At 46.0% G+C, this 115,343-nt stretch carries 105 protein-coding genes, 3 tRNA genes, 1 riboswitch and 1 other annotated feature (1 of these 110 running past the window's edge); of the genes, 89 read left to right on the forward strand and 19 right to left on the reverse strand.

Annotated elements, in window-relative coordinates:
* A partial coding sequence (locus WKT17_RS01095; protein ID WP_340271793.1) for a hypothetical protein occupies positions 1 to 552 on the reverse strand: 552 nt, incomplete at its 3' end.
* Positions 553 to 1,360: 808 nt separating this feature from the next.
* Here WKT17_RS01095 and WKT17_RS01100 point away from each other — a divergent pair.
* On the forward strand, positions 1,361 to 2,008 hold the full coding sequence (locus tag WKT17_RS01100; RefSeq protein ID WP_330027411.1) for a hypothetical protein: 648 nt from the start codon (positions 1,361 to 1,363) through the stop codon (positions 2,006 to 2,008).
* Positions 2,009 to 2,050: 42 nt separating this feature from the next.
* Entirely contained in the window at positions 2,051 to 2,890 is an 840-nt protein-coding gene (locus WKT17_RS01105) for a PLAT/LH2 domain-containing protein (RefSeq protein WP_294462535.1), read from the forward strand.
* 86 nt (positions 2,891 to 2,976) lie between these two features.
* On the opposite strand, the gene WKT17_RS01110 is transcribed toward WKT17_RS01105, so the two are convergent.
* Both WKT17_RS01110 and WKT17_RS01115 read right to left on the reverse strand, forming a co-directional pair.
* Complete coding sequence (locus tag WKT17_RS01110; protein WP_173747217.1) at positions 2,977 to 4,149, reverse strand: MFS transporter; 1,173 nt, start codon at positions 4,147 to 4,149, stop codon at positions 2,977 to 2,979.
* A 15-nt stretch (positions 4,150 to 4,164) separates the two neighbouring features.
* Positions 4,165 to 5,052 carry a LysR family transcriptional regulator gene (locus WKT17_RS01115; protein ID WP_291682081.1) on the reverse strand — a complete coding sequence of 296 codons (888 nt, stop codon included), beginning with the start codon at positions 5,050 to 5,052 and terminating at the stop codon, positions 4,165 to 4,167.
* A gap of 216 nt (positions 5,053 to 5,268) precedes the next feature.
* On the opposite strand from WKT17_RS01115, the gene WKT17_RS01120 reads away from it, so the two are divergent.
* Positions 5,269 to 9,036: a phosphoribosylformylglycinamidine synthase gene (locus WKT17_RS01120; protein WP_291682082.1), complete on the forward strand. Its 3,768-nt coding sequence runs from the start codon at positions 5,269 to 5,271 to the stop codon at positions 9,034 to 9,036.
* A gap of 49 nt (positions 9,037 to 9,085) precedes the next feature.
* Here the strand turns inward: WKT17_RS01120 and WKT17_RS01125 are convergent, their stop codons facing one another.
* The gene (locus tag WKT17_RS01125) at positions 9,086 to 9,979 is read right to left on the reverse strand and encodes a LysR family transcriptional regulator (RefSeq protein ID WP_294542807.1); all 894 of its coding nucleotides are present in this window, start codon (positions 9,977 to 9,979) and stop codon (positions 9,086 to 9,088) included.
* Positions 9,980 to 10,109: 130 nt separating this feature from the next.
* Between WKT17_RS01125 and WKT17_RS01130 the strand changes: the two genes are divergently transcribed.
* Both WKT17_RS01130 and WKT17_RS01135 read left to right on the forward strand, forming a co-directional pair.
* Positions 10,110 to 11,468, forward strand: coding sequence for an MATE family efflux transporter (locus WKT17_RS01130; RefSeq protein WP_173747221.1), 1,359 nt, complete (start codon positions 10,110 to 10,112; stop codon positions 11,466 to 11,468).
* Between the two features lie 180 nt (positions 11,469 to 11,648).
* Positions 11,649 to 14,249, forward strand: a complete 2,601-nt coding sequence (locus WKT17_RS01135) for a YfhO family protein (protein ID WP_294542809.1) — start codon at positions 11,649 to 11,651, stop codon at positions 14,247 to 14,249.
* Positions 14,250 to 14,291: 42 nt separating this feature from the next.
* Here the strand turns inward: WKT17_RS01135 and WKT17_RS01140 are convergent, their stop codons facing one another.
* Entirely contained in the window at positions 14,292 to 15,194 is a 903-nt protein-coding gene (locus WKT17_RS01140) for a LysR family transcriptional regulator (protein ID WP_294542811.1), read from the reverse strand.
* A gap of 174 nt (positions 15,195 to 15,368) precedes the next feature.
* Here WKT17_RS01140 and aroE (WKT17_RS01145) point away from each other — a divergent pair, with 174 nt between their 5' ends.
* From aroE (WKT17_RS01145) to ftsZ, 35 genes are all read left to right on the forward strand, one after another.
* Positions 15,369 to 16,238: a shikimate dehydrogenase gene (gene aroE / locus WKT17_RS01145; RefSeq protein ID WP_294542813.1), complete on the forward strand. Its 870-nt coding sequence runs from the start codon at positions 15,369 to 15,371 to the stop codon at positions 16,236 to 16,238.
* Between the two features lie 13 nt (positions 16,239 to 16,251).
* Positions 16,252 to 17,445 (forward strand): MFS transporter, encoded by a 1,194-nt coding sequence (locus WKT17_RS01150; protein ID WP_294542815.1) that lies wholly within the window; start codon positions 16,252 to 16,254, stop codon positions 17,443 to 17,445.
* A 13-nt stretch (positions 17,446 to 17,458) separates the two neighbouring features.
* On the forward strand, positions 17,459 to 18,262 hold the full coding sequence (locus WKT17_RS01155; RefSeq protein WP_173747226.1) for a shikimate kinase: 804 nt from the start codon (positions 17,459 to 17,461) through the stop codon (positions 18,260 to 18,262).
* Position 18,263: 1 nt separating this feature from the next.
* The gene (locus WKT17_RS01160; protein WP_173747227.1) at positions 18,264 to 19,109 is read left to right on the forward strand and encodes a sugar phosphate isomerase/epimerase family protein; all 846 of its coding nucleotides are present in this window, start codon (positions 18,264 to 18,266) and stop codon (positions 19,107 to 19,109) included.
* Between the two features lie 22 nt (positions 19,110 to 19,131).
* The gene (locus tag WKT17_RS01165; RefSeq protein WP_294542818.1) at positions 19,132 to 21,051 is read left to right on the forward strand and encodes an oxidoreductase; all 1,920 of its coding nucleotides are present in this window, start codon (positions 19,132 to 19,134) and stop codon (positions 21,049 to 21,051) included.
* Between the two features lie 8 nt (positions 21,052 to 21,059).
* Positions 21,060 to 21,935, forward strand: a complete 876-nt coding sequence (gene aroE, locus WKT17_RS01170) for a shikimate dehydrogenase (protein WP_334297943.1) — start codon at positions 21,060 to 21,062, stop codon at positions 21,933 to 21,935.
* Positions 21,913 to 22,080, forward strand: coding sequence for a hypothetical protein (locus tag WKT17_RS01175; protein ID WP_173747230.1), 168 nt, complete (start codon positions 21,913 to 21,915; stop codon positions 22,078 to 22,080). The genes aroE (WKT17_RS01170) and WKT17_RS01175 overlap by 23 nt, the downstream gene beginning before the upstream one ends.
* A gap of 100 nt (positions 22,081 to 22,180) precedes the next feature.
* Positions 22,181 to 22,414 (forward strand): hypothetical protein, encoded by a 234-nt coding sequence (locus WKT17_RS01180; protein ID WP_173747231.1) that lies wholly within the window; start codon positions 22,181 to 22,183, stop codon positions 22,412 to 22,414.
* Between the two features lie 84 nt (positions 22,415 to 22,498).
* A complete protein-coding gene (locus WKT17_RS01185) occupies positions 22,499 to 22,837 on the forward strand; it encodes an LPS biosynthesis protein (protein WP_173747232.1) in 339 nt (112 codons plus the stop codon).
* On the forward strand, positions 22,834 to 23,787 hold the full coding sequence (locus WKT17_RS01190) for a tRNA dihydrouridine synthase (protein ID WP_298060974.1): 954 nt from the start codon (positions 22,834 to 22,836) through the stop codon (positions 23,785 to 23,787). Before WKT17_RS01185 ends, WKT17_RS01190 begins: the two co-directional genes overlap by 4 nt.
* A 37-nt stretch (positions 23,788 to 23,824) precedes the next feature.
* Entirely contained in the window at positions 23,825 to 24,592 is a 768-nt protein-coding gene (locus WKT17_RS01195) for a sugar phosphate isomerase/epimerase family protein (RefSeq protein ID WP_291682090.1), read from the forward strand.
* A gap of 107 nt (positions 24,593 to 24,699) precedes the next feature.
* Positions 24,700 to 26,172 carry a UDP-N-acetylmuramoyl-L-alanyl-D-glutamate--2,6-diaminopimelate ligase gene (locus WKT17_RS01200; protein ID WP_173747235.1) on the forward strand — a complete coding sequence of 491 codons (1,473 nt, stop codon included), beginning with the start codon at positions 24,700 to 24,702 and terminating at the stop codon, positions 26,170 to 26,172.
* On the forward strand, positions 26,169 to 28,400 hold the full coding sequence (gene priA / locus WKT17_RS01205; protein ID WP_291682091.1) for a replication restart helicase PriA: 2,232 nt from the start codon (positions 26,169 to 26,171) through the stop codon (positions 28,398 to 28,400). The genes WKT17_RS01200 and priA overlap by 4 nt, the downstream gene beginning before the upstream one ends.
* Positions 28,401 to 28,421: 21 nt before the next feature.
* Complete coding sequence (def, locus tag WKT17_RS01210) at positions 28,422 to 28,901, forward strand: peptide deformylase (RefSeq protein ID WP_291682092.1); 480 nt, start codon at positions 28,422 to 28,424, stop codon at positions 28,899 to 28,901.
* On the forward strand, positions 28,898 to 29,830 hold the full coding sequence (fmt, locus tag WKT17_RS01215) for a methionyl-tRNA formyltransferase (RefSeq protein ID WP_291682093.1): 933 nt from the start codon (positions 28,898 to 28,900) through the stop codon (positions 29,828 to 29,830). The genes def and fmt overlap by 4 nt, the downstream gene beginning before the upstream one ends.
* Positions 29,831 to 29,833: 3 nt before the next feature.
* Positions 29,834 to 31,198, forward strand: a complete 1,365-nt coding sequence (gene rsmB, locus WKT17_RS01220) for a 16S rRNA (cytosine(967)-C(5))-methyltransferase RsmB (protein WP_291682094.1) — start codon at positions 29,834 to 29,836, stop codon at positions 31,196 to 31,198.
* Entirely contained in the window at positions 31,186 to 32,232 is a 1,047-nt protein-coding gene (rlmN, locus tag WKT17_RS01225) for a 23S rRNA (adenine(2503)-C(2))-methyltransferase RlmN (protein WP_291682095.1), read from the forward strand. The genes rsmB and rlmN overlap by 13 nt, the downstream gene beginning before the upstream one ends.
* A 1-nt stretch (position 32,233) precedes the next feature.
* A complete protein-coding gene (locus tag WKT17_RS01230; RefSeq protein WP_291682096.1) occupies positions 32,234 to 32,977 on the forward strand; it encodes a Stp1/IreP family PP2C-type Ser/Thr phosphatase in 744 nt (247 codons plus the stop codon).
* Positions 32,971 to 35,190, forward strand: a complete 2,220-nt coding sequence (gene pknB / locus WKT17_RS01235) for a Stk1 family PASTA domain-containing Ser/Thr kinase (protein WP_173747242.1) — start codon at positions 32,971 to 32,973, stop codon at positions 35,188 to 35,190. Before WKT17_RS01230 ends, pknB begins: the two co-directional genes overlap by 7 nt.
* 150 nt (positions 35,191 to 35,340) lie before the next feature.
* Positions 35,341 to 36,219 carry a ribosome small subunit-dependent GTPase A gene (rsgA, locus tag WKT17_RS01240; RefSeq protein ID WP_340271794.1) on the forward strand — a complete coding sequence of 293 codons (879 nt, stop codon included), beginning with the start codon at positions 35,341 to 35,343 and terminating at the stop codon, positions 36,217 to 36,219.
* Positions 36,220 to 36,224: 5 nt separating this feature from the next.
* Positions 36,225 to 36,881, forward strand: a complete 657-nt coding sequence (rpe, locus tag WKT17_RS01245; RefSeq protein WP_173747244.1) for a ribulose-phosphate 3-epimerase — start codon at positions 36,225 to 36,227, stop codon at positions 36,879 to 36,881.
* On the forward strand, positions 36,881 to 37,534 hold the full coding sequence (locus tag WKT17_RS01250; protein ID WP_173747245.1) for a thiamine diphosphokinase: 654 nt from the start codon (positions 36,881 to 36,883) through the stop codon (positions 37,532 to 37,534). The genes rpe and WKT17_RS01250 overlap by 1 nt, the downstream gene beginning before the upstream one ends.
* Positions 37,535 to 37,567: 33 nt before the next feature.
* A complete protein-coding gene (gene ychF / locus WKT17_RS01255) occupies positions 37,568 to 38,665 on the forward strand; it encodes a redox-regulated ATPase YchF (protein ID WP_173747246.1) in 1,098 nt (365 codons plus the stop codon).
* Between the two features lie 11 nt (positions 38,666 to 38,676).
* The gene (locus WKT17_RS01260; protein WP_173747247.1) at positions 38,677 to 38,847 is read left to right on the forward strand and encodes an aspartyl-phosphate phosphatase Spo0E family protein; all 171 of its coding nucleotides are present in this window, start codon (positions 38,677 to 38,679) and stop codon (positions 38,845 to 38,847) included.
* 245 nt (positions 38,848 to 39,092) lie between these two features.
* Complete coding sequence (mraZ, locus tag WKT17_RS01265) at positions 39,093 to 39,524, forward strand: division/cell wall cluster transcriptional repressor MraZ (protein WP_173747499.1); 432 nt, start codon at positions 39,093 to 39,095, stop codon at positions 39,522 to 39,524.
* A gap of 18 nt (positions 39,525 to 39,542) precedes the next feature.
* Positions 39,543 to 40,484, forward strand: coding sequence for a 16S rRNA (cytosine(1402)-N(4))-methyltransferase RsmH (gene rsmH / locus WKT17_RS01270; RefSeq protein ID WP_291681646.1), 942 nt, complete (start codon positions 39,543 to 39,545; stop codon positions 40,482 to 40,484).
* A gap of 30 nt (positions 40,485 to 40,514) precedes the next feature.
* Positions 40,515 to 40,997, forward strand: coding sequence for a hypothetical protein (locus WKT17_RS01275; protein ID WP_291681648.1), 483 nt, complete (start codon positions 40,515 to 40,517; stop codon positions 40,995 to 40,997).
* 12 nt (positions 40,998 to 41,009) lie between these two features.
* A complete protein-coding gene (locus WKT17_RS01280) occupies positions 41,010 to 43,166 on the forward strand; it encodes a peptidoglycan D,D-transpeptidase FtsI family protein (RefSeq protein WP_226853423.1) in 2,157 nt (718 codons plus the stop codon).
* Between the two features lie 107 nt (positions 43,167 to 43,273).
* Positions 43,274 to 44,998, forward strand: a complete 1,725-nt coding sequence (locus WKT17_RS01285; protein WP_173747250.1) for a peptidoglycan D,D-transpeptidase FtsI family protein — start codon at positions 43,274 to 43,276, stop codon at positions 44,996 to 44,998.
* A 60-nt stretch (positions 44,999 to 45,058) separates the two neighbouring features.
* Complete coding sequence (gene mraY / locus WKT17_RS01290) at positions 45,059 to 46,018, forward strand: phospho-N-acetylmuramoyl-pentapeptide-transferase (protein ID WP_173747251.1); 960 nt, start codon at positions 45,059 to 45,061, stop codon at positions 46,016 to 46,018.
* 25 nt (positions 46,019 to 46,043) lie between these two features.
* A complete protein-coding gene (gene murD / locus WKT17_RS01295) occupies positions 46,044 to 47,402 on the forward strand; it encodes a UDP-N-acetylmuramoyl-L-alanine--D-glutamate ligase (protein ID WP_173747503.1) in 1,359 nt (452 codons plus the stop codon).
* Between the two features lie 129 nt (positions 47,403 to 47,531).
* Entirely contained in the window at positions 47,532 to 48,623 is a 1,092-nt protein-coding gene (locus tag WKT17_RS01300; RefSeq protein ID WP_291681653.1) for an FtsW/RodA/SpoVE family cell cycle protein, read from the forward strand.
* 70 nt (positions 48,624 to 48,693) lie between these two features.
* Positions 48,694 to 49,947 carry a UDP-N-acetylglucosamine 1-carboxyvinyltransferase gene (gene murA, locus WKT17_RS01305; RefSeq protein ID WP_308781703.1) on the forward strand — a complete coding sequence of 418 codons (1,254 nt, stop codon included), beginning with the start codon at positions 48,694 to 48,696 and terminating at the stop codon, positions 49,945 to 49,947.
* An 11-nt stretch (positions 49,948 to 49,958) separates the two neighbouring features.
* Positions 49,959 to 50,930, forward strand: a complete 972-nt coding sequence (locus WKT17_RS01310; protein WP_294459956.1) for a cell division protein FtsQ/DivIB — start codon at positions 49,959 to 49,961, stop codon at positions 50,928 to 50,930.
* Positions 50,931 to 51,122: 192 nt separating this feature from the next.
* The gene (gene ftsZ, locus WKT17_RS01315; protein ID WP_294542871.1) at positions 51,123 to 52,295 is read left to right on the forward strand and encodes a cell division protein FtsZ; all 1,173 of its coding nucleotides are present in this window, start codon (positions 51,123 to 51,125) and stop codon (positions 52,293 to 52,295) included.
* 99 nt (positions 52,296 to 52,394) lie between these two features.
* Here the strand turns inward: ftsZ and WKT17_RS01320 are convergent, their stop codons facing one another.
* On the reverse strand, positions 52,395 to 53,267 hold the full coding sequence (locus tag WKT17_RS01320) for a shikimate dehydrogenase (protein ID WP_294459960.1): 873 nt from the start codon (positions 53,265 to 53,267) through the stop codon (positions 52,395 to 52,397).
* Between the two features lie 460 nt (positions 53,268 to 53,727).
* On the opposite strand from WKT17_RS01320, the gene WKT17_RS01325 reads away from it, so the two are divergent.
* From WKT17_RS01325 to WKT17_RS01340, 4 genes are all read left to right on the forward strand, one after another.
* A complete protein-coding gene (locus WKT17_RS01325) occupies positions 53,728 to 54,594 on the forward strand; it encodes a sigma-E processing peptidase SpoIIGA (RefSeq protein WP_294542824.1) in 867 nt (288 codons plus the stop codon).
* Between the two features lie 14 nt (positions 54,595 to 54,608).
* Complete coding sequence (sigE, locus tag WKT17_RS01330) at positions 54,609 to 55,334, forward strand: RNA polymerase sporulation sigma factor SigE (protein ID WP_173747256.1); 726 nt, start codon at positions 54,609 to 54,611, stop codon at positions 55,332 to 55,334.
* Between the two features lie 143 nt (positions 55,335 to 55,477).
* Positions 55,478 to 56,446: an SPFH domain-containing protein gene (locus WKT17_RS01335; protein WP_173747257.1), complete on the forward strand. Its 969-nt coding sequence runs from the start codon at positions 55,478 to 55,480 to the stop codon at positions 56,444 to 56,446.
* Between the two features lie 13 nt (positions 56,447 to 56,459).
* A complete protein-coding gene (locus WKT17_RS01340) occupies positions 56,460 to 56,666 on the forward strand; it encodes a hypothetical protein (RefSeq protein WP_226853427.1) in 207 nt (68 codons plus the stop codon).
* A gap of 89 nt (positions 56,667 to 56,755) precedes the next feature.
* On the opposite strand, the gene WKT17_RS01345 is transcribed toward WKT17_RS01340, so the two are convergent.
* The gene (locus WKT17_RS01345) at positions 56,756 to 57,514 is read right to left on the reverse strand and encodes an IclR family transcriptional regulator (protein WP_291681664.1); all 759 of its coding nucleotides are present in this window, start codon (positions 57,512 to 57,514) and stop codon (positions 56,756 to 56,758) included.
* A gap of 198 nt (positions 57,515 to 57,712) precedes the next feature.
* On the opposite strand from WKT17_RS01345, the gene WKT17_RS01350 reads away from it, so the two are divergent.
* The 24 genes from WKT17_RS01350 to yqeC all read left to right on the forward strand — a co-directional run bounded on the left by WKT17_RS01350 (position 57,713) and on the right by yqeC (position 80,135).
* On the forward strand, positions 57,713 to 58,354 hold the full coding sequence (locus tag WKT17_RS01350; RefSeq protein ID WP_173747259.1) for a bifunctional 4-hydroxy-2-oxoglutarate aldolase/2-dehydro-3-deoxy-phosphogluconate aldolase: 642 nt from the start codon (positions 57,713 to 57,715) through the stop codon (positions 58,352 to 58,354).
* Positions 58,355 to 58,389: 35 nt separating this feature from the next.
* Positions 58,390 to 59,415 carry a sugar kinase gene (locus WKT17_RS01355; protein ID WP_173747260.1) on the forward strand — a complete coding sequence of 342 codons (1,026 nt, stop codon included), beginning with the start codon at positions 58,390 to 58,392 and terminating at the stop codon, positions 59,413 to 59,415.
* A 149-nt stretch (positions 59,416 to 59,564) separates the two neighbouring features.
* On the forward strand, positions 59,565 to 60,587 hold the full coding sequence (locus WKT17_RS01360) for a sugar kinase (RefSeq protein ID WP_340271795.1): 1,023 nt from the start codon (positions 59,565 to 59,567) through the stop codon (positions 60,585 to 60,587).
* A 74-nt stretch (positions 60,588 to 60,661) separates the two neighbouring features.
* Positions 60,662 to 60,916, forward strand: a complete 255-nt coding sequence (locus WKT17_RS01365) for a YlmC/YmxH family sporulation protein (protein ID WP_173747262.1) — start codon at positions 60,662 to 60,664, stop codon at positions 60,914 to 60,916.
* 56 nt (positions 60,917 to 60,972) lie between these two features.
* Complete coding sequence (locus WKT17_RS01370; protein WP_340271796.1) at positions 60,973 to 62,082, forward strand: GntR family transcriptional regulator; 1,110 nt, start codon at positions 60,973 to 60,975, stop codon at positions 62,080 to 62,082.
* Position 62,083: 1 nt separating this feature from the next.
* Entirely contained in the window at positions 62,084 to 62,773 is a 690-nt protein-coding gene (locus WKT17_RS01375; protein WP_173747264.1) for an L-ribulose-5-phosphate 4-epimerase, read from the forward strand.
* Positions 62,774 to 62,910: 137 nt separating this feature from the next.
* Positions 62,911 to 63,690 carry a ZIP family metal transporter gene (locus tag WKT17_RS01380; protein ID WP_173747265.1) on the forward strand — a complete coding sequence of 260 codons (780 nt, stop codon included), beginning with the start codon at positions 62,911 to 62,913 and terminating at the stop codon, positions 63,688 to 63,690.
* 112 nt (positions 63,691 to 63,802) lie between these two features.
* A complete protein-coding gene (locus tag WKT17_RS01385; protein ID WP_340271797.1) occupies positions 63,803 to 64,063 on the forward strand; it encodes a metal-sensing transcriptional repressor in 261 nt (86 codons plus the stop codon).
* Positions 64,064 to 64,078: 15 nt separating this feature from the next.
* Positions 64,079 to 66,622 (forward strand): heavy metal translocating P-type ATPase, encoded by a 2,544-nt coding sequence (locus WKT17_RS01390; RefSeq protein ID WP_340271798.1) that lies wholly within the window; start codon positions 64,079 to 64,081, stop codon positions 66,620 to 66,622.
* Between the two features lie 30 nt (positions 66,623 to 66,652).
* The gene (gene ispF / locus WKT17_RS01395) at positions 66,653 to 67,186 is read left to right on the forward strand and encodes a 2-C-methyl-D-erythritol 2,4-cyclodiphosphate synthase (protein WP_291681745.1); all 534 of its coding nucleotides are present in this window, start codon (positions 66,653 to 66,655) and stop codon (positions 67,184 to 67,186) included.
* A 6-nt stretch (positions 67,187 to 67,192) separates the two neighbouring features.
* On the forward strand, positions 67,193 to 68,749 hold the full coding sequence (locus WKT17_RS01400; RefSeq protein ID WP_291681682.1) for an ABC-F family ATP-binding cassette domain-containing protein: 1,557 nt from the start codon (positions 67,193 to 67,195) through the stop codon (positions 68,747 to 68,749).
* A gap of 170 nt (positions 68,750 to 68,919) precedes the next feature.
* Positions 68,920 to 70,254, forward strand: a complete 1,335-nt coding sequence (gene gdhA / locus WKT17_RS01405) for an NADP-specific glutamate dehydrogenase (protein ID WP_173747270.1) — start codon at positions 68,920 to 68,922, stop codon at positions 70,252 to 70,254.
* Positions 70,255 to 70,563: 309 nt separating this feature from the next.
* Complete coding sequence (locus WKT17_RS01410; RefSeq protein WP_294542828.1) at positions 70,564 to 71,580, forward strand: S66 family peptidase; 1,017 nt, start codon at positions 70,564 to 70,566, stop codon at positions 71,578 to 71,580.
* A gap of 99 nt (positions 71,581 to 71,679) precedes the next feature.
* Positions 71,680 to 71,926 (forward strand) — a binding site (T-box leader).
* An 84-nt stretch (positions 71,927 to 72,010) separates the two neighbouring features.
* Positions 72,011 to 72,742 (forward strand): serine O-acetyltransferase EpsC, encoded by a 732-nt coding sequence (epsC, locus tag WKT17_RS01415; protein WP_294542830.1) that lies wholly within the window; start codon positions 72,011 to 72,013, stop codon positions 72,740 to 72,742.
* Complete coding sequence (gene cysS / locus WKT17_RS01420; RefSeq protein ID WP_173747273.1) at positions 72,739 to 74,145, forward strand: cysteine--tRNA ligase; 1,407 nt, start codon at positions 72,739 to 72,741, stop codon at positions 74,143 to 74,145. Before epsC ends, cysS begins: the two co-directional genes overlap by 4 nt.
* Positions 74,130 to 74,573 (forward strand): Mini-ribonuclease 3, encoded by a 444-nt coding sequence (locus WKT17_RS01425; protein ID WP_173747274.1) that lies wholly within the window; start codon positions 74,130 to 74,132, stop codon positions 74,571 to 74,573. The genes cysS and WKT17_RS01425 overlap by 16 nt, the downstream gene beginning before the upstream one ends.
* A complete protein-coding gene (rlmB, locus tag WKT17_RS01430; protein ID WP_294542831.1) occupies positions 74,563 to 75,312 on the forward strand; it encodes a 23S rRNA (guanosine(2251)-2'-O)-methyltransferase RlmB in 750 nt (249 codons plus the stop codon). Before WKT17_RS01425 ends, rlmB begins: the two co-directional genes overlap by 11 nt.
* A gap of 24 nt (positions 75,313 to 75,336) precedes the next feature.
* Entirely contained in the window at positions 75,337 to 75,930 is a 594-nt protein-coding gene (locus tag WKT17_RS01435; protein WP_173747276.1) for a sigma-70 family RNA polymerase sigma factor, read from the forward strand.
* Positions 75,931 to 75,934: 4 nt separating this feature from the next.
* Complete coding sequence (locus WKT17_RS01440) at positions 75,935 to 76,879, forward strand: D-2-hydroxyacid dehydrogenase (RefSeq protein WP_294542834.1); 945 nt, start codon at positions 75,935 to 75,937, stop codon at positions 76,877 to 76,879.
* 80 nt (positions 76,880 to 76,959) lie between these two features.
* Positions 76,960 to 77,032: transfer RNA gene (locus tag WKT17_RS01445), tRNA-Thr, on the forward strand.
* A gap of 67 nt (positions 77,033 to 77,099) precedes the next feature.
* Entirely contained in the window at positions 77,100 to 77,348 is a 249-nt protein-coding gene (locus WKT17_RS01450; protein WP_173747278.1) for a DUF3343 domain-containing protein, read from the forward strand.
* Between the two features lie 4 nt (positions 77,349 to 77,352).
* Positions 77,353 to 77,973, forward strand: coding sequence for a sulfurtransferase-like selenium metabolism protein YedF (yedF, locus tag WKT17_RS01455; protein ID WP_294542836.1), 621 nt, complete (start codon positions 77,353 to 77,355; stop codon positions 77,971 to 77,973).
* Positions 77,974 to 77,986: 13 nt separating this feature from the next.
* Complete coding sequence (yqeB, locus tag WKT17_RS01460) at positions 77,987 to 78,823, forward strand: selenium-dependent molybdenum cofactor biosynthesis protein YqeB (RefSeq protein ID WP_291681696.1); 837 nt, start codon at positions 77,987 to 77,989, stop codon at positions 78,821 to 78,823.
* Complete coding sequence (gene yqeC / locus WKT17_RS01465) at positions 78,810 to 80,135, forward strand: selenium cofactor biosynthesis protein YqeC (RefSeq protein WP_173747281.1); 1,326 nt, start codon at positions 78,810 to 78,812, stop codon at positions 80,133 to 80,135. Before yqeB ends, yqeC begins: the two co-directional genes overlap by 14 nt.
* A gap of 62 nt (positions 80,136 to 80,197) precedes the next feature.
* Here yqeC and WKT17_RS01470 read toward each other — a convergent pair whose 3' ends face one another.
* Entirely contained in the window at positions 80,198 to 80,677 is a 480-nt protein-coding gene (locus WKT17_RS01470; protein WP_173747282.1) for an S-ribosylhomocysteine lyase, read from the reverse strand.
* A gap of 154 nt (positions 80,678 to 80,831) precedes the next feature.
* Here WKT17_RS01470 and WKT17_RS01475 point away from each other — a divergent pair, with 154 nt between their 5' ends.
* From WKT17_RS01475 to WKT17_RS01505, 7 genes are all read left to right on the forward strand, one after another.
* Positions 80,832 to 81,587: a class I SAM-dependent methyltransferase gene (locus WKT17_RS01475; RefSeq protein WP_173747283.1), complete on the forward strand. Its 756-nt coding sequence runs from the start codon at positions 80,832 to 80,834 to the stop codon at positions 81,585 to 81,587.
* 94 nt (positions 81,588 to 81,681) lie between these two features.
* Complete coding sequence (trpS, locus tag WKT17_RS01480; RefSeq protein WP_173747284.1) at positions 81,682 to 82,686, forward strand: tryptophan--tRNA ligase; 1,005 nt, start codon at positions 81,682 to 81,684, stop codon at positions 82,684 to 82,686.
* Between the two features lie 19 nt (positions 82,687 to 82,705).
* A complete protein-coding gene (locus tag WKT17_RS01485) occupies positions 82,706 to 83,200 on the forward strand; it encodes a heme-degrading domain-containing protein (protein WP_173747285.1) in 495 nt (164 codons plus the stop codon).
* A gap of 102 nt (positions 83,201 to 83,302) precedes the next feature.
* Positions 83,303 to 83,779 (forward strand): hypothetical protein, encoded by a 477-nt coding sequence (locus WKT17_RS01490; protein WP_173747286.1) that lies wholly within the window; start codon positions 83,303 to 83,305, stop codon positions 83,777 to 83,779.
* Positions 83,780 to 83,908: 129 nt separating this feature from the next.
* Complete coding sequence (locus tag WKT17_RS01495; protein WP_173747511.1) at positions 83,909 to 84,643, forward strand: ABC transporter ATP-binding protein; 735 nt, start codon at positions 83,909 to 83,911, stop codon at positions 84,641 to 84,643.
* A complete protein-coding gene (locus tag WKT17_RS01500; RefSeq protein ID WP_294542840.1) occupies positions 84,618 to 86,237 on the forward strand; it encodes an efflux RND transporter periplasmic adaptor subunit in 1,620 nt (539 codons plus the stop codon). The genes WKT17_RS01495 and WKT17_RS01500 overlap by 26 nt, the downstream gene beginning before the upstream one ends.
* A gap of 17 nt (positions 86,238 to 86,254) precedes the next feature.
* Complete coding sequence (locus WKT17_RS01505; RefSeq protein WP_173747288.1) at positions 86,255 to 87,490, forward strand: ABC transporter permease; 1,236 nt, start codon at positions 86,255 to 86,257, stop codon at positions 87,488 to 87,490.
* 116 nt (positions 87,491 to 87,606) lie between these two features.
* Here WKT17_RS01505 and WKT17_RS01510 read toward each other — a convergent pair whose 3' ends face one another.
* Genes WKT17_RS01510 through WKT17_RS01525 form a run of 4 tightly spaced genes read right to left on the reverse strand, consistent with a single transcriptional unit; the run spans position 87,607 to position 92,263 of the window.
* Entirely contained in the window at positions 87,607 to 88,494 is an 888-nt protein-coding gene (locus WKT17_RS01510) for an RluA family pseudouridine synthase (protein WP_173747289.1), read from the reverse strand.
* Positions 88,495 to 88,513: 19 nt separating this feature from the next.
* The gene (locus WKT17_RS01515) at positions 88,514 to 90,382 is read right to left on the reverse strand and encodes an extracellular solute-binding protein (protein ID WP_173747290.1); all 1,869 of its coding nucleotides are present in this window, start codon (positions 90,380 to 90,382) and stop codon (positions 88,514 to 88,516) included.
* Positions 90,382 to 91,197, reverse strand: coding sequence for an ABC transporter permease (locus WKT17_RS01520; protein WP_173747291.1), 816 nt, complete (start codon positions 91,195 to 91,197; stop codon positions 90,382 to 90,384). Before WKT17_RS01520 ends, WKT17_RS01515 begins: the two co-directional genes overlap by 1 nt.
* Complete coding sequence (locus tag WKT17_RS01525; protein ID WP_173747292.1) at positions 91,190 to 92,263, reverse strand: ABC transporter ATP-binding protein; 1,074 nt, start codon at positions 92,261 to 92,263, stop codon at positions 91,190 to 91,192. Before WKT17_RS01525 ends, WKT17_RS01520 begins: the two co-directional genes overlap by 8 nt.
* 255 nt (positions 92,264 to 92,518) lie before the next feature.
* On the opposite strand from WKT17_RS01525, the gene WKT17_RS01530 reads away from it, so the two are divergent.
* From WKT17_RS01530 to pyk, 4 genes are all read left to right on the forward strand, one after another.
* The gene (locus tag WKT17_RS01530) at positions 92,519 to 93,574 is read left to right on the forward strand and encodes a lactonase family protein (RefSeq protein ID WP_173747293.1); all 1,056 of its coding nucleotides are present in this window, start codon (positions 92,519 to 92,521) and stop codon (positions 93,572 to 93,574) included.
* Between the two features lie 161 nt (positions 93,575 to 93,735).
* The gene (locus tag WKT17_RS01535; protein WP_173747294.1) at positions 93,736 to 94,677 is read left to right on the forward strand and encodes a magnesium transporter CorA family protein; all 942 of its coding nucleotides are present in this window, start codon (positions 93,736 to 93,738) and stop codon (positions 94,675 to 94,677) included.
* Between the two features lie 25 nt (positions 94,678 to 94,702).
* Positions 94,703 to 95,554 (forward strand): hypothetical protein, encoded by an 852-nt coding sequence (locus tag WKT17_RS01540; protein ID WP_173747295.1) that lies wholly within the window; start codon positions 94,703 to 94,705, stop codon positions 95,552 to 95,554.
* Positions 95,555 to 95,573: 19 nt separating this feature from the next.
* Positions 95,574 to 97,010, forward strand: a complete 1,437-nt coding sequence (pyk, locus tag WKT17_RS01545; protein WP_173747296.1) for a pyruvate kinase — start codon at positions 95,574 to 95,576, stop codon at positions 97,008 to 97,010.
* Between the two features lie 92 nt (positions 97,011 to 97,102).
* Here pyk and WKT17_RS01550 read toward each other — a convergent pair whose 3' ends face one another.
* From WKT17_RS01550 to thiS, 5 genes are read right to left on the reverse strand one after another with little or no spacing between them, the layout of a single operon-like run.
* Entirely contained in the window at positions 97,103 to 97,702 is a 600-nt protein-coding gene (locus tag WKT17_RS01550; RefSeq protein WP_294542843.1) for a thiamine phosphate synthase, read from the reverse strand.
* A complete protein-coding gene (thiH, locus tag WKT17_RS01555; RefSeq protein WP_294542845.1) occupies positions 97,695 to 98,948 on the reverse strand; it encodes a 2-iminoacetate synthase ThiH in 1,254 nt (417 codons plus the stop codon). The genes WKT17_RS01550 and thiH overlap by 8 nt, the downstream gene beginning before the upstream one ends.
* Positions 98,949 to 98,960: 12 nt before the next feature.
* Positions 98,961 to 99,731: a thiazole synthase gene (locus WKT17_RS01560; RefSeq protein ID WP_173747299.1), complete on the reverse strand. Its 771-nt coding sequence runs from the start codon at positions 99,729 to 99,731 to the stop codon at positions 98,961 to 98,963.
* 36 nt (positions 99,732 to 99,767) lie between these two features.
* Positions 99,768 to 100,403 carry a thiamine biosynthesis protein ThiF gene (thiF, locus tag WKT17_RS01565; protein WP_291681710.1) on the reverse strand — a complete coding sequence of 212 codons (636 nt, stop codon included), beginning with the start codon at positions 100,401 to 100,403 and terminating at the stop codon, positions 99,768 to 99,770.
* Entirely contained in the window at positions 100,403 to 100,597 is a 195-nt protein-coding gene (gene thiS / locus WKT17_RS01570; RefSeq protein ID WP_173747301.1) for a sulfur carrier protein ThiS, read from the reverse strand. Before thiS ends, thiF begins: the two co-directional genes overlap by 1 nt.
* A 110-nt stretch (positions 100,598 to 100,707) precedes the next feature.
* Positions 100,708 to 100,812, reverse strand: a riboswitch (TPP riboswitch).
* 189 nt (positions 100,813 to 101,001) lie between these two features.
* On the opposite strand from thiS, the gene WKT17_RS01575 reads away from it, so the two are divergent.
* The 7 genes from WKT17_RS01575 (at position 101,002) to WKT17_RS01605 (ending at position 109,854) form a co-directional block, all read left to right on the forward strand.
* Positions 101,002 to 102,279 carry a diaminopimelate decarboxylase gene (locus WKT17_RS01575; protein WP_173747302.1) on the forward strand — a complete coding sequence of 426 codons (1,278 nt, stop codon included), beginning with the start codon at positions 101,002 to 101,004 and terminating at the stop codon, positions 102,277 to 102,279.
* Positions 102,280 to 102,366: 87 nt separating this feature from the next.
* Positions 102,367 to 102,449, forward strand: a tRNA-Leu gene (locus WKT17_RS01580).
* Between the two features lie 304 nt (positions 102,450 to 102,753).
* Positions 102,754 to 103,077 carry a DUF6110 family protein gene (locus WKT17_RS01585; protein ID WP_173747303.1) on the forward strand — a complete coding sequence of 108 codons (324 nt, stop codon included), beginning with the start codon at positions 102,754 to 102,756 and terminating at the stop codon, positions 103,075 to 103,077.
* Positions 103,068 to 105,155 carry a heavy metal translocating P-type ATPase gene (locus tag WKT17_RS01590; RefSeq protein WP_291681716.1) on the forward strand — a complete coding sequence of 696 codons (2,088 nt, stop codon included), beginning with the start codon at positions 103,068 to 103,070 and terminating at the stop codon, positions 105,153 to 105,155. The genes WKT17_RS01585 and WKT17_RS01590 overlap by 10 nt, the downstream gene beginning before the upstream one ends.
* Before the next feature lie 121 nt (positions 105,156 to 105,276).
* Positions 105,277 to 106,134, forward strand: a complete 858-nt coding sequence (locus tag WKT17_RS01595) for a patatin-like phospholipase family protein (RefSeq protein ID WP_294542848.1) — start codon at positions 105,277 to 105,279, stop codon at positions 106,132 to 106,134.
* 22 nt (positions 106,135 to 106,156) lie between these two features.
* Complete coding sequence (locus WKT17_RS01600) at positions 106,157 to 107,701, forward strand: Ppx/GppA phosphatase family protein (protein ID WP_173747306.1); 1,545 nt, start codon at positions 106,157 to 106,159, stop codon at positions 107,699 to 107,701.
* A 14-nt stretch (positions 107,702 to 107,715) separates the two neighbouring features.
* Positions 107,716 to 109,854, forward strand: coding sequence for an RNA degradosome polyphosphate kinase (locus tag WKT17_RS01605; RefSeq protein ID WP_173747307.1), 2,139 nt, complete (start codon positions 107,716 to 107,718; stop codon positions 109,852 to 109,854).
* Positions 109,855 to 109,938: 84 nt separating this feature from the next.
* Here WKT17_RS01605 and WKT17_RS01610 read toward each other — a convergent pair whose 3' ends face one another.
* Both WKT17_RS01610 and WKT17_RS01615 read right to left on the reverse strand, forming a co-directional pair.
* Positions 109,939 to 110,775: a PHP domain-containing protein gene (locus WKT17_RS01610; RefSeq protein ID WP_173747308.1), complete on the reverse strand. Its 837-nt coding sequence runs from the start codon at positions 110,773 to 110,775 to the stop codon at positions 109,939 to 109,941.
* A gap of 76 nt (positions 110,776 to 110,851) precedes the next feature.
* A tRNA-Glu gene (locus WKT17_RS01615) sits at positions 110,852 to 110,923 on the reverse strand.
* A gap of 245 nt (positions 110,924 to 111,168) precedes the next feature.
* Between WKT17_RS01615 and WKT17_RS01620 the strand changes: the two genes are divergently transcribed.
* The 3 genes in view from WKT17_RS01620 to WKT17_RS01630 are tightly spaced (at most 10 nt apart) and all read left to right on the forward strand, a layout consistent with a single transcriptional unit that may run on beyond the window.
* Positions 111,169 to 111,687, forward strand: a complete 519-nt coding sequence (locus WKT17_RS01620) for a phosphatase PAP2 family protein (protein WP_173747309.1) — start codon at positions 111,169 to 111,171, stop codon at positions 111,685 to 111,687.
* Positions 111,688 to 111,692: 5 nt separating this feature from the next.
* Positions 111,693 to 113,615 carry a DNA gyrase/topoisomerase IV subunit B gene (locus WKT17_RS01625; protein ID WP_173747310.1) on the forward strand — a complete coding sequence of 641 codons (1,923 nt, stop codon included), beginning with the start codon at positions 111,693 to 111,695 and terminating at the stop codon, positions 113,613 to 113,615.
* A 10-nt stretch (positions 113,616 to 113,625) separates the two neighbouring features.
* On the forward strand, positions 113,626 to 115,343 hold the 5' portion of the coding sequence (locus tag WKT17_RS01630) for a DNA gyrase/topoisomerase IV subunit A (protein ID WP_173747311.1). 529 nt of this gene lie beyond the right edge of the window; only the first 1,718 of its 2,247 coding nucleotides appear in the window; the start codon lies at positions 113,626 to 113,628; its stop codon lies off the right edge, out of view.

The following is a 115,343-nucleotide window of genomic DNA, read 5'->3' on the forward strand; positions in this document are numbered from 1 at the left end:
GAGGAACAGGCAGAATAAAAACAGAGCAATGTTCCACAGAGTGTCTTTTTCGATATTTCCAAGTGCGCGGTAGCTGTAAATAAAAATCACACTGAATAGCGTATACAGAATATCGCCGTACCGGATGGAAGTGTATTTTTCCAAAAGATACACCGCATATTGACTGGCAAAGAGCCAGAGGAGTGTTTGCAGGATAACCAGGGGAAAGGGATTTCCGAAAATTCGCTGGATAATCTTTAAAATATACAAATAGGTAACAGGATGCCAGTTGCTGAAGGTATTGGTAGCAACGTCATTCCAGTTGCTGGCGGAGTCAGTGGAGAAAACGCCGGGATAGCAGCCTGCAATGATGAAAATGCTCAGTAGTGTAATGGGAATCATGACCAGATAAACCGGTGTTTTCCCAATTTTTCTAAAGGTAACGGGAAGAACAGTTTTCTTTGGAGAAAAGTTTCCTATGCGTAAAAGTAACAGGTAACAGGCCATAAAGCTGCAAAGAAGTAGAAACAGTTTTATGGTAAGCGGCAGTTTTTCTTTTAGGACTTCTGTCATAGAAGACATGCATAGATAAAGCAGGGAAAGAAATAAGGCAGTCATTTTCCAAGGGAGAGAAATGGTTTTAGAATGCGCTTGTGAAACAGGGAAACACAGGCTTTGGATAATTAGAATCAATATGGGGAACAGGCACATATAGAAGGCCTCATGAAAAAATGGTGTCATAATGGTAATCCTTTCGTTTTTGTTGATAGCTTTATTATAAGGGAAGAGACATGGGGATACAAGAAGAAAGAAAAATTGAGTTTTCCGATATTCATTATATATAGCCTTGCAGATAAACGGAAGATGTCTCCAGCCAATGTGTACAAAATATTAAATTCAACGATGTGCTTCATACGCAGGGTGTTAGTAGCCGCAAAATGCAGTACACAGATTAAGACGGGATTTTTATCGAAAAAGCGATAGAACAAGAGACAAATGAGGAACTGAAAAAAGTACTGATAGACCTGGATGAGTTTATGTTTGGGTAAAGGGGAATATCAGATGACCGAATGAATAAAAAAGTATTCAGTCATCTGCATAATTTCTTTATCCGACAATTTTTTTAATGGGAAATACGGATAATAGATAAACAGTTTTTTTGAGAGCAAAATTAAGTTCATAGTTTTCCATGTTGTCTGTGTTATATTTCAGACAGTAACAAAATTGTTGCAAAACAAAGGTTGATGCAAACCTCCCGGGAATGCTTGGAACAGAGAAGGTGATGAAGAAAAAGCGAACAGAAGAAAGAACTGTGAAAGATAAAAGCAAACGCAAAGGATAAAAGAAAGGAATAGCAAATGAACAATGGAAAAATAAGAGATTGGAGCAGCATGCGCTGGTTTTAGAGGAAGGGTTTTGCGACAGTTTGAGAAGCATTGCGGAAGAGTATAAGACCCGGTATGGCTATGGAACGTTGAACGAAGTATATAGGCTTCTGGGAATCAGCAGACAGCAGGTGACTTACTGGAAGGCTAATCCATGCAGTACACAAACAAAAAAAAGGTATTTTACCGTGTTAAAGGCAGCGGAACTGTTTTGTTTGTCTGACGAAGCAGCAGAACTTCTGGCTAATAAGGCAGGTTTGTCTTTACAGGGGGAACAGGAAGAAAATACAGGTGTTCAGAAACTTTTTAAGCAATACACAGACAAGCAGAAAAAACTGTTTACAGAGGCCAATGTGACGGAACGTATGCTTTATTACATAAAGGCGGACAGAAAGCCGTCCAAGGAAAGTCTGCTTGCCCTTGTCATATCCATGGGAATGGAAACAGAGGAAATTCAGCAGGTATTGAGGACAGCGGGGTATGTGTTATCCAAATCCCTGCCGACAGATATGATTGTTTTGTATTTTCTGGAACATCAGTCAGAATGGAACAAAAATATTTCGCTGGTCTGGCAGATTAATGAGGTTCTGGACGAACTGGAACTTCCATTACTGGGAACCAGACTGTACGGAAATTTTACATAGCTGTTTCTTTCAAAATGTATACAAAATATGAGGAGAATGAGGATGGGAAAAACAAAATATGAACTGAAATTTCACACAGGAGATGAATGCTATGCGGGAACAGATTCCTGTATTTTTGTGACACTTTTCGGCACACTGGGGCAATCAGATGAGTATGAGGTCAGCGAGCGTATCCGCGGAAATGCGTTTGAGAGAAATCAGACGGATAAGTTGACATTAGAGTTGCCGCAGTCTATTGGCGACGTGTATAAAGCGGAACTGCGGAGTGACTGCAGATGGGGCGGTGCCGGCTGGTATCTGGATTATTTTGAAGTGCGGCGCCAGGAAAATAATGCGCCGACAGCACATTTTTCCTGCAGAGAGTGGATTGAAGACCGTAAAGTGAGAAAATACAGGGTGACTTCAGGCTTGAAGTATGAAGACCATAAAAGGGCAGAAGTGGTATGTGTACCCAGCGGTAAAAAAATTTATGTTCAGCCACATGGAAAAGTGGAATATAAGGAGCAATTAGAAGTAGCGGTAGGATATTCTCTGAGCGAAACGGTGGTTTCGCAGATAGGTACGAATACTTCTATTTCGTTGGAGGGAGGAGCTGGTCCGGGGCAGGGATGTACTTCTGACCTGACGGCCTCTGTAAAGGGAGCCATTGGATTTGCGCTTACAAGTTTAAATTCGAATACCAAGGAAGAGAGCATTCAGTTCAATGCTTCTAAAAAAACAGATATTCAGACAACCATCGCAAACGATACAGATGAAGAAAAAATATACCAGGTTATGATGAATATTGCAAAAGATGTGCATAAAATTACCCTGGGACAGACACAGTTTGAAATTCCTGAATACATTAGCAATGAATTTGGTGGAATTCAGGAAATTAAGTAATCATGCAATCCCCTTTTTATTGATATGCCCAAAAGTCTTGCAGGCCCCGAAGAATCCGGGGCCTGCAGTATATGCAGACAGAAAACTTATCCTCTCCGTTTTCCCAGTCCCCAGCTAAGCCCCCAAAGCCCTATGGGAAAGACCACGGCAGCCAGGATACCCAGATTTAATTTCCCTGTCATATCAGACAGGATTCCTACCACCGCAGGGCCGGCGGAGCAGCCCACGTCTCCGGCCAGGGCAAACATGGCGAACATGAAAGTACCGCCGCCCTTCAGATAGGAGGCCCCAAGGGAAAAGACTCCCGGCCACATCAGTCCCACAGAAAATCCGCAGAGGGCGCATCCTGCCAGAGAAAGCAGGGGCAGAGGCGAGAGGGCGGTAATCAGATATCCGGCCACACAGAGCACGGAGGTGGCTTTCAGGGACAGCAAAATATTCAGCTTTTCTCCCTTTCGTCCATAGAACAGGCGGCTCAGTCCCATACAGAATGCAAAGGCACAGGGGCCAAGCAAGTCCCCCATGGTTTTGGAAACTTTTAATCCTTCTTCAGCAAAGAGGGAGGACCACTGGCTGACTGCCTGCTCGGAGGCACCGGCGCACACCATGAGGAGAAACAGCACCCAGAAAACTTTATAGCGGAAAATGCTTTTAGGCAGTTTTGTTTCTTCGTCATCGCCGTGTACGGCATAAATGGGGACTCTGGTAAAAAGCAGGAAAGTTCCCAGAGGCACCAGAGCCCAAAGAGGCGGCAGAAACCGCCAGTTTTCAATGCCCGCCAGGGCAAAATACAGGGTGGAGAGCAGTACCACGCCCATGTGGCCCCAGCAGTAAAAGGAATGAAGAAAACTCATGCGGGCCTCTTTGTTCTCTCCGGGGCAGGCCTCTACCATGGGGCTGACAATCACTTCTAAAATACCGCCGCCAATGGCATTGCAGACCATGCAGAGGAGAATTCCGGCGTAGGGAGGCAGGACAAAGGGAATCCAGTAAAATCCCGTAAGTCCCAGCATGACCGTGAGAAAGGCGCACAGAGCGGCTTTCCGATAGCCTGTTTTTTCAATAATTTTGGGCGAAATCAAATCCACCAGAATCTGCACACAGAAATTCATGGTGATGAGAAGACTGATTTGATCCAGGGTAACGCCGAATTCCCTGCGGAAAGTGAGGAAAAGCAGAGGCGGCAGATTGTTTACAATGGCCTGGGTAATATAGCCCAGATAACAGCCGTAAATGGTGGCTTTTGCAGATAGTTTCATGTTAGTAAATCTCCTTTAGGTTGTTTCCGGCACCAGATACTGAAGAAACTTCTGAGCAGCCGGAGAAGTCAGAAGCTGTGGATTATAAGCCAAAATCAACTTCCGTTTGGGAATGGTTTCTTTTAGCTGCAGCTGGTAAAATTCTTTTTTGCGGTGTTCCAGCACATAATCCGGAACTGTGGTGATGCCCAGACCAATGCGGGCCAAATCCAGCAGTAAATCATTGCTGGAAAGTTCGGCCTCCGGTGTAAGGGAAAGTCCGTGTTTGCTGAAAGTCTGCTGCAGAAATCCGCTGGTGGTGCTGGTTTTGTCCAGCATCAGAATGGGATACTGGGTAAGCTGGGCCAGGGATAAAGTCTGTCCCTCCAGGTTGAAAAAGCGTTTTCCCGCAACGAAAATATCCTGAAATTCCCGAATGACACAGCAGGTATCTTTGGAAGTCAGATAGGGATTGGGCGCATTGGCTACAATGAAGTCCACCCGGTTGTTGTGCAGCAGGGAAACACATCCCCCGGAAGTGGAGTTGGTTACCTTAATGTGCACATTGGGAAATTCTTTATGAAACCGCTTAAAATACGGAATCAGAAAATAGCGGCATATGGTGTCGCTGGCCCCGATGCGCAGGGGCGTTTCCTGGGAAGGGGAATTTAAAATCTGATTTTCTCCCTCGTATAGAAGATTCACTGCCGGTTCTACGTGGCGCAGGAGTGCTTCTCCTTCCGGTGTCAGAGTGACTTTTTTTGTATTTCTGAGAAAAAGCGCATGCCCCAGCTTCTGCTCCAGTGCCTTTATGGACTGGCTGACTGCCGACTGGGAAATGTAGAGCTGCCGGGATGCCTCAGAGAAACTTAGGGTGGTGGCAACGTAGTAAAAAACTTTATAAAGTTCAAAACTGATATCCATATAGAGTAAAATCCTTTCCTGAAAATGAATGAGAAACAGAAACTTCAAAGTATACTATATAAAGAGGAAAGGAAGATGTCAACGTATAAGTTTTGCTTATAAAAAATATTAGTCATATTAATTTTACTTATAAAGTTTCCTATGCTACACTATCCATAGAAATGCAAAAGAATTGCAAAAATACCATTTGTCCCCATCGGGCAGAAAGGAGTCAATATGAGCAGCGTAAAGCGTGTCTATGTTGAGAAAAAAGCAGATTTTGCCGTGCAGGCAAAGGAATTACAGCACGAAATTGAGAGCTACCTGGGAATTAAAGACGTTACAGGCGTTCGTGTTTTGATTCGTTATGATGTGGAAAATATTTCCGATGAGGTGTTTGAAAAAGCATGTGCCTGTGTCTTTTCCGAACCTCCGGTGGATGATTTATTTAAAGAAACTTTTGAATGTAAAGAGGGAGACCGGGTATTTTCTGTGGAATATCTGCCGGGACAGTTTGACCAGAGAGCAGATTCTGCCGTACAGTGCGTACAGTTCTTAAAAGAGGACGAGCAGCCGATTATCCGCTCCGCAACCACTTATGTTATCGAAGGAAACATTTCTGACGGAGAACTGGAAGCTATTAAAAACCATTGCATTAACCCGGTGGATTCCAGAGAAGCAGAGGCTGAAAAACCGGAAACGCTGGTGACAAACTTTGACGAACCTGCAGATGTGAAAATTTTTGAAGGGTTTGCAGACATGGCCGAGGCGGATTTAAAGGAATTATACGATTCCCTGAATCTGGCTATGACGTTCAAAGATTTCCTGCATATTCAGAATTATTATAAAAACGAAGAAAAACGCGACCCGTCCATGACGGAAATCCGCGTATTGGATACTTACTGGTCTGACCATTGCCGTCACACCACATTTTCTACGGAATTGAAGCATGTAACCTTTGGCGAAGGAGATTATAAAGCCCCCATCGAAGAAACTTACAAAAAATATCTGGCAGACCGTCAGGTGATTTACAAGGACAGAGACGACAAGTTTGTCTGCCTCATGGACCTGGCTCTTATGGCTATGAAGAAATTAAAAGCCGAAGGTAAGCTGCAGGACCAGGAGGAATCCGATGAAATCAACGCCTGCTCTATCGTGGTACCGGTAGATGTAGACGGAAAAGAAGAAGAGTGGCTCATTAACTTCAAGAATGAAACACACAACCATCCTACAGAAATCGAACCATTCGGCGGTGCAGCTACCTGCCTTGGCGGCGCTATCCGTGACCCGCTTTCCGGACGTACTTATGTATATCAGGCCATGCGTGTAACCGGTGCGGCGGACCCTACGGTTTCCGTCAAAGAAACCATGAAAGGCAAACTTCCTCAGAAGAAGCTGGTGCGCGGCGCTGCTCACGGCTATTCTTCCTACGGAAACCAGATTGGTCTGGCTACCGGTTATGTAAAAGAAATTTACCATCCGGATTATGTGGCAAAACGTATGGAAATCGGCGCAGTTTTAGGTGCAGCCCCAAGAAGAGCTGTTATCCGTGAAAATTCTGACCCGGGCGATATCATTATCTTACTGGGCGGACGTACCGGACGTGACGGCTGCGGCGGTGCAACCGGTTCTTCCAAGGTACACACAGAGGAATCCATCGAAACCTGCGGTGCAGAAGTACAGAAGGGAAATGCTCCCACAGAGAGAAAAATTCAGAGACTGTTCAGAAGAGAAGAAGTCAGCTATCTGATTAAAAAATGTAACGATTTCGGTGCCGGCGGTGTGTCTGTTGCTATCGGCGAACTGGCAGCAGGACTGAAAATTGATTTGGATAAAGTGCCGAAGAAATACGCAGGTCTGGACGGAACAGAAATTGCCATTTCCGAATCACAGGAACGTATGGCCGTTGTCATTGACCCGAAAGATGTGGAAACTTTCTTAGGTTATGCAAAAGAAGAAAACCTGGAAGCCATTCCGGTGGCAGAAGTTACCGAAAGCCCAAGGCTGGTGATGAACTGGAGAGGAAAAACCATTGTTGACTTGTCCAGAGCATTCCTGGATACCAACGGCGCACATCAGGAAACCGATGTCTATGTGGAAATTCCGGGAAAAGAAGGAAATCTGTTCGCGCATACAGAAGAAGTCTCAGATGTGAAGACAAAATGGCTGAATACCCTTGCTGACTTAAACGAGTGTTCCCAGAAGGGCTTAGTGGAAATGTTTGACGGTTCCATCGGCGCAGGCAGTGTGTTTATGCCTTACGGCGGGAAATATCAGCTGACGGAGACACAGGCTATGGTAGCCAAAGTGCCGGTATTAAACGGAAAGACAGAAACGGTTACTATGATGAGCTACGGCTTTGACCCATACCTGTCCAGCTGGAGTCCATACCACGGCGCTGTTTATGCAGTGACAGAATCTGTGGCAAGAATCGTGGCAGCAGGCGGAGACTACAGCAAAATCCGTTTCACCTTCCAGGAATACTTCCGCAGAATGACAGAAGACGCACACCGCTGGAGCCAGCCGTTCGCAGCGCTTCTGGGTGCTTATGCAGCGCAGCTTGGCTTTGGACTTCCGTCTATCGGCGGCAAGGACTCCATGTCCGGTACCTTCAATGAAATTGATGTACCGCCTACACTGGTTTCCTTTGCTGTGGATGTGGCAAAACAGAAAGATGTGATTACACCGGAACTGAAAAAAGCAGGCAGCAAGCTGGTATGGCTGCGTATGCCGAAAGCAGAATACGATTTGCCGGATTTTGAAGCCTTAAAAGAGCAGTATGCAAAACTTCACGAAGACATCCAGGCAGGCCGCGTGCTTTCTGCTTATGCCTTAGACCGTCAGGGTATTGCAGCGGCTGTTTCCAAAATGGCTTTTGGTAATCAGATGGGTGTAAAAATAGAACAGAATGTGGACGAAAGAGACTTGTTCGGCGCAGGCTTTGGCGATATTATCTGTGAAGTGGCAGAAGGCAAAGTGGGCGAGCTGGCTATGACCTATACGCTGATTGGTGAAGTGACAGACCGCGCATCCATGGAGTACAAGGATATGAGCATTTCCATGGCAGAGGCTCTGGAAACCTGGAAGGCGCCGCTGGAAAAAGTGTTTAAGACACGCTCCGGTTCAGAGACCGACGATGCAACGGTAAGCATGGACAAGGGTGTTTACGACACAAAGGATATCCACATCTGTGCCCATAAGATTGCACAGCCTACGGTATTTATTCCGGTATTCCCGGGTACAAACTGCGAATATGACAGTACAAAAGCCTTTGAACGTGCAGGTGCAAAAGTCATTACCAAAGTATTTAAGAATCTGGACGCAGCAGATATCCGCGATTCTGTGGAGACCTTTGAAAAAGCCATTGACCAGGCCCAGATGATTATGTTCCCAGGCGGATTTTCCGCAGGTGACGAACCGGACGGTTCTGCTAAATTCTTTGCAACCGCATTCCAGAATGCAAAAATCAAAGAAGCGGTTATGCGGCTGTTAAATGAGAGAGACGGTCTGGCCCTTGGTATCTGTAATGGTTTCCAGGCGCTGATTAAGCTGGGACTGGTACCGTACGGGGAAATCGTGGGACAGACAGAACAGTCACCAACCCTGACCTTTAATACCATTGGACGTCATATTTCCAAGATGGTTTACACAAAGGTAGTGACAAACAAATCCCCATGGCTGCAGAAAGCAGAGCTTGGAAAGGTTTACACCAACCCGGCTTCTCACGGAGAGGGGCGCTTCGTTGCCAATGACGAGTGGCTGAAAAAACTCTTTGAAAACGGTCAGGTTGCCACACAGTACTGTGATGTAAACGGCAATATTACTATGGACGAAGAGTGGAATGTAAACGGTTCCTACTGTGCAATCGAAGGTATCACAAGCCCGGACGGCCGTGTACTTGGTAAGATGGCACATTCCGAAAGACGTGGTGACGGCGTTGCCATGAACATCTACGGAGAACAGGATATCAAGATCTTTGAGTCCGGTGTGGAATACTTTAAATAAAATTCAAAATGTTATCAAAAAAACTGCTGTGTCTGACACAGCAGTTTTTTTATGGGGTTGGGAATTGTTCTGTGAAAATTTTCAGAAAATCTTTCATTTTCTTCACGCCTTCTCCCTGAACCCGCAGGCGGTGGAAGGTGAGATAGATATGGCGGCCTTCTTTCAGCCAGTTTGGACGGATGGTGCGGACACGGTATTGAGACAGGGATTCCGTCTGAGCCACAATGGAGATTCCCAGTTCTTGTTCCACCAGGCGGGCAATGGCATCCTCACTGTAGGCGAAGTGGGTAATGGCAGGTGTCAGCCCTTCTCTCTGAAAGAGAGCGGAAATCTGGCGGTACATGGGATAATCCTTCCGGTAGGATACGAAGGGATAGGCACACAGGTCTTCTAAGCGGTCCAAAGAACACTGGGCAAAGGCTTTGGTATCCGGCAAAAGCACCACCAGAGGCTGATACAGAAGGGGAATCTGTATTAACTCCGGCTCCGGTTTTATTTTGGAACAGATACCTAAGTCAAACCGGCCGCTTTTTAGTCCCGCGGCAATATCATCACTGGGCATTTCATCTGAATAAATCACATATGCTTTTCCGATTTGCGAGAGAAAGTTTTTAAACAGCCGGGGAATGTAGCCGTAGGCCATGGACGCAGTATAAGCTACCCGGATTTCGCCGTTAAAGCTGTCTGCACAGGCGTTCATCTGTTTTTTGGCCTGTTGGGCCTGTAAAAGAATACTGTCCGCATAAGGAAGAAATGCTTTTCCCTGTGAGGTCAGCTCAACGCCTCGTCCGTTTGGTTTGAAAAGGGGGACGCCAAATTCCGTTTCCAGCTTTTTTATGGCAATGCTGAGACTGGGTTGGGAAATGTTTTCCTGCAGGGCGGCCTTTCCCATGTGCTGCAGCCGGGCTGCTGCCTGAAAGTAGCGTAATTGTTCCAAGGTCATAAAGAGAGTTCCTCCTAAAATTCATAGTGAAAATAAATGAATCTATAGAAATCATATATTTTATCTTTGGAAAAGTCAATGATACAATACCAGTTGGGAAAAATTTAAAGAAACTTGGGAGAATATGAAAATGGAAGATATCAAAACAAGTGAAAACAAAAAACAGAAAAGTATGGATTTGACGGTGGGACATCCGTTAAAGCAGATTCTTCTCTTTGCCCTGCCCCTGGTATTCGGAACCATGTTCCAACAGCTTTACAGTTTTGCAGATACCGTGATCGTAGGACGGTGTCTGGGTATTGACGCTCTGGCAGCAGTGGGGGCTACCTATTCCCTGCATTTTCTCATTCTGGGGTTTGTACAGGGGGCTTGTGTGGGATTTGGCATTCCTCTGGCCCAGAGTTTTGGAGCAGGAGAGAAGAGGGAACTGCACCGTTTCTTGTGGAATGGATTCTGGGTGGGAAGTTTTTTCAGCGTTCTGTTGACTGTGGGAACAGTGATACTGGCAGCGCCTCTTATGGCTGCTATGAATACGCCGGAAAATATTTTTTCTATGGGAGTATCCTATATTCGTATTCTATTTTTGGGGATTCCGGCCAGTATTCTGTATAACTATTCTGCCAGTGTGCTGCGGGCGCTGGGGGATTCCAGACATCCCTTTTATTTCCTGCTGTTTTCCAGTATCTTAAATGTTGTACTGGATTATGTATTTATTACAGATTTTCATACAGGTGTGGAGGGAGCAGCAGCGGCTACCGTTATCAGCCAGCTTGTCAGCGGGCTTTTGAATACCTGGTGGATGTTTCGGCGCATGGAATTGATAGAAATCCGAAGAGAAGATATGAGTCTTTCCTTTCGGCATATAAGAAAGCTTTGCATAATCGGACTGCCTATGGGGGTGGAGTATTCCGTATCAGCAGTAGGGGCCATTCTTTTGCAGGACGCCATTAACATCCTGGGCAGTGGAGCTGTGGCAGCGCAGACGGCAGGAGAAAAAATCCGCCAGATGTTTACGCTGCCTATGGAAAGCATAGGAATGGCCATGGCAACTTATGCAGGGCAGAACTTCGGCGCCGGCCGTATGGACAGAATTAAAAGAGGAATTCGGGACGGTATAGTCATACAGGCGCTCTACTGCGCGGTAGTCTGGGTGATTTTACTTCTGATGAAAGGGATTCTGGTACAGCTTGTGCTGGGCAGCGGCAGTATACAGGTTGCCCGGAATGCAGAAAAATATCTGATGATTTGCAGCTGCCTGTTTCTTCTTCACGGGCTTTTGATGATATTCAGGAACGTGCTGCAGGGTATGGGATATGCAGGACATGCCGTCTTATCCGGTATCTGGGAACTGGCAGGAAGAGGCCTGGGAGGCTGGATAGCGGTAAGCGGAGCTGGATTTACTGCCGTCTGTTTTGCAAATCCCATGGCATGGGGATTTGCGTTGTGTTACTGCGCGGTCATGGTACTGTGGTTTTTAAAAAGAAAATAAGAGTTTGATTTGCGTCTGAAAGCAGGTGTTGCTGTTTTTGGACGCATTTTTATGGTTTGATAAGGTATGAAAAACAGGAAATTAAAAAAAACTTAAGAAAAATATCAGAATTTTTATAGAAAAAAAGTCGCTTTTTGCTGTTATAATGGGGGTCGTAAAAGAGACAGAAAGGAAAACATCATGAAAAAAAGAATATTTGACCTTACGGGAATTGTACTGATACTGGGAACCTGGGTATTGTGCTGGCTGTTTGTTATGCAGTATGGCGTTTTCGGCTCAAAGGTAGACTGGATTAGCCAGCACAGCGTCATTCCTGATTACTTCCGGCAGAGGTTTTACGCAACCGGAGATTTGTTTCCGGATATTGCGTGGAACCTGGGAGGCGGGCAGAATATTTACAATTTTTCCTATTACGGACTGTTCAGCCCGGTGATTCTGCTTTCCTATCTTCTGCCTTTTGTGGAAATGGACCATTATATTATGTTCACCAGCATACTTTCTTTTTCAGCCTCCTCCTTTCTTTTCTACCAATGGCTGAAAAGAAATCTTTCCGACCGGGTTCTGTCAAGGGCAGCAGCTGTTTTATTTACCCTGGCGACACCACTTTTGTATCACTCTTATAATCAGCTGATGTTTGTGAATTATATGCCTTTTTTATGTCTGGCGCTGCTGGGGGTGGACGCCTATTGCCAAAAGCGGAAAAAAGGATTGTTGATTGCAGGGGTGTGCGGCATGATTCTGACGAGTTTTTACTTCAGTATCGGAGGCATGGCTGCCATTATGCTCTATGTACTGACAAAATTTGAGCGCAGGGAGAACTGGAAGAAAACGGGAGTGAAAATGTTCCAAAGAGGAACGAGGACGGCTGGTGTTTTGTTTCTCTGCGTCTGTATCTGCGGAATCCTGCTGGTTCCTACCGCTTTGGTGCTGTCCTCCAGAGGGCAGTCAGGAGGAGGCGGGATTTCGAGTTTATCCTGGACGCTTATGTCTCCTCTGCGGCTGCTTTACAGCCCTTATGGAGTGGGGATGTCTGCTCTTGGCATTGTAGCGCTTTTGGGGAATATTTTTCCGGGAAGCAGGAGACAGGACCGCCTGCTTTCTCTGGGCCTGGTGATTCTGTTCACAGTGCCGGTCTTTGGCTGGATTTTAAACGGCGGGCTGTATGTAAAAGACAAGGTCTTTATTCCTTTTCTGCCCCTGGTGGTTCTGGAAATTGCCAGGTATATACAGGAATTGAAACGTACCGCATGGATAAAGAATAAGCGGCGCATGGCGTTCCATATTCTGCCTTATCTGGCCGCCGCAGCCTTTATCTGCATACAGCGTGATACTGCGGGATTCCGGCAATACTGGCTGCCGGCTCTGGCAGACTGTGCGCTTATGCTGCTCTTGTATCTGGTGTATCTGAAATTTAACCGCTATCCGCTTTCTGTGTTTGGAGCCTGTCTGATTCTGTTTTTTTCCGGCTGGATGGTGAACAAAAACAGCGCCAATATGATTCCGGCAGAAACTTACGAAAAGACGGTGCAAACAGATGTCACCAAAGCTATGAAGGAAATTTTGGAGGAAGACACGGGCTGGTACCGCATGGAAGAACAGGCAGGAGGGGCAGAGGAACTGGCGGATATTGACCGTATCCGGGATATCCGGCAGAATGTAACCTCCATGTATTCTTCCGCTTACAATGAGGATTATATGGAATTTAGAAACAAAACCTTTGGGCTCAATCAGCATTTCCGAAACTCTATGATGCAGGCGGTCTCCGACAATCCTCTGTTTTTGCAGCTTATGGGAGTAAAATATGTCACCGGTCAAAAAGCGCCGGCCGGCTATCAGCTTCTCAAAGAGGGAAAAGACGGCAATCTGTATGTGAATGAATCGGTATCTCCTCTGGCCTATGTGACTTCGGACACCATGGGAGAAGAAGCGTACCGTACTTTGCATTTTCCGGAAAATCAGACAGCGCTTCTGCAGAAAGCCGTGGTGAAGAACGCAGACAGTACGGCTAAACAGGGGGAAACCTTAGAGTCCATGTCAGCCTGTGGGTTTTCCATACCGGAACAAAACACAAAGAAAGGAAAGATTGAGAAAACAGACTATGGCTGGGAAGTGGAGGCAAAGGAAGAACTGCAGCTGACGATACCCCTCGACAGCCTGGGAGAAAACCAGGATTTGCTGGCTCTTTCTTTCAGGCTTACAAACAAAAAGCCCAACCAGGATGTATACATACGTCTCCAGGGACAGACAAACCGTCTGACCGCAGAAAATCATGAATATGCAAATCATAACAGAGATTTTTCCTTTACGGTGCAGCCGGATATGGAGAAGCGGCAGGTTACGCTGATTCTGGGAAAAGGACATTATGAAATCAGCAATCTGAAGGCCTATGGGGGCAATTTGGAAAGCCTGCAGGCAAATTCCAAAAAGCTGTATCAAAATCCGCTGGAACAGGTTTCCATAGAAGATAACCAACTGACTGGGAAAGTGGAGACATCCAGGGCAGGATATCTGATTACCAGCCTTCCCTTTGACAAACATTTCCGGGTATATGTGGACGGGAAAGAAGTACAGACCGAAAAGGTAAATACTGCTTTTCTGGGTGCCCAGGTTCCCAAGGGAAACCATACCATTACCATTGCATACAGAGCGCCGGGAAAAACCGCAGGACTGCTTCTCACCGGCGGAGGAGGTTTTCTGCTGTTTCTGGATAAAGTAAAAATCAAGAGAAGAAGCAGGAAGAAGAAAAACGGTATGAGAAGAAATGTACAAAAAGCAGCATAAAAAGGAAAAAGCAGTCGTCTCCAAAGCGGAGATGACTGCTTTTTAAGTGTGTTGTTTATCTGAGTTATCCGTATAATGTTCTGCCACATAGTCATGAAAGTTTTTTACGGCAGGGGTTAAATGATGGCTTTTTAAGGTGGCCATGTAGAAATTGCGTTCCCAGTATGGATGGGAAATCTGCAGGATTTTCACTTCCATACGGAGCAGTTCTGTCATGTAGGGAACAATGGCAACCCCAAAACCTTTTGATACAAGCCCGGCAATGACAATGTCTTCTTCGATTTCATAGGCAATCTGCGGCTTTACCTGCACTTTTTGAAACAAATCATCCACAATGCTTCGCAGACCGGAGGCGCGGGAAAAATAAACCTGGGAATAAGGCGCCAGTTCTTCCAGGCTTATGGCACAGCGCTTGGAAAGAGGGTGGTTCCTTGGCACAATCACGACAAGGTCCTGACGGGCAACCGGAATAAATTCAATGTCAGAAGCATTTTCACATTTGGTACAAAATACAATATCATAGGTTTCATCTTTCAGACCTTCTATAAGAGAAGGCGTAACCCCTGTGTTAAATTTGAAACAAACATTCTTTCCCTGCTGGTGTTCTAAAAATTTCCTGGTTACTTCAGGCACAAATTCCACACCCAGGGTTCTTAGAAAGCCCAATTCGATTTTTCCTTCCCCCATTGCGAGATGATGCATGTTCAGAATACCTTCATCCAGAGCCAACAGCGATTTTTCCACATATTTTAAAAACTCAGTTCCTTCGGGAGTAAGAACGGAGCGGCGTCCCTGCTTTTCAAATAAAGTGACGCCCAGTTCCTTTTCCAGAAGGGAAATGGCGTGACTGAGGCTTGGCTGGGCAATACAAAGCTGTTCTGCGGTTTTCCGGAAATGTCCGGTCTGAGCCAAGAGCGCAAAATAGCGAAGCTGATATAAATTCATAGATGTATTCCTCCATAAGACGTATAAATAAGACCAGTGGCTTTCTCTGGCTCAGAGTATATCACAATTGATAGAAAAAGACTATTGATTTGATTAAAATAATGCATTTGATAATTTTTTTCACATTCCTGTAGAATAACAGCATACAAAATATAAAAAACACGAGGAAAAGAAATGAAGATTACAGGTACAACAAAATTATATGGTTTATTCGGAACGCCTGTGGAACATTCCATGTCCCCGGCTATGTATAATTACTGTTTTGAAAAATGGAATCTTGACTGCCGATATCTGGCATTTGATGTGCCAAGGGAGAGAACAGAGGATGCAGTAAAGGCTTTTCGTACCCTTGGAATGAAGGGAGCGAATGTCACCATGCCATGCAAGCAGGCTGTGATTCCTTATCTGGACTGGGTTTCTCCGGCAGTGACGCTGTCCGGCGCCTGCAATACCATTGTAAATGACAATGGAACCCTGAAAGGCTATATCACAGATGGAGAGGGCTATGTGATGAATCTGCAGACCCATGGCATGGACATACAGGGAAAAAATATTACACTTCTTGGGGCAGGCGGCGCAGCAACGGCCATACAGGTGCAGGCCTTGTTAGATGGAGCGTCAGCTATCTGGGTGTTTAATAAAAAGGATGCGTTCTGGGATTTTGCCCAGAAGAAAATCCGGGAACTGCAGGAGGCCTTTCCCAATCAGGAAATCCGGCTTTATGACCTGGAGGATTCCGGGCTTCTGAAAGCCAAAATACAGGATAGCGACGTGCTGACAAATGCCACAAGAGTAGGAATGGCGCCATTGGAAAACAGCAGTCTTATACAGGATATGTCCCTGTTTCGGGAAAGCCTTCTGGTGACAGACTGCGTATATAATCCGAGAAAGACCAGACTGCTGAAAGATGCAGAGAAAAACGGCAGCAGGACGGCAGATGGACTGGGCATGCTGCTCTACCAGGGAGCGGCGGCAGTGAAATTGTACACCGGGCAGGATATGCCGGTTGATGAAATAAGAGAAGAATTTTTTCAATCCAGATAATGAGGAGGACGATATGAACAAAAGAAAATACTACCCCGCAGCAGTTGCGCTTTACATTACTTATTTTATACTGGGAATTTCCGCAACCATTGTAGGGCAATATAAACAGGAATTTGCCGCTGCGTGGGGCGCAGAAAGACTGGCGGACGGCACCTTTGAAATCAGCCGCGTCATGGCGGTGATTGCGGCAATCGGCTTGGGAAGGCTGGTAGCTTTTCCGGTTGCAGGGCCTTTTTCTGACAGTTTCGGAAGAAAGAAAAGCGCACTGGTGGGAATGGCGTTTTTCATTGTGTTTTTCGTAGGACTTCCTTTTACAACGAACACGGCAGCCGCATATATTCTGCTTATGTGCAGCGGAATCGGAAATTCTTTTCTGGATACCAGCGTTACGCCGTCCTGCATGGAAATTTTCAGTGAAAACGGTGCAGTCGCCAATCTTTTCACAAAGTTTTCCACATCCGTTGGTCAGTTTGTGCTTCCGATTGTCATTATTTTCTTCAGCAACGCAGGCATTACATACCATACCTTATTTTTTACAGTAGCTGTTTTAGTAATCGCAGATACCATTGCCATTTTGCTTTTGCCCCTTCCCGACACCAAGGGAAAAGCGGCCAAAGCTGCCAAAAAGAAAATTAAAATTTCTCCGGCGCTGCTTCTGCTCATTGGCATTGGTTTTACTTCCTCTGCAACCTTTATGATTTTCATGAATTGCAACCAGGAGCTGGGGAAATTATATGGCCTGGCCAAGCCTCAGATGATACAATCCTTTTACTCAATAGGAATTATAACCGCTATCCTTACGACTTCGGTACTGGTAAAGAAAGGCATAAAGCCTATCCGAATCCTGGTGGCTTATCCGACCACCGCATTTCTGGTTTTGTGTATGATGTACTTTATCAGAATTCCACAGATTTGTCTGGTTGGAGGTTTTCTCATGGGATTTTTCGCTGCGGGCGGTGTGCTTCAGCTTACAACCTCCACGGCAAATGAGCTGTATCCTGAACACAAGGGAACCATTACGGCCATGGTTATGTTTGCATCTTCCGTGTCCAATTATGTGGTGATCAATGTGGCAGGCTTTCTGACAAAAACAGGAGGCGCAGAGGGACCAAGATATATTCTGCTGTTTAATATGGCAGTGACCTTCCTGGGAATCCTGCTGGCGGTTATCTTGAATGTAAAATACGGAAATGAAATAGAAAAGTAACAGGAGAGAGCAGATGGAAAGAGAATTAACGGGATTGAGAGAAATCATTGGTGACTGTGACAAAGAAATTGTACAGGCTCTGAAAACCCGAATGGAGTGTATTGAGGGAATTATTCAATACAAAAGAAACCATGGACTTCCGGTACTGCAGCCGGAACAGGAGAAAAAGCAGCTGGACCGGATTTGCAAAGAGGTGGAAGGCACACCTTTTGGCGAAGAAATCATCCATATTTTTGAAAGAATTATGGAAAACAGCCGGAAGATACAGGCCAAGGCGCTGTTTGACAGAAATATCCTGCTGATAGGATTTATGGGAGCAGGAAAATCTACCGTATCCGCCTGTCTGGGCAAAATGCTGGCTATGGAAACCATAGAGATGGACCGCTTTATTGAAGAGAAAGAAGGCATGAAAATCAGTCAGATTTTTGACGTTCATGGGGAAGAATATTTCAGAAACTGTGAAAGCAATACCCTGATTGAGCTGCGAAGCAAGAATCATGCCGTGATTTCCTGTGGGGGAGGGGTTCCTCTTCGCCCTCATAATGTGGAACTGATGAAAAAGAACGGCTATGTTATCTGGCTGACTGCAAAGCCGGAGGCTATTTTAGAAAGGGTGAAGGACAGTACGGAACGACCGCTTTTAAATGGGCATATGAATGTTTCGTATATCAGCAGTCTGATGGAAAGCAGAAGAGAAAAATACAGCGCGGCGGCTGATTTGATTATTGATACCACTGGAAAAGAAATTGTTGAAATCTGTGAAGAACTGCTGCAGAAACTCTCTGCAATGCAGAAAAATAAAAAGGAGGACGAATAATATGTCAGCAAAACATCCAATTACGGTAAGTTCATGGACGCTGGGAGACAAATGTACATTTGAAGAAAGGGTAAAAGCAGCGAAAGAAGCAGGATTCGAAGGAATCGGGCTGCGTGCGGAAACCTATGTGGACGCTTTAAATGAAGGTCTGTTTGACCAGGATATTTTAGACATTCTGAACAAGTATGATATGCAGGTGACCGAAGTAGAGTACATCGTGCAGTGGGCAGAGGACAACAGAAGTTATGAACAGAAATACAAAGAGCAGATGTGCTTTCATATGTGCCAACTCTTTGGTGTTGCCCATATTAACTGCGGTCTGATGGAAAGATATTCTGTGGAACACACAGCACAAAAGCTGAAAGAACTGTGCGGCAGAGCCGGAAACATCATAATCGGAGTAGAACCAATGCCATACAGCGGAATTCCGGATGTGAAAAGAGCCTGGGAAATTGTAAAGGCCAGCGGATGTGAAAATGCAAAAATCATTCTGGACTCCTGGCACTGGATTCGGGCAAATCAGCCGGTGGATATGGCTGTTCTGGAAGGGATTCCGGCAGACAAGATTGTCTCTGTCCAGATTAACGATGTGTATGAAAGAGCATATGCAGAAGTTGTTTTAAGAGATGAATCCATGCACGACAGACTGGCTCCCGGAACCGGACATGGAAATACAGCCGCTTTTTGTAAAATGCTGAAAGAAAAAGGGGTGGAGCCTCTGGCTTTCGGTGTAGAGGTTATCAGCGACAGAATCCTTGCGGCAGGTGTGGCTGAGGCAGCGAAATTTAATTTTGACAATACGAAAAAAGTACTGGAAAATTCTTGGCCGGAAATTCTGGAAAAATAAGAAGACTGGAGGAGAATAAGAGATGAAATTTGAAGCAATGTTTCAGCCAATCAAAATCGGAAACGTAACAATTCCCAACCGTTTTGTTATGTGTCCCATGGGAAATAACTTTGCAAATACAGATGGAAAAATGAGCGAACGTTCCATCGCATATTATGAAGCAAGAGCGAAAGGCGGCTTCGGACTGATTACCTTTGAAGCTACGGTGGTTTACGAACAGGCAAAAGGCGGCCCCAGAAAGCCTTGTCTGTTCTCAGACGATACGGTGGGCAGCTTTAAGGCGGCCATTGCCGCCTGTCATCAGGCAGGAGCAAAGGTATCCATTCAGCTGCAGCACGCAGGACCGGAGGGAAATTCAAAAGTAACCGGATATCCGTTGAAATCAGCAAGTGCGATTCCGGCTTCCGTAAAGACAGAGATACCGGAAGAGATTTCCACAGAAGAGCTTTACCGGTTGATTGAGGCTTACGGCGACGCGGCCCTGAGAGCAAAGAAAGCAGGAGCAGATGCCGTGGAAGTGCATTGTGCCCATGGGTATCTTGTAAGTTCTTTTATTTCCGAAAGAACGAATAAACGGCAGGATGAATTTGGCGGATGTTTTGAAAACCGTATGCGTCTGGCCAGGTTAATTATTGAAAATATCCGAAAAAAAGCGGGAAAGGCGCTGGCAGTTATCTGCAGAATCAATGCCTCTGATGATGTTTTGGGAGGACAGACTCCTCAGGACGCGGCAGCCGTGGCTTCTTATCTGGAGAAAGAGTGTGGTGTGGACGCCCTGCATGTATCCAGAGCCGTACATCTTCACGATGAATATATGTGGGCGCCAAGCGCTCTTCACGAAGGCTTCAGCGCAAACTGCGTGACGGAAATCAAACAGGCAGTCCATATTCCGGTGATTACGGTAGGACGTTATACAGAGCCTCAGTATGCAGAACTGATGGTGGAGGAAGGAAGAGCGGATTTGGTTGCTTTTGGACGCCAGAGCATTGCAGACCCTAATCTTCCCCAAAAGGCAAAAGACGGAAAACTGGATTTGCTTCTGCCTTGTATCGGATGCCTGCAGGGCTGTGTGCCTCATATGTTTAAAGGAGAGGCTATTACCTGTCTGGTGAACCCTCTTGTGGGAAGAGAAATGGAACTGTTTCCCGCAGAGCAGAAAAAAGACGTGGCGGTTATCGGCGGAGGTCCGGGAGGACTGTATGCTGCCTATATCTGTGCACTTCGGGGACATAATGTTACCTTATACGAAGAAAAAGAGAAGCTGGGCGGAAATATGCGTCTGGCGGCTTATCCTCCGGGAAAAGGATGTATCAATGGCATGATTTGCGGGTACATCAATAACTGTAAAGCCCAGGGTGTAAAAATCGAAACCAATACACCGGCAACACCGGAACTGATTCGCGAGAAAAATCCGGATGCAGTGATTGTGGCAACCGGCTCCAATCCTCTGGTGCTTCCGATTCCGGGAATCGAAAAGGCAGTCCATGCAGCGGATGTGCTGGAAGGGAAAGTAAAACCTGGAAAACGTGTGCTGGTAGTCGGCGGCGGCATGGTCGGCTGCGAAGTGGCAGATTTTCTCGGGGAACTGGGACATCAGGTATCCATTATCGAGCTGCGGAGTGAACTGGGAGCAGATGTGATTCCTGAGCATAAAAAATTCCTTATGAAAGAACTGAAAGAATACCAGGTAGAGGGAATTACAGGGGCAAAAGTGACAGGCTTTTATGAAGACGGTGTTTCCTATGTTCTGGAAGACGGAACGGAAGGCCGTGTCGAGAACATGGATAGTGTGGTGCTTGCCATGGGATACCGCAATCATGAAGTACTGAGTGAAGCGATAAAAGATATTGTCAAAGAAGTCGTTGTGATAGGCGACGCAGTCCGTGCGCGCAGGGCTCTGGATGCCACCGATGAAGCCCTCAAAGCGGCGATGTTAATTTAGAAAGGAGCATACATATGGAAATCAATGGAAAAACAGAACTTTTTTGTCTTATCGGCTCTCCGGTAGGACACTCCGGTTCTCCGGCTATGTACAATTACAGCTTTCAGAAGACAAATCTGAACTGTGCGTATCTGGCTTTTGATGTAAAGCTGGAAGAAACCGAGGCTGCTGTCAATGGTTTGAAAACCCTTGGCTGCAGCGGCTTCAATGTGACTATGCCCTGCAAGACCAGAGCAGCAGAGCTTGCAGATGAACTTTCTGATGCGGCGGCGCTTATCGGCGCCTGCAATACCATGGTGATAAAGGACGGAAAGCTTTACGGACATAACACAGATGGCATAGGATTTGTGAAAAATCTGAAAGAACATGGTGTGGATGTAAAAGATAAGGTGATGACGGTGATGGGAGCAGGCGGCGCCGCTACAGCTATTCAGGTGCAGTCTGCTTTGGAAGGTGCCAGAGAAATTCACATTTTTAACCGCAGGGACGAATTTTATGCAAATGCAGAAAATACAGCAAAGAAAATTGAAGAGCGCGTTCCCGGTGTAAAAGTAAACGTATATCCTTTGGAGGATGAACAGAAATTATATGAAAAAATTGGGGAAAGCCATATTCTTGTGAACGCAACCAAGGTGGGTATGAAACCGATGGAAGAGGAATCTCTGATTAAAGATACCAGGGTATTCAGAGAAAATCTTGTGGTTGCAGACGCTGTTTATAACCCAAGAGAGACAAAAATGCTGCAGGAAGCGCAGGCAGCAGGGTGCAAAATCGCACTGGGCGGTATCGGTATGCTTCTTCGTCAGGGGGAAGCAGCTTTCCGGATTTTTACCGGAGAGAATATGCCCACGGAGGAAGTTTATGAAAAATTCTTTCGCGAATGAAACGAATTTTTTAAATCCTATGGAACAGGACATAGAGCGAATCCGAAAACAGTTGGGAAAAGGAATGGAAATCGGGGAAATTGCAGATAAATTGCACTTGGACAGGGAGTACGCCTGGTTTCTGTTCTGGTTTGGAATTGTATGAGAAAAACGGATTTGACTTTCCGTTCCTTCTGTGATTTTTTTAGCAAAAGTAAAAGATGGTTTTGTAACCGTCATCCGGTATCGAAAGATACCCGTAGTAAATGAGAAAGCAAGACTTTTATTGTGGCAGAGGTCATGATAAGAGTCTTTTTCTTTTTTCTGATACCTCTTTCACAGGTACTTGCTTTCTTACTTTTGCGGATTTCGTTTTCGACGGTTTTGTGGCGGATTATCTGGTGCAGAATAAAATTTCAGATGCCAGAGAAGAGATAGAAGATGGGATTTACCATGTGAGAACAATCTTAGAAAATTTGTACAGGAAACTGGAGGTGTAAAAAGACGATGAGAGAAGTTTTAAAAGTGAAGAAACTGTGCTATACTTTTGACGTAAAAAAGTAAGAAAGAGTTGGAGGGATATCATGCAGATAGAGAATCACCCCAAAGAACTTGCGGCCATGGAAGAATTTCACAAAGGAAACCGCAGGGAGGGGCTGAAATTACAGGAAGAATTTGTCGCAGAATTCCGGGAAGCTTACAAAGATAAAGACCACTGTCCCTGCCAGAAGGCCTGTGGCTATCATGGAAACTGCAGGGAATGTGTAACCATACACCGGGCTCATCAGGAGCATGTGCCGAATTGTATGCGTCCCATGCTGAACCGGAAGCTGAAACTTTTATCTGAATTAACAGAACATACACTGGCAGCGGAAATTGAAGCGCCCAAAGAGATTTTAAGAAAACAGGAGAGCAGTACATGAAGTATTATTTTGCCCCTATGGAGGGAATTACAGGATACGTGTACCGAAGCGTGCACCACAAATTTTTTTCGGGAATCGATAAATACTTTACCCCGTTTCTCTCCCCAGGCCCGAAAAAAGTACTGACAGACCGGGAAATCCGGGATATTCTGCCCCAAAACAATCCTCAGATGTATGTGGTACCGCAGATTCTCACCAACCGGGCGGAGGATTTTATTCGTGTGGAAAAAGAGCTGGAAAGCTATGGATACCGGGAAGTCAATTTCAATCTCGGCTGCCCCTCCGGCACGGTGACAGCGAAGAAAAAAGGAGCAGGTTTTCTGGAATATACGGAAGATTTAAAACGGTTTCTGGACGAGGTTTTTCAGAAGCCCTGTCTGGAAATTTCCATAAAAACCAGAATCGGAAAAGAGGACCCGGAAGAGTTTGTCCGGCTTCTGCGTATTTATAACCAGTACCCTTTGAAGGAACTGATTATCCATCCAAGGGTACAGACGGATTATTACCGGAATACGCCCAATCGGGAAGTTTTCGCAGAAGCGATAAAAAACAGCGCAAATCCTGTTTGTTATAACGGAGATTTGTTTGATTTGGAAAAATGTAAGGCGTTTGAAACCGAGTTTCCCCAGGCGGATATCTGTATGCTGGGCAGAGGCCTTCTGGTGAATCCGGCATTGGTGCGGGAACTGCAGGGTGGAAAAATGCTGGAAAAACAGGAATTGCGGGAGTTTCACGACGCATTGTGCCGGGAATATGAAACGGTAATGAGCGGGGACAGAAACGTCCTGTTTAAAATGAAGGAACTGTGGTTTTATATGGGACATCTTTTTGAAGAGAATAAGAAGCAGATGAAGAAAATCAAGAAATCACAGAAGCTTTCTGATTATATGGAGGCCGTGGACAGCCTTTTTGAAGAGGGCGAATTTCACGCTTGGGGAACATTTGAGTAAAACCGGAGAGTGACAGGAGAAGACAGGAGGCAGAGCCATGATTTATATCAGCCATCTTTTACCAGATGAAGAAATGCAGGAAGTAATCGCTCAAACCGGGGCAGGAGTGGAAAGCATTGAATTTTCCATTTCCGAAAATCTGGATTCCTTATCCGCACACATTGCTTCCTATAAAAAGCGGCTGGCTTTTATGGGTGCAGACAGGCTGACCTTGCACGGTCCTTTTCTAGACTTAAACCCCATGACTTATGACAGTGGGATTGCCAGAGTCACGAAACTGCGTTTTGCCCAGGCGTATGAGGCAGCAAGAGAACTGGGAGCAGAGAAAATCGTGTACCATTCCGGTCTGTATCCGGACGCTTACCTGCTCATTGGCTGGGCAGAGCGAATGGCAGATTTTTTCGGGGAGTTTCTGGAAGACAGAAGAGACATAGACGTGGTTGTGGAAAATGTCTTTGACAGAACCTGGAAACCTTTAAAGGATATGGTGCAGAGGGTGGGAAAGGAGAACTTTCACTTATGTCTGGATGTGGGACATGCCAACCGCTATTCCGAAATTTCGGTACGGGAGTGGTGCCACAATCTAAAAGAGGATATGACACATGTGCACGTGCATGATAATTGCGGAGACAGGGATGCTCATCTGGCTGTGGGAGAAGGCAAGATTCCCTGGGACAGTATTTGGGACGCTCTTAGGGAAAGAAAAGAGATGACCTACACCATTGAGTGCAGTACAAAGGAGGCTGTTTTAAAGTCCTATGCACGGATTAAAAAAGGCATTTTCCAAAATCTGAAAAATCTATAAATATGCAGTTAGAAACAGGCGAAGGGCTTGCCCCTTTGCCTGTTTTTATGTTATCCTAAATAGTAAGACAAAAAATTACCCGACAGAATCGAAAGGGGAATGTAAACATGAAGAAATTAACAGACTTACTGGAACATGTGGAGTACCAATGTCTCCAGGGTACAACAGATAAAGAAATCACCAGCGTGGTATATGATTCCAGAAAGGCAGAGCCGGGGTCGCTGTTTCTCTGTATTAAGGGGGCAGTGTCAGACGGACACAGCTATGCAGCTTCCGTTGCGGAAAAAGGCGCTGCGGTACTGGTGGTGCAGGACGAAGTAGATGTGCCAAAGGATGTGACGGTTATCCGGGTAAAAGACAGCCGTTATGCCATGGCCTGTATTGCGGCAGCCTGGTTTGATTACCCGGCCGCAAAGCTGAAAACCATAGGAATTACAGGTACGAAGGGAAAGACCACCACAACATATCTCGTAAAATCCATTCTGGAAAATGCGGGACATAAGACCGGGCTTATCGGAACCATAGAAACCGTTATTGGAGACACCCGCATTCCTTCTGCCAATACTACACCCGAATCCTATCTGGTGCAGGAATACTTTGCAAAAATGGCAGAGGCGGGCTGTGACAGTGTGGTCATGGAGGTTTCCTCCCAGGGACTGATGCTGCACCGCACCGCAGGATTTACCTTTGATATCGGTATTTTCACGAACATTGAGCCAGACCATATCGGGCCCAATGAGCACAAGGATTTTGAAGATTATATGCACTGCAAATCTCTTCTGTTCCAACAGTGCAAGGTAGGCATTTTTAATGGAGATGACCCGCATTTAGCCCAGATTTTAGAAGGTCATACCTGTCAGGTGGAAACCTTTGGTTTTTCCGAAAAGGCGGATTTGAGAGCGGAGAACACCAGACTGGTAACGGGCAAGGGAACTCTTGGCATTGCTTATGACTTAAAGGGACTTCTGGATTTTCCGGTGGAAATCGACCTGCCGGGTAAATTCAGTGTGTACAATTCGCTGACCGCCATTGCTGTCTGCCGTCATTTCGGTGTTTCCAAAGAAAACATTCAGAAAGCCCTGAAAAACGCAAAGGTAAAAGGCAGAATTGAAATGGTGAAGGTTTCCGATGCGTTTACTCTGATGATTGATTATGCACACAATGCCATGAGTCTGGAAAGTCTTCTGGTGACACTGAAAGAATACCGGCCAAACCGTCTGGTATGTCTTTTTGGCTGCGGAGGCAACCGTTCGAAGCTGCGCAGATATGAAATGGGAGAGGTGTCCGGGAAACTGGCAGACCTTACCATTATTACCTCTGACAATCCAAGAGACGAAGACCCTCAGGAAATCATCAACGATATTAAGGTGGGCATTGGCAAAACCACAGGAGAGTATGTGGAAATCATTGACCGGAAGGAAGCCATTGCCTATGCCATTCACCACGGACAGCCGGGGGATATTGTGGTGCTGGCCGGAAAAGGCCATGAGGATTACCAGGAAATAAAAGGCAAGAAATATCCTATGGATGAGCGTGTGCTGATACAGGAAATTCTGGAAGAAGACAGAAAAAATAAATGAGCAGGATTTATGCAGATATTATCGTAGACATTTCCCAGGAGAAGCTGGACAAAAGTTTCCAGTATGAAATACCGGAAGAACTGCAGGGACAGGTGGAAATCGGAAAGCGGGTGCGGATTCCCTTTGGAAACGGGGGAAGAGAGCTGACAGGTTATGTCATCGGACTTTCCGAAGAACCCAAAATCGAGCCGGACAGAATCAAAGCAATTCTGGCTGTGGAAGACCGGGGCATGGAAATTGAATCCCGCCTCATTTCCCTGGCAGGATGGATTGCCCGGCAGTACGGCTCTACCATGAATCAGGCATTAAAAACCGTTCTTCCCGTCAAGGAAAAAGAAACGGCAAAGGAGAAGAGATACCTTTGTCTGGCAGCGCCGGAAGAGGCTTGTATACCTTTTCTGGAAGAGTACAGGAGAAAACATTACAAAGCAAAAGAACGGCTTTTGCAGGCATTAATGGAAAAGAAAACACTGGAATACACCTATGCTGCGGCAGAATTGAAAATTACGGCTTCAGTTATACGGGGACTGGAGGAAAAAGGCCTTCTTAAGATAGAGCGGGAGCGGGATTATAGAAATCCGGTTTCCAAAGGGGAAGACAGAAAAAATCTGGAAATCTCTCCTCTGAGCCCGGCGCAGAAAGAGGTGTGCAGGGAAATTTTTGCAGAATGGGAAACGGAACATCCCCGTCCCTGTCTCATAAAAGGGGTGACGGGAAGCGGAAAAACGGAAGTTTACATGGAACTCATTACCCATGTGTTGGAACAAGGACAGCAGGTCATTGTGCTGATTCCGGAAATTGCCCTGACCTATCAGAATGTGTCCCGGTTTTATCGGCGCTTTGGCGACTGTGTGTCTCTGATAAATTCCCGGCTTTCCAAAGGGGAGCGTTTTGACCAGTTTGAAAGGGCGAAAAAAGGGGAGGTTTCCATTGTCATCGGTCCCCGTTCCGCCCTGTTTACGCCCTTTCCCAATCTGGGCCTGATTCTTATCGATGAAGAACACGAAGATTCCTATAAAAGTGAGAAGACACCTTGTTACCATGCCAGGGAAACGGCAATCCGCCGGGGGGAAATGGAAGGCGCCCATGTGGTGCTGGGGTCGGCTTCTCCCAGTGTGGAAAGCTATTATAAGGGAAAGACAGGAGAATATAAACTCTTGTATCTGGAAGAGCGTTACGGCGGCAGCCGGCTTCCCCAGGTTTTTGTGGTGGATTTAAAGGAAGAATTAAAGACGGGAAACCGTTCCATGTTCAGCAGTGTTCTGACAGAAAAAATCCGGGACAGACTGCAGAGGAAGGAACAGGTCATGCTGTTTCTCAACCGGAGAGGATATACGGGATTTGTCAGCTGCCGTTCTTGCGGACATGTGATGAAATGTCCTCACTGTGATGTCTCTTTGACCTCCCACAGAAATGGAAGGCTTATCTGCCATTACTGCGGTTACGAAACCTGGGATGTGAGCAAGTGTCCGGTGTGCGGTTCGCCCTATATCGGCGGCTTTAAGGCAGGAACCCAGCAGATAGAAGTTCTTTTGCAGAAAAGTTTTCCGGGAGCCGGGGTGCTGCGCATGGATGCGGACACCACAAAGAAGAAAGATGACCATGAAAAGATTCTGGCTGCGTTTGCCAGAGGGGAAGCGGATATCTTAATTGGCACGCAGATGATTGTAAAAGGTCATGATTTCCCCAATGTGACTCTGGTGGGGGCTCTTGCAGCAGATTTATCCCTGTGCAGCGAGGACTACCGGGCAGCAGAAAAGACATTCCAGCTGCTTTTGCAGGCTGTGGGAAGGGCTGGCAGAGGACAGCGGGCCGGAGAAGCGGTGATTCAGACGTACCATCCGGAACACTACAGTATTCTGGCAGCACAGACTCAGAATTATGAGGACTTTTACCAGCAGGAAATCCGTTACCGGATGCTTATGGATTATCCGCCTGCAGCGGCTATGGCGGCCGTCAGAGGAGCCTGTACAGACGAAGCCCTTTTAAAAGAGGCCATGTCTTACTGCCGGAAATACGTAAAGCGTATCTATCCAAAAGAAGATTTGGTTCTCATCGGACCGGCGCCGGAAACGGTATCGAAGGTGCAGGATTATTACAAAATGGTGCTTTATATGCGCCACAAGGACCGGGAAATTCTGGTAAAACTAAAAGACGCTCTGGAAAAATATATTGCGGTCAATAAAGGCTTTCAGAATATTTATATACAATTTGATTTTAACGTTTAGAAAATCCAAAGGAGAATAGAAATGGCAATCAGAAAAATCAGAACAGAAGGCGACAGCATTTTAACAAAGGAATGTAGAAAAGTAGAGAAAATGACACCGAAAATCCAGGAACTCATTGAGGATATGTTTGACACCATGTACGAGGCTTACGGCGTAGGACTGGCAGCCCCTCAGGTAGGAGTTTTAAAGCAGATTGTAGTCATTGACACCACAGGGGAAGACCCATTGGTGCTGATTAACCCGGAAATTATAGAGACTTCCGGTTCCCAGACAGGAGATGAGGGCTGCTTAAGCGTTCCGGGTATGTCCGGAACGGTCACACGTCCAAACCATGTAAAAGTAAGAGCCTTGGACGAAAACATGGAGGAATATATCTTAGAGGGAGAGGAACTGCTGGCCAGAGCTATCTGTCATGAGACAGACCATCTCCATGGCAGACTGTATACAGAACTGGTAGAGGGTGAACTTCACCGCACGAGTTATGAGGAGGACGACGAATGAGAGTAGTTTTTATGGGAACTCCGGATTTCGCAGTGGGAACTCTGGAGGAAATCATCAAAGCCGGACACGAAGTAGCCGGGGTAGTGACACAGCCGGATAAGCCAAAGGGCAGAGGGAAAACCCTGATGCCCACACCGGTGAAGGAAGTGGCGTTAAAACACGAAATTCCTGTTTACCAGCCGAAAAAAGTGCGGGAAGCGGAATTTGTGGAAACGTTAAGGAAAATCGCTCCGGATGTAATTGTAGTGGCGGCCTTTGGACAGATTATTACAAAGGAAATCCTGGAAATGCCAAAATACGGCTGTATCAATGTACACGCTTCTCTTCTTCCTGCCTACCGAGGGGCAGCGCCCATTCAGTGGTCCGTGATTAACGGAGATAAAGAATCCGGCGTTACCATTATGCAGATGGACGAGGGGCTGGATACGGGAGACATGATAGACAAAGTTGTAGTTCCCATTGCAGCGGATGAAACCGGAGGCAGCCTGTTTGATAAATTAAGCCAGGCAGGAGCCAAACTCTGTACAGAAGTATTGGAACAGTTAGAAAACGGCACCGCCGTAAGAGAAAAGCAGCCGAAAGAGAGCACTACGCCATATGCTGCCATGATTGACAAGAAAATGGGAAACATTGACTGGACAAAGCCTGCAAAGGAAATTGAGCAGCTTATCCGGGGATTGAATCCCTGGCCCAGCGCATATACAAAGCTGCAGGGAAAAACACTGAAAATCTGGAAGTCAGAGGTCAGAGAGGAAAGCTTTGGAACTCAGCCGGGACAGGTTGTGGGAATCGAAGAAGACGCCCTGCTTATTCAGACCGGCAAAGGCAGCCTGGCAGTAAAGGAGCTGCAGCTGGAGGGCAGGAAGCGCATGGACACTTCTTCTTTCCTGCGGGGCTTTTCGGTTTCGGAACATGAGGTTTTAGGATAAATTATGATGAACAAAGTAAACTTAAGAGAATTGATTCTGGAAATTCTTCTGGAAATCAGCAAAGGGGAACGGCACAGTCATCTGATAATACGGGGAACGCTGGAAAAATATCAGTATCTGGAAAAGCAGGAGAGGGCTTTCATTACCAGAGTCTGTGAAGGCACTCTGGAATACCGTCTGCGTCTGGACTATATTCTGAACCGGTATTCTACTGTTCCCACAGAGAAGATGAAGCCGGTTATCCGGGAACTTTTGCGAAGCGGTGTGTATCAGATGCTGTATATGGACAGTGTACCGGACAGCGCAGTGTGCAATGAAGCTGTGAAGCTGGCCAGAAAAAAAGGTTTTTACAACCTTACCGGTTTTGTAAACGGTGTGTTAAGAAAGGTAGCCAGAGAATACGGCAGTATTCGGTTCCCGCAGAAGAGTCAGCCCGTGGAATACCTCTCTGTGATGTATTCTATGCCGATATGGCTGGTAGAACGCTTTCTGAAGGATTACAGATTTGAAAAGTCTGAAAAAATTTTTGAGGCTTTTTTAGAGGAGAGTCCTACCACTATCCGTATAAGAGAACATCTGGTAGATAAGCAGGCGGTGCTGGAGAGCCTGGAAAAACAGAAAGTTCTTGTAGAAAAGGCGCCTTATGTAGAAAATGCCTATTATCTGAAAAATTATGATTATCTTCCTGCCTTAGAGGCGTTCCGTATGGGAAATATCCAGGTACAGGATGTCAGTTCCATGCTGGTTGCAGAGATTGCAGACCCCAGGGAGGGGGATTATGTGATTGATTTGTGCGCGGCGCCGGGAGGAAAGAGTCTGTGCATCGCGGATAAGTTGAAAGGAACCGGGCGGGTGGACGCCAGGGATATCAGCAGAACCAAGACGGACTTGATTCGGGAAAACGCTATCCGTCAGAATTTCCTCAATGTGGTAGTGACTGAAAAAGACGCCACAGAACTGGATTCGGAAGCTCTGGAAAAGGCGGACATTCTTCTTGCAGACGTTCCATGCTCCGGTCTTGGGGTTATCGGAAGAAAGACGGACATTAAATACAACATCAGCCAGGCAGGTATTCAGGAACTGGCTGCCCTGCAGCGGAAAATTCTGGAACAGGCATCTACTTATGTGAAGCCGGGTGGTACCCTGATTTACAGTACCTGTACCGTTACCCCAGAAGAAAATATAGAAAACGTGCAGTGGTTTACAGAGCATTATCCCTATGAACTGGAAAGTCTGGACCCGTATCTGTGTGAGGAACTTAGGGGAGAAACTACAAAAGAAGGCTATCTGCAGCTGCTTCCGGGGATTCATCACTGCGACGGATTCTTTATAGCCAGATTGAAGAGGAAAACAGAATGGAACAGATAGAAATTAAATCACAAAGTCTGAAGGAATTAAAAGAAACCGTGGCAGCACTGGGAGAAAAGCCTTTTAGGGCGAAACAGCTCTATGAGTGGATACACCAGAAACTGGCCGTGGACTTTGAGGAGATGACCAATCTGTCCAAGGCTTTTCGGGAAAAGCTGAAACAGCAGTGCGTACTGACTGCGCTGGAGACTTTGGAGGTGCAGACATCCAAAATAGACGGTACCCAGAAATATCTTTTTGCCCTCTCTGACGGGAATGTTGTGGAAAGTGTGCTGATGAAATACAAGCACGGCAACAGCGTGTGCATTTCCTCTCAGGTGGGCTGTAAAATGGGCTGCCGGTTCTGCGCTTCTGCCATTGGAGGCTGGACCAGAAATCTGCTGCCTTCGGAAATGTTGGACCAGATTTACCGGATACAGCAGATTTCCGGGGAACGGGTGTCAAACGTAGTGGTCATGGGAACCGGAGAGCCTTTGGATAATTACGAGAATCTTTTGAGATTTATCCGTATGCTTTCGGACGAAAACGGGCTGCATATCAGCCAGAGAAATATCACGGTGTCCACCTGCGGCATTGTGCCCCGGATGTATGATCTGGCAGAGGAAAATCTGCAGATTACCCTGGCCATTTCTCTTCATGCGTCCAATCAGGAGAAAAGGGCGGAACTGATGCCCATTGCCAATCGGTATTCTATTGGAGAAGTGCTGGAGGCCTGTCGGAATTATTTTGAGAAAACAGGCAGAAGACTGACTTTTGAGTACAGTCTGGTAGGCGGAAAGAATGATTCCCAGGAGGATGCAAGGGAGCTGGCAGAGCTGATTCGGGGGCTGAACTGCCATGTGAATCTCATTCCCGTAAACCCCATTAAAGAGCGGGATTTCGTGCAGTCAGAGAAAAAAGTTATAGAGAATTTTCAAAATAAACTTGAAAAATACCAAATAAATGTTACTATTAGAAGGGAAATGGGCAGAGATATTGATGGTGCCTGTGGACAACTAAGGAAAAGTTATATCGATAAGAAAGAGGACTCGTAGGATGAAATCATATTCTGTAACGGATGTGGGACAGAAACGTCAGGTGAATCAGGACTATGTTTTTGCTTCTGAGGAACCGGTTGGAAATCTGCCGAATCTCTTCGTGGTTGCAGATGGTATGGGAGGCCATAAGGCGGGAGATTTTGCTTCCAGCTTTGCGGTGCAGATTTTACTGCATACCATTTTGGAGGACGAAAATCAAAATCCGATTAAAATTATCCGCAATGCCGTGGAAGAAGCAAATCGAAAAGTTCTCGAAGCGGCGAAACAGCATGCGGAGATGGAGGGCATGGGAACCACCATGGTTCTTGTAACTATCGTTGACGATTATGCGTATGTAGCAAATGTGGGAGACAGCAGACTATATTTAATCGAAGACAAGATTCTTCAGATTACAAAAGACCATTCTCTGGTAGAGGAGATGGTGAGAAGGGGATTAATTACAAAGGAGGAGGCCAAGACGCACCCGGATAAGAACATTATTACCCGTGTGCTGGGAATCGGTCCGGAAGTGGAAGTGGATTTCTTTGATATTCACTTAAAGGAAAACAGCACTTTGCTGCTTTGCTCGGATGGATTGTCCAATATGGTTTCCGATGATGATATCTGGAGAATTGCAAATACAAGCAGGGATTTGAGAGAGACGGGCATGCGCCTGGTTTCCCTTGCAAATGAAAACGGCGGTAAAGATAATATAGCAGTGGTACTGGTACAGCCAGACACAAAAGAGGTGGAAGTATGTTAAATATGGGAGTAATTGTAGGCGAGCGGTATGAGATTGTCGGCTGTGTAGGCTCCGGCGGTATGGCCGATGTATATAAGGCAAAAGACCATAAGCTCAACCGCTTTGTCGCTATGAAGGTGCTGAAACCGGAGTTCAGCGCAGATACGAATTTTATCCGGAAATTTCAAAGAGAGGCCCAGGCAGCAGCAGGTTTGGCACACCCCAATGTAGTGAATGTGTTTGATGTAGGGGAGGACCAGGGCATTAATTACATTGTAATGGAACTGATTGAGGGAATTACCTTAAAAGAGTATATTTCCAAAAAGGGAAGACTGACGGTTAAAGAAGCGACCAGTATTGCCATTCAGGTATCCATGGGTCTGGAGGCTGCGCACAACCGGAACATCGTACACCGGGACATTAAGCCTCAGAACATTATTATTTCAACAGACGGAAAAGTAAAGGTAACGGATTTCGGTATTGCCAGAGTTGCTTCTTCCAATACAATCAGCACCAATGCCATGGGTTCTGTACACTACAGTTCACCGGAGCAGGTACGGGGCGGATACAGCGACTTTAAGAGTGATATTTATTCTCTGGGTATTACCATGTATGAAATGGTAACCGGAAGAGTGCCCTTTGACGGGGATACCACAGTGGCCATTGCCATTAAGCATCTGCAGGACGAAATGGTACCTCCTTCCCAGTATGTGCCGGAACTTCCCCACAGTCTGGAAGAGATTATCCTGAAATGTACCCAGAAGAGTCCGGACAGGCGATACAGCACCCTGGCTGAACTGATTAATGATTTGAAACATTCTCTCATTGACCCCAACGGAAGCTTTGTCAATCTGTCGCCTCTGAGCAATCATGCACAGACCATTATGATTACACCGGAGGAAATGAAGCAGATTCAAAACGGCGGATATAACACCTCTTCTTTCTATGAAGAAGACGACGATGATGAGGATGATGACGATGAGGAAATCTACGAAAAGCCCTCAAAGAAGAAGCGTCGCCGCAGAGATGAAGAAGACGAGGATGACGAAGAAGATGAAGAGGATGATGACGAACGTGGCGGTGTGAATACCAAGCTGGAAAAAGCCATGACCATCGGTGGACTGATTATCGGCGGTATTATCATCTGTATTCTGATTTACATGGTAGCTTCTGCAGCAGGACTGGTAAGTCTGGGCAGTAAGAAGGACAATGACGCAGATACACAGAAGGAACAGGCACAGGATGCCACAGACGAAACGGTAAACAAAGTGACGGTTCCGGATTTGACAGGTAAGACAGAGGAAGAGGCTGGAACAGAATTAAATGCCCAGAATCTCGGCAAGAAAAAAGGCGGAGAAGAAGCTTCTGATACTGTAGCAGAAGGGCTGATTACCAGAACAGAGCCCGCAGCCGGAACCCAGGTGGACAAAAACACACAGGTGGTTTACTATGTCAGCACCGGAAAGGCGGAAGAAGACACTAATGTGACCATTCCATCCGGACTGGTTGGAGAATCTTTGAGTTCTGTACAGTCTACTCTGCAGGATTTAGGGTTGAAAATCAATGTAGAGAAGCAGCAGAGTTCCAGTGTGGAAGTGGGAAAAGTTATTTCTCTGAATCCGGGAGAAGGAACTTCTGTGGCAAAGGACACAGAAGTTGTAATTACCGTCAGCACCGGTGAAGGTGACAAGATGGTAGCAGTACCGAATGTACGGGGAATTGAGGCGTCAGAGGCAGAAGCAACTCTGATAGCCCAGGGCTTGATTGTAGAAGTGGAAAAAAGCGACAGTGAAGATGCCAATGTGGCTTATGGCGAAGTGTATGCACAGACACCGAAGGCAGGAAACCGCGTAGAAGAGGGAACTACCATTACCATTAAAGTTCGTACAGAAGGAGCTTCTTCTTCCACTGGAACAACCACAGACGGAACCAAAGTAGAGGCAGGACAGTGGGCAGCTATTGAGCCGAAACTGAAAAAGCCGGACAACTACCAGGGAGGCAATGTACAGCTTCGTCTGGTACAGGATGGTGACGGTGACCAGGAGGAAGGCGGTACCGTTATTATGGAAGGATCCCCCATTGATTTTGATTCCAATGGCGGCTATTATTCCGTGGGAAGCATTGTAGGAAAAGACGGGGTGGAAAGCGGAACGCTGTATCTGGCGGAGCAACAGGAAGACGGAAGTTACCAGACTTTGTGGTCTTATGAACTGAAGTTTTCAGAAGTAGAATAAAGAAAATACAGAGAATACTCCTTTTGACAGGAAGACCGTCAAAAGGGGTATTCTTTTTTCTTGCCTTTGAATTTCAAAGAGTATATAATATTTACAGTATGCAGATTATGTGATATAAATAAAAAGTTGTAAAAATATAAGGTAGGTTACATGCAGGGAAGAATCGTAAAAGGAATTGCCGGATTTTATTATATTGCGGCAGAAGATACAGAAACGTATGAATGTAAAGCAAAAGGGATTTTCCGCAAGGAAAAACTAAAGCCCTTAGTAGGAGATTATGTGGAAATCGAGGTGCTGGACCGGGAACACAGGACTGGCAGTATTACGGCTGTGCTGCCAAGGAAAAATACACTGATTCGTCCGGCTGTGGCAAATATTGACCAGGCGCTGGTGATTTTTGCGGCAAAGGAGCCGGGGCCGAATTTCTCACTGTTGGACCGCTTTCTGGTGACGATGGAGCGGCAGGATATTCCGGTGATGATTTGCATAAACAAGCAGGATTTGGCAGAAGAAGCAGAAACACAGCAAATCCGGGAATGTTATGAAGCCTGTGGTTATGAGGTGCTCTTTACCAGCGCCAGCCAAAAAGAAGGCATTGAAACCTTAAAAGAACGTCTGAAAGGAAAGACCACGGCTGTGGCGGGTCCCTCCGGTGTGGGCAAGTCTTCGCTGACGAATCTGCTGGCGCCGGGGATTGAGATGGAAACGGGGGAAATCAGCAAAAAACTGGGGCGGGGACGACATACCACCAGACACTCTCAGTTGATTGCGTTGGGAGAACATACGTATCTCATGGATACACCGGGTTTTACCTCTTTCTATGTGGAAGATATGGAAAAGGAAGAACTGCGGTATTATTTCCCGGAATTTCAGCCCTATGAAGGACAGTGCCGTTTTCAAGGCTGTACCCACACCCATGAGCCGGGCTGTGCGGTGAAGGAAGCATTGGAGCAGGAGAAAATAGGAAAGCAGCGATATGCGAACTACCTGGAAATGTATAGAGAACTGGAAGAAAAAAGGAGGTATTAGGAGGCGTGGAATATAAATTATCACCATCCATTCTGGCGGCAGATTTTGTCAATCTGGGCGCAGATATAAAAAAGGCACAGGAAGCAGGCGCAGACTGGCTTCACATTGATGTCATGGACGGGCAGTTTGTACCGTCTATTTCCATGGGGATTCCGGTTATAGAATCTCTTAGAAAGGCTGTAGATATGTTTTTTGATGTGCATATCATGGCTTTGGACCCCACCCACCTCGTGGATGACTTTATAAAAGCAGGTGCAGATATGATTACTGTACACGCAGAGACCTGCCCCCATCTGGACAGAACTTTACGGCTGATTCAGGAGAAAGGCTGTCGGGCAGGAGTAGCCATTAATCCGGCAACGCCTGTAAATGTGCTGGAGCATGCTATAGAGCTGGCAGACATGGTACTGATTATGACAGTAAATCCCGGCTTTGGGGGACAGTCTTATCTTCCCTACTGCAGCGAAAAGGTGCGTCAGGTACGGCAGGAGGCTGAAAAGAGAGGTCTGGAACTGGACATTCAGGTAGACGGAGGTATAAACAGAGACACTATTTCAGAAGTTCTGGAGGCAGGGGCCAATGTAATTGTGGCAGGTTCTGCCGTCTTTAAGGGAGACATTGCAGCCAATGTAAAAGAACTGAAAGGAATGATGAACGGGTAATGGATACGGTTTTAGTGTGCGGCGGCTGTTTGCAGGAGGAGTTTGCACGAAACGTTATAGAACACATGCATCCCGACTGCGTTATCGGAATTGACCGGGGACTGAATTTCTGCTATAGAAATCATATCCGGCCCGACTATATTCTGGGAGACTTCGACAGCATTGACAAAGAAGTGCTGGCTTATTATGAAAGTCAGCCGGATGTTTCCGTGAAACGGTATCAGCCGGAAAAGGATGCCACAGACACGGCTATCGGCATGGAACTGGCTTTCAAGGCAGGCAGTGACCGGATTTTTCTTCTGGGCGCTACGGGAGGAAGGTTAGACCACTATATGGGAAACCTGAAAACTTTGATTACGGCTTCCAGGCGGAACTGTCAGGCATGGATTCTGGATGAACAGAATGCAATTACTCTGCTTTCCCGATCCGCAGAATTGAAAAAAGCGGAGCAGTTCGGAACGTATATTTCCTTTTTTTCCATGGGAGACTGTGTAAAGGGGCTGACTTTGCGGGGATTTAAGTATCCGCTGACGGATTATACCATGGATAATGCAGACGGCATTGGTATCAGTAATGAAATAGAGGCAGAAACAGCGTCTGTCACCTTTTCAGAAGGACAGGTCTTAATGATTATGTCAAAAGACAAAATTTGAAGATAAAGCAAAAAGTAAAGTGAGGATTTTATTATGAAATTAGGTATCGTGGGACTTCCCAACGTAGGAAAGAGTACATTGTTTAACTCTCTGACAAAGGCAGGAGCAGAATCAGCAAACTACCCTTTCTGTACCATTGACCCAAACGTGGGAATCGTAGCAGTTCCGGACGAGAGACTGAAGCTTTTGGGCGATTTTTACCAGTCTAAAAAAGTAACTCCGGCTGTCATTGAGTTTGTAGATATTGCAGGTCTGGTAAAAGGCGCGTCCAAAGGCGAAGGTCTGGGAAACCAGTTTCTGGCCAATATTCGTGAGGTAGACGCCATTGTCCATGTAGTACGTTGCTTTGAAGATGAAAACGTGGTACATGTAGACGGTTCTATCGACCCGTTAAGAGATATTGAAACCATTAATCTGGAACTGGTTTTCTCTGATTTGGAAATTTTGGAGAGAAGAATTGCAAAGACCACCAAGTCCGCCAGAATGGATAAAGACGCGGCAAAAGAACTGGAATTTCTGAAAGGAGTAAAAGCCCATTTAGAAGACGGAAAGCCTGCGGCAACTCTGGAACTGGAAGATGAAGACCAGGAATTATACATGAAGGAATACAACCTGCTTACCTGGAAACCGGTTATCTATGCAGCCAATGTTTCCGAGGATGACCTGGCAGACGACGGGGCTTCCAATCCTCATGTACAGAAGGTAAGAGAATATGCTTCTCAGACCGGCAGCGAAGTTTTTGCCCTGTGTGCAGAAATCGAACAGGAAATCTCTGAACTGGAAGAAGACGAAAAGAAAGAATTTCTGGAAGATTTGGGAATTAAACAGTCCGGTCTGGAGAAACTGATAGTAGCAAGCTACCGTCTGCTGGGACTTTTAAGTTTCCTGACTGCAGGAGAGGATGAAACAAGAGCCTGGACCATTAAGGTGGGGACCAAAGCGCCTCAGGCTGCAGGAAAAATACACACAGACTTTGAACGTGGATTTATCAAAGCGGAGGTTGTGAATTATCAGGACCTTCTGGACTGCGGTTCTTATGCAGGAGCCAGAGAAAAAGGTCTTGTGCGCATGGAAGGAAAAGAGTACGTGGTGCAGGACGGAGATGTGATTTTATTCCGCTTCAACGTATAAGGAGGGTGCCTATGACCCAGAGTGAACTGAAAGAGAAAATTGAAGAAGTAAGAAAAACTCTTGATACGGCCATTGAAACCAAAGCCGGTTTCGGAAAAATATTGGATATCAGTCAGTCTTTGGACAGATTGATTGAAGAATACATGCAAATGAATACCCAGAGTTGCATGGTAAAGCAGTAGGGGAAAGAAGAGATGGAAGTTTCTGGAAAACCTTGATTTTCCGGGCTTTTTTCTCTTCTTTTTTTGCACAAAAACATATGTTCTCCCTTGCGCATTTCCCATTCTTGGTATAGAATGAACACATAAGTGGTATAAAGTGGTGAAAAGTGGTAGCAAATGGGTGGCTTGTGGCAGAAGTACCCCGTATGGACCATGGAGGAGACGAAGGGGAGATTCGTTTCTTCACGAAAGAAGGTGTCGTTCATATGTTCATGGGAGAGTACAGTCATACAATTGATGCAAAGGGAAGGATGATTATTCCCTCCAAGTTCCGGGAAGAGCTGGGAGAAGAATTTGTACTGACCAAGGGTCTGGATGGCTGTTTGTCAATCTATCCCAATGATGAATGGAAAGCCTTTGAAGAAAAGCTGAAAGCTTTACCGCTTAATGATAAAAATGCAAGAGCCTTCTTACGTTTCTTTGTAGCCAGCGCAACTGCATGTGAACTGGACAAGCAGGGGAGAATTCTCGTGCCGGCAACGCTGCGGGAATTTGCCGGTTTGAACAAAGATGTGGTATTAACTGGAAATCTTACAAGGATTGAAGTCTGGAGTAAGGAAAAATGGTTGGAAAACAGCAATTACGAGGACATGGATGCCATTGCAGAGGGTATGCAGAGTATGGGCATTATTATCTGAGTATGCTAGGAGAGAAAAATGGAATTTAAACACCAATCCGTATTACTGGAAGAAACAGTCGGGAACTTAAGGGTAAAGCCCGACGGAACTTACGTTGATGGAACACTGGGAGGCGGCGGACATTCCTATGCGATATGTCAGCAGTTATCTGCCAAGGGGAGCTTGATAGGTATAGATCAAGATGAAGCTGCAATAAGAGCTGCGGGAGAGCGGTTACAGGAATTCAGGGAGAATGTAACTATCGTCCGCAGCAATTATTGCAACATGAAAAAAGAATTACAAAAGATAGGAATCACATCAGTTGATGGGATTGTTTTAGATTTGGGAGTATCTTCTTACCAGCTGGATAACAGCGAGCGGGGATTTACCTACAGAGAAGATGTTCCTCTTGACATGCGTATGGACCAGAGGAATCCCCGGACCGCAAAGGATATTGTGAACACTTACAGTGAAAGTGAACTGTACCGCATTATCCGGGATTACGGGGAAGATAAATTTGCGAAAAACATTGCAAAGCATATCTGTCTTGCAAGACAGGAAAAGAACATAGAAACCACGGGAGAGCTCACGGAGATTATCAAACGGGCGATTCCCATGAAAATGCGAGCAGTTGGAGGGCATCCGGCGAAAAAGACTTTCCAGGCTATCCGAATTGAGTTGAATCAGGAATTGGATGTGCTGAAGAATACACTGGATGATATGATTGACCTTTTGAATGATGAAGGAAGGATTTGTATTATTACATTTCATTCCCTGGAAGACCGGATTGTAAAGACTATTTTTAAGAAAAATGAGAATCCGTGTACCTGTCCCCCGGGATTTCCGGTGTGCGTATGCGGAAACGAATCAAAAGGGAGAGTGATTACCAGAAAGCCCATTCTGCCAAGTGCAGAAGAACTGGAGTATAACAAACGTTCTAAAAGCGCCAAACTGCGGGTTTTCGAGAGGGTGAAACAGTAACAGGAAATAACCTGACAAGGGGAGAGTTTCATGGCAAGTACAAGGAACCGAAACAAATATGACAACAGAAGAGTGCAGAAGCGCGGGGCGTACTTTGAAGATGGAAACGCTGCGCGCCGTTTGGAAGAGGTACCTGGTCGGCCAAAGAAGAAACTGAGCAGGACGGTACAGAAGAACCGGGCAAAGAGTACAAATATGGGAAAGGGTTATATTGCCTTTCTTACCTTTGTGTGTGCCTTGGCTACAGGTGCCTGCGTGCATTATATCAAATTGACTGCGGAGCTGACGGCACAGAAAAGTGCACAGGCGCAATTAGAATTAGAACTCAATGAACTGAAAGCAGATAATGACGCCTACTACAGCGATGTGATGAGCAGTGTGGATTTGGATGAAATCAGAGACCGTGCCATCAATGAACTGGGGATGGAGTATGCAACAGAAGACCAGATTAAATACTATGTTCCGGGAAACAACAGTTATGTAAGACAGTATCAGGATATTCCGGAAGAATAAGCAGGTGAAAGATTGAGAAAAGACGAGTCAAGACAAAGAAAACTTACAAAAAAGATGAAACTAAAGCTGGCGGGGGTATTTGGCTGTTCTCTGCTGGCTTTAGTTAGTTTATTGGGAGGAATTACCATTATCAATGCCAAGTCGGGAAACCGCTATACCCAGCAGGTGTTGTCCCAGTCCCAGCAGCAGTATACAAATACGACGATTCCCTTTAAGCGGGGCAGTATTACGGACCGCAACGGTACCATTTTAGCCAACAGTGTGAAGGTGTACAACCTGGTTCTGGACTGTGTGGAAATTAACAAGAACCCGGAAAAGTATAAAGAACCTACGAAGGCAGCGCTGGAGGAGTATTTTGGCATTGACCAGGATACAGTCGAAGACCTTTTAACCGGGGATGACACCAAGGCGAGCCAGTATCAGATTCTGCAAAAAGAAGTTACCATGGAAGAGAAGAAGGCATTTGAAGCCTCTTTGGAAATTCCGGAGGATGAGGAAGAGAAGAAGGCTCTGGGCGAGGAGGAAGTGACCCGTCGCCAGAGCGTCCGTGGAATTTACTTTGAAGAAAACTATAAGCGGATTTATCCTTTGGAGAGTCTGGCTTGTGATGTCATTGGATTTACCGACTCAGATGATACGGCAACCTGGGGGCTGGAAGGGTATTACAACAGTACGTTAAATGGCAGCAACGGGCGTAAATTTGGGTATATGGGTGAAAATGAGACACTGGAGCAGACCATTATTGAGGCGGAGAATGGAAAGAATCTGACCACTACCATAGATGCTACGATTCAGGAGATTGTGGAAAAGTATATTTCCGCTTTTGACCGGGCGCTGTCTGCCGGTCCTAATAACAAAAAGAATGCTAAGAAAAAGGGCGCGGAAAATATAGCCGTCATTGTGGAAGACCCCAATACCGGGGAGATTCTGGCTATGGCCAGTTCGGGAACGTATGACTTAAACAATCCCAGGGATTTAACGGGAAGTTATACAGATTTGGAAATCGCAAATATGGACGATGAAGAGACAAAAGAAGCGCTGTTTGCCATGTGGAAAAACTATTGTGTCAGCCAGAACTATGAACCGGGTTCCGTTATTAAACCTATTGTAGTGGCCAGCGCCCTGGAATCCGGCGCCATTACGGAAGACAGCCGTTTTGTCTGCGACGGAGGAGAGGAAATCGGAGAGGACTATGTGCGTTGCGCTGTCTATCCCGACAGCCATGGGGCGGAAAGTGTGGGAGAGGTTATTCAGAACTCCTGCAATGACGGTATGATGGCCATCGGACGGAAAATGGGGGCCAGTCTGTTTCTGGAATATCAGAGCAAGTTTAATTTTGGTACCAGAACCGGTATTGACCTGCCAAGTGAGGAAACGGGACTTCTGTTTTCAGAAGATAATATGTATGAGATGGAATTGGCTACCTCAGCTTTCGGCCAGGGATTTAACTGTACTATGATTCAGGAAATTGCAGCCATGTCTGCGGCAATTAACGGCGGTGTTTATTACCAGCCCCATCTGGTAAAAGAAATTACCGATGAAGATGGAAAAGTTGTGAAAAATATCACTCCTACCATTTTAAAACAGCCCATATCAGAAGAGGTTTCTGCAGATGTGCGGGAATACATGGGTATGAGTGTGGAGAGCGGTACCAGTAAGTCAGCTAAAGTCAAGGGATATTCCATGGGCGGTAAGACTGGTACAGCGGAAAAGCTGAATGAAAAGGAAAAGGGAAACTATCTGGTATCCTTTATCGGTTTTGCCCCTCTGGATAAGCCAGAAGTCATTATCTATACGGTTGTAGATACACCAAACGTGGAGGAACAGGCTTCCAGTACGTATCCTCAGTATCTGTCCCAGGCGATTCTGTCTGAGGTACTGCCGTACATGAACATCTATCAGGACGAGCCGACAGACGAAGAAACCGTACTCTGGGAAGGTTTCTACGGAGTGCCCAAGATGACAGATATCATCAAAGACGGTGTGTCCAATCCATATGGCACCATACTGGACCAGGGCTTCGGTGACGGAGACCCACAGGAAGAAGAGGCCAACAACGAGGAAACAGATGGCATTACCAACGAAGACGCAGGCATTGACGAAGATGACGCCACCTACGAAGAAGATGCCTATGGTATGGAAGACTTGGAAGACCAAATAAGAAGATAAAAAACAGTGTTGCTGCAATTCCTTCGTGCGGCAACACTGTTTTTCGTTCTAAAGAAGAGGCAGGAAATCATATAGTATAGGGATAAGCTGTTTGTCGGGGCTGAAAGTTGAGGAAAAACAGAACCTATCATAAAAAGAAAACCGTGGTAGTCTTTGCTGCCTGTGTGCTGATGCTTATGGGACTTATGGGACGTATGGTCTATCTTATGGTCATCCGTTCAGATTATTATGCGAAGAAGGCAGAGCAGCTTCATGAAAGGGAGCGGGACATTAAGGCGGCCAGAGGCAGAATTCTGGATTGTAAAGGGGAGGTGCTGGCGGATAATAAAGCGGTGTGTACGATTTCTGTGATTCACAGCCAGATAAAAGAGCCGGAAAAGGTTATCCGTATGTTGGAAAAAGAGCTGGGGCTGTCTTACGAAACTGCCAAAAAGAGAGTAGAAACCGTGTCTGCCATTGAACGGGTCAAGACCAATGTGGAGAAAAGTGTGGGGGACAAAATCCGAAGCTATGGGCTGGAGGGCGTCAAAGTAGACGAAGATTTCAAGCGGGATTATCCTTATGAAGAACTGGCCTCCAAGGTGCTGGGGTTTACCGGAGGGGATAATCAGGGGATTATCGGACTGGAAGTAAAGTATGAAGATGTGCTGCAGGGCATTAATGGCAAGATACTCACCACCACAGATGCCAGAGGGGTAGAGTTGTCCGAATTGGGAGAGTATCGGGCAGAGCCGGTGCCGGGGTATGATTTGCACCTGAGTCTGGACAAAAATATTCAGATGTACGCCCAGCAGGCCGCAGAGAAAGTCATGGAGGAAAAAGAGGCGGACGCTGTGTCCATTCTGCTGCTGAATCCCCAGAACGGAGAGATTTATGCCAATGCCAATGTGCCGGAATTTAATTTGAATGAGCCGTTTACTCTGAATACGGATATAGACACTTCCGGTATGACAGACAAGGAACTGCAGGATGCCTGCAACCAGATGTGGAGAAATCTCACAATCAACGATACCTATGAGCCGGGGTCTACTTTCAAAATTATTACCATGGCAGCCGGACTTTCCCAGGGGGTGGTGCACCGGGATGACCGCTTTTCCTGTCCCGGTTTTCGGGTGGTGGAGGACAGAAGAATTCACTGCCATAAAAGAACAGGACACGGGGCAGAAAGCTTTGTGGAAGGGGCCATGAATTCCTGCAATCCGGTGTTTATTGAGGTAGGGCTGCGGCTGGGCGTGGACAATTATTACCGATATTTTCAAAAGTTTGGCCTTCTGGAGAAGACCGGCATTGATTTGCCGGGAGAGGCGGGCACCATTATGCACAAAAAAGAAAATATCGGGGAAGTGGAACTGGCTACCATTTCTTTTGGCCAGTCCTTTCAGATTACGCCTATACAGCTGGCTACCACAGTCAGTTCCCTGATTAACGGAGGAAAACGGATAACACCCCACTTTGGAGTAAGGGTGACAGACCGGGAAGGCAATCTGGTAAAAACGCTGGACTATAAGGAACAGACCGGAATTGTCACGCCCGAGGTGTCAGAAGAAGTCCGCTACATTCTGGAAAAAGTAGTATCTGAGGGTTCAGGAAAGAACGCAGCCATAGAGGGCAGAACCATTGGGGGAAAGACCGCCACTTCCCAGACTTTGCCAAGAAGCGCTAACCGCTATATCTCGTCTTTTCTGGGCTTTACTCCGGCAGATAATCCCCAGGTTCTGGGTATCTGCGTCATCCACGACCCTCAGGGCATTTATTACGGCGGAACCATTGCCGCGCCTGTGATAAAAGACATCTTTGAGAATATTCTGCCCTACATGGGGATTGAAGGTTGATAAATGAAGGAAAAAGCATTATACTAGGAAGAGCAAAAATACATAAAAAAGAGGTGTACTATGACAGATTTTAAAATGGTTGTACCGGTACTTGTGGCGTTTGCCATCAGTGTCATATTAGGTCCCATTATCATTCCCTATCTGCGGAAACTGAAAATGGGACAGACAGAGCGTAAAGAGGGAGTACAGTCCCACCTAAAGAAAGCCGGAACCCCCACCATGGGCGGTATTATTTTCCTTCTTTCCACAGTGGTGACTTCCCTGCTCTATGTAAAAGATTATCCGAAGATCATTCCTGTTTTGTTTCTCACACTGGGATTTGGAATCATTGGTTTTCTGGATGACTACCTGAAGGTTGTGCTGAAGCGTTCGGACGGCTTAATGCCCATGCAGAAAATGGCATGCCAGATTGTGGTAACGGCTGTGTTTGCCTTTTATCTGGTGAAATTTACCGATGTGCCTCTGACCATGAAAATTCCTTTTATTCCGGGACATGAACTGGACTTCGGTATTCTCACCATTCCGCTTATCTTTATTGTAGTCATCGGTACGGTAAACGGTGTAAATTTTACCGACGGACTGGACGGGCTGGCTTCTTCCGTAACCATTATGGTGGCTACCTTCTTTTCCGTTATTGCCATTGGGACAAAGAGCGGGATTGAACCCATTACCTGCGCGGTGGTGGGGGCTTTGATGGGCTTTTTGCTGTTCAATGTGTATCCGGCCAAGATTTTTATGGGAGACACGGGCTCGCTGGCTCTGGGCGGTTTTGTGGCAGGTACGGCGTATATGCTGCAGATGCCACTGTTTCTTTTGATTGTAGGTCTGATATATGTGGTGGAGGTGTTGTCTGTTATGATTCAGGTGACTTACTTTAAGGCAACCCACGGGAAGAGATTCTTTAAAATGGCGCCCATTCACCATCACTTTGAGTTGTGCGGCTGGTCTGAAACCAGAGTCGTAGCAGTATTTTCCATTATCACGGCTGTTTTATGTCTGATTGCGTTAATGGGTGTATAGGAGAAAAATTATGAGTTTACACAAAATGGAATTACAGGGGAAAAAGGTGCTGGTGTTTGGTTCCGGTATCAGCGGAATCGGTGCGGCAAAGCTTCTGGAAGCCGTAGGCGCCCGGGTTGTCCTGTACGACGGCAATGAGAAACTGAAAAAGGAAGAGCTTCAGAAGAAGCTGCCCAAAGGCTCCGCCTGTGAAATTGTACTGGGCGAACTGAGTGGCGAAGTGATTTCCACTCTGGATTTGGCAGTGATGAGTCCGGGAGTACCTCTGGACATTGCGCCTGTGGAGCGTATGCAGGCTGCAGGCGTGCCGGTGTGGGGCGAAGTAGAACTGGCTTACCGCATGGGCGAGGGAACGGTGCTGGCCATTACAGGGACAAACGGAAAGACTACCACCACAGCGCTCCTTGGAGAAATCATGAAGGCTTACGCGAATTCGGTGTTTGTAGTAGGAAATATCGGAAATCCCTATACAGAGGCGGCTTTGTCCATGAATGAAGACAGCTATACAGTGGCGGAAATCAGCAGTTTTCAGCTGGAAACCACCCACACCTTTGCGCCAAAAGTTTCTGCTATTCTAAATATTACAGAAGACCATTTAAACCGTCATCATACTATGAAAGAATATATTCGTGTGAAAGAACTGATTGCAGCCAATCAGACAAAGGACGATTTCTGTATTCTGAATTATGAAGACGAAGAACTGCGCAGGTTTGCAGAACACTGTCCGGCAACGGTTGTTTTTTTCTCCAGTGAGCGAAAGCTGGAAAAGGGCGTGTACTTAGATGGTACGAGGATTGTGCTGAAAACGGACGCAGAAGAGGTGGAACTGGTACGCACTGAAGAACTAAAGCTTCTGGGACAGCATAATTACGAAAACGTTATGGCAGCAGCGGCTATGGCTTACTGCGCCGGGGTGCCCAAGGAAGTTATCCGAAAGGCAGCGTCTGCATTTCGTGCCGTTGCACACCGTATTGAGTTTGTGGAAGAGATTCATGGCGTGGCTTATTACAACGATTCCAAGGGAACCAATCCCGACGCAGCCATTAAGGGCATACAGGCGATGAACCGCCCGACGTTCCTCATTGGCGGAGGATACGATAAAGAATCTTCTTATGAAGAGTGGATTCAGGCCTTTGAGGGCAAGGTAAAGGAATTGGTGCTTATCGGACAGACCAGAGAGAAAATAGAAAAAGCAGCTCACGCATGCGGCTTTTACCATACCATTCTGGCAGACAGCCTGGAAGAAGCGGTGAAAATCTGTGCCGAAAAAGCCCAAAAAGGAGATGCCGTTCTGCTTTCTCCTGCTTGCGCAAGTTGGGGGCAGTTTGACAACTATGAGCAGCGGGGAGACAAGTTTAAGGAATATGTACGCAGCATGCTGTAAGAAAGAAGAGGGGACAGTCAAAAAGGGCTGTCCCCTTTGTTGTGGGGGAAACTTCTTTGGAATACGTCTATCTGTTTCCTGTATTTCATATATTGAAAAGAAGCACCGTCACGAAAGGAAGCATGAAAAGTGGAGAAAGAAAGAAAAAATGCGGGACACCAGGATACAGGGCTTTTGTTTCTGGTTCTGCTTCTTCTGATTTGCGGTCTGGTGTTTCTCTATAGTACCAGTGCGTATAACGGCAGAGTCAAATTTCATGATTCTGCCTATTATTTTAAGAAACAGTTATTTGCCACTTCCCTGGGGCTTATGGGAATGTATCTGGTTTCCTGTATGGATTATCACATCCTGGTGCGGTTTGCCCCCTTTTTTTATCTGGTATCGCTGGTTTTGTCCCTGGCTGTTCTCTTGTTCGGAGATGAATATAATGGCTCAAAACGGTGGCTTTCTATAGGTCCGCTGTCTTTTCAACCTTCCGAATTTGCCAAGGTGGCGGTCATACTGCTTCTGACCCATGTGATTATCCGCAGTGCGGAACAAAAGCAGGGAATTCTTCATATGGCAGGCACAATGATGCTTTTGCTGCCCATTGTGGGGCTTGTGGGAACGAACAATTTAAGTACTGCTATTATTATTCTGGGAATCGGAGTTATTTTAATTTTTGTATCCAATCCCCGCTACCTGCCTTTTCTTGGTATCGGAGCTGTGGGTGTGGTGTTTATCGGAATCTTTCTGGGCATGGCAAGCTACCGTCTGGAGCGGCTGGCTATCTGGCGGAATCCGGAGGCTTACGAAAAAGGATTTCAGACTATACAGGGGCTGTATGCCATAGGCAGCGGCGGGATTTTCGGCAGAGGGCTTGGCAGCAGTCTGCAAAAGCTGGGATTTGTGCCCGAGGCCCAGAATGATATGATTTTTTCCATTATCTGTGAGGAAACGGGGCTTGTAGGAGCCTGCCTCCTGATTCTGCTGTTTGGGCTGCTTATCTGGCGTCTCATGGTTATAGCCACCCATGCAAGAGATTTGAGCGGCGCTTTGATTGCAGCAGGGATTATGGGGCATATGGCCATCCAGGTGATTTTAAATATCGCAGTAGTGACCAATACCATTCCCAACACGGGAATTACGCTGCCCTTTGTCAGCTATGGAGGGACGTCTGTGCTGTTTCTTCTGGGGGAGATGGGGATTGCGCTGTCTGTGAGTCGATACGAAGAACCATGACTTTATGCACATTGTTCGTCAGGCCGCATAGAATACAGTATGAAAGTCTTTGAATCTGAATATAAGAGGAGTGTATGGCTTGGCTGGAATTAAAATTACAGGCGGAATTCCTTTAAGTGGTGAAGTGAAAATACAGGGTTCTAAAAACGCGGCACTGCCAATGATGGCTGCCGCTCTTTTAAATAAAGGAGTTACCGTGCTCCATGGCTGTCCGAAAATTGCAGATGTTTTTGTTATGGAAGAAATTTTAAAGAAACTGGGGGTAAAAGTCATCTGGGAGGGGCATACCCTTTTGCTGGATGCAGAACAGGTAACAGGATATGAGGTGGACCGGAAGCTGGGATGTCAGATGCGTTCCTCCATTGTCCTGCTGGGAAGTCTGCTGGGCCGGTGCGGCCAGGCCTGCGTGCCCTATCCCGGCGGCTGCGTCATTGGGAAAAGACCTGTGGATTTGCATTTGGCGGCTTTAGAGGCTATGGGGGCAGAATTTCAGGAAGGAGAAATGCTGTGCGCCAGAGCAGGGAAAAGGCAGGAAAGCAGATATCATTTTCCGAAAAGCAGTGTGGGGGCTGCGCAAAATGCCATTCTGGCCGCGGTATGCGCCCCGGGAATCACTTGGCTTTCCGGTTGTTCAAAAGAGCCGGAGGTCAGCTGGCTGTGCCGTTTTTTGAACCAGGCCGGGGCGAGGATAGAAGGTGTGGGAAGCCAGCAGCTTAAAATTACCGGGGTACGGAACCTTCATGATACGGAATTTCAGGTGCCTGCAGACCGGATAGCAGCAGGAACTTATGTGTGTGCCGCCGCCATTACCCGTGGAAACTGCATATTGGACCAGGCGCCGGTGGAGGAAATGGGGGCGCTTTTAGCTGCCTATGAGAAAATTGGTGGACAATATACCTGCAACAGTGGTAAACTGATTCTGTCAGGTCAGAAGGCGGATGGCTTTATCCCTTATCTGCAGACCGCCGTGTATCCGGGGTTTCCCACGGATTTGCAGTCTGTGTTTCTGGCAGTGCTTGCAGCCGCCAGAGGAGAAAGCTGTCTTGTGGAGACCGTGTTTGAAGACCGCTTTAAACCGGTGTACCAGCTGCAGAGAATGGGAGCAGATATTTCTGTATGCCAAAACTGCGCCCGGATTCGGGGAGGCGTTCTTCTGGGAAATAAGGTTTGGGCTGAGGAACTGCGGGGAGGCGCGGCGCTGGTGCTGGCGGGCTTGGCCGCCAGGGGAGAGACTTATGTGGAGAACCGCCATTACATTGAGCGGGGCTATGAAGATATCTGCAGAGATTTGGCGTTATTGGGAGCGCAGATTTTCAAAGACTAAAGGGGAAGTTTATGAGTAAAAGAAGCATACGCAGAATTGTGACAGAAATCATTGTCATAGGAATCCTGATTTTTCTGATTGTGTTTTGTGTGGGATTCCGCGTTACAAAAGTAGAAGTAAAGGGTAATCAGTTTTATTCGGATGAGGAAATCAAGAAGATGGTGCTGGATGTGCCGGCGGCCAAAAACACGCTGCTGGCAGAACGGTTTATCAACACAGAGGAAAAGACAAAAGAGGAGGCGCTCATTGAACGAATAACCATTAAGAGGAAGAAATGGAATACGCTGGTGCTGCAGGTCAGGGAAAAACAGATGATTGGCTATTTCAGTCTCAACGGTCAATGCCTGAATTTTGACCGCCAGGGCGTAATTCAGATTATTACAGAGGAACCCATTGAAAATGTACCTCTGATAGACGGGCTGAATGTAAAAGAGGCCAAGCAGGGGGAGAAGATAAAAGGAATCAACAAAAAGAGACTGAACACCATTTTAAGTGTAGGGAAAATGCTGGAAAAGACCGAGCAGAAGCCGGACCGTCTGGTGTTTAATGATCTGAAGCAGCTGGTACTGTATTACGGTTCTATTGAAGTCAATATGGGAACCGATGAAAATATGGATGAAAAGATGAACCGCCTGATTGGAATCCTTCCGCAGCTGGAAGGTATGGAAGGTGTCCTTCATCTGGAAAATGTAACAGAAGACACAGCCAGTGTTGTATTTGACAATGCAGCAGAAGAGAACAGCGAAACAGGACAGAGTGCAGAGGAGGAAAATACGGACACAAACACTTCCGAGGAGGAAGACGGTCAGGATATTTCCGATGCGGACAGCGGAGAGGGAACAGACAGCACAGACCAGGGGGAGGATTCCCAGAATTCTGACAGTCAGGACAAAGACACAGAAGACAAGGGCACTTCTTCAGAAGGTGATTCCGATACCGGAACGGATGTGGAATACAGCGACGGTTCTGATTCAGCAGGCTGACGAAAGTTTGATAAAAAAGGGGGATAATTCTAAAAAAGGTCTAAAAAATTTTTAAAAAGTGAATTTACCAGTTGATTAATTTAAAAAAAGCATTTATTATATATCTATATGTATATTATGAAAGAAAATGAATGTGATACACATTTCAAGCCATACAAGGGAGCTAAAGGAGGAAATACCGTGTTAGAAATTATGACAAACGAGGCTGAATCATCTGCAAAGATTATCGTTGTAGGTGTAGGTGGAGCTGGAAATAACGCAGTAAACAGAATGGTGGAAGAAGCCATCGGCGGAGTGGAATTTATTGGAGTCAATACAGATAAACAGGCGCTTACATTATGCAAAGCACCCACAGTGATTCAGATTGGTGAAAAGCTGACAAAAGGTCTGGGTGCAGGCGCAAAACCGGAAATCGGTGAAAAAGCTGCGGAAGAAAGCATCGAAGAAATCAGACAGGCCATCCAGGGAGCGGATATGGTGTTTGTTACCTGCGGTATGGGCGGCGGAACAGGAACCGGCGCTGCACCGGTAGTTGCCGGAGTGGCTAAGGAAATGGGAATTCTGACCGTTGGTGTTGTGACAAAACCTTTCCGTTTTGAAGCAAAAACCCGTATGAGCAATGCTCTTTCCGGAATTGAAAAATTAAAAGAAAATGTAGATACACTCATTATTATTCCAAACGATAAACTTTTGGAAATCGTTGACCGCCGTACTACCATGCCGGAAGCTCTGAAGAAAGCAGACGAAGTCCTGCAGCAGGCTGTACAGGGCATTACAGACCTGATTAACCTGCCTGCACTGATTAATCTGGACTTTGCAGACGTACAGACTGTTATGATTGACAAAGGTGTGGCTCATATTGGTATCGGTGAAGGCAAGGGCGATGACAAAGCCATGGAAGCTGTTCAGCAGGCGGTATCCAGTCCTCTTCTGGAGACAACCATCCAGGGCGCATCACACGTTATCATTAACGTATCCGGAGATATTTCTCTTATGGATGCCAACGATGCAGCAACTTATGTACAGGATTTGACAGGCGAAGATACCAACATTATTTTCGGTGCCCTGTACGATGATAAAGAAGCAGATTATGTAAGAATTACGGTTATTGCAACAGGCCTGGATGATGAGACAGCCAGAAAAGCAAGTGTGGAAAGAAATAAGAAAGCAGCGAAGACAACAACAGTAAGACCAGTAAGACAGCAGGCTGCACCGCAGCAGCAGGAGCCGGTACAGCAGCAGACAACAGGCTACCAGATGCCAACCTTCCAGCAGCCGACTTTCCAGCAGGCGCCAACTACTTTTACCAGCAGTGTGCCGAAAAAAGACATTCAGATTCCTGACTTTTTGAAAAACAGAAGATAAGAGAGAATAAAAGAAGACCGCAGATTTTTAGGAAAGATTCCTTGAAATCTGCGGTCTTTTGTGTTGTGGCAAATGATAAAAGGACAGATACAGGAGGGGTTAAAAATCGGTCTGCAGGTATTCCCTCACCTGCTTCATAGGCATTTCCTGTCCTGTCCAGATACGGAAAGCTTCGGCCCCCTGATACAGGAGCATACCGTATCCGTTAAAGGTTTTGCAGCCGGCCTTTTTTGCCAGGGATAACAGGCGGGTTTCCCAGGGATTGTAAATGATATCTGCTACGGACAGGGCGGCAGGAAAGGCAAAATCTTCAGGCAGAATACAGGTATCCGGGCGGGGAGCCATACCCACAGAAGTAGCGTTTACCAGAAGTGTGCTTTCCCGGACTGCATGTTCCAGTGTCTGCAAATCTCGGATATCGTGAATCTGGAACTTACAGCCTGTTTCCACAGAAAGGTTTTCTGCAAGGGCTTCCATTCTGGACAGGTGGGAGCTGGTGCTTCTGAGAAAAATATGCATGTGTGCCACGCCGTCCAGGGCCGCCTGGGCACAGATTGCCGTGGCAGCGCCTCCGGCTCCCAGAAGAGTCATGGTTTTCCCTTTCATCTCAAGACCCTGTTCTGCCACAGAGCGCATAAATCCAATGCCGTCTGTGTTGTGTCCGATAAGCCGCCCGTCTCTGTTTTCTACGGTGTTTACCGCCCCGATGAGCCGGGCTGCGCAGGACAGCTCATCCAGATGTTCCAGAACTTTATTTTTATCGGGCATGGTTAAGTTAAAACCTTTCACATTCAATGCGCGAAGCCCCTGTACGGCATCCTTTAATCCCTGCTCTTTCACGTCAAAGCACAGGTATACATAGTCCAGGCCAAGAGACTGAAAGCTGTAATTGTGCATAAGCGGGGAAATGCTGTGGGCAACCGGGCTGCCCAGAAGTCCGGTAAGTCCGGTTTCTCCGGTAATGTGTATCATAAGAATATTCCTCCTCCTGTATCTTCCATTGCTTTATGAAAAGTTTAAAGTGAAACTGCGTCGCTGTCAAGTGGAAAAGAGCAGGAAACAGTGTGGGCAATGTTGGAGACAATAAGCGACAATTTAGGAGAAATTCCGCTGCTGTTTACCTTCCCCATCCCAGGGGAGGGCGGCTGCCGGGAATTATGTAGGAAGATTATGTAAAGCTGGCTGTAATCCCTCAAAACAGAAAAGACGGTGGTAACCATGTCCATGGGAGAAGTGCGTATGACCAGTCGCTTTCCGGGAAAAATTGACATAAAACAGGTAACATAAGGTAAAAAAAGCGGCATTGCACTGTCGAAAAGATTTTACAGCCAGGCAAGCCGTTTTGACAAAATCAGCACCCCCAAACCTCTATAATGGACAGTACTTATTCCAGATAAGTAGAAGAGTCCCTGCAGAGGCTAGGGGGTGTTTTGTGTACTGCGAATTTTACATAGATGTGTTTTTCGCGGTGAATCTGCTGATGGATTTCTGGGTGCTGTGTCTGACCAATGTGCTGCTAAAGGGCACTGCCAGCCCTTTGCGTGCTTTTTGGGGCGCTGTTTTTGGGGCACTTGGAATGTGCGGCTTTCTGGTATTCTCAAGAGAAATCCACACAGCAGGACTTGTGATTTTTTACAGTATCAGCGTATTGGTTATGGTGCGTACAGGCTGCGGTTTCAAAACCCTGAAGAAGCTGCTGGCCGCAGGTGCCGCTTTTTTTGGAGCCTCCTTTCTTCTGGGCGGAATCCTGCTGTTTGCAGAGCCTTTTTTGAAAGAGAAAGAACTTCCGTTTTTGTTTATCACAACTGCCGCTTACCTGATTTTATACACAGGCATAAGACTCTGTAAATACTTAAAAGGAAAAAGCAGTCTTTCGTGCGACGTAAAACTTGTGCTGAAAGACAGGGAAAGAAAAGTAAAAGGACTGTATGATACGGGAAACTGTCTGCTGGATACGCAGACAGGAAAACCAGTGTGCGTGATGGAATACAGCAGTTTTGAGGGACTGCTGGACAGAGAACAGAGAGAAGCACTGGAACACTTTTGTGCCATGAACCTGGAAGAAGGAAAAGAACAGATGGGCAAAGGGCTGGAAGAACTACAGCCCAGGTTTGTGCTTTATACCAGCGTGGGCTGCCAAAGAGGGCTGCTTCCTGTTGTGACGGCAGAAAGCATGACCGTATATACAGAGGACGGGGAAAAAGAGATAAGGGGAGCGCCCATAGGGCTTTCTCGGACGTCCCTGTCCTTAGACAGGCGTTTTCAAATGATTATAAATCCCGGTATTTTAAAGAGTTGAGAGGAGTATGAAAAATGGATGTTTGTGCAAAAAGAGGGTTTTCGTTTACTGGTTTTACCGGAATCTTACTGCCCAGGGGGAATGAGATTCACTATATTGGCGGTGCAGAAGTGCTTCCTGCTCCCTTGCCTGCAGAAGAGGAGGCCGTGCAGCTTGAAAAATTGCAAGGGGAGAAAAGCGAGGCTGCCAAAGCCTGTCTTATTGAACATAATTTAAGACTGGTGGTCTATATTGCCAAGAAATTTGACAACACCGGGGTGGGGGTAGAGGATTTGATTTCCATAGGTACCATTGGACTTATTAAAGCTATTAATACCTTTAATCCTGTGAAAAAAATCAAGCTGGCCACTTACGCTTCCCGGTGCATTGAGAACGAAATTCTCATGTACTTGCGGCGAAACAGCAAAACGAAGCTGGAAGTTTCCATTGATGAACCTTTAAATGTGGACTGGGACGGCAACGAACTGCTGCTGTCGGACATTTTGGGAACCGATGAGGATGTGATTTACCGGGATATTGAAAGCGAAGTGGAGAGGAAACTGCTGGGAAAAGCCATTGGAAAGCTGACGAAGCGAGAGCAGACCATTGTGCGGCTGCGCTTTGGCATTAATATGCCGGAGGGAAGAGAGAAGACCCAGAAAGAGGTAGCAGACCTGCTGGGTATCTCCCAGTCTTACATATCCAGACTGGAAAAGCGGATTATGAAAAGACTGAAAAAGGAAATTGTGCGGTACGAATAGAGAAGATAAAGGGAAAAGGCTGTTTCTGTGAGACGGCCTTTTTTTCGTGAAACGATATTGACAGAGAAAAAATTTGGTGATATATTGATGATATCAAAATGATATCAAATTAAATCGAGCTGACGAAGCGAGGAGGATGACCTATGAGTGAAGAAAACAAAGGGAAAAACGAGATTCAGAAAGAAAAGGTGTTGCAGGCGAAATCAGGTTTTGGTATGCTGATACTTGGATGCATACTGGCGGCAGCCGGAATAGGAGGGTTTGTCTGGGGAGCGCTGCTCTGTGACAGAAATGGGGCAGAGGTACTGGGAATTGCTGCTATAATAGCAGGAACTTTGGCATTTTTGGCAGGTATCCTAATCCTGTGCGGACTGAAGGTTATCAATCCCAAAGAGGCCCTGGTGCTGGCTTTGTTTGGTAATTATTACGGAACCTTGATGAAAGAGGGCTTTTTCTGGGTGAATCCTTTTGTTACAGCGATTAATCCCACGGTAAAGGCAGCAGCCAATGGCAAAAGCGTCAACCGTAAGGTATCATTAAAAACCATGACACTGAACAATGAAAAGCAGAAAGTAAATGATGAGACCGGAAATCCGGTGGAAATCGGGGCTGTGGCTATCTGGAAAGTGGTGAATCCCACAAAAGCAGTGATAAACGTAGAAAATTATAAAAGCTATCTTTCCATTCAGTGCGATTCCATCATCCGAAACACAGCCAGAAAATATCCATATGATGCCGCAGAGGGAAAGGATGAAAAATCTTTAAGAGGAAGCAGCCAGGAAATTGCGGATATCATGTGCAGAGAACTGCAGGAGAAAGTGGAAAATGCAGGCATTAAGATTCTGGAAGTCAGAATTACCCATTTGGCGTATGCGCCGGAGATTGCCTCTGCCATGCTCCAGAGACAGCAGGCGGCAGCCATTATTGACGCCCGTCAGAAGATTGTAGAAGGCGCTGTGGGAATGGTAGAAATGGCTTTGGAAAAATTAAGTGAAAATGAGATTGTAGAACTGGATGAGGAGAGAAAAGCGGCTATGGTCAGCAATTTGCTGGTGGTACTGTGCGGCAATAAAGATGCACAGCCCATTGTCAACAGCGGCAGTATCTATTAAAAAATAAAAGGCGGTGAGACACATTCTGGAAAACGAAAAGAAACCAAAGGGAAAAGAAAAAGCAAAGAAACAGGTACCTTTAAGACTGTCAGCGACCCTGTGGAATGAAATTGCCCAGTGGGCGGAGGACGATTTTCGTTCTATGAACGGCCAGATAGAATATCTGCTGACAGAATGTGTGAAATATAGAAAAAAGCACCAGAGAAAAGAGGACGAATAAAAAAGAGCCATATGGGAAACGTATGCAGAGAAATCAGCAAGTGTTTTCCATATGGCTCTTTTTATGCACTGCGTACAGACGGCTGATCCTTAGCGCATGGCTGCAACAATTTCTTTTTTGATATGCAGCACAATTTGGGACAGTTCTTCAATACGCCGGTCAGACATTCGCGCCACCGGGGCGGAAATGGAAAAGGCATATTTGGGCCTTCCCTTAAAGTCAGGAATGCTGACTGCGATGCAGCGCACACCAAGTTCATTTTCTTCGTCATCTAAGGCATATCCTTTTTGCTGAACCTCTTTTATTTTCTCGAAAAATTGGGTATAATGAATCATAGTATGAGGTGTCAGTTTCTGGATTTGGCTGTTGTCCCAGATTTCTTTGATTTGGGTTTCCGGCATGTCCGCGGCCATGGCTTTTCCCACACCGGAACAGTAAAGGGGAATCCGGCTGCCCACCTTGGAAACCATGCGGATGGAATTCTGGTAGGATTCCTCTTTGTAAATATACACGGCATCCAGACCATCCAGTTGTACGAAGTGAACCGTCTCTCCGGTTTCCTCAGACAGCTTCTTTAAGAAGGGGCGTACGGTCTCCAGAATGTCCATATGGCTCATCAGCTTGTTAGATAGAGTCAGAAGCTTAAAGGACAGGGCATATTTTCCGGTTTCTGCGTCTTGTTTTACATAGCCCATGTAAATCAGGGAACTGAGCAGACGGTGTACCGTGCTTTTATTTAACTCAAGATGGCGGCACAAATCTGCCAGAGCTGCAGGCCCGGTTTCAGCCAGGGTTTCCAGCACCAGAAACAGACGGTCAGCCACCTGAATAGGGTTTTTATTTTCCATGATAATTCTCCCGGTTTTCTATATTGACATTGACGCTATTGTAACACTTTCAAAAGATTGTGGCAACAGGAGATTTTTTTCGATTTTCTGCTTGACATTTTTTTACACCGTAGTATAATGCAAATTAAAGAAATACCACATGACGAAACGACATTTCACGATATGAAACACTGAGCAATTATGAAGGAGGAACAAGCAATGAGCACAGTTGCAGAAAAAATCGCAGAATTAGGTGTAGTACCGGTAGTTGTATTGGAAGATGCAAAAGATGCAGCACCTCTGGCAAAAGCATTAGTAGAGGGCGGACTTCCATGTGCTGAGGTTACATTCCGTACTGCAGCAGCAGAAGAATCCATTAAACTTATGACAGCAGAATACCCGGACATGTTTGTAGGAGCAGGTACAGTTCTGACTATTGACCAGGTAGACCGTGCAGTGGCAGCAGGCGCAAAATTTATTGTAAGCCCTGGATTTGACCCTGAAATCGTAGACTACTGTCTGGAGAAAGAAATTCCGGTATTCCCGGGCTGCATTACTCCATCCGAAGTAGCACAGGCGGTTAAGAGAGGCTTAAAAGTCGTAAAATTCTTCCCGGCAGAACAGTTCGGCGGCGTTGCTACCATCAAAGCGATGGCAGCTCCTTATGTAGGTCTGAAATTCATGCCTACAGGCGGTGTAAACGCAAAGAACCTGGAAAGCTACTTAGGCTGTGACAAAATCATTGCCTGCGGCGGAAGCTGGATGGTAAAAGGCGATTTAGTAAAAGCAGGAAAATTTGATGAAATTAAAGACCTGACAGCAGAAGCAGTAAAATTAGTTGCTGAAATCAGAAATAAATAAGAACAAGGGAAAAAGATTAAAGGAGATTAATACAAATGGCAAAGAAAGTAATTACTTTTGGTGAAATTATGTTGAGACTGGCTCCGGAAGGATACTACCGTTTCGTACAGGCAGAAAACTTCGGCGCAACATACGGCGGAGGAGAAGCAAACGTTGCTGTTTCTTTAGCAAACTACGGATTTGACGCAAAATTCGTTACAAAACTTCCAAAACACGAAATCGGACAGGCTGCTGTAAATTCTTTAAGAAAATACGGCGTTGACACAACAGATATCGTGCGCGGCGGCGACAGAGTAGGTATCTACTTCCTGGAAAAGGGCGCTTCCCAGAGACCTTCCAAAGTTATCTACGACAGAGCAGGTTCTTCTATTGCAACAGCCACAACAGCTGACTTTGACTGGAAGAAAATCTTCGATGGTGCTGACTGGTTCCACTTTACAGGAATTACACCGGCCTTAAATGACGAAGTAGCCAACATCTGTCTGGAAGCTTGTAAAGCTGCAAAAGAAGCAGGACTTACTATTTCCTGTGACTTAAACTACAGAAACAAACTGTGGTCCAAAGAAAAAGCAGGACAGGTTATGGGTGAAATCTGTAAATATGTAGACGTATGTATCGCAAACGAAGAAGACGCAGCTGACGTATTCGGTATCAAAGCAGCAAATACAGACGTTACAACAGGTACTGTAAACCACGAAGGTTACAAAGATGTTGCAAAACAGTTAGCAGACCGTTTCGGATTCCAGAAAGTGGCTATTACACTGCGCGAATCTTTATCTGCAAATGACAACAACTGGTCTGCAATGTTATATGATGGAAATGACTACTACTTCAGCAAAAAATACAAAATGCACATTGTTGACCGTGTAGGCGGCGGAGATTCTTTCGGCGGCGGACTTATCTGTGCATGCTTAAACGGATACGATGCACAGGCTACAATCGAATTTGCAGTAGCAGCATCTTGTCTGAAACATTCTATTGAAGGTGACTTCAACATGGTTTCCATGGACGAAGTTGCAAAACTGGCAGGCGGAGACGGTTCCGGACGTGTTCAGAGATAATTAACTGCATATTTAAAATGAAAAACCCTTATTGCCATTAGGGAACATATTTCATAGAAATGAGGGGCGCCGCATTAAGTTCATAAAATATCTGGCTTAAAGCGGCGCTCTTCGTCTGTAAAAAAGTTAGTTCAGGAGGTAAGCAGAACATGAAAAAGGATTTTGACTTGTTGTCACTGGGGGAAATTTTGCTGCGTCTTTCTCCGCCGAACAATGAGAGAATTGTAAGAGGAGAAACTTTTCAGAAACAGGTGGGAGGAGCGGAATTAAACGTGGTTTCCGGTGTCTCTCTTCTGGGACTGCGCACCGGCATTATTTCCAAGCTGCCGGACAATGCATTGGGCACATATGCCAAAAACCGTGTGCGTTTCTGTGGTGTCAGTGATGATTATCTGGTTTATGACGAAGACCCGGACGCAAGACTTGGGATTTATTATTATGAAAACGGGGCGTATCCCAGAAAACCCAGTGTCGTATATGACAGGCGTCATGCTTCATTTTGCAAAATTACAGTGAAAGATTTGCCGGAGGATATGTTTGCTTCCGCCCGCTGTTTCCACACCAGCGGCATTACGCTGGCTCTTTCCGAAAATACCAGGGAAAATGCAGTGGAGATGATTAAAAAGTTTAAAGAAAACGGCGCAATCATTTCTTTTGACGTCAACTTCAGAGGCAATCTATGGACAGGAGAAGAAGCCAGGGAGTGCATTGAGAAGATTCTGCCTTATGTGGATATTTTCTTTTGCTCAGAGGAGACAGCAAAGCTGACCTTTTTAAAGGAAGGTGATTTGCATTCTGTTATGAAGAGTTTTACCCGGGAATACCCCATTTCCATTGTAGCTTCTACCCAGAGAGTGGTGCACAGCCCTAAGGTACATACCTTTGGCTCTGTGATTTATAATGCAAAAGAGGACAAGTTCTACGAAGAGGAACCGTACCACAACATTGAAGTGGTGGACCGTATCGGCAGCGGAGACGCTTATATTTCCGGTGCGCTGTATGGACTTCTGGCTCATGATTTTGACTGCCAGAGAGCGCTGGAATACGGAAATGCTACCAGTGCAGTGAAAAATACCATTCCGGGAGATTTGCCTTCCTGTGGATTAAATGAAATTGACCGTATTATTAAGAATCACAAAAATACAGGGATTCAGTTGGAAATGGACCGCTGATTTCTTTTTTGTGTGTTGGAAAGCCCTCTGTATTCATAGGATACATTAAGACCGTGAATACAGGGGGATTTTTTATGCGTGTCTGTGAATTAAAGCAAAAAGAAGTGATTAACATCTGTACCTGCAAGAGTCTGGGATGTCCGCTGGATGTGGAATTTGACTGCCGCACGGGACAGATACAAATGCTTATTGTGCCGGTGCAGGGGAAGATGTGCGGCCTCTTTGGCTCCGTCAGTGAATATGTGATTCCCTTTTCCTGTATCCGCCAGATAGGGGAGGACATTATTTTGGTGGAAATACAGGAGGAAAAGTTTTTGAGAAAAGAGTAAGAACAACTTGTGAATACGTGCGTACAAGTTGTACAATAGGAAAAAAGGAGGAAACTATGACACAGGAAAACGGCAAGACAAAATACTATGTCCTTATGGAAGAATTGAAGTCCTCCATTTTAAGCGGAAAGGTCAAAGCGGGAGAGAAGCTGCCTTCGGAAAATGAACTGTCCCAAAAGTATCATATCAGCAGACATACGGTGCGTAAGGCTTTGTCCATTCTCATACAGGAAGGGTATATTGTGGCGGAACACGGCAGAGGAACTTTTTGTTCGGAACGTATGTGTCATCTGCGGAAATCCGGCAATATTGCGGTGATTACCACCTATATTTCAGATTACATTTTTCCCAGACTGATTCAGGGTATGGATAAGGTCATGACGGAAAATGGGTACAGCATTATTCTGAAAAATACGGCCAACAGCAGGACAAGGGAAGCCAGAGTGCTGGAAGAAATTCTCTCTAAGGACATTGACGGACTGATTATTGAACCCAGCAAAAGTCAGATATTGTGCCGACATATGAATCTGTACGGGCTTTTGGAAGAGTATCATATTCCCTATGTGTTTATTCAGGGCGTATATCCCCAGATGCAGGAGAAGCCTCATATTCTCATGGATGACTGTCAGGGCGGATATCTGGTGACAAAATATCTGCTGGACATGGGGCATAAAAATCTGATAGGGATTTTTAAGGCCGATGATTTTCAGGGGAAAGAGCGGCACAAAGGGTATGTCAAAGCTTTGCAGGAAGCTGGATTTGTCTATGACCCGGACCGGGTGGTATGGTTTCACACGGAAGACCGGAAGAGCAAACCGGCTCTGATGGCCGGACAGCTTTTGGAACAAGGGATGTATATTGATGGAATTGTGTGCTACAATGACCAGATTGCCACAGATGTGATTCGCGGGCTGGAAGAAATGGGGAAAAAGGTGCCGGAGGATATTTCTGTCACGGGGTACGATAATTCCCTGATGTCAGCAGGCAGCCTTTGCCTTACTACCATTGCTCATCCACAGGAAAAGCTGGGAGAAATGGCGGCAGAGCTGCTTCTGGAGAAAATTCGGGAAGTGCCGGAGGAGAAAAGCCAGATTCCAAGGCTGATTCAGCCGGAACTGATACCGGGAAATTCCGTAAAGGACAGGAGAAAACAGGAGGAAAAATAAGATGTTAGAAGAATTGAAAAAAGCGGTTTACGAAGCCAATATGCTGCTGCCGAAATATGGTCTGGTAACGTTTACCTGGGGGAATGTCAGCCAGATTGACCGGGAGACAGGATACTTTGCCATTAAGCCAAGCGGTGTGGACTATGACAAGCTGACACCGGAGGATATGGTGATTATGGATTTGGAGGGAAATAAGATTGAGGGAAGATACAATCCTTCCTCAGACACCCCCACACACCTGGAACTTTACAAGGCCTTTCCAAAGATTGGCGGCATTGTACATACCCATTCTTCCTGGGCAACCAGCTGGGCTCAGGCCGGAAGAGGAATTCCCTGCTACGGAACTACCCATGCAGACTATATGTACGGAGAGATTCCCTGTGTGCGCTGCCTGACGAAGGAAGAGATTGAAGGGGCTTATGAGAAAAATACAGGACTGCTTATTGCAGAGTATTTTAAAAATAAGGATTATGAGGCGGTTCCGGCCGTATTGTGCAAAAACCACGGTCCCTTTACCTGGGGAAAAGACGGACACGAAGCCGTTCACAATGCAGTGGTACTGGAAGAGGTGGCGAAGATGGCTGCCAGATGTGAGCAGATAAACCCACGGGTGCAGCCAGCGCCCCAGGAATTACAGGATAAGCATTATTATAGGAAACATGGGGAAAATGCTTATTATGGGCAGAAATAAAAAAGGCATATCCATTTTTTGAAAGAAAGCACTTAAGGCGACTTGGGTGTTTTCTTTTTGTATAAGAAGAAAATGGATAAAAACAGTGCAAATTCTAAAAAACTATGATAAGATAGAAACAATCAAAGGAGGTATCTATGGAACTTTTTGCAGGTATTATGATTCCTTTTGCAGGTACGGCTTTGGGAGCCGCCTGTGTGTTCTTTTTAAAGCATGAAATGAAACCTCTGGTGCAGAGAAGTCTTCTGGGCTTTGCGTCCGGGGTTATGGTGGCAGCGGCTGTGTGGTCCCTCTTGATTCCGGCTATGGATATGTCCGAAGCTATGGGGAAATTTGCCTTTATCCCTGGGGCTGTGGGATTTTTGCTGGGAATTTTGTTTCTCTTGGGGATGGACAAACTGATTCCTCACTTACACATAGGAGCCAGTCAGCCGGAGGGAAAGAAGAGCAGCCTGAAGAAAACCACCATGCTGGTATTGGCGGTGACCCTGCACAATATCCCCGAAGGGATGGCTGTAGGTGTGGTTTTTGCCGGTATGCTGGCAGAAAATACAGAAATTACCCTGGCGGGAGCCATGGCTCTGTCCGTGGGAATCGCTATCCAAAACTTTCCGGAGGGGGCCATTATATCCTTGCCGCTTCGGAGTGAAAAAGGTATGGGCAAGGGGAAAGCATTTCTCTACGGGGCGCTTTCCGGTGCAGTGGAGCCTTTAGGGGCTTTTCTCACCGTGCTTCTGTTTCGTTTTGTGCAGCCGGTGCTGCCGTATCTGCTGGCTTTTGCCGCAGGCGCCATGATTTATGTGGTGGTGGAAGAGCTGATACCGGAAGCCAGCCAGGGCGAACACAGCAATATCGGAACCATTGGGTTTGCGGCAGGCTTTGTATTGATGATGATATTGGATGTGGCATTGGGATAAAATATTTTTGAGAATTCGGAAACGGGAGAAAAGGGGTTGTTTTTCTCCCGTTTTTATGCTACACTGTTTTCGTCAAGATTAATACCCCACGGGGGTGTAGGGAGGAAAAGGAATGCAGGCAGATAAAGCGAAGATAAACAGACTTTTAAAAACAGCCAGAGGACAAATAGACGGTATACTCAAGATGGTGGAGGAAGACCGTTACTGTATGGACATTTCCCATCAGCTTATGGCTACAGAAGCCATTTTAAATAAGGCAAACAAGGAGATTCTCACAGCTCATTTAAAAAGCTGTGTTACCAATGCCAGGACAGACGAGGAGAGGGAGGAAAAGGTAGACGAACTGGTGACGATGTTGGGGAAAATCATGTAGAGAGGAAGTGTGAAGATGAAGGAAAAATTTGATGTGACAGGCATGACCTGCTCGTCCTGCTCTTCCAGGGTGGAAAAGTGCGTCCGCAAGCTGGAAGGGGTGAAAGAGGTCAGTGTCAATCTTCTGACTAACAGTATGCAGGTGGAATATGACGATGAAATTCTGAAGGAACAGGGAATTATAGAGGCAGTTGTACATGCCGGATACGGTGCGTCTCCGGCAGCAGGCTCGTCGGAAACAAGAGAAAAGGCACAAAACACAGAAGTGGAAAGAGCCAATCCCGTCCGGGAACATTTGATGGAGATGAAGAAGAGAACGATCTGGTCATTTGTATTTCTGATTCCCCTGATGTATGTGTCCATGGGACATATGGCAGGTCTGCCTTTGCCACTCTTTCTTTCGGGAACGGAAAATGCGGTAGCCTTTGCGTTTACGCAGTTTCTGCTGTGTCTGCCCGTATTGTACATGAACCGAGCCTATTTCAGCAAGGGCTTCAGTACTCTTCTTCACGGGGCGCCCAACATGGATACTCTGATTGCAGTGGGATCCGGTGCGTCGCTGATTTATGGGATTTTTGCCATTTACCGCATGGGCTATGGGTTGGGAGTACAGAATGTTGAACTGGTGAACCAATATCGTCATGATTTGTATTTTGAATCTTCGGTGATGATTCTGGCATTGATTAATATAGGGAAGTATCTGGAAGCACGTTCTAAGGGAAAGACGGGAGACGCCTTAAAAAAACTGTTGGATCTGGCGCCAAAGACAGCGCTTGCAGAGCGAAATGGTGTAATCACAGAGATTCCGGCACAGGAGATACTGCCGGGGGATATTCTGCATGTAAAACCGGGAAAAAGTGTGCCGGCGGATGGGGTGATTCTGGAAGGAAGCACCAGTGTAGACGAGGCCGCGATTACGGGAGAGAGCATTCCTGTATTGAAAGCAGCAGGCGACCGGGTCATTGCAGCTACCATGAACAAAACCGGATTTTTCAAAATGAAGGCAGACAAAACAGGGGACGATACGGTGTTTTCCCAGATTATCCGGCTGGTGGAGGAGGCCAGCGCCAGCAAGGCTCCTATTGCCAGAATGGCAGATAAGATTGCAGGCATTTTTGTTCCGGTGGTTATGGGAATTGCACTGGTTACCGTTGCAGTGTGGCTGCTTCTTGGTGCAGGTTTTGAATTTGCGCTTTCCTGCGGCATTGCAGTGCTGGTGATTTCCTGCCCCTGCGCTTTGGGACTGGCTACACCGGTTGCCATTATGGTAGGCACCGGAAAGGGGGCAGAAAACGGCATATTGATTAAGTCCGGAGAAGCCCTGGAAGTGGCGCACAACATTCAGAGCGTGGTACTGGACAAGACGGGAACCCTTACCCTGGGAAAACCTGTGGTTACGGATATCTATCCGGTGCATACAAGCCCGCAAAAGCTGTTGGAAATTGCGGGGGCTTTGGAAATGAAAAGCGAGCACCCTCTGGCAGAAGCCATTCTGGCAAAGGTAAAAGAAGAAAATACAGCTTTGCCGGAGACAGAAAATTTTCTGGCAGTAACGGGAAAAGGCGTGCAGGCCGTTATAGAAGGACAAACCTACTATGCAGGGAATAGCAAGCTGATGGAAGAGCATCATATCGACTGCGGGGAAATACAGCCGCTCATGGAAAAACTGGCAGAAGATGGCAAAACACCGCTGATTTTTGCTGATGAAAAGCAGGTGCTGGGCATTATCGGAGCCGCAGATGTGGTAAAACCAACCAGTGTACAGGCTGTAAAAGAGTTGAAAAAACTGGGGATTCGGGTTATTATGCTTACAGGGGATAATGCCAGAACGGCAAAGGCCATTCAGAAACAGCTGGAGATTGATACCGTTATTGCAGAGGTACTGCCCCAGGATAAAGAAAGAGAAGTGACAAATATCCAGAAATCCGGACAGGTGGTGGCAATGGTAGGAGACGGCATCAACGATGCGCCGGCCCTTGCCAGAGCAGATGTGGGCATTGCCATTGGCGCAGGAACAGACGTAGCCATTGAGAGTGCAGATATTGTGCTGATGAAAAATGATTTGCTGGATGTGGTGACGGCCATCCGTCTGAGTAAGGCCGTTATCCGCAATATTAAGCAGAATCTGTTTTGGGCCTTTTTCTATAATACCTGCGGAATTCCCCTGGCGGCAGGTCTGCTCTATCCCATGTTTGGATTAAAATTAAGCCCCATGTTTGGAGCGGCAGCCATGAGTCTCAGCAGTCTGTTTGTTGTATCCAATGCCCTGAGGCTGCGGTATTTCCAGGCTTTGAAAGCGCCGCAGAGAATAGAAGAAAATGCCGCACAGGCGGTTGAAGATAAGGAGGAAAAAATGATGTATAAGATGAAAATTGAAGGAATGATGTGTCAGCACTGCCAGGCAGCAGTAACCAAGGCTTTAAATGCACTGGAAGGCGTAAAGGCAGAGGTGAATCTGGAGAAAAAAGAGGCTTATGTGGAAGCAGAAGCTCATGTAACAAAAGAAGAATTGACAAAAGCAGTGGAAGAGGCAGGTTACGAAGTAATTTCTGTGGAATAAGAGAAAGGATTTGGGAAAGGGAAAATTATGATTCGAGTAGGAATGGGATATGATGTTCATAAACTTACTGAGGGCAGAGACCTGATTCTGGGCGGAGTGAACATTCCATGGGAAAAGGGACTTCTGGGACACTCTGACGCAGATGTGGTGGTACATGCCATTATGGACGCCCTGTTGGGAGCTGCGGGCCTTCGTGATATCGGAAGGCATTTTCCGGATACAGACCCTCAGTATAAAGGGATTTCCAGCATCAAACTTTTACAGTATGTAGGCAAACTGCTGGAAGAAAATATGTATGTGATTAATAATATTGACGCCACCATTATAGCGCAGAAACCCAAGCTTCTGCCCTATATAGACACCATGATTGCCAATGTGGCTCAGGCGCTGCATATCAGCGAAAATCAGGTGAATATCAAAGCAACTACAGAGGAGGGGCTGGGCTTTACGGGAAGCCAGGAAGGGATATCCGCCCAGGCTGTCTGCGCTCTGACTCATGTGCAGGATTTGATGGGAGATGACAGAATACAAGGAGGCTGCGGCAGATGCTGCGGCAGGGAGTAAAAGAAAATGAGTATTTTAAACGTGCAGAATTTATCCCACGGCTTTGGTGACCGTGCTATTTTCCAGGATGTTTCTTTCCGCTTATTAAAAGGAGAGCACATTGGACTGGTAGGGGCCAATGGCGAGGGGAAATCTACCTTTATGAATATTATTACAGGAAAACTCATGCCTGATGAAGGCAAAATCCAGTGGGCGAAAAATGTGCGGGTGGGTTATCTGGACCAGCATACCGTACTGGAAAAAGGGATGACGATTCGCGACGTATTGAAATCTGCTTTTGCCTGGCTCTTTGAACTGGAAGAGCAGATGAATGGAATTTGCGATAAGATGGGAGAGGCTTCCGAAGAGGAACTGACGAAAATGATGGAAGAACTGGGAACCATACAGGACCTGCTCACCATGCATGATTTCTATATTATTGACAGTAAAGTGGAAGAAGTGGGACGGGCACTTGGTTTAACAGCCATTGGTCTGGATAAAGATGTGACGGATTTAAGCGGGGGTCAGAGAACAAAGATCCTTCTGGGAAAACTGCTTTTGGAAAAACCGGATATTCTGCTTTTGGACGAGCCTACCAACTATTTGGATGTGGAGCACATTGAATGGCTGAAACGCTATCTGCAGGAATATGAGAATGCGTTTGTTCTTATTTCTCATGATATTCCGTTTTTAAACAGTGTGGTAAACCTGATTTACCATATGGATAATCAGGAGTTAAACCGGTATGTGGGAGACTATGACCACTTCCAGGAGGTTTATGCGGTGAAAAAGGCACAGCTTGAAGCTGCCTACAACCGCCAGCAGCAGGAAATCAGTGAACTCAAGGACTTTGTGGCAAGAAATAAAGCCCGGGTGGCAACCAGGAATATGGCTATGTCCAGACAGAAAAAGCTGGATAAAATGGATGTTATTGAACTGGCAAAGGAAAAACCAAAGCCGGAATTTCATTTTAAGACAGCCAGAACACCCAGCCGTTTTGTGGTGGAAACAGAGGATTTGGTCATTGGATATGATGAGCCTCTTTCCAAACCTTTGAATCTGCGGGTAGAAAGAGGGGATAAAATCGTACTGACCGGGTCCAATGGTATCGGAAAAACCACTCTTTTGAAAAGTATTCTGGGCTTGATTCCGGCGCTTTCCGGGAAGGTGCAGTTGGGTGATTACCTGGAAATCGGATACTTCGAACAGGAAATGCCAAAAGGAAATAAAAACACCTGTATTCAGGAAATATGGGATGTGTTCCCTTCCTATACCCAGTACGAAGTGCGGGCGGCCCTGGCAAAATGCGGACTTACCACAAAACACATCGAAAGCTTGGTGCGGGTGTTAAGCGGTGGAGAGCAGGCAAAGGTACGGCTTTGTAAAATTATGAACCGAGAGAGCAATGTGCTGATTTTGGACGAGCCTACGAATCATTTGGATGTGGAGGCCAAGGACGAATTAAAGAGGGCGTTGAAAGAGTACAAGGGGACCATTCTTATGGTGTGCCATGAACCGGAATTCTACGAAGGGCTTGCTACAGACGTGTGGGACTGTTCTTCCTGGAGCACCAGGATACAGTAGTAAATGAAACACATATAGAGAAAAGTTTCAATTACATTTTATAAAATTGTGGAATATAAGATATAATTAAAAAATATGCAGGAAATGAAAAATAAACTTGCAAAATTAAGAATATGGATTTATAATACAAACCATAATAAATACAATATCTTTTAACAGGAGGAACGGTCATGTCATATGTAGACGAGGTTATTGAATTAGTAGTAAAGAAAAATCCAGGAGAACCGGAATTTCATCAGGCGGTGAAAGAGGTTCTGGATTCTTTAAGACCGGTTGTAGAAGCCAATGAAGAAAAATACCGTAAAGAGGCTCTTTTAGAGCGTCTGGTAGAACCGGAAAGAGTTATTATGTTCCGCGTTCCGTGGGTAGATGACAAGGGAAATGTACAGGTAAACAAAGGATACCGCGTACAGTTCAACAGCGCTATCGGACCTTACAAGGGCGGTTTGAGATTCCATCCGTCTGTATACCTTGGAATTATTAAATTCCTTGGCTTTGAACAAATTTTCAAAAACTCTTTGACAGGTCTTCCTATCGGCGGCGGCAAAGGCGGCTGTGATTTTGACCCGAAAGGCAAATCAGACAGAGAAGTGATGGCTTTCTGCCAGAGCTTTATGACAGAACTGTATCGTCACATTGGCGCTGACACAGACGTACCTGCAGGAGATATTGGTGTGGGCGGAAGAGAAATCGGTTATCTGTTTGGTCAGTACAAGAGAATCCGCGATTCCTATGAAGGCGTGCTGACAGGAAAAGGTCTGACTTACGGCGGTTCTTTAGTAAGAACACAGGCTACAGGCTACGGACTTCTGTATCTGACAGAGGAATTGTTAAAAATCAACGGAAAAGAACTGGCAGGAAAGACCGTTGTTGTTTCCGGTGCCGGAAACGTAGCTACTTATGCTATCGAAAAAGCATACCAGTTAGGTGCAAAACCAGTAACATGCTCTGATTCCACAGGCTGGGTATACGATCCGGACGGCATTGACGTGGCAGCATTAAAAGATATCAAAGAAGTGAAACGTGCACGTCTGACAGAATATACAAAATACAGACCGAATGCAGAATACCACGAAGGCAAAGGCGTATGGAGTGTAAAATGTGATGTGGCTCTTCCATGTGCAACACAGAATGAACTGGATTTGGAAGATGCGAAGACATTGGTAGCAAATGGCTGTTTCGCAGTTGCAGAAGGTGCTAATATGCCAACTACTCTGGAAGCAACAAAATATCTTCAGGAAAACGGCATTATCTTTGCACCAGGTAAGGCTGCAAACGCAGGCGGTGTGGCAACCTCCGCACTGGAAATGTCTCAGAACAGCGAGCGTTTGAGCTGGAGCTTTGAAGAAGTAGATGCCAAATTGCAGGGCATTATGGTAAATATCTGCCATAACATGGCAGACGCTGCCAAGAAATATGGTTTTGAAGGCAATTACGTAGTAGGCGCAAATGCAGCAGGCTTTGAAAAAGTTGCAGAAGCTATGATTGCACAGGGCGTTTGCTAATCCATAGATTGATAGAACATAACTCCGCATAGAAACACCCCGGTTGGGAGAAACACCTCCTGGCCGGGGTGTTTCTATGTTTTTGGGAAGGGATTGCAAAACAAAAACAGAGGGAAATTCATGTGTAATCAGTTTTTCTATATCCCACTTGCCACTTTTCATGATATTCAGAACATCAAACACATCTTCTGGCATATAACCACCAGAACCGATGACGCTTTTTTGTGAATAGTTTTTTCGGAGGAAACTTATAGAAATTTCATTTTCTGTATGTTAAAATGGGAAAAACGATTTACAAGGAGTGAGTATATGAAACCAACAGAAAACATGACTCCGCTTACCATAGGCGTATTCTCTTCCTCTTCTCCCATATCGGCTACCACACCGGTTCGATACGAAAGAGGAAAGGCTTATTTACAGAAGAAAGGATTTCGGGTTTTAGACGGAAGTTTATACGGAAAAAGTGATTTCTACCGTTCCGGGACAATCCGGGAGAGGGCAGAGGAGTTTAATCAGCTTTTGTATCGGGAAGAAGTGGAGATAGTAATGGCGGCTATCGGAGGAAATAACACGAACTCCATTTTGCCTTATATAGATTATGCATACTTAAAGAAACACCCGAAGATTATCATCGGGTATTCAGATACAACAGCACTTCTTCTGGCTATTTATGAAAAGACAGGTCTGCCGGTATTCTATGGTCCCGCGTTGGCCTCTTCTTTCGGCGAATTTCCGCCCTTTGTGGACTGGACATATGAGCAATTTGAAACGATGCTTCAGGGATACGGAAACCTGCCGTATACCTTTCCTGTCCCCCAATACTGGACAGACGAATTTATAGACTGGAGCAGTCAGGACAGGGGAAAGGAACCGAGAAAAAATCAGTGGATTTGCGTGAAACCCGGCAGGGTAAAGGGCAGACTGATAGGTGGTAATCTGAATACCATGGAGGGCTTTTTCGGAACAGACTATATGCCGGAAATCCGAAAAGGGGATATTCTGTTTATCGAGGATTCCTTAAAAGATGCCTGCACCATAGAACGCTCGTTTTCCCTTTTAAAACTGGCAGGTGTATTTGACCGAGTCAGCGGCGTCATTTTGGGAAAACATGAAAAGTTTGATGATAACGGGACGGGCAGAAAACCTTATGAAATTCTGCTGGAAGTCATGGGAGAAAGTGAAATTCCTATACTGGCAGAGTTTGACTGCTGTCATACACATCCCATGCTTACCCTGCCTATTGGATGCGAGGTCTCCCTGGATGCAGAAGAAAAGACCGTGGTTCTTCTGGAAAATCCATTGGAGAAAATAGAGTGCAGCAGGTAAAAAGGATATTTGGAAAGACAAGAGGAAACAAAGAATGTTGAAAATCAGAAAAGAAACATTGACAAATCACTCATTTATGAATAAACTAAAGAAAGACAGAAAAAGGCTTGGAACGAAAAGAGTACGGAACTCTTCTTTTTCAGAGAGAGGCGGTCATCGGCTGTAAGCTGCCTTAAAAGAATTTTCGGAAAGTGCATTCGGGAGCTGATTCGGTGAATGTCTGCAGACTCTTCTAAAGGGGAGACAGGCACAGCCGGGTACGCAGGTCTGCGTTATGGACAAAGGAGTGGCAGACAGAAATTTTGTCTTCAAATAGAGTGGAACCGCGGAGTATTTCGCCTCTATACCGTAACAATACGGTATGGGGGCTTTTCTTTTTGGCAGCAGGAAGAAAACGGCTTTGCGGTGAATCATGGAAAGGAAGTGCAACATGGGATTTATTGGACGTATCAAGGAGGAATTTCAGGTAATTCAGGAAAGAGACCCTGCCATTAAGACGCCGCTGGAAGTTTTACTGTATCCCAGTTTTCGTGTTATGATACAATACAGAAAGGCACACAGACTGTATGAGAAGGGACATTATTTTCTGGCCAGATGGATTTCCCAGAGAGCGGCCAGAAAAACAGGTATTGAAATTCATCCGGGGGCTAAAATAGGAAAAGGACTGTTTATTGACCACGGTGCAGGGGTGATTATCGGCGAGACTACAGTAATTGGCGATAATGTGACCCTGTATCAGGGTGTGACCTTAGGAGGTACCGGGAAAGAAACCGGAAAACGTCATCCGACTCTGCGGGACAATGTAATGGTCAGCGCAGGCGCCAAGATTCTGGGTTCGTTTACCATTGGAGAAAACTCCAAAATAGGGGCAGGAAGTGTGGTACTGGAGGAAGTGCCTCCCAACTGCACGGTAGTAGGAGTGCCGGGACGCGTGGTGCGAAAAGAAAATCAGAAGGTGCCAAGAGTGGATATGGATCAGGTTCATTTGCCTGACCCGACTCTGGAGGATATTCATTATCTCCAGCGTGAAAACGAACGCCTCCGTTCAGAACTTCAGAAAATGAGCTATGAGATGAAAGATATGCAGGAAAGAGAAGCAAAATGCCGCAGGGCAAGAGAACTGGCGGAGCAAAAAAGAGAAAAGGAGCAACAAAAATTATGAAGATTTATAACACACTGACAAAGAGAAAAGAAGAATTTGTTCCCTTACAGGAGGGAAAAGTAAGCATGTATGTCTGCGGACCTACGGTTTACAACTTTATCCACATTGGAAATGCAAGACCTATGATTGTATTTGACACGGTGCGCCGTTATATGGAATACAAGGGCTATGACGTGAACTACGTTTCCAATTTTACAGACGTGGACGATAAAATCATTGCAAAAGCTGTCGAAGAAGGCGTAAGTGCGGAGGAGATTTCCACACGTTATATTAAAGAGTGCAAAAAAGATATGGCGGATATGAATGTCAAACCAGCCACGACACATCCCCTGGCTACCCAGGAAATCCAGGGTATGATTGAAATGATTCAGACACTCATAGACAAGGGCTTTGCCTATGAAGTTAACGGAACCGTTTATTTCCGGGTGAAAAACTTTGAGGAATACGGCAAGCTGTCTCACAAGAATCTGGAAGATTTGCAGTCCGGCTTCCGTTCTCTGCAGGTGTCCGGAGAAGACCAGAAGGAAGACCCGCTGGATTTCGTACTCTGGAAACCGAAAAAAGAGGGAGAACCTTTCTGGGTATCTCCATGGAGTGAGGGACGTCCGGGATGGCATATTGAGTGCTCCGTCATGTCCAAGAAATATCTGGGCGAGGAAATTGATATCCATGCAGGGGGAGAAGATTTGGTATTCCCTCACCACGAAAATGAAATTGCACAGTCCGAATGCTGCAATGGAAAACAGTTTGCAAGATACTGGATGCACAATGCATTCCTGAACATTGACAATAAGAAAATGTCCAAATCTCTGGGCAACTTCTTTACCGTAAGGGAAATCGGGGAAAAATATGATTTGCAGGTACTGCGTTTCTTCATGCTGAACGCGCATTACAGAAGCCCGCTGAATTTCAGTGCAGAGCTTATGGAATCCTCTAAAAATGCTCTGGACAGAATTATTACCTGTGTAGAGCAGCTGAAACATCTTCTGGAAACAGCGCCTCAGGGAGAAAAAACTGAGAAAGAAAAAGAACTGGAAGCAGAAATTCAGGGCTATGTGAAAAAATACGAAGAGTCCATGGAAGATGATTTCAATACGGCGGATGCCATTGCAGCTATCTTTGAATTGGTAAAATTTTCCAATACCCAGACAAGTGGGGAAAGCACCGGGGAATTTGTAAAGGAACTGTTGGATACTATCGTGCATTTAAGCGATGTGCTGGGGCTTCTGGTAAACAAAGAGGCGGAAGTATTAGACGAAGATATTGAGAGATTAATCGAAGAACGCCAGACAGCCAGAAAAGAGAAGAACTTCAAGCGTGCAGATGAAATCCGCGATCAGTTGGCAGATATGGGCATTATTTTAAAGGATACAAGAGAGGGCGTACAATGGAAGCGGGCTTAAGTTATATAAAGGAACTGTTTCAGCTGGAGGATACGGACATCCGGACGTATTCTCCCCTGACCCTGGCGTATATCGGAGACGCCATTTACGAACTGGTTATCCGCACCATTTTAGTGGAAAAAGGGAATACACAGGTGAACAAGCTGAATCAGCGAGCCAATCGCCTGGTGAAAGCTTCGGCCCAGTCAGAAATGATTGAAAAGCTGAAGCCGCATCTTACAGAAGAGGAGATGGCAGTCTTTAAACGGGGACGCAATGCCAAATCCTATACCATGGCAAAGAATGCCACCATGTCGGATTATCGTCGTGCCACGGGATTTGAAGCCCTTATGGGATATCTGTATCTGACGGAACAGTGGGAGCGGATGTTGGAACTGATAAAGCTGGGAATGACAGAAGAAACAAAAGGAGAGACAGATGGAGAATAAATTCCAGGAAACTAAAATAGAGGGACGGAATGCAGTGCTGGAAGCTTTTCGTTCGGGAAAATCCGTGGACAAACTTTTTGTGCTGGAAAAATGTGAGGACGGTCCTGTCCGTACCATTTTAAGAGAAGCCAAAAAGCATGACACCATGGTGAAATTTGTGAAGAAGGAACGTCTGGAGCAGATGTCGGAAACCGGCATGCACCAGGGCGTGATTGCCATGACGGCTGCTTATAACTACGCAGAAGTGGAGGATATACTGGAAGTGGCAAGAGAAAAAGGAGAACCGCCTTTTTTGATTCTGCTGGATAATATCGAAGATCCCCACAATCTGGGTGCCATTATCCGTACCGCCAATCTGGCCGGGGCACATGGGGTGATTATCCCGAAAAACAGAGCGGTGGGACTGACTGCTACGGTAGCCAGAACCTCTGCAGGAGCGCTGAATTATACACCCGTGGCAAAGGTGACGAATATGGCAAGAACTATTGAACAGCTGAAAAAAGAAGGCATGTGGTTTGTATGCGCGGATATGGGCGGCACCACCATGTATGATCTGGATTTGAAAGGTCCTATGGGACTGGTTATCGGCAATGAGGGAGACGGAGTTTCCAAACTGGTAAGGGAAAAATGTGATTTTATTGCCTCCATTCCCATGAAGGGAGATATTGATTCCCTGAATGCGTCTGTGGCAGCCGGAGTGCTGGCCTTTGAAATTGTGCGCCAGAGAATGGGGCAGTAAGGATAGAAGATACAGGTTCTGAACATGAAAAATTATGAAGCATTATCAGATGAACAGTTGATTGAGCTTTTGCGAAAAGGGGAAAGCGGACCGGAAGAGTATCTGGTGAAAAAATATAAAGGCATGGTGCTGAAAAAGGCCCATGCCATGTTCCTTATCGGCGGAGAGCAGGAGGATTTGATTCAGGAGGGCATGTTGGGGCTTTTTAAAGCGGTGCAGGGGTATCAGCCCGGAAAGAATGCGTCTTTCTCTACGTTTGCCAATCTGTGCGTGGAGCGTCAGATGGGCAAGGCCATTGAGATTTCCGGAAGACAGAAGCACAGGCCTTTAAATACCTATATTTCCTTGAGTCAGGAGGACGGACCTCTGATGAATACAGAGGATACCATACAGCTAAACCCGGAGGAGATTGTCATCGGCAGGGAAAATGCAGATAATCTGTCAAAGAGGATTCAGAAGGTATTAAGTCCTTTTGAAAACCAGGTGTTGGATTTGTATCTGCAGGGGATGGACTATCGGAAAATTGCAGAAAGAATAGGGAAACCGGCAAAATCTGTGGACAATGCCCTGCAGAGAATTCGCAGTAAAATCCATGGGATGAAAGAGCATCAGAGGTGAAAAAATGGAGAAAAAAAGAATCTTAACGGTGATTCCATTTACAGAGAATCAAAAGAAACGCCTGGAAGAGGCAGCAGCCGGGGCAGAACTTTGCTTTCGGGATTTGCAGTCCATAACTGCAGAAGAGGTAAAGAGAGCAGAAATTATACTGGGCAATGTGCCGGCAGAGATGGTAAAAGAGGCAGAGCGTCTGGAGTGGCTGCATTTGAATTCGGCAGGCTTTGACGATTATGTAAAAGAGGGGATATTAAGAGAGAAAACTCTTTTGACCAACAGCAGCGGTGCTTATGGAAAAGCGGTTTCTGAGCATATGTTTGCAATGCTTCTGGCTATGCAGAAAAAACTGCATTTATATCGTGACCTGCAAAGACAGCATATGTGGGGAGATGAGGGAGAAGTGACCTCCATTGCGGATTCTGTGATTCTGGTGTTGGGAACCGGAGATATTGGTCTGCATTTCGCAGAGCTTGCCCATGCCCTGGGGGCTTATGTGATAGGTGTGAAACGAACTTTGGTCCCCTGTCCGGATTGTATGGACGAACTGCATGTTATGAGCGAGCTGGACGAACTGCTGCAGAGGGCTGATTCGGTAGTTTCTTTCCTGCCCAGTACACAGGAGACAAGAGGCTTGTTTGGCAAAAAGCGGTTTGCGCTTATGAAAGAGGGAAGCTTTTTCTTAAACGGCGGAAGAGGAGATCTGATCTGTACAGAGGATTTGTGTGATGTACTGGAATCCGGTCACCTGGCGGGCGCAGCTCTTGATGTCACAAGTCCGGAGCCCCTTCCGAAAGAACACAGGATATGGGATATTCCAACTGCGTTTATAACACCTCATATTTCCGGCTCTTATCATTTGCCGGAAACCCTGAGAAATGTGGTATCTATTGCTGTAGAAAATGTAAGACGGTATATGGCAGGGGAAGAGTTGAAAAATTTAGTGAAAAAATAGAAGAAAAAGGTTGACAGGCGCATAACTTTTTGGTATAGTCTATAACTGTGGTAAGCACACAGCAGAAAAATAAAAGTTATGCTGCCTTGGCTCAGTCGGTAGAGCGTCGCCTTGGTAAGGCGGAGGTCGGCGGTTCAAGTCCGCTAGGCAGCTCTGAAAACTCTTGAGAAATCAAGAGTTTTTTTGTTATACTGATTGCAAGAGAAACAGGAGAACCTATATGAGAGAAAGAGTAAAGCGGCTGGTTCTGTCGTTTTCCACTACCACACAGGCCATGGCGGCAGAGCAATGGTTTCAGCGGAAAAACCTGCCGGGAAGGCTGATTCCCCTGCCGGGCAGTATTTCCGCAGAGTGCGGTCTGGCCTGGTGCACGGAGATAGAACAGAAAAGAACTGTAGAACAGGCGGCAAAAGAAGGCGCGATTCAGATACAGGGAATACATGAAGTTATGTTATATGAAAGGAAATAGAACTATGGAAACAAAAATTGACGCAAGGGGCATGGCCTGCCCGAAACCGGTCATCCTGACAAAAAAGGCTATGGATAACGGCAGAAAAGGAGAGGAAATCTGCGTGCTTGTGGATAATACCATTGCTGTGGAAAATCTTCGCAAGCTGGCAGCGTCCCAGAAAGCAGATTATAAATTCCGAAAAAAGGGAGAAAAGGAATATGAAGTTATCCTTACCGTACAGCAGGAAACGGATGAAGCCAAGGTACAGGAAACCGTGGAACTGGAAAACTGCAGTATAAAAACAGGAAAGAAAACCGTTGTGGTGCTGTCCTCTGACAAAATGGGAGAAGGAGAGGAAAAACTGGGGAAAATTCTTATCAAAGGTTTTGTTTATGCCCTGACCCAGTTGGAACAACTACCCTCGGCTGTACTGTTTTATAACAGCGGCGCCTTTTTATCATGTGAGGATTCTCCGGTTCTGGAGGACTTGAAGCTTTTGGAGGAAGAAGGCGTGGAAATCTGCACCTGCGGTACCTGTCTTGATTTCTATGGGCTGAAAGAAAAACTGGCAGTGGGAAATGTAGTCAATATGTATCAGATTGTGCAGACCCAGGCCCAGGCAGATTTGATTCTCAAACCATAAGAAAGGACAGAATATGAAACCTATTATTGTAAGAGGCGGCGGAGATTTGGCAACCGGAACCATACACCGTCTGTGCCAGAGCGGGTATCCGGTGATTATTTTAGAGGACACGAAGCCTTCCGCTATCCGGCAGAAGGTGTCTTTTTGTCAGGCTGTATATGAGGGAACCATGGAAGTGGAGGGCATTGTGTGCACAAAGGTGGACAGTTTTCAGGAAGCCATGGAAAAAGTAAGGTGGAACCGTCCCATGCTGTTGACAGACCCCAGTGGGGAGTGCCTGAAACAGTATCACCCGGATATTTTAATAGACGGGATTCTGGCAAAGAAAAACCTGGGAACCAGAAGGGATATGGCGGACCTGACTATAGGACTTGGACCGGGCTTTACGGCAGGAGAAGATGTGGACTATGTGATTGAAACCAAGCGGGGACACTATCTGGGAAGAAAAATCGAAAAAGGCAGTGCCATACCAAATACCGGAGTGCCGGGCCTTATAGGCGGATATGGAAAGGAACGGGTGATGCATGCGCCCTGTGCGGGTGTTTTCCGAAGGGAGAAAGAAATCGGAGACTGGGTGGAAGCAGGACAGCGTATCGGATATATTCAGCGGGAAAAGGAAAATATTGGAGTGTACACACAGATTTCCGGCGTGGTACGGGGAATTTTACAGGATGGATTTGAGGTGACAGAACATTTTAAGCTGGCAGATGTAGACCCCAGGAAGGAATCCCAGGCGCACTGCGCCCTGATTTCGGACAAAGCCAGGTGTATTGCCGGAGGTGTGCTGGAACTGGTCTGTGCCTGGGAAAAAGGAATATTGGGAAAGAAGCAGCTTCATGAAACTTTGTGAAATGATAGAAGAAATGGGAGAAAGGTCTCATATGCGCGTGGCCTTTGTGGGCGCCGGGGGAAAAACCAGCTGCATGCTGGAGCTGGCACAACAGTGGAAGAAACAGGGAAAAAAAGTGTTGGTTACGACTTCTGCTCATATGGAGAATCCGAAAAATTTCCCGCTGAAAGACATAACAGAGGATGACGGAGAAGCAATTTGTGCGCTGCTGAAACGGGAAGGTGCAGCAGCGGCAGGTCTGCCGGTGAAAGAAGGAGGAAAAATTGGCCCGCTTTCCCGCACAGTCTATGAACAAACCGCAGCAGAGGCGGACTGTGTGCTTTTAGAGGCAGACGGCTCCAGAAGATTTCCCATGAAAGTGCCGGGAAAACAAGAACCGATCCTTTATGAGGATACAACGCATATTTTCATTCTAACAGGAGCTTCGGCGCTGGGAAAACCTTTGAAAGAAGTGTGCCATCGTATAGAAGAAGCAGAAAAAATTCTGGAAACAGAGGCGGGACAGGAAAGCGGAGAACGGATAGTGACAGAAGAGCTGCTGGGGATTCTGTTGGAACAGGGATATGTCCGCCGTCTGAAACGAGACTTTTCTCAGGGAAAGCTGGCAGTTATTCTGAATCAGGCAGATGTGCTGCAAAATTCCGAAGAAAGCAGAAAAAAACTACAGGAACAGCTTTCTGTGCCGGTATTTCTTCATGACTGGACGAAAGCTGTACACGGGATTGTTCTGGCCGCGGGATTTTCCAGGAGATTCGGAGAAAACAAGCTGCTGTATGAGATAGAGGGAAAGCCTATGTATCGGTTTTTGACGGAACGGCTGCTCCATTTGCAGAAAAAGAAGAAACTGCAGACGCTGACCGTTGTAACGCAGTATGAAGAAATTCGGCAGTATGCAGAAAAACAGGGCATGACAGCAGTGGAAAACCGGGACAGCAGCAGGGGCATTTCCTCCTCTTTGCAGCTGGGACTTGCAGCCGCTATGGAAAAGAGCCGGGAGGAAAAGGAGAATTATTATCTGTTTTTTGTGGCAGACCAGCCTTTTTTAACAGAAAGAACCGTAGAAGAATTTGTGTCCGCATTTTTAAAAACCGGGAAAGGCATTGGCTGTGTGTGTAAGGAGGGGATTGCCGGAAATCCGGTGATTTTTCATCAGAAATATGTGGAAGAACTGCTGGAACTCACAGGAGATATAGGGGGAAAGCGCGTGCTGAAACACCATTTGGAAGATGTGTTTTATTACGAGGTTTCCAATGAAGGGGAATTGAGAGATTTAGACAGAAAAGAAGCTGTAGAAACAGGGCTGCCGCTTTAAGCGCATATCGAGAAAATTCTGGATTGCTGCTTAAAGGCGGCAGCCTTGTTTTGTCAAGAGTATTACTGCGGATAAACCAGGCGCTCTTCGGTGATATTGGTTAAAACTTCCTCTAAGTATTTTTTTGCCAGCCAGTTGGCCATAGGCAGATTCATATCCAGATAATTGCCGCAGTCCTTTGCAGAGGACCCTGGTACTTCGCCGCGAAAATCACGGATAAAGGTGAACATCTCCGTAACCAGAGGAAGAATATCTCTGGAGGAGTCATCTCCGGCAAGAAGCAGGTAAAATCCGGTGCGGCAGCCCATTGGCCCAAAGTATACGGTTTTTGTGCCGAAATCCGGGTGATTGCGCAGGAAGGTGGCACCCAGATGTTCGATGGTGTGGACTTCTGCGGTGTTCATAACCGGTTCGTCGTTGGGAGAAGTCATGCGCAAATCAAAGGTGGTGATAACTTCCGCGCCTACATGGTCTTTCCGGGATACATAGACACCGGGTTTTAATTTTATATGGTCAATGGTAAAGCTTGCAATTTTTTCCATGCTGTGTCCTCTTTTCTTTTGGTATTGTAGCTTTATTATACTGGTTTTTCTCCAGGGACGCAAGGGAAATAACCGGAGGGCAGGGTTGTGAAACCGGGGGAAGACGTGGTATACTTTTTCAGGTAGAGAATTTTGCGGAAACGGAGAAATCAACATGGAATTATTAGATAAAATCGAAGAATACTGGACGGGAAGAGCAGAGGGCTATTCTCAGGTGAATCAGGGCGAGCTGGCTACAGAACAGCGGGAAAAATGGAAGAAAAATCTGATGAGCCATCTGAAAGGGAAAAAACCGGAAGAGACAAAGGTACTGGATATTGGTACAGGTCCGGGATTTTTCGCGATTATTCTGGCAGAAGCGGGATATCAGGTGACAGCAGTGGATTATACAGAAGAAATGTTAAAAGAAGCGAAACAAAATGCAGGGAAACTTGCAGGAAAAATCCACTGGCAGCAAATGGATGCCCAAAATCTTGCATTTGCATCAGAGACTTTTGATGTGGTGGTTTCCAGAAATCTGACCTGGAATCTGGAGAAGCCGGAAAAAGCCTATGGAGAGTGGATCAGAGTTCTGAAAAAAGGCGGCATCCTTTTAAATTATGACGCCAACTGGTACCATCATCTTTTCGACCAGGAGAAGCGCAGAGCCTATGAAGAAGACAGAGCCAGAGTGGAGGAACTGCAGCTGAGTGACCACTACACCTGTACGGATATTGACGCCATGGAGGAGATTGCAAGAGAGGTGCCGTTAAGCCGGATTGCAAGGCCCACATGGGATAAGCAGGTGCTCGGACAATTTTCTCCGAACCAGGTGCTTGTGGAAGAGGAGGTCTGGAAGGAAGTCTGGAGTGAAGAAGAAAAAGCAAATTATCAGTCAACTCCGATGTTTCTGATAATTGTGGAAAAATAATAGAAAACAGAGACAGAACAAGGTTGCTGACAGAAAAGAAACGTGCTAAAATAGACAAATAAAGGGAAATTGTAGTAGTTGGAGGACAGAAGAGATGATCAATGATAAAAAAGTTTTATTCAGCGGTATGCAGGCCACCGGAAACCTGACACTGGGAAATTATCTGGGAGCGCTGAAAAACTGGGTGACTTTAAGCGATGAATATGAGTGCTTTTACAGTGTGGTGGATATGCATTCCATTACGGTGCGCCAGGACCCGGCAACCCTCAGAAAGAGAGCGAGAGCGCTGCTGACTTTATATCTTGCGGCAGGTCTGGACCCTAAGAAGAACTGTATTTATTACCAGTCTCATGTGTCAGGACATGCAGAGCTGGCATGGATTTTAAACTGCTTTACCTATATGGGGGAATTAAACCGCATGACCCAGTTTAAAGACAAATCTGCAAAGCATGCGGATAACATCAATGCGGGACTCTTTACGTATCCGGTGCTGATGGCAGCCGATATTCTTCTATATCAGGCAGATGTGGTGCCGGTAGGCATTGACCAGATGCAGCACCTGGAACTGACTCGTGATATTGCCATCCGCTTCAATAACATTTATGGTGATGTGTTTACCATTCCGGAAGCCTATATCGGCAAGGTAGGCGCTAAGATTATGAGTCTGCAGGACCCTGCGAAGAAAATGTCCAAATCTGACGAAAATCCAAACGGCAGTATCTATCTTATGGATGACCCGGATACTATTATGAGAAAGTGTAAACGGGCGGTGACAGATTCAGAAGCCTGCATTGCCTATAGAGACGAACAGCCGGGATTGAAAAACCTCATTGATATTTACTGTGCATGTCTGGGCAAAACTTCCGAGGAAGCAATCAGAGAATTTGAAGGAAAAGGCTATGGAGATTTGAAGATGGCTGTGGGAGAAGCGGTTGTCAGTGTGTTAAAGCCTTTGCAGGATGAAGTGGCAAGACTGGAAAAAGATAAGGGATATCTGGATTCCATTATTAAGGAAAATGCAGAAAAAGCCCAGTATTTTGCAAATAAAACGCTGAGAAAGGTACAGCGTAAGGTTGGTTTTCCGGACAGAATCCGGTAAGAGACAGGAGGTGTCTGTTATGACAGTTGAAGAAGTAATTACGGTTCTGGCTATGCAGGAGGAAATTTTGCAGTTCAATCATTTTACCAATGAGGATGCATGGGAACTTGGCAATCTGCTGGTTGCGGAGGCAAAGAAGCGGGAACTGGATACCACGGTGGAAATTCGTCTGAACAATGGATACACAGTGTTTAAGTACGCAGGCAACGGCACAACACCAAACAATGAAATCTGGGCGGACAAGATGTTTGCGTCGGTTTCCCGTATGGAAAAAAGCACCATGCTTCTGTACAGCGAACTGAAAAGGAGCGAAGAAACCATGGAAGACATCGGACTGGGAAAAGAAGAATATTCCTGCCTGGGCGGGGGATTTCCGGTGCGTGTGGAAGAAGTGGGCGTTATCGGAGCCATTATGGTGACCAACCAGAGCCATTTTGTCAATCATGACATTATTGTAAAGGCATTGAGCAGATACCTTCATATCGATGAAGTTCCCAGAATTCGGGCTTTATAGAAAAGATTTTAGAAAAAATTTAGAAAATATCCTAAAATGAAATTGACATTTTTAGGAAGGAATTATAAAATGATTACAAATTTACGGAGGAGGGCTTTGGTTATGGAAAAAAAGGCACCGGGAAAAGGTTTTTTAAAGGGTGTAGGGATTTTACTGATTATCGGTGGGGTGTTTGGATTTATCGGCGCAGCGTCTAATGCGTTTGTAGCAAGTGCATTATCAAGCGGCTCACTGGATTCTGCCACAACTGCCATTTATGAACAGGCGGGACTTACAGCAGAAACTTTTCAGGCAGGAATTATCACATCTGTCATTCAGGGCGTTATCTACCTGGTAGCAGGAATTTTAGGTGTGGCAAACTGCAACAAGATTGAAAAAGCAAATATCTGCTTTATCTGCGGAATTGTCTTGATTGCATTTGTGTTAGTCAATGCAGGAATTTCCGCTGCTACAACAGGATTTACTGCATTATCGATAGTTTCTATTCTGGCTTCTTTGATTCTTCCCTTGTTATACTTCTGGGGAGCATTAAAAAACCGTCAGGCTATGCAGGACGCGCAGAACGGAACAAGTTTATAAGGAAAAGATGTAGTGAGGGCAGGACAAAACGGGGAAATTTCCTGTTTTGCCCTGCTTTTGTATACAAAAACGCGATTGGAAACTGCTCTGCAGTTTTTGATTATATATTATGAGAGAAAGGAAGAACTTATGGAACATCTTATTAAAGTAACGGATTTGTGCAAGGTTTACAATCCGGGTGAGAATGAAGTAAGAGCATTAGACCATATTAATCTGGAGGTTGATACAGGCGAGTTTGTAGCCATTATCGGCCAGTCGGGTTCCGGAAAGTCTACATTCATGAATATGCTGGGCTGTCTGGATACGCCTACTTCGGGTACTTATTTTCTGAATGGTACAGATGTGTCCACCATGACGGACAATCAGCTTTCTGCAGTCAGAAATAAGGAAATCGGCTTCATTTTCCAGGGGTTTAATCTGATTTCAAATCTGACCGCAGAGGAAAATGTGGAACTGCCGCTGATTTACAGGGGAATTGATAAGAAGACCAGAAGGCAGCTTTCCAGGGAGGCTCTGGAAATGGTAGGACTTGCCCATCGTATGAACCACAAGCCGTCAGAGATGTCAGGCGGACAGCAGCAGCGTGTGGCTATTGCCAGAGCCATTGCGGCCAAGCCTCCGGTGATTCTGGCCGATGAGCCTACCGGAAATCTGGATTCGGCTTCCAGCAAGGAAATTCTGGGAATTTTAAAAGACTTGCACAAAGGGGGAAGAACGGTGATTCTCATTACCCATGATGATGGCATTGCCGCCAGGGCAAAGCGTGTGGTGCGTATTATGGATGGGAAGATAGAATCCGATATTATAAACCCTGCATTTGACAGTATGGAGGAAGAACATGAAAAAGGGAATAACGAAGAGTAAAAACATGATTATGCTGATTACCATAGGGGTAATTGTACTGGCTATCGGCTTGATTGCACTTGTCGGCAGTATGAACAGTAAAGGGAAGGATGCCGCACCGTCTGTAGAGGTCGTATCCGTGGGGACGGGAAACGTCACACAGGAAGTGGATGCTACAGGAAATGTGGAAAGCGAACAGAAGAAAACTTTCTACTCTCCGGTCAACGGAACCATTCAGACCATGACCGCAGAAGCAGGAGACAGTGTAGACGCTGGAAAAAGCATCATTGGTTTTAATCTGGAAGACCTGGAAGCAGAAAACCAGGAGGCACAGCTGACAGCAAAATCCGGCGAACTGGATATAAAGGATGCGCAGGAACAGGCAAGCACTGCTGCAAATAAAGTGGCAGAAGCCCAGGCGGCCATTCCGGGACTGGAAAGCCAGATTGAAGAGAAGCAAAATCAAATCAACAGCCTGCGCCAGCAGATTGCAGACGCACAGACCAACGCACAGAATGATGCCCAGGCACAGATAGAACAGGCTCAGGCAGAGGCCAAAGCGGCCTATGATGCAGCGGTTGCAGCAGCAGACCAGGAATATCAGAAAGCTTTGGATGAGTACAACAACGTTACAAAAAAAGATTATGACCAGAAGCTCAGCGATTTGAAAACAAAAATTGACTCTGGTACAGCAGCAGAATCCGAACTGGAAGATTACAGATACCTTCTGAATAATCCTCCGGCAGAACCGGTGAAAAAAGAGGTAAATCAGGCAGATTACAGCGTTTCCACGGATGGACTTTCCGGCACAGTTACAGCGGATACCTCTGATTTGCAGGCACAGATGGAAACAGCTTCCTCTGATTTAGCACAGCTTCAGTCTGATTTGGCTTCTAAAAAAGCCATTGCAGAAAATGACACAGCAGGTCTGACAGATGCAGCAAGAGAAAAAATGACTATTACCAGCAACCTGTCAGAATTGAAATCAAAGAATCTTCAGGAACTCTTAGAAGAAGGCAGAAAAGGTATTCAGGCAGAGTTTAAAGGGGTTATTTCTGACGCAAAAGTAACACAGGGCGCAACCGTTACCCAGGGAATGGAACTTTTCACCCTGCAGAGCACACAGGATGTATGCGTGGAAGCCAACGTATCCAAATACGATTTTGACAAGGTAAAAGAAGGTCAGAAGGCAGAAATCACTCTTGGTGATAAAAAGTATAAAGGTACAGTAGACAAAGTCAGCAAGATTGCCATTCCAAATGAAAAGGGAACACCTCTGATTGGGGTCAGTGTACATATTGACAATCCGGACGATGATATTTTTATTGGTGTGGAAGCCAAGGTTACCATTCAGGCATCCGAGGCTAAAAATGTGCCGGTACTTCCTGTAGAGGTGGTAAACATCGGAAAAGAAGGCTCTTTCTGCTATGTAGTGAACAAGGGAAAAATTGAGAAAAAAGACATCGAGACAGGGGTAACTTCAGACTCCATGGTAGAAGTAAAAAGCGGACTGAAAAAAGGAGACCAGGTTATTAAGGATATGGGCAATTACAGCGAAGGCGACAGTGTGACCGCAAAGGAAGCCAAGACAGAGGACAGCAAAGCCTCTAAGTAGCAGGAAAGGAAGAGAATATGGGAAATATAGTAGAATATGTCAAAATGGCGATTCAGAATATTCTTGCCAATAAGGGACGTTCCTTTCTTACCATGCTTGGTATTATTATCGGAATTGCGTCGGTCATCGCTATCGTATCCATCGGTGAGGGTACCAAGAATCAGATGAACAGTGAGATTAACGATGCGGGCGGCGGTCAGATTGCCATTAACTGCAGTACCGATGCCATGAATCAGGATGTTTATATGACACCGGAGGACTTGGATGCTATCCGGGAAATCAAAGGTGTGGAAGGTGTTACAGGAACCGACAGTGTTACCGGAGATACAGTAACCGGGAAAGGGGAATTTCAGATAAACCTTTCTATGGAGACACAGGATGGACAGCTTTTGAATAACTATTCCATGAAGAGAGGTTCCTACTTCACGGAGGCAGATGTGACAGAGGGCAGAAATGTATGTGTCATTTCCGACAGCGATGCCAAAAGACTCTTTGGTTCGGATGATGTAGTGGGCATGGATATTGATGTACAGTGTCTGAATCTGACAAAATCCTTCCGGATTGTGGGCGTTACCACCCACAAAGAAAATGGAACCTTTGTCAGCTATACTTATGAAGGCATGCCGGTTTCCATCTCCATTCCGTATACAGCAGCCAGAGATTTTCTGGGAGATTCCACGGATGATTTTTATTACATTATGGTACAGGCCGATAAAAAAATGGACTCAAAAGTCATTTCCGATAAAATCATCAAGGTTCTGGAACAGAAACACCAGTCTGCAGGGGAGGATTACTTCCAGGTACAGAGTTTCCAGGATGTGATGAAGGTCATGAACCAGATGTTGGGCATGGTAACGGCATTTATTTCCTTTGTGGCAGGAATTTCTCTGCTGGTAGGCGGTATTGGTGTTATGAACATTATGTTGGTATCTGTAACAGAGCGAACCAGAGAAATCGGTATCCGAAAATCTCTGGGGGCGAAGACCTCTTCCATTATGATGCAGTTTCTGGCAGAATCCGCCATTCTGACTGTTATTGGAGGAATTATTGGTATTATTCTGGGAATTGCAGGAGGATTTGGAATCTGTTCGGTTATCAGTTCCAGCCAGGGAATGACTTTGACGCCGGGAATCAGTGTCAGCACAATTTTGATTGCAACGGCCTTTTCCTGTGCAGTGGGAATTTTCTTCGGAATTTATCCGGCAAAGAAAGCAGCTTCTTTAAGTCCTATTGAGGCACTTAGAAGAAATTAAAAGAAAACAGAAAATTGAGAAACAAAAAAAGCCCGGTTCAGGACAGACCGCTGCATTTGGCAGCTGAAGTTCTGACCGGGCTTTTCAAATGTAAATTCCGGTGTCTTTTGCATACATCAGGCAAACAAATCAGCCATATCTTCCGGCAGAGGAGCCCGAAAGGTGAGGGGACTGCCAGTCATGGGATGTGTGAAAGAAAGCGCATAAGAATGGAGGGAGACCCGTTTTATCCGTGAAAAATCAGGATAATAGAGGTAATCGCCTAACAGGGGATGTCCCAGATAGCCCATATGCACCCGTATCTGGTGTGTTCTGCCGGTTTCCAGGGAAAGCTGCACAAGAGAATAGTCGTTTCGGGAATCCAGGACACGGTAATGGGTGACAGCCCGTTCGCCTTTTTCAAAATCCACGCACCGCTCTATGGCAGAGCCTTCTTTTCTGGCAATAGGGGCGTCTATAGTACCGCTTTCGGGAATGGGGACTCCTTTTACAATGGCTTGATAGGTTCTGTGAATCTCTCTTTTTTTCATTTGAGCAGAGAGAATAGAAGCGCTGAGGGCGTTTTTTGCCAGAATCAGCAGTCCCGTGGTATCCCGGTCCAGGCGGTTGATGCAGCGGAAGACAAAAGGTTTTCCCTGCTGTGCGTAATACCAGGCCGCGCCGTTTGCCAGGGTGTTGTCATAGTTATTGACAGAAGGGTGTACCGGCATGTCTGCGGGCTTGTTCAGAAGCAGAATATCTTCATCCTCATAAACAATAGACAGAGGCATGGCAACCGGAACAATGTTCTGAGAAGGGGTGTCTTCCGTTAAGGTGATTTTCAGAAGGTCTCCCGCCTGTAAGGGGGTTCGCACATAAGCCCATTCATTGTTTACCAGAATCCCCTTTTCTGTTTTTTTCAAGTGTACCAGAATCTGGTGAGAGCAGCCTTTTCTTTTTAAATACTCCCCTGCGGTGCAGGGGAGGTCAGAATCAGCCACACAATATTCAAAAATACGGTTCATAAAAATTTCCTTTTGTAGCTTAGTTTGATTTTACTTTATTCCAGAGTTCGTTGTAATAGCTGTCCACATCATCTCCCAGGAATTGGAAGGTTTCACAGTTTGTCAAATCTTCCGCGTTGGGAAAGAGAATTTTGCTGTTTCGCGTTTCCTCATCTTTAATCAGCGCTCTGGCGGCTTTGTTGGGTGTTGCGTAGGTCAGATATTCAAAGTTCATCAGGGCAATGTCCGGACGGCACATAAAGTTGATGAATTTTTCTGCGTTTTCCTTGTTTTTGGCATTTTTTGGAATGACCCAGGAGTCAATCCAGACATTAGAGCCTTCCTTTGGGATGACATATTCCAGATTGGGATTTTCCCTTTTGGTGTATCCGGCTTCTCCAGAATAGATAACGCCTAAAGCAGCCTCGTTTCCAATCATTTTATCGCGTACCTGGTCTACAACATAGGCCTGTACCAGGGGTTTCTGGGCAATCAGGTCATCCTTAGCCTGTATCAGCTGGTCTACCTTACTGGAATTTAAGGAATACCCACGGCGTTTTAAAGCTACAGCAAAGGCATCCCGGACAGAATCCTGCATGAGAATACTGTCCGCATATTTAGAATCCCAGAGAATATCCCAACTGTCCACAGGTTCGTGCACCATGGTTTTGTTGTACAGGATTCCCACCGTACCCACACAGTAGGGAACCGAGTAAGCATTGTCCGGGTCGAAACTTCTGGACTGTTCCATGTAGATAGAATCCATATTTTTTATATTGGGAATGTTGTCCAGGTTCAGTTTGGCCAGCAAATCGTTTTCTATCATACGCTGAATCATATAATCGGAAGGGCATACCACATCATAGGCAATAGCCCCGGAAAGAATTTTCGGATACATGATTTCATTGGTTTCGTATTCCTCGTAAGTGACGGAAATGCCAGTTTCCTCCTCGAACAGTTCAATGGTTTTGGGGTCGACATAATCCCCCCAGTTGTACACAATCAGCTTTTCGCTGCCGGCATCTTTGGCGCCTGCGAAGTAATAAAAGGCGCCGCCGCCTGCCAGCACAGCCACAAGCAGCAGGGGAATCGCCAGACGCAGTCCGCGCTGCAGGGACTTTCTTTTGGAAACCGTTTTTCTGTCTTTTGGTTCTTTCGGACTTGTATTGACCAGTATCATCAGCACCAGTACACTGACAAAAAGCAGTGTGGACAAGGCATACATTTCCGGACGGATTCCCTTTCGTACTTCTGCGTAAATTTTGGTGGAGAGGGTGTCCACACCGGGGCCTTTGGTAAAGTGGGTGATAATGAAATCATCCAGAGACATGGTGAAGGCCATTAAAAATCCGGAGACAATACCGGGCAGAATATCGGGAAACACCACCTTAAAGAAGGCGGATACCGGACCTGCACCTAAATCCTGGGCTGCCTCATAAGTACTTTTGCTGGTCTGTTTCAATTTTGGCATGACACTGAGAATCACATAAGGAATGCAAAAAGTAATGTGGGCCAGCAAAATAGTGGAAAATCCCAGGGTGACTCTGAAGGCAATAAACAGAAGCATCAGGGAAATTCCGGTTACGATTTCTGAGTTCAGAATGGGAATGTTGGTAATTCCCATCATGATGGTTTTGCTTCTGCCCTTCATGGCATTGATACCGATGGAGGCTGCCGTACCTACAACCGTGGCAAGAACAGCAGAGAGCAGGGCAATGATTAACGTATTGTAAAGGGCTGTCATAATGGCTTTATCCTGAAAAAGAGAAGCGTACCACTTTAAGGTAAAACCGCCCCATTTTGCCCTGGATTTTGAAGCGTTAAAAGACAGGACAATGAGGGTGACAATGGGGGCGTACATGAGAAAAAGAATCAGCCCAAGATATATATTTCGTACTGTTTTTTTCATCAGAACATACCTCCTTCCCCGTTTTTATCGTATTTTCCGGTGAGAAGCATACTGATGAAAATAAATACCATCAGTACCAGCGAAAGTCCGCTTCCCACGTTCCAGTTGCTTCCCTGCTGAAACTGGCGGTCAATGACATTTCCGATGAGGAGAATTTTGCTTCCGCCTAAGAGGTCAGAGATAACAAAGGTCGTCAGAGACGGTACAAAAACCATGGTAATGCCGCTGATAATACCCGGCATGCTTAAAGGAAAAATGATTTTCCGAAAGGTATAGGCCGCAGTGGCGCCCAAATCTCTGGCTGCAAAAATAACGTCTTTGTCTATCTTGGAAAGCACGTTATAGAGGGGCAGTACCATAAAGGGCAGGAAGTTGTAGACCATGCCCAGTACAATAGCCCCCGGTGTGTTAATCAGCTGCTGGGAAGGAAGATGAAAAAAGCCCAGCGCCTGGTTGATAACGCCGTTTTTTTCCAAAAGAGTCTGCCATGCAAGAGTCCGCAGAAGAAAATTCATCCACATAGGAAGAATAAAAAGGAGCACAATAAAGCCTGTCCGGTTGACTTTCATATTCGACAGCATCATAGCCAGCGGATATGCCAGAATCAGACAGATAAGGGTGCTGATAAGGGACAGCAAAAGAGAAAGGCAGAGTGCTTTGAAATTCTCCACAGTGCCGATAGCCAGCACATTTTCAAAGGTAAAATGCCCTTCGCTGTTGGTGAAGCCATAGTAAAAAATCATGGCAAGAGGAATCAGGATAAAGGCCACGGACCAGATCAGATACGGGCCGGAAAGCAGTTTTCGTTTATTCATTGATTCCAATAGCCTCCTCATCTTCGGATTCAGGCTTGTGCATAATCTGTATGTCAAAAGGATTCACATGAATGCCTACCTGCTGCCCTACAGGGAACATATCCGTGCTGTGCACCAGCCATTCAAAACCGTTTGCCTGTACTTCCATTTCGTAGTGGACGCCTTTGAAAATCAGGTGGGACACAACCCCCTGGATTGTGCCTTCTTCCGGAGCCAGCAAGTCCACATCCTCCGGGCGGATAACCACGTCTACTGGTTTGTTCTTACCGAATCCCACGTCCACACAGGGGAATTTGGCACCCAGAATTTCCACCAGTTTATCTTCCAGCATCATACCGGGAAGGATATTGCTTTCGCCGATAAAGTCTGCCACAAAGGCGTTCTGAGGTTCGTTATAGATGTCCTCCGGGCTTCCCATCTGCTGTATATATCCCTGGTTCATAACCACAATGGTATCTGACATGGTAAGGGCTTCCTCCTGGTCGTGAGTGACATAGATAAAGGTAATGCCCAGTTCGTTTTTCAGACGGATAAGTTCATACTGCATGTCCTGGCGCAGTTTTAAGTCCAAAGCGCCTAAAGGTTCGTCCAGAAGAAGCAGCCGAGGTTCGTTTACAATGGCTCTGGCAATGGCCACACGCTGCTGCTGTCCGCCGCTTAAAGAATCCGGGAGCCGGTTTTCATAGCCGTCCAGATTGACCAGCTTTAAAGCATATTTTACCTTGTCATGAATATAGGCTTTGCTTTTTCCTGAAATTTTCAGACCGAAAGCAATATTTTCTTCAATGCTCATATGAGAGAAAAGCGCGTATTTCTGAAATACGGTGTTCAGATTCCGCTTGTTGGGCGGAAGATTTGTAATATCCTTTCCATCAAAAATGACTTTCCCGCTGTCAGGGGACTCAAATCCGCCCAGAATACGGAGCGTTGTAGTTTTTCCGCAGCCGCTGGGGCCAAGAAGGGTGAGAAATTCATTTTCCCGTATAGAAAGATTCAGTTCGTCCAGGATTACCTGGTCTCCAAAGCTTTTGGAGATGTCAATTAAATTTACTAAAGTATGGTTCATCCCAGTTCTCCTTTGTAGATATTCTTTATCCATTATACTAAAGGAAAAAATCATGTCAATATTAGAATGACCCAATCCCTGTAAAATACAGATGAAATAGAAATGAATTGCAGGAAAAGCCATCAATATGCATTGTATTAGAAAAAACTTTGTGGTAGAATGTCCGTAGTGTATTGTACACTGGCGGTCTTTTTGTGCAAAGACCGCGAATTTGTCGTGTGGTGAAACAATAGAAAACAGGAGGATATTGCATAAATGAAGGAAAAATATGTAGCCTATGTGGGAACCTATACCCACGGAAGCAGTATCGGAATCCATTTGTATGATGTCAATGTGGAAGAGGGAACTCTTTGCGAGAGAAAAGTGATTCCCGTCAACAATTCTTCCCATCTGGCAAAGTCTCTTAACGGAAAGTATCTGTACTCCATTGCAGATGAAGGCGTGGCGGTTTTTGCCATTGAACCGGACGGAGACCTTACCTTTATTAATAAAGTAGATATTGACGGTATGAGAGGCTGTCATCTGTCCACGGATGAAGAAGGCAAGTACCTTTTTGTGGCCGGTTACCATGACGGAAAAGTGACTGTAGTGCATACGCACAGAGACGGACGTCTGGGCAGTGTGCTGGACGGTGTGTTTCACAAAGGGCTGGGCAGCGTGGGAGAGAGAAATTTCCGTCCCCATGTAAGCTGTGTGCGCCCGACACCGGATAATAAATATCTCTGTGCAGTGGACAACGGCATTGATCAGATGAAAATTTACAGAGTCAACAGACGTACCGGTCGTTTAGAGCTGGTGGACATTTTAAGATGCCAGAGAGAATCCGGTCCTAAGCTGATTAAGTTCAGCCCGGATGGAAGATTTGCTTATCTGAACTATGAATTGAACAATACCATTCAGGTATACCGCTACGATGGAAGCGGCAAAAATCCTGTCTTTGAACTGCTGCAGACGGAGAGCACTCTGGCTTCCCACGATGATGAAGCCCATGACGCTACTTCCGGTATGTGTCTGTCCGCAGACGGAAAATATATTTTCTGTTCCAATGCGGGAGAGGATACCGTGGCTATGTTTAAGAGAGAGGAAGAAACCGGTCTTCTGGAAAAGCAGTGTATTCTGCCAATCAGCGGCAATTATCCGAAGGATTTGGATGTGTTCCCGGATGGAAAACATCTGGCAGTGGTAAACCATGAATCCAATTCCATTACAACCTTTGCCATTGATTATGAAAAGAAACTGCTGATTATGAAAGGGAAACCTATGAAGGTGGAAACCCCTAACAGCATTATCTTTTCCAAGTGCGAAGCATAAGAACGGGGAAATTGAGTATTTTTTGAAAAAAGGAAGTGCAAAATTATGGAAAGCGGGCCTTGTCCTGGGAGAAAGAAAAATGAAAAAATAAAAAAAGAGAAATCCTGCTGACAGGCGCCGTCCCGGCTTCCTGCCAGTGCAGGAGGGTGAAGGGAGAAACCATGATTAGAATATTCAAAACAGTGGATGGAAAAATTCATCAGATGGACGAAGCCAGCGAAGGCTGCTGGCTTGCGCTGACGGATCCCACGGCAACGGAAATTTTCGAGGTTGCCAAAAGGTATCACATTGAGGTGGATGATTTGAGAGCACCTCTGGATGAAGAGGAACGTTCCCGTATCGAGGTGGAAGACGAGTACACCCTGATTATTGTGGACACTCCGATTCTGGAGGAAAGGGGAGAAAAGGACTGGTATGGAACCATTCCCCTGTCTATTATTGTGACAGATGAGATTATCATTACCGTCTGCCTGGAAGATACTTCGGTGCTGGGCCGGTTTATGGACGGTCGTGTGCGGAACTTCTATACTTATATGAAGACTCGCTTTATTCTTCAGATTCTGTACAAAAATGCCAGTATGTTTCTGCATTACCTGCGTATCATAGACAAAAAGAGTGAGGAAGTAGAGGAAAAGCTGCAGGAGTCTACCAAGAACAAAGAGCTGATAGAACTTCTGGAACTGGAAAAATCCCTGGTATACTTTACCACGTCTCTTCGTTCCAATGAAATGGTATTGGAAAAGCTTTTAAAAGTAGAGCGTATCAAGCAGTATCCCGATGATACGGATTTGCTGGAAGATGTCATTATCGAGAACAAACAGGCCATCGAGATGGCAAACGTGTACAGTGGAATTTTGAGCGGTATGACCGAGGCTTTTGCTTCTATTGTATCAAACAATCTGAATATTGTTATGAAATTTCTGGCAACTGTGACCATTGTCATGTCCATTCCTACCATGATATTCAGTGCTTACGGTATGAATGTAAATCTGAAGGGAATGCCTTTTGCCTCCCACCCGGAGGGCTTTGCCATTGTCATTGTCCTTTCTCTTCTTTTGAGTCTGGTAGTGGCGTTTATCTTCTCCAAGAAGAACTTATTTTAAGTCATGAAAGAATTGAGGAAATCGTATGAATTTTTTGAACAAAATGGAGCGTAAATTTGGACGCTATGCCATTCACAATCTGACGAAATATATGATAGGCTGTTATGCCATTGGATATATTTTGCTGTATGCGGGAAACCTTTTTGGGTTTTCCATTACCGGATATCTGACTTTAAGCCCTTATCATATCCTGCACGGGCAGATATGGAGAATTGTATCCTGGCTGTTGATTCCGCCCCCAACCAGCAACCTTGTTTTTGTGCTGATTATGCTGCTGTTTTATTATTCTCTGGGGGAAACGCTGGAGAGAACATGGGGCGCTTTCCGCTACAATGTTTATATTCTGGGCGGTGTGCTCTTTACGGTTATCGGTGCGTTTCTGCTGTATTTTATGATGGGAGCAAATCCGTTTTTGTCTATGGCGTACAGTATGGCGTTTTCCACGTATTACATCAACTTGTCCATTTTCCTGGCTTTTGCGGCCAATTACCCGGACATGCAGGTACTGTTTATGATGATTATTCCCATGAAGATGAAATGGCTGGCTGTGCTGGATATTGCGTATCTGCTGTATGATATGGTAAAAGGCGGCTGGGGAATCCGGACGGTAATTCTTGCATCCCTTTTGAATTTTATTATTTATTTTCTGTCAACCAGAAATTATCAGAGGATTTCACCAAAAGAAATCCACAGAAAACAACAGTTTCAAAGAGCTGTTCATCCGAAAATGGCGCCGGGTGTGACAAAACACAAATGTGCAGTCTGCGGAAGAACAGAAAAGGACGGAGACGATTTGGAATTTCGTTTCTGTTCCAAATGCAACGGCAACTATGAGTATTGTCAGGACCACCTGTTTACTCACAAACATATACAATAATCAGGAGGAAAATAATTATATGCGTAAAACCAAAATCGTCTGTACTATGGGACCGAACACAGATATTGAGAGCAACATGAGAGCTTTAGTAGCCAATGGAATGGATGTGGCTCGTTTTAATTTTTCACACGGAGATTATGAAGAACAGAAAAGCCGTATGAATCTGCTGAAAAAGGTGAGAGAAGAGCTGGAGAAGCCAGTGGCTATCCTTCTGGATACCAAAGGCCCGGAAATCCGTACAGGCGTACTGGAAGGCGGAAAGAAAGTGACCCTGAAAGAAAATGAGGAGTTTGTTCTTTACACAGAGGAAATGACCGGGAATGAAAAGGGCTGCTTTATTACTTACGCAGGTCTGGCTGAGGATGTAGTGCCAGGCAACAGAATTCTTATTGATGATGGTCTGATTGAACTGGAAGTAAAAGAAGTGGCAGAGGGACGCATTGTCTGCCGCGTGGTAAACGGCGGTGAACTGGGCGAGAAAAAGGGTGTGAATGTGCCCAATGTCAACGTAAAGCTTCCAGCTATTACAGAAAAAGACAAAGCAGACATTCTTTTCGGTATTGAACAGGGGATTGATTTTATTGCAGCGTCCTTTATTCGAAATGCAGAGGGTGTGCTGGAAATTCGTAAGATTCTGGAAGAAAACAACGCAGAAGACATTGCGATTATTGCAAAAATTGAAAATGCGGAAGGTCTGGAAAACCTGGATGCCATCATTGAAGTGTCTGACGGAATTATGGTAGCCCGCGGTGACTTGGGCGTGGAGATTCCGGCACAGGAGGTTCCTCATATTCAGAAAATGATTATTCGTAAATGTAATGCGAATTATATTCCGGTTATTACAGCCACACAGATGTTGGATTCCATGATTCGCAATCCGCGTCCAACCAGAGCAGAGGTAACAGACGTGGCTAATGCCATCTATGACGGAACAGATGCTATTATGCTTTCCGGTGAGACAGCAGCGGGAAAATATCCGGTGGAAGCGCTGAAGATGATGAACGAAATCGCAGAGAACACAGAAAATTATGTGAAGTACGAAAAATATATTAAGCACAGAACAATGTACCAGAAAACAAAGGTTTCCTGTGCTATTGGTATTGCGTCCGTACGTACTGCCAGAAACATTGAGGCAGACTGCATTGTGACCCCAACCATGTCCGGAAAAACTGCCCGCATGGTTTCCAGCTTCCGTCCTACTATGCCGATTTATGCCATTACTCCAAATGAGAGAGTAGAGCGTAAAATGCGTCTGTACTGGGGCGTAAGACCGCTGAAAGGCTACAGAAGAGATACAACGGAAAATATTATTATCAATGCCATGGAAACATTGAAAGAGAACAAACTGGTGGCAAAAGGCCAGCTTGTGGTAGTTACAGCCGGAGACCCGGCGACCAACAGCAGCAAGGCAGAATCCAATGTAACCAATATGCTGCATGTAATGGAAGTAAAATAATGTTGTAAAAGAAAAATTTAAAATGCCCGAATGGCCTGAGAGGACAGGCTGTTCGGGCATTTTTTGCAGATATTTGCTATAGTCGTAGCCGTTCACTTAGGGGAATCCAGTTTTGCCAGATAACTGTCCGGTTCAGCGCAGGTCATGGCGCTGCTCATAATGCAAACCCCTTTAGCCCCGGTTTTCATCACTTCTTTTTTGTTTTCGGGAGTGATACCTCCAAGGGCATAGACGGGAATGGACACACTTTTGCAGACTTCTTCCAGAAAAGCAACTCCTCTTCCGGGAAGTCCCTTTTTGCAGTCAGTGGCAAAAACATGTCCTGCAGTAATATAGGTACATCCCAGACGTTCTGCTAACAGAGCGTCCGGTACAGAATGGCAGGAGGCTCCCAGAATTGAAAAGGCTTTCCGCTCTTTTTCTGTCATCTGTTTTAGAAGGGACAGAGGAAGGTGCAGGGATTTTGCTTTCAAAGAAAGGGCCGCGTCTGTAAAGGTATGTAAAACACAGGGAGTGTCATAAGCAGCACAGATATCTATTGCCTGCCGGGCAAGAATTTCATACTGTGACTTTGATAAATCTTTTTCCCGAAGGATAATGCCCTGGGGTTTGGCCTTTGCCAGTTTTTCTATGCGGGAAAGAAAGTCTTCCCCACATAGCTTCCGGTTGGTGATACATAAAATATCAGACATAGAGGTAATCGTTTAAGACAGGCTGGAGACCTTCAGCCGCAATGTCTGCATAAACCCGGTCCAGACTGCGGCCATCGTTGATTTCAAACTGTTCGTCTCCCTGTTCCCCGTCCGTTTCCTTTCCGCTGTATTTACTTTCGTGGTCGCCGATTCCTGTAGAAACCCCTGCGGATACCTTGGTTGCTGCGATTTTTACAATGCCGTCCCGAAACTGGGCGCTTTCTCTGGAAGATACTGTAATGCCCACAAAAGGAAGAAAAATCCGGTAAGCACAGAGAATCTGGCAAAGCTGGGTTTCATGCACGTCCAGAGGGTTGATTTTGTCGTTGTTGATAATGGGCCGCAGTCTGGGGCAGGAGAGGGACATTTCCGCATGGGGATATTTCCGCTGCAGATAGTAAACGTGCAGGGCGCTGGCCAGGGCGTCTTTCCGAAAGTCAGAAAGTCCTAAAAGTGCGGAAAAAGCAACACCCCGCATACCACCTTTTAAGGCCCGTTCCTGTGCATCGAAGCGGTAAGGCCACACGCGTTTATGCCCCATGAGATGCAGGGTTTCGTATTTGTCGCTGTCATAGGTCTCCTGGAACACCGTGACATAATCCGCGCCGCATTGGTGAAGATAGCGGTATTCGTCGGTGTTTACCGGATAAATTTCCAGCCCAACCATGCGGAAATACTTTCGCGCCAGTTTACAGGCTTCCCCGATATAAGAAATATCGTTTTTGGAGTGGCTTTCACCTGTGAGAATGAGGATTTCCTCCATGCCGCTGTCTGCGATGATTTTCATTTCTTTTTCAATCTGCTCCATAGTCAGCTTCATGCGGTGGATATGGTTATAGCAGTTAAAACCACAGTATACGCAGTAATTCTCGCAGTAATTGGCAATGTAAAGAGGGGTAAACAGATACACGGTATTGCCGAAATGGCGGCTGGTTTCCTGTCTCGCTCTCTGGGCCATTTCTTCCAGGAAAGGCTCGGCGGCGGGAGAGAGCAGAGCCTTGAAATCTTCCAGGGAACAGACCGGATGGGACAGGGCTGCCCGGACATCCTTGGCTGTGTAGTGGGTGTAATCATAGGAAGCCACCTGGCTCATGACTTTTTCGCATACATCAGACTGGATTTGCTCCATGCCGGGGAGATATTCCATGTGGCTTTTCCGAAAAGAAGGGTCTGTTTCCAGACGGTGTTTCTTTGCCAGCGCCTGTTCAGAGAGATACTGAGAGTCCACTAAAAATTCGTTTTCCATGACTGCCGCCTCCTAATCGTGAAGAAAACCGGTGAGCGGGTCAGATGCAGAAGCGCCTCTTGTAAGAACTCTGCCAAGTCCTGAAAGGTAGGCTTTTCGTCCGGCTTCAATGGCCTGGCGGAAAGCAGAAGCCATGAGAGGAAGGTCTCCGGCTGTGGCGAGAGCCGTGTTTGCCATAATGGCGGCAGCGCCCATTTCCATGGCTTCACAGGCCTGGGAAGGCCGTCCGATACCGGCGTCTACGATGACAGGCAAATCTATTTCCTGAATGAGAATTTCGATAAAATCCCTGGTGGCCAGTCCTTTGTTGGAACCAATGGGAGAAGCCAGAGGCATAATGGAGACAGCGCCGGCATTAGCCAGGTCTCTGGCGGTATTCAAGTCCGGGTACATGTAAGGCATGACAAGAAAGCCTTCTTTTGCCAGAATTTCCGTGGCTTTTATGGTTTCCTGGTTATCCGGCAGCAGATATTTGGAATCCCGCATAATTTCGATTTTTACAAAGTCTCCGCAGCCCAGTTCTCTTGCCAGACGGGCAATGCGCACTGCTTCTTCGGCATTTCTGGCGCCGCTGGTATTGGGAAGCAGGGTAACGTTTTCAGGAATATAATCCAGAATGTTTTCTTCTTCTTTGGTATTGGCCCGGCGGACAGCCAGAGTGATCAGTTCTGCACCCGCATCCTTTACGGCTGCTTCAATGAGCTTGAGGGAGTATTTCCCGGAGCCGAGAATAAAACGGGAATGAAATTCGCGTCCTCCGAGGATAAGCGTATCGTTGTTCATAAATGTACCTTCTTTCTGTATGTTTGGTGTTGTACCTTAGGGTTCGGTCTGTTCTGCCAGAATCCGCAGTACCATGTGCGCCTCATGGGCGGCGCAGCACATGACCCGGGAGGAGACAAGCCCCAGCCCGCTGCCTGTGTCGCTGCTTTCGTCTCCGCAGAGATAGAAACGGGAAGTAATCCGGCGGGTCCGGACGGAGTTGGCGCTGGAAATTCCGGCCATTCCGGAAGCTGCCACCAGAAATTTTTCCGGCATGGTTTCCAGTACGCGGTTGACCAGCATGGCCTTATTTTCCGCCCGGTCAAAGGCTTCACAGATTATCTGGGCGTTTTGCAGCAATTGTGGGGTATTTTCTTCGGTCATGGTCTCTGTATGCAGTTCTAAAGAAAGATAAGGCGCAATTTCCCGGAGATTTTCCGCAAGGGCTTCTGTTTTGTACATGCCTATCTGATGGGCCTTGTACTGCTGGCGGTGGAGATTGGTGATATCCACCCGGTCAAAATCGATGAGAATCAGTCTGCCGATTCCGGCTCTTGCAAGACAGAGGGAAATGTTAGAGCCCAGTCCCCCCAGTCCGCATACGGCCACAGAAGCAGAAGCAAATTTTTGCTGCAAGGTTTGGCCGTGGCGTTCTTCCAGGGCCTTTTTCCATTCTTCTTTTGTGGGTATCATCAGCCGCCTCCTACAAAGCTGACAATTTCCAGCACATCGCCGTCTGTCAGCGTGATTTCATTGTATTTTGCTTTGGGAACAATGTGGCCATTGCGTTCCACTGCAATGCGCAGGGGATTGTAATTGGACATTTCCAGATATTCGGACAGCGTTTTGCCGTCCATAGGCAGGGAAGTTCCGTTGATTATTACCATTTTTCACCTCCATCTGGGAGCCTGGCTTGTGGAGAATTGTATATCCGTTTTTAGGAAAACAAAAAGCGGAAAGCTACCAAGTTCGGTAACTTCCCGCTGCATATTTTCACATATGTGGTTCTCAGGCGTCCCTACGTTGGCATTATCCAAATCAGGTTATCGGTCGAAGGTCATACCTTCCTCTCAGCCTGTCATACAAGCTCCCGTCTGTTTTTATTTCGTTCATTATACAACAGGACTGGTAAAATTGCAAAGGTTTTCTGTGGATTTTTGACTGGAATACGTCAATACGTTAAAAAATAAAAAAAGACAGGGGAATGACTTGAAAAGCAAGACACATTTTCGTATAATGAGGTTCGTCAGATAAAAACAGAAAAGCAGAAATCCATTAAGGGAGAATATATATGGAAAAAAAGACATTTGTGACAAAGGAAAAGCTGGAAGAAATTGTAAAGGAATACCCGACCCCTTTTCATTTATATGATGAAAGAGGTATCCGGGAAAATGCGCAGGCCATGAAGGAGGCTTTTGCATGGAACAAAGGGTTTAAAGAATATTTTGCGGTAAAGGCAACACCAAATCCCTTCCTGATTGAGATTTTAAGAGAGTACGGCTTTGGCTGTGACTGTTCTTCTTATACAGAGCTGATGCTCTCCAAAGCCATGGGTTGTGTGGGAGAGGACATTATGTTTTCCTCTAATGACACTCCGGCGGAGGAATTTCAGTATGCCAACGAACTGGGCGCTACCATTAATTTAGATGACATTACCCACATTGCGTACCTGGAAGAAGCCATTGGTACACTGCCGAAGCGTATGAGCTGCCGCTATAATCCGGGCGGAGTTTTTGAGGTTTGCAACGGAATCATGGACAATCCGGGAGAGGCCAAGTACGGCATGACGGAAGCGCAGATTTTTGAGGCTTTCCGGATTCTGAAAAGCAAGGGAGTGGAAGAATTTGGTATTCATGCTTTCCTGGCCAGCAACACAGTGACAAATGAATACTATCCGATGTTGGCAAAGCGCCTCTTTGAACTGGCGGTGCGTCTGGAAAAAGAAACCGGGGCAAAGATCTGCTTCATTAATCTGTCCGGCGGTGTGGGCATTCCCTACAGACCGGAAGAAACACCTAACGATATCCGTGTGATTGGAGAAGGGGTGCGCAGAGTTTATGAAGAAGTGCTCACTCCGGCAGGCATGGGAGATGTGGCTATCTACACCGAGCTGGGGCGCTTTATGATGGGGCCTTACGGCTGTCTGGTGACAAAGGCCATTCACGAGAAACATACCCACAAGGAGTATATTGGAGTGGACGCCTGTGCGGTAAACCTTATGCGCCCGGCTATGTATGGGGCTTATCACCATATTACCGTTATGGGGAAAGAGCATGAGCCGTGTAATTACAAATACGATGTGACAGGTTCCCTGTGTGAAAACAATGATAAGTTTGCAGTGGACAGAATGCTTCCGAAAATTGACAAAGGAGATTTGCTGGTGATTCACGACACTGGTGCCCACGGCTTTGCCATGGGATATAATTACAATGGAAAGCTGAAATCTGCGGAAATTCTGCTGAAAACGGACGGAAGCACCCAGTTAATCCGCAGGGCAGAGACACCGAAGGATTATTTTGCAACCTTTGACTGCTTTGATTTTTATAAGAAGCTGGACTGCAATCAGTAGAATTGGATTAAATGAATTTAAAATTCAAAAAAATGCTTGCAATTTGGAAAGAGTTATGCTAAGATATCTATTGTTCCGTTAGGAAATGCCGGCGTGTCGGAATGGCAGACGAGGCAGACTCAAAATCTGTTGTGGGCAACCACGTATGGGTTCAAGTCCCATTGCCGGCAGTTTTATGAATGAAGGAAAATAGAAAGAGGCTGAAATCCGCTAAAATCAAGGGGTTCAGTCTCTTTCTGTTTTCTGTTATTTTTTCTGACAGATATTGACAAAAAAAACAGTGGGTGGTAGTATTTTGAAATCAAAGGTTGGCTTATGCAACTATCAAAGACCCTTGATTTAGAAAATATGTAAAATGGAAAAGGAGTGGAAAAAATGAAGAAGCACAGGTTTTGGGCATGGGCGATGCTTTTCTGCCTTGGAATGACATTTTACACAGGTTACAAGCACAAATAAATACAGGAGGATTTGAAGATGATAAGTACAGAATTAATGAAGAAAGCGGCACTTTTTGCAGGCGGAGTTTTATTTGGAACAGCAGGAGTTAAGATTCTGGGAAGCAAGGACGCGAAAAAAGCTTATGTGCAGGCTACTGCAGCCGTATTAAGAGCAAAAGACTGTGTTATGGATGCGGTGACAACGGTACAGGAAAACGCAGAAGATGTTCTGGCGGAAGCAAATGAAATCAATGCACAGCGCTATGCAGAAGAAGCATGCGCCCAGGAAGACGGTGCGGAAGAAGCTGAAGAAGTAAAAGAAGAGGCTGAAAAAGAACAGGAAGATGCCAAATGCGAATAAAGATTCAGCATGAAATCAGAGGTCGTATTCGTTTTGCCACGCCGAAGAAGAGTCTGACCGTGGAAGAAGCGGATATGCTGCAGTACTATTTGGGCACACTTGAAAATGTGGTTTCTGCAAAGGTGTATGAAAGAACCGGCCATGCAGTGGTTTGCTACAGCGGCAGCAGGAAGGAAGTTATCAAAGGTCTGACAGCGTTTTCTTTTGAGAACCGGGAGCTTCAGGAACTGGTTCCGGAGAACACGGGGCGGGAATTGATGAATGTTCATAAGGAAAAGCTTATTGCAAAGCTTGCCGTGCACTATCTCTGCAAGCTGTTTCTTCCGGCACCGCTGGCTGCTGCAAAGGCAGCGGTGCAGTCTCTGCATTTTATGAAAGAAGGCCTTCAATGTCTGAAACGGAGAAAGCTGGAAGTGCCGGTACTGGATGCCGCAGCCATCGGAGTTTCTCTGCTCAGAGGAGATATCAGTACAGCAGGTTCTGTTATGCTGCTTTTGAGTGTAGGAGAAATTCTGGAAGAGTGGACGCATAAAAAATCTGTGGCAGACCTTGCCAGAAGTATGTCTCTGCAGGTTGAAAAAGTATGGGTAAAACAGGGAGAGGCAGAAATCCTTATGGACGCAGGTGAGGTAAAAGAGCATGACGTTATCTGTGTGCATATGGGGAATATGATTCCGCTGGACGGAATTGTAGTAGGCGGAGAGGCTATGGTGAATCAGGCGTCCCTTACAGGAGAAGGTATTCCAGTGAAAAAGGAAGAAGGCGCTTATGTTTATGCCGGAACCGCAGTGGAAGAAGGTGAACTGCTGATTCAGGTGAAAGCGTCTGCCGGCAGTACCCGGTATGAAAAGATTGTTTCCATGATTGAAGAATCAGAAAAACTGAAATCTTCCTTGGAGGGAAAAGCAGCTCATGTGGCAGACAGACTGGTGCCGCTGAGTTTTCTGGGAACGATGGCAACTTATGCCCTTACCCGGAATGTAACCAAGGCTCTGTCTATTCTGATGGTGGATTTTTCCTGTGCATTAAAGCTCTCTATGCCTATTGCAGTTCTGTCTGCCATGAGAGAATGTCAGGATTACCAGATTACTGTGAAGGGAGGAAAATTCCTGGAGGCGGTAGCGGAAGCGGAAACAGTAGTTTTCGATAAAACAGGAACTTTTACCAAGGCAGAACCTACGGTTGCAGAGGTGATTCCTTTCGGAGGAAGAAGCCGGGATGAAATGCTTCGTCTGGCAGCCTGCCTGGAAGAACATTTCCCTCATTCCATTGCCAATGCAGTAGTAGCTCAGGCCCAGAAGGAGGGCCTTGCTCATGAAGAAATGCACACAAAGGTGGACTATGTAGTGGCCCACGGCATTTCCTCGAAGGTGAACGAGCAGCAGGTTTTAATCGGAAGCCATCATTTTATCTTTGAAGATGAAAAATGCAGAATCCCCGAAGGGGAAGAGGAAAATTTCCGGAACCTTCCTATAGGATATTCTCTTTTGTATCTGGCAATTTCCGGTGAACTGGCGGCAGTGCTGTGCATTGAAGATCCGTTAAGGGAAGAGGCCAGAGAGATTGTAGCAGCTTTAAAGGAAACGGGAATCCGAAAAGTCGTAATGATGACCGGAGACAGCGCGGGCACGGCTGCGGCCATTGCCAAAAAGACAGGTGTGGATGCCTTCTATGCAGAGGTTCTGCCGGAAGATAAGGCTTCTTTTGTAGAGCAGGAAAAAGCAGAGGGACGCAAGGTGATTATGGTAGGAGACGGTATCAACGATTCTCCGGCCCTGTCGGCAGCCAACGCAGGGATTGCCGTCAGCGGAGGCGCACAGCTTGCCAGAGAAATTGCAGATATTACAATTTCAGGAGAAGATTTGTACCAGCTGGTAACGCTGAAAAGAATCAGCAACGGTCTGATGAAACGGATTCATAGAAATTACCGTTTTGTTATCGGATTTAATATGGGGCTGATTGCCCTGGGACTTGGCGGAGTTCTTGCACCAGGGACTTCTGCGCTTTTGCACAATCTTTCTACCTTGGGGATTTCTCTGGAAAGTATGACAAATACGTTAGATAAGAAAAGAGAATAGTTTTTATAGACAAAGCGGCGCCAGATATGAGGTCTGGTGCCGTTTTGTTAAATTTATTTAACTTTTGTAATGCCCGGATTCGTGATAAAATAGAAATATGTGAACAGAAAGAAGGGAAAATATGATAGCAAAGTGTAAGGTTGGACTGGTTTTAGAAGGCGGCGGTATGCGAGGCGCATTTACAGCTGGAGTTTTGGATTATTTTCTGGATAAAAACCTGTCTTTTCATACTTGTATCGGGGTGTCTGCAGGAGCATGCCACGCCTGCAGCTTCCTGTCAAAGCAGAGGCGGCGGGGATTTGAAACCAATACGGATTATTTGGAGGATGAGACTTACTGCAGTTTCAAAAATCTTATGAAAACAGGAGATTTGTTTGGTGTGGATATGTGTTACCGGAAAATTCCGGAAGAATTGAATCCCTATGATTATCAGGCATTTTCCGAAAATCCTACAGAATTTTACGTCGTAGTAACCAACTGCAAAACAGGAGAAGCAGAGTATAAGAAAATTACGGATATGCACAGAGGAATTCATTATGTGCGGGCTTCCAGCTCCCTGCCCCTGCTTTCACGGACGGTCTGGATTAAAAATACGCCGTATCTGGACGGGGGAATTGCAGATTCTATTCCTGTAAAACAATCAGAGAAGCTGGGAAACCATAAGCAGGTAGTGGTGCTGACCCGACAGAGAGGATACCGTAAAGAACCCAATAAAGCCATGCCCGCAGCCTATCTGCGGTATCAAAGAGAGTTTCCCAAGCTGGTGGCGCGTATGAAAAACAGGCATCTGGACTACAATGCAGCCCTTGATTATCTGTATGAGGAAGAAAAGAAGGGAAATGTTTTCCTTATTTGTCCGGAAAAACCTGTGGAAATCGGCAGAATTGAAAAAAATCGGGAAAAATTGGAGCGTCTGTACGAAGAAGGCTACATTGCAGCAGAAAAAATGGGCAGCGCATTGCTTGACTTTATGAAATAACGGCAGAGGAAAGGAGAAATTTATGGGAGTGACAACATTTGCAGCAATAGATGTAGGTTCCTACAATGTCTGTATGGATATTTACGAAATATCCCCAAGAAACGGAATACGGTGTATTAATGAAGTGAGAAGCCGCCTGGAAATCGGCCGGGAAACTTATGGGGAAGGAAAAATCACCTTTGCAACAGCGAAAGAACTGTGCCGCATTCTGAAAGATTTTACAGAAATTATGAAGGAATATCAGGCAGAGGCGTACCGGGCCTGTGCTACCAGCACGCTCCAGGAAGCGAAAAATGTCTGGATTGTGATGGAGCAGGTATATCAGAAAACGGGTATACGGGTGGAAATACTCAGTAATTCAGAGCAGCGCTTTTACGGCTACAAGTCTGTGGCAGCCAAAGAGGCGTCTTTTGCGAAGATGATTCAGAAAGGAACCGCTGTCATGGAAGTGGGCGGAGGAAATGTACAGATTTCTCTTTTTGACAAAGATATGCTGGTCACCACCCAGAATTTTAAGATGGGAAGTTTAAGAATTAAAGAACTTTTGCTGCCGTTGGAAAAAGAAGCTGCTCATTATGAACGTTTGGTGGAAGAACTGGTACATAACCAGATTCTGGGGTTTAAAAAACTGCATTTAAAGGACCGCAGGGCAGACCATATTATTCTTATGGGCAATACGTTTATGGAACGTCTTTTTGAAAGAAAGACCACCATGACAGAAAGCAGAACCATCAGTTATGAAACTTTTATGGAGGAATATGCATGGGTTATGGCACATTCCGCAGAAGAGGTTTCCGTGAAGCTGGGGGTTTCTCTGGAATATGCAGAGATTATGGTGCCGGCCATGATTATTTACCGCGTATTTATCGAAGAACTGGGTGGACAGACCATGTGGCTGCCGGGAACACATTTGAATGACGGTGTGGCTTATGATTACGCAGAGCGGCATAAGCTGATTAAGAGTAAGCACAATTTTGAAAATGATATTCTGGTGTCTGCCAAAAACATTGCGAAGCGGTATATGAGCGGAAAGAACCACACGCAGGCGGTAGCCAAGAATGCCCTGGCGATTTTCGACAGTATGAAAAAAGTGCACGGTATGGGAGCCAGAGAGCGGCTTTTGCTGCAGATAGCCATTTTACTTCATGACTGCGGCAATTATATCAGTCTGAGCAATGCGTCGGAATGTGCCTATGAAATCATCATGTCCACGGAAATTATCGGATTGTCCCACAGGGAACGGGAAATGATTGCCAATGTGGTGAAATTTATTAAAAAGCCGTTTCAGTATTATGGAAGCGCAGATTCTAAGTCGGAAATTGACCGGAGGAGCTATATGACAGCCGCAAAACTGACCGCGATTATCCGGGTGGCTAATGTGCTGGACAGAAGTCACAGGCAGAAAATTGAGGAAATTAAGGCAGCGGTAAAAGACCAGGAGCTGCTGCTTACGGTGACGGCCAGAGAAGACCTTGCTCTGGAGAAAGGGCTTTTGCCGGAACAGGCGGACTTTTTTGAAGAGATTTTCAGTATCCGTCCTGTGCTGAAAGTCAGAAAACGGAAATAAGGAGGAGTAAGAGTATGGATTTTAAGGCATATACAAAACCGGAATATTACCGCAACAGAGAACTGAGTTGGCTGGGCTTTAATGAGAGAGTACTTTCAGAAGCAAGAGATAAGAGCCTGCCTTTATTTGAGCGCCTGAAATTTTTGAGCATTACAGCTTCTAATCTGGATGAATTTTTTATGATTCGCGTGGCTTCCTTAAAAGACATGGTTCATGCAAAATATACAAAGCCGGATATTGCAGGGCTGTCTCCAAAGGAGCAGTTGGCAGAGCTGGCGCCTGTGCTTCGGGAGTTTATCCAAATGCAGTACAGCACCTACAACCGCTCTCTGTTGCCGGGACTGAAAAAAGCAGGGCTTGTAGTGGTGGAAAAACACGAAAGTTTAAATAAAGAGCAGAAGGAATTTGTGGATAGATATTTTGACGAAACCATTTATCCGGTGCTTACGCCTATGGCTATGGACAGCGCCAGACCCTTCCCTCTTATCCGCAATAAAACCTTAAATATCGGCGCTTTGATTGCAAAGAAAAATAAAAAGAACAAAGAAGAGTTGGAATTTGCCACGGTGCAGGTTCCCTCTGTGCTGCCGAGAATTGTGGAAATTCCCTGTGAGAAAGAAGGAAAAAAAGCGGTGGTCCTTCTGGAGGAGGTCATTGAGAGGAACATCGGCAAGTTGTTTTTAAGCAATCAGGTGGTATGTGCCTGCCCGTACCGGATTATCCGGAATGCAGATTTGACCATAGATGAAGATGAGGCGGCAGACCTTTTGAATGAAATTCAGAAACAGCTGAAAAAGAGACAGTGGGGCGAGGTTATCCGTCTTGATGTCAATGAAAAAATGGATGCCCGTCTGCTCAACATCCTGAAAACGGAATTTAAGATGAAAGAGGAAGATGTATTTGCAGTCAATGGGCCTCTGGATTTGACTTTTCTTATGAAAATGTATGGTCTGGAGGGGTTTGAGGATTTGAAAATCACCCAGCATGTACCGGCTCCGGTTCCTCAGATGATGACAGAGGAGGATATTTTTACGCAGATAAGGAGACAGGATATTCTTTTGCATCATCCGTTTATGACCTTTGCCCCTGTAGTGGATTTTGTGCGTCAGGCTTCTAAAGACCCTCAGGTGCTTGCCATTAAGCAGACGCTGTATCGTGTCAGCGGCAATTCACCGATTATTGCAGCCCTGGCCCAGGCGGCGGAAAACGGCAAACAGGTGACTGTATTGGTAGAATTAAAAGCCCGGTTTGATGAGGAAAACAACATTGTGTGGGCAAAGAAACTGGAAAAGGCGGGATGCCATGTTATCTATGGGCTTCTGGGGTTGAAAACCCACAGTAAAATTACCCTGGTGGTGCGAAAGGAAGAAGAGGGAATCCGCAGATACGTTCATCTGGGTACGGGAAATTACAACGATTCCACGGCAAAGCTGTATACAGACTGCGGTCTTCTTACCTGCTCAGAAAAAATCGGTGAAGACGCTACGGCTGTCTTTAATATGCTTTCCGGTTATTCAGAGCCGAAAAGCTGGAATAAACTGGTAGTAGCACCTATCTGGATGCGGGACCGTTTCCTGCATCTCATTGAGATGGAACAAAAAGAAGCGCTGAAAGGACGGGAAGCCAGGATTGTGGCTAAGATGAATTCTCTTTGCGACAGAGATATTATTGCAGCTCTGTATGCTGCCAGCGCGGCAGGTGTGAAGATTGACTTGATTGTCCGTGGAATCTGCTGTTTGAAGACCGGAATTCCGGGTATCAGTGAAAACATTACTGTGCGCTCCATTGTGGGAAATTATCTGGAGCACAGCCGGATTTTCTATTTCTGCAGTGGAGGCAAGGAACAAATTTTTATGGGAAGTGCGGACTGGATGCCAAGAAATCTGGATAAGAGAGTGGAAATTGTGTTCCCGGTGGAAGATAAGGATATTAAAGAAGAGGTTAAGCACATCCTCCATATGCAGCTGACGGATAACGTAAAGGCTCATGTACTGCAGCCGGACGGAAGTTATGAAAAGATTGACAAAAGAGGAAAACAACTGGTGAATTCTCAGGAATATTTCTGCCAGGAGGCGGACGAGAGGGCCAGAATTCCGAGGCAGGCAGGAGATGAGCGGGTATTTATACCGGCAGAGGCTCCGGAAGAGGAGTAAGAGAAAAGGTATGGGCATGAAAACTTTCTGGAGTTTTTTCATGCCCATACCTTTTGGTGAAAATCAGGAAGAACGTTTTGGTCTTTAAGAACGCAGTTCCTCCAGTACAGAGTAGGGGATTTGCAGATTTCCCTGTCCGCAGCCTAGGTCAATGTGAGGTTTGTTGGCACCGTGAAAATCACTGCCCCCGGAACATTTGAGTCCATAGCGTTTGGCAAGTTTTGTCATACGTATCTGGTCAGCGGGGGTGTAGGTGGAATATACGGTTTCCATGCCGTCCAGTCCTGCTTTTTTCAGTATGTCCAGAAAGCTTTCCAGACGTTCTTTGGAAAGGCGGCACAAAAGCGGATGGGCGAAAATAGCTTTTCCTCCGCCCTGGTGAATCAGTTCAATGGCCTGAGCGGGAGTGACTTTCTCTCTGGGAACGTAGCATCTGGCATGGTCGCCCAGATAACGGTCAAAGGCTTCTTTTATGGAGCCCACATAGTGATGTTCCAGCAGAAATCTGGCAAAATGGGCTCTTGTCCAGACGCTGTCCGGAAAACTTTTTTCCATTTCCTTTCGGGTAATGTCTATGTTTTCTTTTTGCAGAAGGGCCAGGACTTTGTCGTTTCGCAGTTCTCTGGAAGCTTTGAATTCCCGGAGGGTTTTCTGGAACGCCTCCTTGCTCCAGTCAATGTCCAGTCCTACAATGTGTACGTCCCGGTTTTGCCAGGTGGTAGACAGTTCAATGCCCGGCACTACTTCAAGTCCGGTGTTTTGGGCTGCCTTTTGTGCTGCCGAAATACCGTCTGTGGTGTCGTGGTCCGTAAGCGCAAAAGCTGACAGTCCTTTTTGCAGAGCATAAGAAACCAGTTCTTCGGGGGTAAAGGTGCCGTCAGAAATTGTGGAATGTACATGCAAATCAACGAATTTTTCCATAAGAACCTCCTGTGTACCGGGAATATTTTTAATAATAACAAAAATGGGAAATACTCAGCTGAGTATTTCCCAAAAGCAGTTCGTACGGGAATCGAACCCGTGTTTCCGCCGTGAGAGGGCGGCGTCTTAACCGCTTGACCAACGAACCGTACTTGCACATAATACAGGATAATAAGAAGAATGTCAAGGGGTTTTTTGAAAAAAATAGAAAAATGTAAAAATGAGTAAAAAAGCATCTTGACAGACAGAACAAATGTTCGCTATAATGAGAGAACAAAGAAAAAAGATTTGAAAATATGGGTGAAATGAGATATGATACAGAAGTCTTTACAGATATTTACAGATTTCAGGCAGGGGTTCTTTGTCTGAAAATCAAGGAAAGGTGACAACAATATGGAATGGGAGTTTGCGATTCTGGATATGCTGCAAGAGATGCATCATCCGGTACTTACGAAAATTATGGCATTTGTTACCATGCTGGGAGAGGCAGGATGGTTCTGGATATTGCTGGGGGTGATACTGCTGTGCACCAAAAGATTCCGCAAGTGCGGGGTGGCGGTTCTTCTGGCCCTGGTGCTGGATTTTCTTCTGGCAAATGTAATTTTAAAACCACTGGTGGCCCGTCCCCGTCCCTGCTGGATAAATGATACAGTAGAACTTCTGGTGCGGGTTCCGAAGGATTATTCCTTCCCCTCCGGACATACCATGGCTTCTTTTGCGGCGGCAGGGGCTTTGCTTCTCACAGAGAAAAAATTGGGAATTTGTAGTCTGGTACTGGCTTTCCTTATGGGAATTTCCAGATTGTATTTTTACGTACATTTTCCCACAGATGTTTTGGCCGGTATGGTACTTGGCCTGCTCTGCGGATTTGCAGGGGTATTTTTGATGAAAAAGCTGATGAAGAAAGGTTAATGAAAATGGCAAAAAAGAATACTTATGATGCCAGCAGTATTACGGTGCTGGAAGGACTGGAAGCAGTGCGGAAGCGTCCGGGAATGTATATCGGAAGCGTTTCCCGCAAAGGTCTGAATCATTTGATTTATGAAATTGTAGATAATGCAGTGGACGAACACCTGGCAGGTTTTTGTAAGAATATCCGGGTGACTTTGGAGGCAGACGGCTCTGCTACCGTAGAGGATGACGGAAGGGGAATTCCCGTGGGGATGCACGAAAAGGGAATGTCTGCGGAGCGTCTGGTTTTCACTACCCTGCATGCAGGAGGAAAGTTCGATGATTCTGTATACAAGACAAGCGGCGGACTGCATGGTGTGGGTTCGTCTGTTGTCAATGCCCTGTCTGCTTATCTGGATATTAAAATCAGTACAGGAGGGTATGTGCACCACGACCACTATGAGAGAGGTGTGCCTACCATAGAGCTGGAGGACGGGCTGCTTCCTAAGCTGGGGCGGACAAAAGCCACAGGAACTCTGGTGAATTTTCTGCCGGACGCAGAGATTTTTGAGAAAACCAGATTTTCTTCTACGGAAGTGAAAAGCAGGTTACATGAGACCGCATATTTGAATCCGGAGCTGACAATTGTATTTGAGGATAAAAGGGCAGAAAATCCGGAAAGGATTGTGTATCATGAGCCGGACGGCATTGTAGGCTTTATCAAAGATATGAATAAGAAGAGCGAAGTGGTGCACGAACCTGTTTATTTTAAAGGGGAATGTGACGGAATCACCGTGGAAGCGGCTTTTCAGTATGTCAACGAGTTTCGGGAAAATGTCCTGGGATTTTGCAATAATATTTATAACTCAGAGGGCGGCACGCATCTGACCGGATTTAAGACTACGTTTACTTCTGTGATGAACACATATGCCAGAGAACTGGGGATTTTGAAGGAAAAGGATGCCAATTTTACCGGGGCAGATGTGCGAAACGGGATGACAGCTGTGGTTTCTATTAAACATCCGGCGCCTCGTTTTGAAGGACAGACCAAGACAAAGCTGGACAACCAGGATGCATCTAAGGCTGCGGGCAAGGTAACGGGGGAAGAGATTGTCCTGTATTTTGACCGGAATCTGGATGTGCTGAAAAGCGTGCTGGCCTGTGCGGAAAAATCTGCAAAAATCAGAAAAACAGAAGAAAAAGCAAAGACGAATCTTCTGACAAAGCAGAAATATTCCTTTGATTCCAATGGAAAACTGTCTAACTGTGAAAAGAGAGACCCTTCGCTTTGCGAAATCTTTATTGTGGAGGGAGATTCTGCTGGGGGCAGCGCTAAGACGGCAAGAGACAGAAGCTTTCAGGCGATTCTGCCTATCAGGGGAAAGATTTTGAATGTAGAAAAGGCAACTATTGATAAAGTGCTTGCCAACGCGGAAATTAAGACTATGATAAATGCCTTTGGCTGCGGTTTTTCGGAAGGATACGGAAATGATTTCGATATTACGAAGCTGCGTTACAATAAGATTATTATTATGGCCGATGCCGATGTGGACGGAGCCCATATTTCCACCTTGCTGCTTACGCTGTTTTACCGCTTTATGCCGGAACTAATTTACGAGGGACATGTATATATTGCTATGCCGCCTCTGTATAAAGCCATGCCGTCTAAGGGAAAAGAAGAATACCTCTATGACGACAAAGCGCTGGAACATTACAGAAAGAGGCATAAAGGGCCGTTTACTCTCCAGAGATACAAAGGTCTGGGAGAAATGGACGCCCAGCAGCTCTGGGAAACTACGTTAAACCCGGAGACCCGTATGCTGCGTCTGGTGGAAATCGAAGACGCGAGAATGGCCTCTGAGGTGACGGAAGTGCTGATGGGAACCGAAGTGCCTCCCAGAAAGGCGTTTATTTATGAACATGCCCGTGACGCGGAATTAGATATATAGGAGAAGCAGTATGGCTGAAAATCAGGATAATATTATCAGAACCGAGTATTCGGAAATCATGCAGAAGTCGTATATTGACTATGCTATGAGTGTTATCATCGCCCGTGCCCTGCCGGATGTACGGGACGGGTTAAAACCGGTACAGAGAAGGACTCTGTACGATATGTATGAACTGGGAATCCGTTATGACAGGCCTTACCGGAAGTGTGCCCGTATTGTAGGAGACACTATGGGTAAATATCACCCCCATGGGGACAGTTCTATTTATGAAGCCCTGGTGGTTATGGCTCAGGATTTTAAAAAAGGACAGCCTCTGGTGGATGGACATGGAAATTTTGGGTCTATTGAAGGGGATGGTGCGGCGGCCATGCGATATACGGAAGCAAGGCTGCAGAAAATTACCCAGGAAGTCTATCTGGGGGATTTGGATAAAAATGTAGTAGATTTTGTGTCTAACTTTGACGAGACAGAGAAAGAGCCGGAGGTACTTCCGGTGCGTGTGCCAAACCTTCTGGTAAACGGTGCGGACGGCATTGCGGTAGGTATGGCAACCAGTATTCCGCCTCACAATCTGGGAGAGGTACTGGACGGCGTTATTGCCTATATGAAGAACAATGAGATTACGACCCGGGAACTGATGAATTATGTAAAGGGACCGGATTTTCCCACCGGCGGCATTGTGGTCAATAAGGATGAATTGCTTTCTATTTATGAGAGCGGAACCGGAAAGATAAAAGTCAGAGGAAAGGTGGAAATCGAAAAGGGAAAGAATGGGAAAAACCTGTTGGTGATTACGGAAATTCCCTATCCTATGATAGGCGCCAACATTGGTAAATTTTTAAATGATGTGGCAGCGCTCAGTGAGACAAAGAAGACCACGGATATTGCCGATATTTCCAATCAGTCCTCCAAAGAGGGAATCCGTATTGTGCTGGAATTGAAAAAGGGCGCGGATATTGAAAATCTCACCAATATGCTTTATAAAAAGACCAGGCTGGAAGATACCTTTGGGGTAAATATGCTGGCCGTGGCGCAGGGAAGACCGGAAACACTGGGATTAAAGCAGATTATTGAGCATCATGTGGATTTCCAGTTTGAGGTGACGACCAGAAAATATAACAATCTTCTGAAAAAAGAAAGGGAAAACCAGGAGATTCAGGAAGGACTCATACAGGCCTGCGATGTCATTGATTTGATTATTGAAATTTTAAGAGGCAGCAAGAGCAGAGAGCAGGTAAAAAACTGCCTTATCAGCGGCATTACGGAAGGTATTCGCTTTAAGACAAAGACCAGTGAGCGCCAGGCGAAAAAACTGCGCTTTACGGAACGCCAGGCAGGGGCGATTCTGGATATGCGCCTTTATAAACTCATTGGACTGGAAATGGAGACTCTGGTGGCAGAACATGCAGAAACCCTGAAAAAAATTGCCCGGTACGAAGATATTTTAAACCACTATGATTCCATGGCAGAAGTGATTATAAAAGAACTGCAGCAGATAAAAAAGGAATACGGCAGGCCCAGAAGAACATCTGTGGAAAATGCAGCAGAAGCTGTTTATGAAGAGAAGAAAATCGAAGAGATGGAAGTTGTGTTCCTTATGGACCGTTTTGGTTATGTGCGTACTATGGACAAGGGGATTTATGAGCGCAATAAGGAAACAGCAGACAGTGAGCATAAATATGTATTTTCCTGTATGAATACAGACAAGATTTGTCTCTTTACGGACTC

The sequence above is a fragment of the Blautia sp. HCN-20427 genome, assembly GCF_037890365.1.
GTDB lineage: Bacteria > Bacillota > Clostridia > Lachnospirales > Lachnospiraceae > Blautia.

What these genes read in the sequence shown, in the direction of transcription:
- WKT17_RS01365 (WP_173747262.1), top strand. Translation starts at nt 60,662, where the DNA reads ATGCGTGTCTGTGAATTAAAGCAAAAAGAAGTGATTAACATCTGTACC.
- WKT17_RS01530 (WP_173747293.1), top strand. Translation starts at nt 92,519, where the DNA reads ATGAAGGAAAAATATGTAGCCTATGTGGGAACCTATACCCACGGAAGC.
- WKT17_RS01155 (WP_173747226.1), top strand. Translation starts at nt 17,459, where the DNA reads ATGGAAAGAGAATTAACGGGATTGAGAGAAATCATTGGTGACTGTGAC.
- gdhA (WP_173747270.1), top strand. Translation starts at nt 68,920, where the DNA reads ATGTCATATGTAGACGAGGTTATTGAATTAGTAGTAAAGAAAAATCCA.
- WKT17_RS01150 (WP_294542815.1), top strand. Translation starts at nt 16,252, where the DNA reads ATGAACAAAAGAAAATACTACCCCGCAGCAGTTGCGCTTTACATTACT.
- WKT17_RS01140 (WP_294542811.1), bottom strand. Translation starts at nt 15,194, where the DNA reads ATGAATTTATATCAGCTTCGCTATTTTGCGCTCTTGGCTCAGACCGGA.
- mraY (WP_173747251.1), top strand. Translation starts at nt 45,059, where the DNA reads ATGACAGATTTTAAAATGGTTGTACCGGTACTTGTGGCGTTTGCCATC.
- WKT17_RS01350 (WP_173747259.1), top strand. Translation starts at nt 57,713, where the DNA reads ATGAGCACAGTTGCAGAAAAAATCGCAGAATTAGGTGTAGTACCGGTA.
- WKT17_RS01505 (WP_173747288.1), top strand. Translation starts at nt 86,255, where the DNA reads ATGGGAAATATAGTAGAATATGTCAAAATGGCGATTCAGAATATTCTT.
- WKT17_RS01520 (WP_173747291.1), bottom strand. Translation starts at nt 91,197, where the DNA reads ATGAATAAACGAAAACTGCTTTCCGGCCCGTATCTGATCTGGTCCGTG.
- rsmB (WP_291682094.1), top strand. Translation starts at nt 29,834, where the DNA reads ATGATGAACAAAGTAAACTTAAGAGAATTGATTCTGGAAATTCTTCTG.
- yqeB (WP_291681696.1), top strand. Translation starts at nt 77,987, where the DNA reads ATGAAACCTATTATTGTAAGAGGCGGCGGAGATTTGGCAACCGGAACC.
- WKT17_RS01620 (WP_173747309.1), top strand. Translation starts at nt 111,169, where the DNA reads ATGGAATGGGAGTTTGCGATTCTGGATATGCTGCAAGAGATGCATCAT.
- WKT17_RS01125 (WP_294542807.1), bottom strand. Translation starts at nt 9,979, where the DNA reads ATGACCTTGGAACAATTACGCTACTTTCAGGCAGCAGCCCGGCTGCAG.
- WKT17_RS01135 (WP_294542809.1), top strand. Translation starts at nt 11,649, where the DNA reads ATGAAAAAAAGAATATTTGACCTTACGGGAATTGTACTGATACTGGGA.
- WKT17_RS01490 (WP_173747286.1), top strand. Translation starts at nt 83,303, where the DNA reads ATGGAAAAAAAGGCACCGGGAAAAGGTTTTTTAAAGGGTGTAGGGATT.
- WKT17_RS01345 (WP_291681664.1), bottom strand. Translation starts at nt 57,514, where the DNA reads ATGGAAAATAAAAACCCTATTCAGGTGGCTGACCGTCTGTTTCTGGTG.
- yedF (WP_294542836.1), top strand. Translation starts at nt 77,353, where the DNA reads ATGGAAACAAAAATTGACGCAAGGGGCATGGCCTGCCCGAAACCGGTC.
- def (WP_291682092.1), top strand. Translation starts at nt 28,422, where the DNA reads ATGGCAATCAGAAAAATCAGAACAGAAGGCGACAGCATTTTAACAAAG.
- WKT17_RS01425 (WP_173747274.1), top strand. Translation starts at nt 74,130, where the DNA reads ATGGAAGCGGGCTTAAGTTATATAAAGGAACTGTTTCAGCTGGAGGAT.
- WKT17_RS01410 (WP_294542828.1), top strand. Translation starts at nt 70,564, where the DNA reads ATGAAACCAACAGAAAACATGACTCCGCTTACCATAGGCGTATTCTCT.
- WKT17_RS01200 (WP_173747235.1), top strand. Translation starts at nt 24,700, where the DNA reads ATGAAGAAATTAACAGACTTACTGGAACATGTGGAGTACCAATGTCTC.
- WKT17_RS01370 (WP_340271796.1), top strand. Translation starts at nt 60,973, where the DNA reads ATGACACAGGAAAACGGCAAGACAAAATACTATGTCCTTATGGAAGAA.
- WKT17_RS01390 (WP_340271798.1), top strand. Translation starts at nt 64,079, where the DNA reads ATGAAGGAAAAATTTGATGTGACAGGCATGACCTGCTCGTCCTGCTCT.
- WKT17_RS01115 (WP_291682081.1), bottom strand. Translation starts at nt 5,052, where the DNA reads ATGGATATCAGTTTTGAACTTTATAAAGTTTTTTACTACGTTGCCACC.
- WKT17_RS01320 (WP_294459960.1), bottom strand. Translation starts at nt 53,267, where the DNA reads ATGATACACATTACCGGAGAAACCGGACTTACCGGACTTCTGGGCAGC.
- WKT17_RS01625 (WP_173747310.1), top strand. Translation starts at nt 111,693, where the DNA reads ATGGCAAAAAAGAATACTTATGATGCCAGCAGTATTACGGTGCTGGAA.
- WKT17_RS01590 (WP_291681716.1), top strand. Translation starts at nt 103,068, where the DNA reads ATGCGAATAAAGATTCAGCATGAAATCAGAGGTCGTATTCGTTTTGCC.
- rlmN (WP_291682095.1), top strand. Translation starts at nt 31,186, where the DNA reads ATGGAACAGATAGAAATTAAATCACAAAGTCTGAAGGAATTAAAAGAA.
- WKT17_RS01510 (WP_173747289.1), bottom strand. Translation starts at nt 88,494, where the DNA reads ATGAACCGTATTTTTGAATATTGTGTGGCTGATTCTGACCTCCCCTGC.
- WKT17_RS01260 (WP_173747247.1), top strand. Translation starts at nt 38,677, where the DNA reads ATGACCCAGAGTGAACTGAAAGAGAAAATTGAAGAAGTAAGAAAAACT.
- rlmB (WP_294542831.1), top strand. Translation starts at nt 74,563, where the DNA reads ATGGAGAATAAATTCCAGGAAACTAAAATAGAGGGACGGAATGCAGTG.
- WKT17_RS01180 (WP_173747231.1), top strand. Translation starts at nt 22,181, where the DNA reads ATGAGAAAGCAAGACTTTTATTGTGGCAGAGGTCATGATAAGAGTCTT.
- WKT17_RS01110 (WP_173747217.1), bottom strand. Translation starts at nt 4,149, where the DNA reads ATGAAACTATCTGCAAAAGCCACCATTTACGGCTGTTATCTGGGCTAT.
- WKT17_RS01310 (WP_294459956.1), top strand. Translation starts at nt 49,959, where the DNA reads ATGAGTAAAAGAAGCATACGCAGAATTGTGACAGAAATCATTGTCATA.
- thiF (WP_291681710.1), bottom strand. Translation starts at nt 100,403, where the DNA reads ATGATACCCACAAAAGAAGAATGGAAAAAGGCCCTGGAAGAACGCCAC.
- WKT17_RS01585 (WP_173747303.1), top strand. Translation starts at nt 102,754, where the DNA reads ATGATAAGTACAGAATTAATGAAGAAAGCGGCACTTTTTGCAGGCGGA.
- WKT17_RS01275 (WP_291681648.1), top strand. Translation starts at nt 40,515, where the DNA reads ATGGCAAGTACAAGGAACCGAAACAAATATGACAACAGAAGAGTGCAG.
- WKT17_RS01335 (WP_173747257.1), top strand. Translation starts at nt 55,478, where the DNA reads ATGAGTGAAGAAAACAAAGGGAAAAACGAGATTCAGAAAGAAAAGGTG.
- WKT17_RS01515 (WP_173747290.1), bottom strand. Translation starts at nt 90,382, where the DNA reads ATGAAAAAAACAGTACGAAATATATATCTTGGGCTGATTCTTTTTCTC.
- WKT17_RS01575 (WP_173747302.1), top strand. Translation starts at nt 101,002, where the DNA reads ATGGAAAAAAAGACATTTGTGACAAAGGAAAAGCTGGAAGAAATTGTA.
- WKT17_RS01190 (WP_298060974.1), top strand. Translation starts at nt 22,834, where the DNA reads ATGAAGTATTATTTTGCCCCTATGGAGGGAATTACAGGATACGTGTAC.
- WKT17_RS01360 (WP_340271795.1), top strand. Translation starts at nt 59,565, where the DNA reads ATGAAAAAGGATTTTGACTTGTTGTCACTGGGGGAAATTTTGCTGCGT.
- WKT17_RS01475 (WP_173747283.1), top strand. Translation starts at nt 80,832, where the DNA reads ATGGAATTATTAGATAAAATCGAAGAATACTGGACGGGAAGAGCAGAG.
- WKT17_RS01600 (WP_173747306.1), top strand. Translation starts at nt 106,157, where the DNA reads ATGGGAGTGACAACATTTGCAGCAATAGATGTAGGTTCCTACAATGTC.
- WKT17_RS01500 (WP_294542840.1), top strand. Translation starts at nt 84,618, where the DNA reads ATGAAAAAGGGAATAACGAAGAGTAAAAACATGATTATGCTGATTACC.
- WKT17_RS01535 (WP_173747294.1), top strand. Translation starts at nt 93,736, where the DNA reads ATGATTAGAATATTCAAAACAGTGGATGGAAAAATTCATCAGATGGAC.
- rsmH (WP_291681646.1), top strand. Translation starts at nt 39,543, where the DNA reads ATGGAATTTAAACACCAATCCGTATTACTGGAAGAAACAGTCGGGAAC.
- WKT17_RS01550 (WP_294542843.1), bottom strand. Translation starts at nt 97,702, where the DNA reads ATGTCTGATATTTTATGTATCACCAACCGGAAGCTATGTGGGGAAGAC.
- WKT17_RS01120 (WP_291682082.1), top strand. Translation starts at nt 5,269, where the DNA reads ATGAGCAGCGTAAAGCGTGTCTATGTTGAGAAAAAAGCAGATTTTGCC.
- WKT17_RS01435 (WP_173747276.1), top strand. Translation starts at nt 75,337, where the DNA reads ATGAAAAATTATGAAGCATTATCAGATGAACAGTTGATTGAGCTTTTG.
- aroE (WP_294542813.1), top strand. Translation starts at nt 15,369, where the DNA reads ATGAAGATTACAGGTACAACAAAATTATATGGTTTATTCGGAACGCCT.
- pknB (WP_173747242.1), top strand. Translation starts at nt 32,971, where the DNA reads ATGTTAAATATGGGAGTAATTGTAGGCGAGCGGTATGAGATTGTCGGC.
- WKT17_RS01525 (WP_173747292.1), bottom strand. Translation starts at nt 92,263, where the DNA reads ATGAACCATACTTTAGTAAATTTAATTGACATCTCCAAAAGCTTTGGA.
- rsgA (WP_340271794.1), top strand. Translation starts at nt 35,341, where the DNA reads ATGCAGGGAAGAATCGTAAAAGGAATTGCCGGATTTTATTATATTGCG.
- WKT17_RS01130 (WP_173747221.1), top strand. Translation starts at nt 10,110, where the DNA reads ATGGAAGATATCAAAACAAGTGAAAACAAAAAACAGAAAAGTATGGAT.
- priA (WP_291682091.1), top strand. Translation starts at nt 26,169, where the DNA reads ATGAGCAGGATTTATGCAGATATTATCGTAGACATTTCCCAGGAGAAG.
- WKT17_RS01540 (WP_173747295.1), top strand. Translation starts at nt 94,703, where the DNA reads ATGAATTTTTTGAACAAAATGGAGCGTAAATTTGGACGCTATGCCATT.
- WKT17_RS01160 (WP_173747227.1), top strand. Translation starts at nt 18,264, where the DNA reads ATGTCAGCAAAACATCCAATTACGGTAAGTTCATGGACGCTGGGAGAC.
- mraZ (WP_173747499.1), top strand. Translation starts at nt 39,093, where the DNA reads ATGTTCATGGGAGAGTACAGTCATACAATTGATGCAAAGGGAAGGATG.
- fmt (WP_291682093.1), top strand. Translation starts at nt 28,898, where the DNA reads ATGAGAGTAGTTTTTATGGGAACTCCGGATTTCGCAGTGGGAACTCTG.
- WKT17_RS01560 (WP_173747299.1), bottom strand. Translation starts at nt 99,731, where the DNA reads ATGAACAACGATACGCTTATCCTCGGAGGACGCGAATTTCATTCCCGT.
- WKT17_RS01485 (WP_173747285.1), top strand. Translation starts at nt 82,706, where the DNA reads ATGACAGTTGAAGAAGTAATTACGGTTCTGGCTATGCAGGAGGAAATT.
- thiH (WP_294542845.1), bottom strand. Translation starts at nt 98,948, where the DNA reads ATGGAAAACGAATTTTTAGTGGACTCTCAGTATCTCTCTGAACAGGCG.
- ychF (WP_173747246.1), top strand. Translation starts at nt 37,568, where the DNA reads ATGAAATTAGGTATCGTGGGACTTCCCAACGTAGGAAAGAGTACATTG.
- WKT17_RS01105 (WP_294462535.1), top strand. Translation starts at nt 2,051, where the DNA reads ATGGGAAAAACAAAATATGAACTGAAATTTCACACAGGAGATGAATGC.
- WKT17_RS01250 (WP_173747245.1), top strand. Translation starts at nt 36,881, where the DNA reads ATGGATACGGTTTTAGTGTGCGGCGGCTGTTTGCAGGAGGAGTTTGCA.
- WKT17_RS01165 (WP_294542818.1), top strand. Translation starts at nt 19,132, where the DNA reads ATGAAATTTGAAGCAATGTTTCAGCCAATCAAAATCGGAAACGTAACA.
- WKT17_RS01400 (WP_291681682.1), top strand. Translation starts at nt 67,193, where the DNA reads ATGAGTATTTTAAACGTGCAGAATTTATCCCACGGCTTTGGTGACCGT.
- WKT17_RS01385 (WP_340271797.1), top strand. Translation starts at nt 63,803, where the DNA reads ATGCAGGCAGATAAAGCGAAGATAAACAGACTTTTAAAAACAGCCAGA.
- WKT17_RS01470 (WP_173747282.1), bottom strand. Translation starts at nt 80,677, where the DNA reads ATGGAAAAAATTGCAAGCTTTACCATTGACCATATAAAATTAAAACCC.
- WKT17_RS01375 (WP_173747264.1), top strand. Translation starts at nt 62,084, where the DNA reads ATGTTAGAAGAATTGAAAAAAGCGGTTTACGAAGCCAATATGCTGCTG.
- pyk (WP_173747296.1), top strand. Translation starts at nt 95,574, where the DNA reads ATGCGTAAAACCAAAATCGTCTGTACTATGGGACCGAACACAGATATT.
- WKT17_RS01355 (WP_173747260.1), top strand. Translation starts at nt 58,390, where the DNA reads ATGGCAAAGAAAGTAATTACTTTTGGTGAAATTATGTTGAGACTGGCT.
- trpS (WP_173747284.1), top strand. Translation starts at nt 81,682, where the DNA reads ATGATCAATGATAAAAAAGTTTTATTCAGCGGTATGCAGGCCACCGGA.
- WKT17_RS01380 (WP_173747265.1), top strand. Translation starts at nt 62,911, where the DNA reads ATGGAACTTTTTGCAGGTATTATGATTCCTTTTGCAGGTACGGCTTTG.
- sigE (WP_173747256.1), top strand. Translation starts at nt 54,609, where the DNA reads ATGGATGTTTGTGCAAAAAGAGGGTTTTCGTTTACTGGTTTTACCGGA.
- WKT17_RS01185 (WP_173747232.1), top strand. Translation starts at nt 22,499, where the DNA reads ATGCAGATAGAGAATCACCCCAAAGAACTTGCGGCCATGGAAGAATTT.
- WKT17_RS01450 (WP_173747278.1), top strand. Translation starts at nt 77,100, where the DNA reads ATGAGAGAAAGAGTAAAGCGGCTGGTTCTGTCGTTTTCCACTACCACA.
- WKT17_RS01595 (WP_294542848.1), top strand. Translation starts at nt 105,277, where the DNA reads ATGATAGCAAAGTGTAAGGTTGGACTGGTTTTAGAAGGCGGCGGTATG.
- ftsZ (WP_294542871.1), top strand. Translation starts at nt 51,123, where the DNA reads ATGACAAACGAGGCTGAATCATCTGCAAAGATTATCGTTGTAGGTGTA.
- WKT17_RS01610 (WP_173747308.1), bottom strand. Translation starts at nt 110,775, where the DNA reads ATGGAAAAATTCGTTGATTTGCATGTACATTCCACAATTTCTGACGGC.
- WKT17_RS01230 (WP_291682096.1), top strand. Translation starts at nt 32,234, where the DNA reads ATGAAATCATATTCTGTAACGGATGTGGGACAGAAACGTCAGGTGAAT.
- murD (WP_173747503.1), top strand. Translation starts at nt 46,044, where the DNA reads ATGGAATTACAGGGGAAAAAGGTGCTGGTGTTTGGTTCCGGTATCAGC.
- epsC (WP_294542830.1), top strand. Translation starts at nt 72,011, where the DNA reads ATGGGATTTATTGGACGTATCAAGGAGGAATTTCAGGTAATTCAGGAA.
- WKT17_RS01195 (WP_291682090.1), top strand. Translation starts at nt 23,825, where the DNA reads ATGATTTATATCAGCCATCTTTTACCAGATGAAGAAATGCAGGAAGTA.
- WKT17_RS01605 (WP_173747307.1), top strand. Translation starts at nt 107,716, where the DNA reads ATGGATTTTAAGGCATATACAAAACCGGAATATTACCGCAACAGAGAA.
- yqeC (WP_173747281.1), top strand. Translation starts at nt 78,810, where the DNA reads ATGAAACTTTGTGAAATGATAGAAGAAATGGGAGAAAGGTCTCATATG.
- cysS (WP_173747273.1), top strand. Translation starts at nt 72,739, where the DNA reads ATGAAGATTTATAACACACTGACAAAGAGAAAAGAAGAATTTGTTCCC.
- thiS (WP_173747301.1), bottom strand. Translation starts at nt 100,597, where the DNA reads ATGGTAATAATCAACGGAACTTCCCTGCCTATGGACGGCAAAACGCTG.
- WKT17_RS01175 (WP_173747230.1), top strand. Translation starts at nt 21,913, where the DNA reads ATGAAAAATTCTTTCGCGAATGAAACGAATTTTTTAAATCCTATGGAA.
- WKT17_RS01440 (WP_294542834.1), top strand. Translation starts at nt 75,935, where the DNA reads ATGGAGAAAAAAAGAATCTTAACGGTGATTCCATTTACAGAGAATCAA.
- WKT17_RS01495 (WP_173747511.1), top strand. Translation starts at nt 83,909, where the DNA reads ATGGAACATCTTATTAAAGTAACGGATTTGTGCAAGGTTTACAATCCG.